Origin of the sequence: Sphingomonas sp. DC1600-2 (genome assembly GCF_049897605.1) — a bacterium.
GTDB lineage: Bacteria > Pseudomonadota > Alphaproteobacteria > Sphingomonadales > Sphingomonadaceae > Sphingomonas.
This window is the reverse complement of the sequence record NZ_JAFCWO010000002.1, coordinates 601,782-689,458: the sequence shown is the minus strand read 5'-3', so window position 1 is coordinate 689,458 and position 87,677 is coordinate 601,782. Positions and strand designations below refer to the sequence as shown.

General features: G+C 64.2%; 77 protein-coding genes and 1 tRNA gene (1 of these 78 only partly in view). 34 read left to right on the top strand and 44 right to left on the bottom strand.

Annotated elements, in window-relative coordinates; translation table 11 throughout:
• Positions 1-368: 368 nt before the first annotated feature.
• From ACP7BL_RS06790 to ACP7BL_RS06740, 11 genes are all read right to left on the bottom strand, one after another.
• On the bottom strand, positions 369-551 hold the full coding sequence (locus tag ACP7BL_RS06790; protein WP_010404201.1) for a hypothetical protein: 183 nt from the start codon (positions 549-551) through the stop codon (positions 369-371).
• Positions 548-1,696, bottom strand: coding sequence for a tRNA guanosine(34) transglycosylase Tgt (gene tgt / locus ACP7BL_RS06785; RefSeq protein ID WP_426257925.1), 1,149 nt, complete (start codon positions 1,694-1,696; stop codon positions 548-550). The genes ACP7BL_RS06790 and tgt overlap by 4 nt, the downstream gene beginning before the upstream one ends.
• A gap of 121 nt (positions 1,697-1,817) precedes the next feature.
• A complete protein-coding gene (locus ACP7BL_RS06780) occupies positions 1,818-2,498 on the bottom strand; it encodes a DUF1013 domain-containing protein (protein ID WP_033966017.1) in 681 nt (226 codons plus the stop codon).
• A 108-nt stretch (positions 2,499-2,606) separates the two neighbouring features.
• The gene (locus ACP7BL_RS06775) at positions 2,607-3,644 is read right to left on the bottom strand and encodes a glycosyltransferase family 4 protein (protein WP_426257924.1); all 1,038 of its coding nucleotides are present in this window, start codon (positions 3,642-3,644) and stop codon (positions 2,607-2,609) included.
• A 5-nt stretch (positions 3,645-3,649) separates the two neighbouring features.
• The gene (locus ACP7BL_RS06770; protein WP_033966021.1) at positions 3,650-4,549 is read right to left on the bottom strand and encodes a UDP-2,3-diacylglucosamine diphosphatase; all 900 of its coding nucleotides are present in this window, start codon (positions 4,547-4,549) and stop codon (positions 3,650-3,652) included.
• Between the two features lie 88 nt (positions 4,550-4,637).
• Positions 4,638-5,249, bottom strand: a complete 612-nt coding sequence (locus ACP7BL_RS06765) for a glutathione S-transferase family protein (protein ID WP_426257923.1) — start codon at positions 5,247-5,249, stop codon at positions 4,638-4,640.
• A 71-nt stretch (positions 5,250-5,320) separates the two neighbouring features.
• Positions 5,321-7,024 (bottom strand): long-chain-fatty-acid--CoA ligase, encoded by a 1,704-nt coding sequence (locus ACP7BL_RS06760; RefSeq protein WP_426257922.1) that lies wholly within the window; start codon positions 7,022-7,024, stop codon positions 5,321-5,323.
• Between the two features lie 39 nt (positions 7,025-7,063).
• On the bottom strand, positions 7,064-7,261 hold the full coding sequence (locus tag ACP7BL_RS06755; RefSeq protein WP_339561147.1) for a hypothetical protein: 198 nt from the start codon (positions 7,259-7,261) through the stop codon (positions 7,064-7,066).
• 68 nt (positions 7,262-7,329) lie between these two features.
• Entirely contained in the window at positions 7,330-8,958 is a 1,629-nt protein-coding gene (locus tag ACP7BL_RS06750; RefSeq protein ID WP_426257921.1) for a diguanylate cyclase, read from the bottom strand.
• Between the two features lie 227 nt (positions 8,959-9,185).
• Positions 9,186-11,513 (bottom strand): ATP-dependent Clp protease ATP-binding subunit ClpA, encoded by a 2,328-nt coding sequence (gene clpA / locus ACP7BL_RS06745; protein WP_126847892.1) that lies wholly within the window; start codon positions 11,511-11,513, stop codon positions 9,186-9,188.
• A gap of 125 nt (positions 11,514-11,638) precedes the next feature.
• Complete coding sequence (locus tag ACP7BL_RS06740; RefSeq protein ID WP_033966031.1) at positions 11,639-11,836, bottom strand: DUF1192 domain-containing protein; 198 nt, start codon at positions 11,834-11,836, stop codon at positions 11,639-11,641.
• Positions 11,837-11,906: 70 nt separating this feature from the next.
• On the opposite strand from ACP7BL_RS06740, the gene ACP7BL_RS06735 reads away from it, so the two are divergent.
• Positions 11,907-12,908 carry an NAD(P)H-quinone oxidoreductase gene (locus ACP7BL_RS06735; protein WP_171010518.1) on the top strand — a complete coding sequence of 334 codons (1,002 nt, stop codon included), beginning with the start codon at positions 11,907-11,909 and terminating at the stop codon, positions 12,906-12,908.
• Between the two features lie 70 nt (positions 12,909-12,978).
• On the opposite strand, the gene ACP7BL_RS06730 is transcribed toward ACP7BL_RS06735, so the two are convergent.
• The gene (locus tag ACP7BL_RS06730) at positions 12,979-14,325 is read right to left on the bottom strand and encodes an NAD-dependent succinate-semialdehyde dehydrogenase (RefSeq protein WP_426257920.1); all 1,347 of its coding nucleotides are present in this window, start codon (positions 14,323-14,325) and stop codon (positions 12,979-12,981) included.
• A gap of 93 nt (positions 14,326-14,418) precedes the next feature.
• On the opposite strand from ACP7BL_RS06730, the gene ACP7BL_RS06725 reads away from it, so the two are divergent.
• The 11 genes from ACP7BL_RS06725 to ACP7BL_RS06675 all read left to right on the top strand — a co-directional run bounded on the left by ACP7BL_RS06725 (position 14,419) and on the right by ACP7BL_RS06675 (position 22,349).
• Positions 14,419-14,658, top strand: a complete 240-nt coding sequence (locus tag ACP7BL_RS06725; protein ID WP_033966035.1) for an exodeoxyribonuclease VII small subunit — start codon at positions 14,419-14,421, stop codon at positions 14,656-14,658.
• 4 nt (positions 14,659-14,662) lie between these two features.
• Entirely contained in the window at positions 14,663-15,562 is a 900-nt protein-coding gene (locus tag ACP7BL_RS06720; protein WP_033966036.1) for a polyprenyl synthetase family protein, read from the top strand.
• A 2-nt stretch (positions 15,563-15,564) separates the two neighbouring features.
• Complete coding sequence (coaD, locus tag ACP7BL_RS06715) at positions 15,565-16,068, top strand: pantetheine-phosphate adenylyltransferase (RefSeq protein WP_171010524.1); 504 nt, start codon at positions 15,565-15,567, stop codon at positions 16,066-16,068.
• Positions 16,069-16,158: 90 nt separating this feature from the next.
• On the top strand, positions 16,159-16,908 hold the full coding sequence (locus ACP7BL_RS06710; protein WP_171010523.1) for a peptidylprolyl isomerase: 750 nt from the start codon (positions 16,159-16,161) through the stop codon (positions 16,906-16,908).
• Positions 16,909-16,944: 36 nt separating this feature from the next.
• Entirely contained in the window at positions 16,945-17,991 is a 1,047-nt protein-coding gene (gene queA / locus ACP7BL_RS06705; protein WP_426257919.1) for a tRNA preQ1(34) S-adenosylmethionine ribosyltransferase-isomerase QueA, read from the top strand.
• A complete protein-coding gene (locus ACP7BL_RS06700; protein WP_137902795.1) occupies positions 17,988-18,443 on the top strand; it encodes a hypothetical protein in 456 nt (151 codons plus the stop codon). Before queA ends, ACP7BL_RS06700 begins: the two co-directional genes overlap by 4 nt.
• Positions 18,440-18,946 (top strand): EF-hand domain-containing protein, encoded by a 507-nt coding sequence (locus ACP7BL_RS06695; RefSeq protein WP_426257918.1) that lies wholly within the window; start codon positions 18,440-18,442, stop codon positions 18,944-18,946. The genes ACP7BL_RS06700 and ACP7BL_RS06695 overlap by 4 nt, the downstream gene beginning before the upstream one ends.
• A gap of 7 nt (positions 18,947-18,953) precedes the next feature.
• Positions 18,954-19,613, top strand: a complete 660-nt coding sequence (locus ACP7BL_RS06690) for an HAD hydrolase-like protein (protein WP_033966048.1) — start codon at positions 18,954-18,956, stop codon at positions 19,611-19,613.
• 43 nt (positions 19,614-19,656) lie between these two features.
• Positions 19,657-20,736, top strand: coding sequence for an MBL fold metallo-hydrolase (locus ACP7BL_RS06685; protein WP_426257917.1), 1,080 nt, complete (start codon positions 19,657-19,659; stop codon positions 20,734-20,736).
• Between the two features lie 49 nt (positions 20,737-20,785).
• Positions 20,786-21,661 carry a dienelactone hydrolase family protein gene (locus tag ACP7BL_RS06680; protein WP_426257916.1) on the top strand — a complete coding sequence of 292 codons (876 nt, stop codon included), beginning with the start codon at positions 20,786-20,788 and terminating at the stop codon, positions 21,659-21,661.
• A 55-nt stretch (positions 21,662-21,716) separates the two neighbouring features.
• Positions 21,717-22,349, top strand: a complete 633-nt coding sequence (locus ACP7BL_RS06675) for a glutathione S-transferase family protein (protein ID WP_341202964.1) — start codon at positions 21,717-21,719, stop codon at positions 22,347-22,349.
• A gap of 54 nt (positions 22,350-22,403) precedes the next feature.
• Here the strand turns inward: ACP7BL_RS06675 and ACP7BL_RS06670 are convergent, their stop codons facing one another.
• Positions 22,404-23,864: a DEAD/DEAH box helicase gene (locus ACP7BL_RS06670; RefSeq protein ID WP_426257915.1), complete on the bottom strand. Its 1,461-nt coding sequence runs from the start codon at positions 23,862-23,864 to the stop codon at positions 22,404-22,406.
• A gap of 95 nt (positions 23,865-23,959) precedes the next feature.
• Positions 23,960-24,547, bottom strand: coding sequence for a hypothetical protein (locus tag ACP7BL_RS06665; protein WP_426257914.1), 588 nt, complete (start codon positions 24,545-24,547; stop codon positions 23,960-23,962).
• Between ACP7BL_RS06665 and ACP7BL_RS06660 the strand changes: the two genes are divergently transcribed.
• From ACP7BL_RS06660 to ACP7BL_RS06650, 3 genes are all read left to right on the top strand, one after another.
• Complete coding sequence (locus tag ACP7BL_RS06660; RefSeq protein ID WP_426257947.1) at positions 24,503-25,978, top strand: FAD-binding oxidoreductase; 1,476 nt, start codon at positions 24,503-24,505, stop codon at positions 25,976-25,978. The genes ACP7BL_RS06665 and ACP7BL_RS06660 overlap by 45 nt on opposite strands.
• 61 nt (positions 25,979-26,039) lie before the next feature.
• Complete coding sequence (locus ACP7BL_RS06655; RefSeq protein WP_126847910.1) at positions 26,040-26,810, top strand: SapC family protein; 771 nt, start codon at positions 26,040-26,042, stop codon at positions 26,808-26,810.
• Between the two features lies 1 nt (position 26,811).
• Positions 26,812-27,372: a cytochrome b gene (locus ACP7BL_RS06650; protein WP_426257913.1), complete on the top strand. Its 561-nt coding sequence runs from the start codon at positions 26,812-26,814 to the stop codon at positions 27,370-27,372.
• A 169-nt stretch (positions 27,373-27,541) separates the two neighbouring features.
• Here the strand turns inward: ACP7BL_RS06650 and ACP7BL_RS06645 are convergent, their stop codons facing one another.
• Entirely contained in the window at positions 27,542-28,390 is an 849-nt protein-coding gene (locus ACP7BL_RS06645) for an N-formylglutamate amidohydrolase (protein WP_137902794.1), read from the bottom strand.
• Positions 28,391-28,501: 111 nt separating this feature from the next.
• Between ACP7BL_RS06645 and cpdR the strand changes: the two genes are divergently transcribed.
• Positions 28,502-28,879, top strand: coding sequence for a cell cycle two-component system response regulator CpdR (gene cpdR / locus ACP7BL_RS06640; RefSeq protein ID WP_033966056.1), 378 nt, complete (start codon positions 28,502-28,504; stop codon positions 28,877-28,879).
• A gap of 77 nt (positions 28,880-28,956) precedes the next feature.
• A tRNA-Val gene (locus ACP7BL_RS06635) sits at positions 28,957-29,031 on the top strand.
• A gap of 19 nt (positions 29,032-29,050) precedes the next feature.
• Here ACP7BL_RS06635 and ACP7BL_RS06630 read toward each other — a convergent pair.
• Complete coding sequence (locus ACP7BL_RS06630) at positions 29,051-30,058, bottom strand: LacI family DNA-binding transcriptional regulator (protein ID WP_033966054.1); 1,008 nt, start codon at positions 30,056-30,058, stop codon at positions 29,051-29,053.
• Between the two features lie 130 nt (positions 30,059-30,188).
• Between ACP7BL_RS06630 and ACP7BL_RS06625 the strand changes: the two genes are divergently transcribed.
• Positions 30,189-32,465 carry a glycoside hydrolase family 3 N-terminal domain-containing protein gene (locus ACP7BL_RS06625; RefSeq protein WP_426257912.1) on the top strand — a complete coding sequence of 759 codons (2,277 nt, stop codon included), beginning with the start codon at positions 30,189-30,191 and terminating at the stop codon, positions 32,463-32,465.
• Here ACP7BL_RS06625 and ACP7BL_RS06620 read toward each other — a convergent pair.
• Complete coding sequence (locus ACP7BL_RS06620; RefSeq protein ID WP_137902792.1) at positions 32,449-33,819, bottom strand: MFS transporter; 1,371 nt, start codon at positions 33,817-33,819, stop codon at positions 32,449-32,451. The genes ACP7BL_RS06625 and ACP7BL_RS06620 overlap by 17 nt on opposite strands.
• 117 nt (positions 33,820-33,936) lie before the next feature.
• On the opposite strand from ACP7BL_RS06620, the gene ACP7BL_RS06615 reads away from it, so the two are divergent.
• Complete coding sequence (locus ACP7BL_RS06615; RefSeq protein ID WP_171010516.1) at positions 33,937-35,379, top strand: glucoamylase family protein; 1,443 nt, start codon at positions 33,937-33,939, stop codon at positions 35,377-35,379.
• 21 nt (positions 35,380-35,400) lie between these two features.
• Complete coding sequence (locus tag ACP7BL_RS06610) at positions 35,401-36,915, top strand: tryptophan halogenase family protein (protein ID WP_426257911.1); 1,515 nt, start codon at positions 35,401-35,403, stop codon at positions 36,913-36,915.
• A 60-nt stretch (positions 36,916-36,975) separates the two neighbouring features.
• Here ACP7BL_RS06610 and ACP7BL_RS06605 read toward each other — a convergent pair whose 3' ends face one another.
• Entirely contained in the window at positions 36,976-40,035 is a 3,060-nt protein-coding gene (locus tag ACP7BL_RS06605) for a TonB-dependent receptor domain-containing protein (protein ID WP_426257910.1), read from the bottom strand.
• A 253-nt stretch (positions 40,036-40,288) separates the two neighbouring features.
• On the opposite strand from ACP7BL_RS06605, the gene ACP7BL_RS06600 reads away from it, so the two are divergent.
• The gene (locus tag ACP7BL_RS06600; protein WP_426257909.1) at positions 40,289-42,547 is read left to right on the top strand and encodes a glycoside hydrolase family 3 N-terminal domain-containing protein; all 2,259 of its coding nucleotides are present in this window, start codon (positions 40,289-40,291) and stop codon (positions 42,545-42,547) included.
• 793 nt (positions 42,548-43,340) lie between these two features.
• Here ACP7BL_RS06600 and ACP7BL_RS06595 read toward each other — a convergent pair.
• Both ACP7BL_RS06595 and ACP7BL_RS06590 read right to left on the bottom strand, forming a co-directional pair.
• Positions 43,341-43,535, bottom strand: a complete 195-nt coding sequence (locus ACP7BL_RS06595) for a hypothetical protein (protein WP_033966052.1) — start codon at positions 43,533-43,535, stop codon at positions 43,341-43,343.
• A complete protein-coding gene (locus ACP7BL_RS06590; protein ID WP_033966050.1) occupies positions 43,532-43,810 on the bottom strand; it encodes a hypothetical protein in 279 nt (92 codons plus the stop codon). The genes ACP7BL_RS06595 and ACP7BL_RS06590 overlap by 4 nt, the downstream gene beginning before the upstream one ends.
• A gap of 744 nt (positions 43,811-44,554) precedes the next feature.
• Here ACP7BL_RS06590 and ACP7BL_RS06585 point away from each other — a divergent pair.
• Both ACP7BL_RS06585 and ACP7BL_RS06580 read left to right on the top strand, forming a co-directional pair.
• Positions 44,555-45,508 carry a hypothetical protein gene (locus tag ACP7BL_RS06585; protein ID WP_426257908.1) on the top strand — a complete coding sequence of 318 codons (954 nt, stop codon included), beginning with the start codon at positions 44,555-44,557 and terminating at the stop codon, positions 45,506-45,508.
• A gap of 358 nt (positions 45,509-45,866) precedes the next feature.
• A complete protein-coding gene (locus tag ACP7BL_RS06580) occupies positions 45,867-47,663 on the top strand; it encodes an IlvD/Edd family dehydratase (protein ID WP_426257907.1) in 1,797 nt (598 codons plus the stop codon).
• Between the two features lie 42 nt (positions 47,664-47,705).
• On the opposite strand, the gene ACP7BL_RS06575 is transcribed toward ACP7BL_RS06580, so the two are convergent.
• Positions 47,706-48,416 (bottom strand): FadR/GntR family transcriptional regulator, encoded by a 711-nt coding sequence (locus ACP7BL_RS06575; protein ID WP_426257946.1) that lies wholly within the window; start codon positions 48,414-48,416, stop codon positions 47,706-47,708.
• Positions 48,417-48,519: 103 nt separating this feature from the next.
• Positions 48,520-50,100: an aldehyde dehydrogenase (NADP(+)) gene (locus ACP7BL_RS06570; RefSeq protein WP_426257906.1), complete on the bottom strand. Its 1,581-nt coding sequence runs from the start codon at positions 50,098-50,100 to the stop codon at positions 48,520-48,522.
• Between the two features lie 238 nt (positions 50,101-50,338).
• Here ACP7BL_RS06570 and ACP7BL_RS06565 point away from each other — a divergent pair, with 238 nt between their 5' ends.
• Positions 50,339-51,625 (top strand): glycosyltransferase, encoded by a 1,287-nt coding sequence (locus ACP7BL_RS06565; protein ID WP_033966463.1) that lies wholly within the window; start codon positions 50,339-50,341, stop codon positions 51,623-51,625.
• Here the strand turns inward: ACP7BL_RS06565 and ACP7BL_RS06560 are convergent.
• Together ACP7BL_RS06560 and ACP7BL_RS06555 are read right to left on the bottom strand one after the other, a co-directional pair.
• Positions 51,622-51,804, bottom strand: coding sequence for a hypothetical protein (locus ACP7BL_RS06560; RefSeq protein WP_426257905.1), 183 nt, complete (start codon positions 51,802-51,804; stop codon positions 51,622-51,624). The genes ACP7BL_RS06565 and ACP7BL_RS06560 overlap by 4 nt on opposite strands.
• Positions 51,805-51,832: 28 nt before the next feature.
• On the bottom strand, positions 51,833-52,438 hold the full coding sequence (locus tag ACP7BL_RS06555; RefSeq protein ID WP_126847936.1) for a division/cell wall cluster transcriptional repressor MraZ: 606 nt from the start codon (positions 52,436-52,438) through the stop codon (positions 51,833-51,835).
• Between the two features lie 286 nt (positions 52,439-52,724).
• Between ACP7BL_RS06555 and ACP7BL_RS06550 the strand changes: the two genes are divergently transcribed.
• The 3 genes from ACP7BL_RS06550 to ACP7BL_RS06540 all read left to right on the top strand — a co-directional run bounded on the left by ACP7BL_RS06550 (position 52,725) and on the right by ACP7BL_RS06540 (position 57,266).
• Entirely contained in the window at positions 52,725-54,116 is a 1,392-nt protein-coding gene (locus tag ACP7BL_RS06550) for a cell division protein FtsZ (protein ID WP_426257904.1), read from the top strand.
• Between the two features lie 448 nt (positions 54,117-54,564).
• Positions 54,565-56,205: an MFS transporter gene (locus tag ACP7BL_RS06545; protein ID WP_426257903.1), complete on the top strand. Its 1,641-nt coding sequence runs from the start codon at positions 54,565-54,567 to the stop codon at positions 56,203-56,205.
• A 32-nt stretch (positions 56,206-56,237) separates the two neighbouring features.
• Positions 56,238-57,266, top strand: a complete 1,029-nt coding sequence (locus tag ACP7BL_RS06540) for an alanine racemase (RefSeq protein ID WP_426257902.1) — start codon at positions 56,238-56,240, stop codon at positions 57,264-57,266.
• Here the strand turns inward: ACP7BL_RS06540 and ACP7BL_RS06535 are convergent.
• From ACP7BL_RS06535 to ACP7BL_RS06520, 4 genes are all read right to left on the bottom strand, one after another.
• Positions 57,263-58,237 carry a 2OG-Fe(II) oxygenase gene (locus ACP7BL_RS06535; RefSeq protein ID WP_426257901.1) on the bottom strand — a complete coding sequence of 325 codons (975 nt, stop codon included), beginning with the start codon at positions 58,235-58,237 and terminating at the stop codon, positions 57,263-57,265. The genes ACP7BL_RS06540 and ACP7BL_RS06535 overlap by 4 nt on opposite strands.
• A gap of 72 nt (positions 58,238-58,309) precedes the next feature.
• The gene (locus ACP7BL_RS06530) at positions 58,310-61,585 is read right to left on the bottom strand and encodes a TonB-dependent receptor domain-containing protein (RefSeq protein ID WP_426257900.1); all 3,276 of its coding nucleotides are present in this window, start codon (positions 61,583-61,585) and stop codon (positions 58,310-58,312) included.
• Positions 61,586-61,772: 187 nt separating this feature from the next.
• Positions 61,773-62,945: an acetyl-CoA C-acetyltransferase gene (locus ACP7BL_RS06525; RefSeq protein WP_426257899.1), complete on the bottom strand. Its 1,173-nt coding sequence runs from the start codon at positions 62,943-62,945 to the stop codon at positions 61,773-61,775.
• Positions 62,946-62,973: 28 nt separating this feature from the next.
• The gene (locus tag ACP7BL_RS06520) at positions 62,974-64,074 is read right to left on the bottom strand and encodes an alpha/beta fold hydrolase (RefSeq protein WP_426257898.1); all 1,101 of its coding nucleotides are present in this window, start codon (positions 64,072-64,074) and stop codon (positions 62,974-62,976) included.
• Here ACP7BL_RS06520 and phaR point away from each other — a divergent pair.
• Both phaR and ACP7BL_RS06510 read left to right on the top strand, forming a co-directional pair.
• Positions 64,073-64,630, top strand: a complete 558-nt coding sequence (phaR, locus tag ACP7BL_RS06515; protein WP_126849106.1) for a polyhydroxyalkanoate synthesis repressor PhaR — start codon at positions 64,073-64,075, stop codon at positions 64,628-64,630. The genes ACP7BL_RS06520 and phaR overlap by 2 nt on opposite strands.
• 8 nt (positions 64,631-64,638) lie before the next feature.
• Complete coding sequence (locus ACP7BL_RS06510) at positions 64,639-64,818, top strand: hypothetical protein (RefSeq protein WP_033966473.1); 180 nt, start codon at positions 64,639-64,641, stop codon at positions 64,816-64,818.
• 19 nt (positions 64,819-64,837) lie between these two features.
• On the opposite strand, the gene ACP7BL_RS06505 is transcribed toward ACP7BL_RS06510, so the two are convergent.
• The 8 genes from ACP7BL_RS06505 to ACP7BL_RS06470 form a co-directional block, all read right to left on the bottom strand.
• The gene (locus ACP7BL_RS06505; RefSeq protein ID WP_426257897.1) at positions 64,838-65,989 is read right to left on the bottom strand and encodes an aspartyl protease family protein; all 1,152 of its coding nucleotides are present in this window, start codon (positions 65,987-65,989) and stop codon (positions 64,838-64,840) included.
• Positions 65,990-66,029: 40 nt separating this feature from the next.
• A complete protein-coding gene (locus ACP7BL_RS06500; protein WP_426257896.1) occupies positions 66,030-67,559 on the bottom strand; it encodes a CpaF family protein in 1,530 nt (509 codons plus the stop codon).
• Positions 67,560-67,641: 82 nt separating this feature from the next.
• Positions 67,642-69,165 (bottom strand): glycosyltransferase family 39 protein, encoded by a 1,524-nt coding sequence (locus ACP7BL_RS06495; protein ID WP_426257895.1) that lies wholly within the window; start codon positions 69,163-69,165, stop codon positions 67,642-67,644.
• Positions 69,166-69,221: 56 nt separating this feature from the next.
• Positions 69,222-69,473 carry an ATP synthase F1 subunit epsilon gene (locus tag ACP7BL_RS06490; RefSeq protein WP_010404117.1) on the bottom strand — a complete coding sequence of 84 codons (252 nt, stop codon included), beginning with the start codon at positions 69,471-69,473 and terminating at the stop codon, positions 69,222-69,224.
• A gap of 121 nt (positions 69,474-69,594) precedes the next feature.
• Complete coding sequence (atpD, locus tag ACP7BL_RS06485) at positions 69,595-71,067, bottom strand: F0F1 ATP synthase subunit beta (RefSeq protein WP_010404115.1); 1,473 nt, start codon at positions 71,065-71,067, stop codon at positions 69,595-69,597.
• Between the two features lie 19 nt (positions 71,068-71,086).
• A complete protein-coding gene (locus ACP7BL_RS06480; protein ID WP_426257894.1) occupies positions 71,087-71,968 on the bottom strand; it encodes a F0F1 ATP synthase subunit gamma in 882 nt (293 codons plus the stop codon).
• A 140-nt stretch (positions 71,969-72,108) separates the two neighbouring features.
• On the bottom strand, positions 72,109-73,638 hold the full coding sequence (atpA, locus tag ACP7BL_RS06475; RefSeq protein WP_010404112.1) for a F0F1 ATP synthase subunit alpha: 1,530 nt from the start codon (positions 73,636-73,638) through the stop codon (positions 72,109-72,111).
• Positions 73,639-73,641: 3 nt separating this feature from the next.
• A complete protein-coding gene (locus ACP7BL_RS06470) occupies positions 73,642-74,196 on the bottom strand; it encodes a F0F1 ATP synthase subunit delta (protein WP_010404110.1) in 555 nt (184 codons plus the stop codon).
• A gap of 242 nt (positions 74,197-74,438) precedes the next feature.
• Here ACP7BL_RS06470 and ACP7BL_RS06465 point away from each other — a divergent pair, with 242 nt between their 5' ends.
• The 4 genes from ACP7BL_RS06465 to ACP7BL_RS06450 all read left to right on the top strand — a co-directional run bounded on the left by ACP7BL_RS06465 (position 74,439) and on the right by ACP7BL_RS06450 (position 78,545).
• Complete coding sequence (locus ACP7BL_RS06465) at positions 74,439-76,220, top strand: methyl-accepting chemotaxis protein (RefSeq protein ID WP_426257893.1); 1,782 nt, start codon at positions 74,439-74,441, stop codon at positions 76,218-76,220.
• A 70-nt stretch (positions 76,221-76,290) separates the two neighbouring features.
• A complete protein-coding gene (locus ACP7BL_RS06460) occupies positions 76,291-76,968 on the top strand; it encodes a dienelactone hydrolase family protein (protein WP_033966356.1) in 678 nt (225 codons plus the stop codon).
• A gap of 63 nt (positions 76,969-77,031) precedes the next feature.
• Entirely contained in the window at positions 77,032-78,069 is a 1,038-nt protein-coding gene (gene ada / locus ACP7BL_RS06455; RefSeq protein ID WP_426257892.1) for a bifunctional DNA-binding transcriptional regulator/O6-methylguanine-DNA methyltransferase Ada, read from the top strand.
• Positions 78,066-78,545, top strand: a complete 480-nt coding sequence (locus ACP7BL_RS06450; RefSeq protein WP_033966357.1) for a DUF1203 domain-containing protein — start codon at positions 78,066-78,068, stop codon at positions 78,543-78,545. The genes ada and ACP7BL_RS06450 overlap by 4 nt, the downstream gene beginning before the upstream one ends.
• On the opposite strand, the gene ACP7BL_RS06445 is transcribed toward ACP7BL_RS06450, so the two are convergent.
• The 4 genes from ACP7BL_RS06445 to ACP7BL_RS06430 form a co-directional block, all read right to left on the bottom strand.
• Complete coding sequence (locus ACP7BL_RS06445; protein ID WP_426257891.1) at positions 78,534-80,129, bottom strand: S1C family serine protease; 1,596 nt, start codon at positions 80,127-80,129, stop codon at positions 78,534-78,536. The two genes, ACP7BL_RS06450 and ACP7BL_RS06445, sit on opposite strands and share 12 nt — an antisense overlap.
• Positions 80,130-80,270: 141 nt before the next feature.
• A complete protein-coding gene (locus ACP7BL_RS06440; RefSeq protein ID WP_033966359.1) occupies positions 80,271-81,575 on the bottom strand; it encodes an OmpP1/FadL family transporter in 1,305 nt (434 codons plus the stop codon).
• A gap of 44 nt (positions 81,576-81,619) precedes the next feature.
• The gene (locus ACP7BL_RS06435; RefSeq protein ID WP_033966360.1) at positions 81,620-82,030 is read right to left on the bottom strand and encodes a DUF2147 domain-containing protein; all 411 of its coding nucleotides are present in this window, start codon (positions 82,028-82,030) and stop codon (positions 81,620-81,622) included.
• Positions 82,031-82,282: 252 nt separating this feature from the next.
• Positions 82,283-84,451 carry a primosomal protein N' gene (locus tag ACP7BL_RS06430; RefSeq protein ID WP_426257890.1) on the bottom strand — a complete coding sequence of 723 codons (2,169 nt, stop codon included), beginning with the start codon at positions 84,449-84,451 and terminating at the stop codon, positions 82,283-82,285.
• Between the two features lie 105 nt (positions 84,452-84,556).
• Here ACP7BL_RS06430 and ACP7BL_RS06425 point away from each other — a divergent pair, with 105 nt between their 5' ends.
• Complete coding sequence (locus ACP7BL_RS06425) at positions 84,557-85,444, top strand: tyrosine recombinase XerC (protein WP_426257889.1); 888 nt, start codon at positions 84,557-84,559, stop codon at positions 85,442-85,444.
• Here the strand turns inward: ACP7BL_RS06425 and ACP7BL_RS06420 are convergent.
• From ACP7BL_RS06420 to rsmI, 4 genes are all read right to left on the bottom strand, one after another.
• Positions 85,441-86,040: a DedA family protein gene (locus ACP7BL_RS06420; RefSeq protein ID WP_033966363.1), complete on the bottom strand. Its 600-nt coding sequence runs from the start codon at positions 86,038-86,040 to the stop codon at positions 85,441-85,443. The genes ACP7BL_RS06425 and ACP7BL_RS06420 overlap by 4 nt on opposite strands.
• Positions 86,041-86,147: 107 nt before the next feature.
• Positions 86,148-87,098, bottom strand: coding sequence for a glutathione synthase (gshB, locus tag ACP7BL_RS06415; RefSeq protein ID WP_126849091.1), 951 nt, complete (start codon positions 87,096-87,098; stop codon positions 86,148-86,150).
• Between the two features lie 78 nt (positions 87,099-87,176).
• Positions 87,177-87,527 carry a YraN family protein gene (locus ACP7BL_RS06410; protein WP_126849110.1) on the bottom strand — a complete coding sequence of 117 codons (351 nt, stop codon included), beginning with the start codon at positions 87,525-87,527 and terminating at the stop codon, positions 87,177-87,179.
• Positions 87,528-87,631: 104 nt separating this feature from the next.
• A protein-coding gene (rsmI, locus tag ACP7BL_RS06405; protein WP_426257888.1) for a 16S rRNA (cytidine(1402)-2'-O)-methyltransferase crosses the window boundary here: on the bottom strand, positions 87,632-87,677 show its 3' end. Its footprint extends 788 nt past the window's final position; only the last 46 of its 834 coding nucleotides appear in the window; the start codon falls outside the window, past its right edge — the gene reads right to left on this strand; the stop codon is at positions 87,632-87,634.

The following is an 87,677-nucleotide window of genomic DNA, read 5'->3' as shown; positions in this document are numbered from 1 at the left end:
CACTGGTCGCCACCAGCCGGACCGCCTCGTCCTCGAATTCCTTTGTAAACCGTCGTTGCTTCGTCATCGAGTTTGCCTTTCACCTCAGGAAAACTCTCCACTTTTCTGAAGCAAGTCCAACATGCATCTTTTGGCCGAAGGGGCATTGCCGATCTTGAACAGCCTCTATTCGCAGACCGTCACCTGAATGCTACCCGGCGGGTGTGGTCACAGATGCAATTTCCGCCCGCTATCACTATACCCCCTCCCTGGAAGGGAGGGGTTAGGGGGTGGGTCGGCCTGTTGGGTGAGGTTGTTCTCTATCGAGAGCAACCCACCCCCGGCCCCTCCCTTCCAGGGAGGGGAGACACCGGGGGCAAGGGTGCGCGCTAGTTCTTCTTGGGCCGGTTCACATAGAGCAAGACCGCCGCCAAGGCCGCCGATCCCACGCCGACGCCGATGGCGATCGGGGTGAGGGGCCAATTGCCGCCTTTTTCCGACTTGGCTTCAGCCGCATCGCGCACGCGCTTATGGTCGCGGGCGGCGGCTTCGATTTCGTTGATTTCGCTCATTGGTCCCTCTCGCTTTGGCTTCGATACTCCTGCCGGAACGTATCGGCGAAGGATTTGAGCCGTCCTTCGGCAATCGCGCGGCGCAGATCGGCCATCAGCGCTTGATAGAACCAAAGGTTGTGCTCTGTCATCAACATCGCGCCCAGCATTTCGCCCGATCGTACCAGATGATGCAGATAGGCGCGGCTCCAGGTCGCGCACACCGGGCAGGCGCAGGTCGGGTCGAGCGGGCCGGTGTCCTCGGCGAACTTGGCATTGCGGATGTTGAGTGGGCCACCGCGCGTAAAGGCCTGGCCAGTGCGGCCCGAGCGGGTCGGCAGCACGCAATCGAACATGTCGATGCCGCGTTCGACCGCGCCGACAATGTCGGTCGGCTTGCCCACGCCCATCAGATAGCGCGGCTTGTCGGCGGGCAATTGGCCGGGGGCGAAATCAAGGCAGCCGAACATCGCCTCCTGTCCCTCGCCGACGGCAAGGCCACCGACGGCATAGCCATCGAAGCCGATGTCGATCAGCGCCGCCGCGCTATCCCCACGCAATGTCTGGTCCAGCGCGCCCTGCTGAATGCCGAAGATCGCCGCATTTTCGGCATGGCCACCGCCGCTGTCGAACGCGTCGCGGCTGCGCTTTGCCCAGCGCATCGAGCGCGCCATCGCGGCGGATTGCACTTCGGGGGGCGACGTGGTCGGCACCAGTTCGTCAAACGCCATGACGATGTCTGAGCCGAGCAGCCGCTGGATTTCGATCGAGCGTTCGGGGCTGAGCGTGTGACGGGTGCCGTCGAGATGCGACTTGAAGGTCACGCCATTCTCGTCGCGCTTGGTCAGGTCGCTGAGGCTCATCACCTGATAGCCGCCGCTATCGGTCAGGATCGGGCGATCCCAGCCCATGAAGCCGTGCAGCCCGCCCAAGCGCGCCACGCGCTCGGCTCCGGGGCGCAGCATCAGATGATAAGTGTTGCCGAGGATGATGTCGGCCCCCGCCGCACGGACGTCGGCTGGTTTCACGCCCTTGACGGTGGCGGCGGTGCCGACCGGCATGAAGGCGGGCGTGCGGATCGTGCCCCGGCGCATCGCGATTTCACCGGTGCGGGCTTTGCCGTCGGTGGCGTGGATGGTGAAGGCGAAACGGGGCGGTTGGGTCATCTTGCTTCCTCCCCTCCCTGTAAGGGAGGGGCCGGGGGTGGGTCGGCATAAGGAGAGCGCGGCGCTCCCCCGAGAGCAACCCACCCCCAACCCCTCCCTTCCCGGGAGGGGAGAAGGGTTTTCAGCGCTTGAACAGCGTCTCGGCAGTGGGTTCGGCGGGCTTGGCGGTTTCGCCATGCTCAGCCGCTTCGGCATCGCGCGAAAGCTGGTCGCGTTGCGCGCGCAGTTCGGTGATCAGCGCCTCGCGGTCGCCTTCCAGCCGGGTGTCGACCGGGGCTTCGAGCCCAGCCGCCTTCGCCGCCTTGGACACGGCCGCGTCGAGCTCGCGCTGCGTCGTCAGGCCCAGCGTCACCGGGTCCTTGGGCGTGATATTGGCGATGTTCCAGTGGCTGCGGTCGCGGATCGCGGCGATGGTGGTGCGGGTCGTGCCGATCAGGTTGCTGATCGCGCCGTCGCTGATTTCGGGGTGGTTGCGGATCACCCAGGCGATGCCGTCGGGCTTGTCCGACCGCTTCGACACCGGCGTGTAGCGCGGCCCCTTGGTGCGGCGGACCTGCTCTGGTCCTTTGAGGATCTGCAGGCGATAATCGGGGTTCGCTTGCCCCTTGTCGATTTCGGCCTGGGTCAGTTCGTGCGCGCGGATCGGGTCGCGACCGGTCAGCTTGGTCGCGGCGGTGTCATCGGCGATCGCCTGGATTTCCAGGATATGCAGGCCGCAAAATTCGGCGATTTGCTCGAAGCTGAGCGATGTATTGTCGACGAGCCAGGACGCGGTCGCGTGCGGCATGAGCGGCTGGGCCACGGAAAACTCCTTAAAAACGGAAAGGGCCGCCCCTTTCGGAGCGGCCGCTTATTCTGACCATCAGTGTAGAGCGGTTGTGAAGGGAGGGCAAGCGTGTCGCTTTCCTCCTTAAGCAGCAATCGCCTCGGGATGATCGACCGGGACCAGGGCACCGAGAAACTGTCGGGCACTCGCTTCCCAGGTGAAGGTCTGGCCATAGGCCGCGCAGGCGGTACGATCGAGCGTGAGCGCGGTGGCGATCGCGGTATCGAGATTCTCGTCCATGACGCCGACCGCAGGGTTGAGCACATCGACCGGCCCCGTCACCGGGAAAGCTGCGACGGGCGTACCGCATGCCAGCGCCTCGATCATCACCAACCCGAACGTGTCGGTGCGGCTGGGGAAGACGAACACGTCCGCCGACGCGTAAGCGGCGGCCAGATCGCCGCCGAACAACGGCCCCAGGAAATGCGCGTCGGGGAAGCGTGCGGTCAGCGCCGCACGCGCCGGGCCGTCGCCCACCACCACCTTGGTGCCGGGATGGCTCGAGGTCAAAAACGCCTCGATATTCTTCTCGATCGCGACGCGACCGACATAAAGCTGGATCGGGCCCTTACCTGCATCCTTCAGCGCCTGAATAGCGGCAAGCGGCGCGAGATGCGGGCCGAAGATCGACAGATCGACGCCGCGCCCCCAATGCCGGATCTTGGTGAGATCATGCGACTTCAGCGTTGCCGCGATCGACGGTGTCGAGGCGAGGATCGATTGGGCCGGCCAATGGAACCAGCGAATATAGCGCCACACCCATTCCGGGTTCACGCCGGTGCGCGCCGAAACATAATCGGGGAATTGCGTGTGATAGGCGGTGGTGAAGGGAAAGCCGCGCGTCAGGCACCAGCGCCGCGCCGCCAGGCAGACGGGCCCTTCGGTCGCCAGATGGATCGCATTCGGCGCAAAGTCGGCAAGCATCTTGCCGACGGTCGCCGTGCTGGCAAAGGCCAGGCGGATCTCGGGATAGGTCGGGCAGGGCAGCGAATAGAACAGATCGGGCGAGACGATCAGGACTTCATGCCCCTGGCGCTCCAATTCTCTGCGCACGGCCTGCAGCGTGCGCACGACTCCATTGACCTGGGGGCTCCACGCATCAGTGGCGATCGCGATGCGCACGCCGGTCAGGCCGCCATCATCTCGATCTTCGCCACGGGCCGGGCCTTTGCCCGCGCGGCGATTTCGTCGGCCCAGTGGAGCAACTCCATCCGGCCGTCGAAATGTTCGACCAAGGCGGTGCAACCCTCCACCCAGTCGCCATCGTTATAATATTCGACCCCGTTGATATCGCGGAATTCGGCGGTGTGAATGTGGCCGCAGACCACGCCATCAACGCCGCGCGAACCAGCAGCCTGCGCGACGATCTCCTCGAAGTTGGAGATGAACTGCACGGCGTTCTTCACCTTGGCCTTGGCGTGCTTCGACAGCGACCAATACGGCAAGTTGAAGAAGCGACGATACGCATTCACCCAGCGATTGAGAGCCATCATGAATTCATACGCTACATCGCCGACATGCGCCAGCCAGCGATGCGCCAGCGTGATTGCGTCGAATTCGTCGCCATGCAGCACCAACAGGCGGCGGCCGTCGGCGGTCTCGTGGATCGCCTTGCGCCGGATTGCGACGCCACCGAAATCGAGCCCGGTGAACTGACGCATCACCTCGTCATGGTTGCCGGGGATGTAGATCACCTCGGTGCCGCGCTTGGCGCGTTTGAGCAGACGCCACACCACATCGTTATGCGCGGCGGGCCAGTAGAACCGCTTCTTCAACCGCCAGCCATCGATGATGTCGCCGACCAGATACATCCGCTCGCTGTCGACATGGTCGAGAAAGTCGATCAGCATATCGGCGTTGCAGCCGCGCGTACCGAGATGGATGTCCGAGATCCAGATCGTGCGATAACGGCGGCGTTCGCTCGTTGCGCGCTCGGGGATGGCGGGATGCGAGTTGGCGAAGTCCGCAAAATCGGCAATCGTCCCGCCCGAAAGACCGTCCATGGCAATCTTGGTCACAGCGTCCATAGCGTCGAAACCTTCGCGAAACCTTTGGCTGATCTCCAGCTATGGCGACGGAATGTTACAATCGGAATCGTGGACCTTCACGCAACTGTCACATGGGCACGTGTCCGGGTTGTTCTGCGACGCGGGCGAGCCATGCCGTGACCGCCGGATAGCGGCTTAGGACGAAGCCCCCGTCCTCGGCGACATGCGTGTAAGCGTAGAGCGCAATGTCGGCGACGGTGAAGCGCCCGGCCGCCAGGAACGGCGTTTGCGCAAGGTGGGCGTCCATCAGCGCCAGCGCGGCTTCGCCCGCCGCCTGTTTGCCGGGGATGAGCGTGCGCTGGAAATCGGTCAGCCGGTCTTCGCCGATGAAGGCGCGCCAGAAGCGCAGCGTCGCGACATTGGGCTCGTGATTATATTGTTCCCAAAACATCCAGTGCAGCATGTCGGCGCGATCGAAGCGGTCGTGCGGGATCAGCGGCGATCCATCGGCCAGATACAGGCAGGCGGCACCGCTTTCGGGCAGATAATCGTCGCCGATCTGCAGCACCGGAATGCGGCCATTGGGGTTCACGCCGTCGAGAAAGGCGGCGGTGCGCGTTTCGCCCTTTTGAATGTCGTAACTGCGCCGTTCGAGCGGAATGCCGACATGCGCCGCCGTTAGGCGGATTTTGTAGCAATTCCCCGAAACGGGATCTTCGTGGAGGATCAGATTGGCCATTGTCCGCGCGCCCCTTTGGATCGTTTCCAACGGTCTTTAGGAGGTTCGATCTGATCGGGCCAGTTCGCTTCTTATGCGGAAGGAGGGGGATCGCTCTCCGCCTTCACCTCGGCAATCAAATCCTTGCGGCTGAGCTTGCCGATCATCGTCTTGGGCATGGTCAGGCGGATCACGACGGCATCGACTCGCTCATGGCGGCCAAGCTGCGGATTGAGCCAGTCGCGCAGCGCCTCCGGCGTAACATCGGCACCCTCGTTCAGCGTGACATAGGCGCGCGGCTGCTCGCCACGATACGGATCGGGCAGGCCGATCACCATCGCTTCCTTTACCGCCGGATGATGATGCAGCACCGCCTCGATCTGGCTGGGGAAGACCTTGAACCCCGACACCGCGATCATGTCCTTAAGTCGATCGACGATCCGCACGAACCCGTCCGCGTCGATCGTGCCGACATCGCCGGTGCGCAGCCAGCGGCCTTCCTCGGTCGTCAGGAACACCTCGGCATCGGCATCCGGCCGGTGCCAATAGCCCTGCATGATTTGCGGGCCCATCGCGACGATTTCGCCAGGCTCGCCGGCAGGTGGATCCTGCGTCGGATCGGCCTTGTCGACCAGCCGCAGCCGCGTGCCGGGAATGGGCTGGCCGATCGTTCCGGTCTTGCCTTCGCCCTCATACGGGTTGGCCGACAGCACGCCCGAGCTTTCCGACAGCCCATAGCCTTCGACCACGGCGGCCCCGGTGACCTTTTCGAACTTGGCCTTCAATTCGGCGGCGAGCGGCGCGCCGCCGGAAATGCAGATGCGCAGCGACGAGAAATCGGTGCTCGTGATCTTGGGATGGTCGAGCAGCGCCTGATACATGGTCGGCACGCCGGGCAGGGCGGTCGCCTTGGTGCGGCCGATGGCGGCCAGCACAGCCCCCGCCTCGAAGCGTGGCAGCATTACGATGCAGCCGCCATTCAGCACCGTGCGGTTGAGCACGCAGGTGTTGGCGAAGACGTGGAAGAGCGGCAGCACGCCGAGGATGCGGTCGGGCGGGCCGGGGTGCGGGTCGATCCCCATCACTTGCCGGGCATTGGCCGACAGGTTCTGGTGCGTCAGCGCGGCACCCTTGGGCACGCCAGTGGTGCCGCCGGTATATTGGATCAGCGCCACGTCGCGTTCGGGGTCGATCGTCGCAGGGGTGTACCGTCCGTCATTGGCGATGAGATGCGAAAACGCGATGACGCGCGGGTCGTGTGGGCGCGGCGTGACTTCGGCGCGCTTGAACAGGCGATAGAGGATCGATTTCGCACTTGGCAGCGCCCCGGCGATCGATCCGACGATCAAGCGCTCCAGGCCGCTTCCGTCGAGCACCTTGAGCGCGGTTGGCAGCAGCGCGCTGGCCGAGAGCGTGAACAGCACGCGCGTTCCCGAATCCGCGACCTGATGCTCCAACTCGGCCACCGTATAGAGCGGCGAAAAATTGACGACGGTCGCGCCGATCTTGAGAATGCCATAATAGGCCGCGAGGTAATGCGGCACGTTGGGCAGGAACAGGCCGATCCGGTCGCCCGGACCATATCCCAAGGCTTGCAGGCCGGCCGCAACGCGGTTCGCTCCGTCCAGCGTCTCGGCATAACTGAAGTGCCGGCCCAGGAAATCGATCAACGGAGCCTTGCCTGCCGCATGCGCGGAGCGCTCGAACAATTCCACCATCGACAGCGCAGGAAAGGCGCTCTCCCAAGGGGTTGGATGACGGTAGGATTGGCGCCAGACGGCTTCAGCGGAGATCATTGACAGGGGTGTAAGCAGCCTTCCCGCGCGCCGCAAGCGTCAGGAGATATGAGCTCCCGTCCAGGTGACGAGTACCGATATGGCAACCAGCCCGAGGTCCAGCGCCGCCTTTACCTGATGTGGCGCACGATCCGTAGCGTCATGCGTCAAAATCTGAATGTCGGCGCTCGGGTGGCGCACGACCGCGATCAGCGCGAGGGCTGCGACGATTCCGATCGTGATGCGGCGATTGCGCATGGCCAGCCCCTTTGCATCCCGATTCTATCGGTAATTCCGATTCGGAGCAAGAAAGTCCGCCAATCGTGTCAGGCTGCCCAGCGATCGGGCAAATGGCGACCGCGTACGCGGTCTCGTCCTGCCGACTTTGCTTCGAACAACGCACGATCGGCACACGCGTACAGCGCCTTCCAGTCGACTTCGCGCAACAGCGGGCCCGTGCAAGTGCCAATGCTCGCCGTCACGGTCACATCGTACGGCATGCGCCCGGCGCGCAGTTTCTCCAGGATGGCGCGCGGTTCGATCAGAATATCGGCGGGGGCAACGATTGCAAATTCCTCACCGCCGATTCGCGCGACCAGCGCCTCCGGTGGGACCGACTCGCGGAGCGTACGGGCGAAGACCCGCAATACCTCATCCCCCCCGTCATGGCCGATCGTTTCGTTGACGCGCTTGAAATGATCGAGGTCGGCGATCAGCAAGGTCTGCTCGCCGGACCGTCCGATAACTTCGGTCAGAAAGGCACGGCGGTTGAGCAATCCCGTCAGTGAATCGGTGTCGGCGAGCAGCAGTGCGGCGATCTCGCGTTCGCGCGCCACATCACGTTCGCGGCTCAGCATGCGGATGCGATAGGCAACCGCAATGCTCGACAGAAGCGCCTCGATCGTCATCGAAGCCAGCGTCGAATTATCAAGCCAGAAGCTCCAGCCGATCAGGCCCAGCGAACTGAACGCCCGCAGGCATGCCAGCGTGATCGGCGCACCCCAGGCCAGAACGAACATTCCAAGATAGTCGCTGCGCAAGCGCCATGCGCGCCACAGAATGGGTCCTGCAACCCCCATTTGCGCTAGAAAAGCATAGGTGTAGGCGCGGTCGGTGAGATAGGGTGCGACTGGAGCGAACACAGCGAAGGCTAGCGTCGCAACCGTCATTATGCCGGAAGCGACCGTCGCCAACCGGCCGAGATATCCGCCGAACACGCGCGGCTCGAAAAAGGCCCGGGCAAACGCGAACGCGGCCACCGCCGCAATACCGAGCGTAAGATAATTTATCCGTATCCGGTCGTTATTGGCGAGATCAGGCCAGGCCCAGGCCAGGGCACCCGAGGACGAGAGCGCATAGAGCAGCAGCGCCGTCACCATCGCGCAGTAAGCGAGCTGGAACCGATAGCGAAGCGCCACCCATAGCGCCAGATTATAGGTGAGCAACGCGATGCAGAGACCGGCAAAGCCGCCGTAGAGCCCCGCCATCTTCAAATTCGCGCCGACGCTTTGTTGCGGATTCACGATCCGCGCGCCGCGCAAGATTCCGCGCATGTTGCCAGTCCCCTCGATATGCCAAAGCACGCGCAACAGCGGCGCGTTGCGCTCGGGCAAGGACTGTTCGATAATCGCCCCGAGCTGGAGGTGGCGCGCGGCCCCGTGTTGGTCGAGCGACGCGGAGACGACCGTTCTATCGGCATACAGTGCATAGAAAGTAATGCGTTTTTGCCAAAGGCTGGCGACCTGGATCGCAAGCGGGCCGGTGCGGTGGACCGGCGAGGAAATCGCCCAATAGTCGCCACCGGGCAAAACGCTTTGCGGAGAAACGCAATCAAACGCGGTCTTGCCGGCGAAAAGCCGGAGCGGGGTCATGCCCGTTTGCGCGCGGGTGACGCAGACCGGCAGTGTATCGCCCGGTCGCTCAGCATGCGCCGCCGATGCAAAGAGCGTCAACATCACTGCAAGGAGACTGGATAAAAGCACGCGGCACATGCTTGCTCCCTACGCCCAGGAACCCAAACAGAGCGTAAAGGACAAAAAATTGTTGCGAAGGGCGATTTCGCCGCGCCGCACAGGGATCGCCAAGAGCCAGAACCGAAGGCGGCGGCGCTCCGCCCCGCATGGGATCCGCAGTATGATTGAAAAAAAGCGGGTCGGCACTCCTGCCGACCCGCCGGTTTTGGTCACTTGGCCGTCGTGGTATCCTTGTCGATCTTGGCCGCCGCCTTTTTCTTGGGCTTCTTGGGCGGGGCGGCCGTAATCTCGAACGACAGCGCGCCGTCCTTCATCTTCACCGTCACCTCGCCGCCATGGACCAGCTTGCCGAACAGCAATTCCTCGGCGAGCGGCTGCTTGATCTTTTCCTGGATCAAACGGCCCATCGGGCGCGCACCGTAGAGCTTGTCATAGCCCTTGGCGGTGAGCCACGTCTTGGCCTCGTCGTCGAGGTTGATGTGGACGTTGCGGTCGGCCAGTTGCAGCTCGAGCTGGAGGATGAACTTGTCCACCACCCGCGCCACGACTTCGGTCGGAAGATAGCCGAACGGCACGATCGCATCGAGACGGTTGCGGAACTCGGGCGTGAACATCTTCTGCACGGCTTGCTCATCCTCGCCCTCGCGGGTGAGGTTGCCGAAGCCCAATGTCTCGCGCGCCATGTCGCTGGCACCCGCATTGGTCGTCATGATCAGGATGACGTTGCGGAAATCGACCGTCTTGCCGTGCTGGTCGGTCAGGCGCCCATTGTCCATCACCTGCAGCAGGATGTTGAACAGATCGGGATGCGCCTTCTCGATCTCGTCGAGCAGCAGCACCGAATGCGGCTGCTGGTCGATCGCATCGGTGAGCAGACCACCTTGATCGAACCCGACATAGCCGGGAGGCGCACCGATCAGTCGGCTGACCGAGTGCCGTTCCATATACTCCGACATATCGAAGCGCTGGAGCGGGATGCCCATGATCTGCGCGAGTTGCTTGGCAACTTCCGTCTTGCCGACGCCGGTCGGGCCGGTGAACAGATAATTGCCGATCGGCTTTTCGGGGTCGCGCAGGCCAGCCCGGCTCAGCTTGATCGCCGAGGCGAGTTTTTCGATCGCCGCATTCTGCCCGAACACCACGCGCTTCAGATCGGTTTCGAGCGATTCGAGCGCCTTGGTATCGTCGGTCGAGACCGATTTCGGTGGGATGCGCGCCATCGTCGCGATCACCGCCTCGATTTCACGTGAGGTGATCGTTTTCTTGCGCTTGGCGAGCGGCACCAGCATCTGCATCGCACCGACTTCGTCGATCACGTCGATCGCCTTGTCGGGCAGCTTGCGGTCGTTGATGTAGCGCGCGGACAGTTCCACCGCCGACTTGATCGCGTCGGGGGTGTATTTGACCTTGTGATGCTCCTCGAACGCCGAACGCAACCCGGTCAGGATTTTGACCGTATCCTCGATCGTCGGCTCGTTGACGTCGATCTTCTGGAAGCGCCGCAGCAGCGCGCGGTCCTTCTCGAAGTGGTTGCGGAACTCCTTGTACGTGGTCGAGCCGATGCAGCGGATCGTGCCGCCCGAAAGGGCAGGCTTGAGCAGGTTCGACGCATCCATCGCGCCGCCGCTGGTCGCACCCGCGCCGATCACGGTGTGGATTTCGTCGATGAACAGGATCGCGTCGGGCATCTTTTCAAGTTCGGTGACGACCGCTTTCAGCCGTTCTTCGAAATCGCCGCGATAGCGCGTGCCGGCCAGCAGCGCGCCCATGTCGAGCGAATAGATGACCGCTGGCAACAGCACCTCGGGCACTTCGCCCTCGACGATCTTGCGCGCCAGGCCCTCGGCGATGGCGGTCTTGCCGACGCCGGGATCGCCCACATACAGCGGGTTGTTCTTGGACCGGCGGCAGAGGATCTGCACGGTGCGATCGACCTCGGGGCCGCGACCGATCAGCGGATCGACCTTGCCCTTCTTGGCCTTCTCGTTGAGATCGACACAGAATTGCTTGAGCGCGCTTTCGCTCTTGCCCTTCTCGCCAGGTTTCTGGGGCTTTTCCTCATCGACACCCTTGGGCGGGGCGGCTTCGGGGGCAGCGGTGCCCTTGCCGACGCCGTGGCTGATGAAGCTGACGGCATCGAGACGGCTCATATCCTGCTGCTGCAGGAAATAGACGGCATAGCTCTCGCGCTCGCTGAACAGCGCGACCAGCACGTTCGCGCCGGTCACTTCGTCGCGGCCGGAGGACTGGACGTGGAGGATCGCGCGCTGGACGACGCGCTGGAAGCCGCTGGTGGGCGAGGGGTCGGTCGCGGCATCGACCTTCAGCGCCTCAAGCTCGGTATCGAGATAGTGTTTTACGGTTGCGGTCAGCTCGGCGGTGTCGACCCCGCACGATTGCATCACCTTGGAGGCATGTTCATCGTCGATCAGGGCAAGCAGCAAGTGCTCGAGCGTGGCATATTCGTGCCGGCGCGACGACGCGGCCTCTAAGGCCTTGTGCAGCGTGGTTTCCAGCGCGGAGGCGAAGGATGGCATCTGTATTTACTCCATGCGGGCCACGAAAGACGGGCGGCCCTTTCCTGCTATGTCGGAAGGCAGGACGCCCGCATCAAGCACTTGAAACACGTCGCGGCATTTCCTCGGCCCCGCGACGAAACCCCTCATGACTTGAATAGGTCGTTCGCGCTTGCCCGATGGTTAACCGCGCATTGTATTTTTGCTCGGGTGCGCGCCACTTCCGCCTCCAGCGCGACGATGCGCGCTTCCAGTTCCTTGACCGACAGCGGGTCAAGGTCCTGTACGATCAGCGCGGCGAGCGGATCGCCCGCGCGTTTCGGGAGAATCTCGTCGAGGTCCATAGGCAGGATCGTTGACCCGGCGGCGCGCCATGTCAATAAGGCGCGCAAAGCAAAACAGGGCGCACGACCGATGGACGGTATTCCGACAACGATGCGAGCGATCGACCCGGACGTGCCGGGCGGGCCCGAGGTGCTGCGCGTGGTGCAGCGCCCGGTGCCGATGCCGCGTGTTGATGAAGTGTTGATCCGCGTCGTCGCGGCGGGCGTGAACCGGCCCGACGTGCTGCAGCGCAAGGGCGGATATGCGCCACCGCCGGGCGCGCCGTCGATCCCGGGGCTGGAAGTGTCGGGCACGATCGTCGCGCAAGGGGCCGAGGTCGCGATCGACATGACCGGTCAGCCGGTGTGTGCGCTGCTGGCAGGGGGCGGCTATGCCGAATATGTCGCGGTCGCAGCGGGGCAGGTGTTGCCCGTGCCCAACGCGCTGTCGATGGTCGAGGCGGCGGCCTTGCCCGAGACATTGTTCACCGTGTGGACCAATTTGTTCGAACGCGCTTATGCGACCGAGGGGGACACCGTGCTGGTGCATGGCGGCACCAGCGGCATCGGCACGATGGCGATCGCCTTGGGCGCGATCTTCGGGCTGGAGGTGATCGTCACCGCTGGCTCGGACGATAAATGCGCGGCGGCAGTCGCGCTCGGCGCGGCGCATGCGATCAATTACAAGACCGAGGATTTCGTCGAGCGCGTCGCCGAGATTACCGGTGGCAAGGGCTGCGCGGCGGTGCTCGACATGGTCGGCGGCGATTATGTGCCGCGCAACTTGAAATGCCTGGCCGAGGATGGTCGCCATGTCTCGATCGCGGTGCAGGGCGGATTGATGGCGACGATTCCCATCTTCGACATCATGCGGAGGCGGCTGACTTTGACCGGATCGACGCTGCGCCCGCGCGATACGGCGTTCAAGAGTCTGGTTGCCGACGAACTGCACAGCACGGTGTGGCCGCATGTGGAGGCGGGGCGACTGAAGCCGGTGATGGACCGCACCTTCCCGCTCGCGGAAGCCCCCGCCGCGCATGCGCGGATGGAGGCGGGCGAGCATGTCGGGAAGATCGTACTGACGCTGGATTGATCCGGGAAGAGGGGAGGTCGACACTGCTTTCCTCCCCTCCCTTCCCAGGGAGGGGAGGAAACGGCGGGGCTCAGCCGATCACCGTCTTCAAATTCATGAACTCGTGCAACCCATAGGGCCCCAATTCACGCCCGTGGCCCGAGCGCTTGATGCCGCCGAACGGTGCTCCCGGCGTGGAAGCCAGCATTGCGTTGACTGCGATCATCCCGGCCTCGATATCCCGTTCGAAGCGCGCGCGCTCGGCAGGATCGTTGGTCCAGACCGAGGAGCCGAGGCCGAATGGCACAGCATTGGCGAGGGCAATGGCAGCGTCGATGTCATCGGCCTTGAACAGCATTGCCACCGGCCCGAACACCTCCTCCCGCGCGACGGCATGGTCGGCGGGCACGTCGACGAGGATCCCCGCCGACAGATAGGCCCCCTTGCCGGGCAAGGGCTCTCCGCCGAACAGCAACTTGGCACCGGCCTCGCGGAACATCTGCAATTGGTCCAGCACAGTCTGAAGCTGTGCGTCGCTCGACAAGGGGCCCATGTCGGTCGCGGCGTCCATCGGATCGCCCGCGACAACCGCCTTCATCCCGGCCGAGAATTTTTCGAGAAAAGCATCATACACGTCGGCGTGAACGATCATGCGCTTGGCGCAGATGCACGACTGGCCGGTATTTTGGATGCGCGCGGTCACTGCGGTCTTGGCGGCGAGATCGAGATCGGCGGAGGGCATGACGATGAACGGGTCCGAGCCACCCAGTTCGAGCACGACCTTCTTGAGCGCCCGGCCCGCCGCCTCCGCGACCTTCATGCCCGCGCCCTCGCTGCCGGTGAGCGTGACCGCGACGATGCGGTCGTCGGCGATGAGGGCAGCGACCTTGTCCGACTTGATCGGCAAATTCTGGAACAGGCCGACAGGGGCTCCGGCGGCGATCACCATCTCCTCGATCGCAGCGGCGACGCCCTGCACGTTGGAGGCGTGTTTCAGCAGGCCGACATTGCCCGCCATGATCGTCGGCGCGAGAAAGCGGACGACTTGCCAATAGGGGAAATTCCACGGCATCACCGCCAGCACCGGACCCATCGGGTGCCAGGTCGCGGTCCCTCCCTGGACCGGACTCGGCACCAGCATCGCCGGGCCCTCCTGCGCATAATGGCGGAATCCCGCCGCGCATTTCTCGACCTCGGCGATTGCCGATTTCAGCGTCTTGCCCATTTCGCGCGTCGCGATCTCGGCGAGGCGACGGGTGTTGGCATCGAACTGCTCGGCGATTCGCTCGAGCAGGGCGGTGCGCGTGGCGTAATCGGTGACGCGCCACTCCTGGAAAGCATCCTGTGCCCGCGTCAATTTGGTTTCGATCTCATCGCCGGTCAGCTCGCGGTAAGACGGGCCTGGCGTTCCGGTTGCCGGATCGATGCTGGTGAACATGCGGGAAGTTCCTTATTGCGAATTGCACGACAAACGCATTGCGGCCCTAGCGTATCCTTGACCCCAAACACTCGCCTGCCGCATAGCTGACAAATGGATATAGCGATCGAAGAGCTGTCGTTCGAAGCGGCGTTAAAGGAATTGGAGGGGATCGTGGCGAGGCTCGAGAGTGGCGATGCGCCGCTCGACCAGGCAATTGCGCTCTATGAGCGCGGGGACAAATTGCGCCGTCGCTGTGACGAGCGGCTTAATGCGGCCCAGGCGCGGATCGAGGCGATCCGCACCGACAGCGAGGGGCGTGCCATCGGCACGCAGCCCTTTGCCGCGGGTTGAGGGCATGACCGCTTCGTCCCTGACGCTTGCCGCAGCTTTGTCCGAAGTCGGTGCCGATATCGATCGCCGGCTCGACCAGTTTCTGGCGATCCCCGAGGATCCGCGGGCCAACCTGTATCGGGCGATGCGCCATGCCGCGATTGGCGGGGGCAAGCGCCTGCGCCCGCTGCTGGTGTTCGCGACCGGGCGCTTGTTCAATCTCGACCGGGATGCGGTCGGCCGGTCGGGTGCGGCGATCGAGTGCATCCATGTCTATTCCCTGATCCATGACGATTTGCCCGCGATGGACGACGACGACATGCGGCGCGGCAAGCCGACCGTCCATCGCGCGTTCGACGAGGCGACCGCGATCCTGGCAGGCGATTCGCTGCATGCGCTGGCCTTCGAAATTCTGGCCGACCCGAGCACGCATCCCGACCCCTTCGTGCGCAGCGAACTTGTGCTCGATCTGGCACGCGCAGCGGGCCCGGCGGGCATGGCGGGTGGACAGGCAATGGATCTGGAGGCCGAGAAATCGACCTTCGATTTGCCGACCGTCACGCGATTGCAGGCGCTGAAGACCGGCGCGCTGATCGCCTGTTCGGTCGAAGCGGGCGCGATCCTCGCCAAGGTGCCACCCGAAGGGCGCACAGGCTTGCGCGGCTATGCCCGTGACGTGGGGCTCGCTTTCCAGATTGCCGACGACATCCTCGATGTCGAGGGCGACGAGGCTGCAGTCGGCAAGAAGCTCGGCAAGGATGAGGGCGCGGGCAAGGAAACCTTCCTGTCGCTGCTCGGCCTCGATCGTGCCCGCGAACAAGCGCGGATGCTGGTCGATCAGGCGATCGAACATCTCCATGCCTTTGGCCCCGAGGCGGATCTGTTGCGCGACATTGCGCGCTTCACGCTCGAGCGCGACCGTTGACGATCCGCACCGGGGTCTATCCGGGTACGTTCGATCCGGTGACGCTGGGGCATATGGACGTCATCCGGCGCGGCGCGGCGTTGGTCGACCGGCTGGTGATCGGCGTGACCACCAATGCCTCCAAATCGCCGATGTTCTCGGATGCCGAACGGATCGCCATGATGGAGCGCGAGACCGCAGGGATCGCGGGGGTCAGCGTCGTCGGCTTCGATTCGCTGCTGATGGATTTCGCGGCGGCGCAGGGCGCGAGCATCATCTTGCGCGGCGTGCGCGGGGTGACCGATTTCGAATATGAGTATCAGCTGACGGGCATGAACCGGGCGATCAACCCGCGTATCGAGACGGTGTTCCTCATGGCGGATGTCTCGTTGCAGCCAATTGCCAGCCGGTTGGTCAAGGAAATCGCGCTTTATGGCGGCCCGATCGACCGTTTCGTCAGCCCGACCGTGGCGGCGGAACTTGCCGCACGGGTCGATAAGATCGGCCGCAAGGGCACTCAGCCCTAATATGGTCGCTTTCGCGCGCCACGTTCAGATTGGCGCAAGCGGCGACTTGGTCTAAGCGCGGGTCCACACCGAGTTTTTCGCGGGGAAATGATGCGTTTCGTTACCACCCTTCTGGTCTTCATCCTCGCGTTCGTCGCTGGGCCCGCCTTTGCCGCCAAAAAGAAGCCGGACCCGAAGAGCGCTGTCGTCACCGCCGTTGGGCGGCCCGATATCCCCTCGGCGAGCGACCCGGAGAATTTGCTCTATCTCGACCTGTCGACCGGTGGCCGTGTGGTCATCTGGCTGCGCCCCGATGCCGCGCCCAAGATGGTGGAGCGCGTCAAGACGCTGACCCGCCAGCATTTCTATGACGGGCTGCTGTTTCACCGCGTGATCGAAGGCTTCATGGCGCAGACCGGCGACCCGAAGGGCGACGGCACCGGTGGATCGACGCTGCCCAACGTGCCAGCCGAGTTCAACTGGCTGCCACATGTGCGTGGCGCGGTGTCGGCGGCGCGCGAAGGATCGGCCGAGGGTGCCACCGTCGAGGAAGTGACCAAGGCCGAAAACAGCGCCAACAGCCAGTTCTTCATCGTGTTCAGTCCGACAATGAAGCTCGACCGCAAATATACTGTGTTCGGCCGGGTCATCTCGGGCATGGACTATGTCGATGCGATCGCGCGCGGTGAGCCGCCGGTGCACCCGTCGCGGATTCTCCATGCTTATATCGCGGCGGACAATCCCCCCGCTTATGCGCCGCCGCCGCCGCCCGCGCCGGTCGCTGCCCCGGCTACGCTCGCGCCGAGCCAGCCGGTGCTGAAGCCCGCACCCAAGGCAGCGCCGAAGAAAAAGGCGGCCTGAGCCGCTGATACCTGCCACGACGGGGGGAGTACCGTCATGAAGGTCGATCTGTTCGACTTTGTCTTGCCGCCGGAGCGGATCGCACTGCGCCCGGCGTCGCCGCGCGACAGCGCCCGAATGCTCGTGGTCGAGGGGAATGCCCTCCTCGACCGCCATGTGGGCGATCTGCCCGACGCATTGCGCGCGGGCGACATGCTGGTGTTTAACGACACGCGCGTGATCCCCGCGCAATTGGAGGGGACGCGCGGCGATTCGCGGATCGGTGCGACCCTGCACAAGCGCGAGGGGCCGCGGCGCTGGCGCGCCTTCATCCGCAATGCGCGGCGGCTGCGCGATGGCGACGAAATCGATTTCGGCAGCGGTGTCACCGCTTATGCGCGCGATCGCGGCGAGGATGGTAGCTTCGCGCTCGATTTCGCGGGCGAGGAGCCGGTCGAATTGCTGCTGGAACGCGCCGGACGCATGCCGCTGCCGCCCTATATCGCCGCGCGCCGCCCGGCGGACGCGCAGGATGCCGACGATTATCAAACGATGTTCGCTGCCGAAAAAGGCGCGGTGGCGGCTCCGACTGCGGCGCTCCACTTCACGCCCGCGCTGATGGCGAAGCTTGGGGAGGCAGGCGTCGAGCACGCCACGCTGACGCTGCACGTCGGGGCGGGCACCTTCCTTCCGGTCAAGGCCGACGATACGCTCGACCACAAGATGCACGCCGAATGGGGACGCATCGATGCCGCCACCGCCGACCGGCTCAACGCGGTGCGCGCCCGTGGCGGGCGCGTGATCGCGGTCGGCACCACCAGTCTGCGCCTGATCGAGAGTGCTACCGGTGCCGACGGGGTGATTCGCCCGTTCGAGGGCGACACAGCGATCTTCATCACGCCGGGCTATCGCTTCAACGGTATCGACGGCCTCGTCACCAATTTCCACTTGCCGCGATCGACTTTGTTCATGCTGGTCAGCGCGTTGATGGGCACCGAGCAGATGCAAGCGGCCTATGCCCATGCGGTGCGAGACGGCTATCGATTCTACAGCTATGGCGATGCCAGTCTGTTGCTGCCGAACGCGGGGAAGAGCGAAGCATGACGATTCTTATGATGGTTGCTGCCTTGGCTGCTGCGGCGAGTCCGCAAGCGTCGGTTCCTGATGATGCCAAGCTAGCCGAACAGGCGACCGTGCTTGGGCAGTGCTTCGTCGACAAGACTACCGGCGCTGACCGAATCGCGGTCGCACGCTGGATGTTAGGTGCCATGAGTTCGGCACCGCAGATGGCGGATCTGATCAAGGTCGATTCCGCCGGGCAGATTGAGGCCGACAAAAAAATGGCGGTGCTTTTCACGCGATTGATGGTGGTCGACTGCGCAAAGGAGGCGCGTCCGCTGTTCAAGGCGAGAAGTCGTGCCGGATTTGAAGCGGCCGGGGGCGCGCTGGGCAAGATCGCGATGAAGGAACTGCTGTCCAATCCGGCGGCTTCCAAGGGGCTGGAAAGCTATACCCACTATCTTAACGAGAGCGATTTTGCGGGTTTGACGAAATGATGGTCGTGCGCGCCGGAGCGATGCTGCTGTTGATGGCGGCACCGCTATCGGCGCAAACCGTACCCGTCGTCACTCCCCCGCCAGCCCGTCAGCCAGCAGCGACGATCGTGGTCGAGCCGGCCGCAATGCTCATCGCCGCGTGCGACAGTGACGGCGACGGGCGCACCACCCGCGCCGAGCTCAGTGCCTGTATCGCGCGCAGCTTCGCCGATGCCGACAGCGCGCATAAGGGCTCGATCGGCTATATCGACTATAGCGACTGGGCGCTCAAATGGCTGGGGGATCGCAATGCGCTGCCGAGCCCGTTCGCCATCGACAGCGATGGCGACAACCGCATCACGCTCGCCGAATTGCAGGCGCAGTTTTCGAGCCTGTTCGACCGTTTCGACACCAATAAGGACGGCGCGGCGACACGAGCGGAGCTGGTGACCATTCGCAGCGCACCGGTTCCCCAGGGGGATGACGGCAAGCGCGGCCATCGCCGCTCCTCGCAATCGCGCTGAGGTGACCATGTCCGATCCGCGCTATCGTTTGGTGATCTTCGATTTCGACGGAACGCTGGCCGATAGCGGGGACTGGTTCCTGTCGGTCGCCGATCATCTCGCCGACCGGTTCAAGTTCCGCAAGGTCGCCCCCGAGGAGGTTGCGTCCTTGCGCGGGCGCACCTCGGGGGAGGTGATCCGCCATCTCGGCATTCCGCGCTGGAAATTGCCCAAGATCGGGCGCTACCTCCATCGCCTGTTGGCCGAGCAGACCGACCGGATCGCCTTGTTCGAGGGCGTTACGCCGTTGCTGCGGCAATTGGCGGACAATGGCGTGCGCATGGCGCTGGTCACTTCCAATGCCGAGCATAATGCCCGTGCCATCCTTGGCCCCGAAAATGCCGCGTTGATCGAATGGTTCGAATGCGGCGCATCCTTGTTCGGCAAGGCACCGCGCTATCGCCGGGTGTTGCGCAAGAGCAAGGTGGCGATCGAGCATGTCATCTCGATCGGCGACGAGACGCGCGACGTGGTGGCGGCGAAGAAGGTCGGCATCTGTTCGGGCGCGGTGTTGTGGGGTTATGCCAATCGCGACGGGCTGGCGCGGCTGAATCCGGACATCATGTTCGAATCGCCCGACGAGGTGCTGCGGCTGTTGCTGGGCGAGGAGGCGACGCTCCTTGCCTGAGGAAATGCGTGACTTGGTACGGCACCCCGCGCTAACCGATCGCATGTCCATTGCAGAGGCGGCCGTCCCGGTCGAGCAGAGCTTCGTCCCGACCAGCCATAAGGGGCTGACCTATCCGTATGGCGGGGCCGAGCCAGCGCCCGGCACGGTGATGCGTGTGGCCCCCGGCATCGGCTGGGTGCGGCTGCACGTTCCGGGACCGCTCAAGCATGTCAATTGCTGGCTGCTCGACGATGCGGCTGGCGTGGCGCTGGTCGATACCGGCATGAACACGCCCGAGGCGCGTGCGGCGTGGGAGGCTTTGGGGCGGGGGCCTTTGGCGGGCGTGCGGGTGACGCAGATGGTCGGCACGCATTTCCATCCCGATCATATCGGTTTGGCGGGCTGGATATGCGACACGCATGGCTGCCCGCTGGTGATGACGCGCGGCGAATGGCTGACCGCGCGGATGCTGGTCGCCGATGCGCGCGATGCGGTGCCGCATGAGATGATCGCCTTTTGGCGTGGCGCGGGGTGGGACGATGCGCAGATCGCCCATGCCAGCGAGCGTGGCTGGGCGGGGTTCCGCCGGATCGTCACGCCGCTGCCACTCGGCTATACCCGCATCCAGCATGGCGATACGCGGCTGATCGGCGCGGTCGAGTGGCAGGTGGTTGTCGGGTCGGGTCACAGCCCCGAACATGCCTGTCTGTACGATCCCGTCGGCAAGGTGCTGATCTCGGGCGACCAGGTGTTGCCGCGGATCAGCCCGAATGTTTCGCTCGGCGTGACCGAGCCTGCGGCCGATCCGCTGGGCGAATGGTTCGACTCGATCGCGCGGTTGAAGGCATTGCCCGACGATGTGCTGGTGCTGCCGGGACATGGCGATCCATTCACCGGCTTGCACGCGCGGCTCGATGCGATGGACCGCGAACATCGCGAGCGGCTCGACGAACTGGAAGTGTTTCTGGCCGAACCGCGCCGCGCGATCGACTGTTTCGGGCGGCTGTTCCGGCGCGCGATCGGGCCCGACATGCTCGGCATGGCGACGGGCGAAGCGCTGGCGCATGTCCGGCGGCTGGAGGTCGAAGGGCGCGCGGTGAAGACGATCGAGGACGGCGTGTGGTGGTATCGCGCGGTTTGACGGGGTAGCTTGGCGAAGTGCCGGGGGGCGAATCGTTTGAGGAATGCTCATGCCCGATATCCGCGATCGCGCTATCCAGATTTACGACGCCTTCACGCATGAGCATCGCGACCGCCGCGCCCTGTTGCGCGAAATGGTCGGCCTGGTCGGATCGGTCGCTGCTGCCGAAGTGCTGATCGCCGGGATTGCGGCTTCGCCCGCCGCCGCTTCGATCACCCAGCCCGATGACCCGGCGCTGGTGACGCGCAAAGGTCCCTATGCGATCGGGCCGGGCAAGCAATTGACCGGCTATTTCGCGGCACCCAAGGATGCGAAACACGCTGGCGCGGTCATTGTCGTGCATGAAAATCGCGGGCTGACCCCGCATATCGAAGATGTCGCCCGGCGTGTGGCGCTGGCCGGCTTTCAGGCGGTCGCGCCCGATTTTCTGAGCGACCAGGGTGGCACTCCCGTCGACGAGAACCTCGCCCGCGACATGATTGGCAAGGCTGATCTTACCGCGATCACCGGGGAAGCCGTCGCCACGATCGGCGCAATGTCGGCGCAGCCGGGCGCGAACGGCAAGGTTGGCATTATCGGCTTTTGCTGGGGCGGGGCGCTGGTCAATCGTGTTGCCGTGGCGGCGGGCAACGCGTTGGCGGCGGGTGTCGCTTATTATGGCCCGGCACCCGATCCGGCCGAGGCGGGGGCGGTCGCGGCCCCCTTGCTGCTGCATTATGCGGGTAAGGATGCGCGCGTCGCGGCAACCGGCGTGCCGTGGGTTGCCGCGTTGAAGGCGGCGGGCAAGGACGTGACTGCATATACCTATGACGGCGTCGATCACGCCTTCAACAACGACACCTCGGCTGAACGCTATAACAAGCCCGCCGCTGACTTGGCGTGGGAGCGGACGGTCGCGTTTCTGCACCAGCATCTTGACGGGTAGGGGACTTTCGTTCCACTAATGTTCCGAAGAATCGCTGGGCGATATCTGGGGGAGAATGATCGTGGCGGACCTGACCTTTTACACCAACCCGATGTCGCGCGGCCGGATCGCGCGCTGGATGCTCGAGGAAGTCGGCGCACCTTATGAAACGGTGCTGCTCGATTATGCCACGACGATGAAGGGGGAGCCGTATTTGTCGGTCAACCCGATGGGGAAAGTGCCCGCGATCGTCCATCACGGGCATGTCGTCACCGAATGCGCGGCGATTTGCGCCTATCTCGCCGACGCCTTTCCCGAGGCCGGGCTGGCCCCGCCGACGACGGCGCGGGCGGACTATTATCGCTGGCTGTTCTTCGCGGCGGGGCCACTCGAACATGCGATCACCAACCGGTCGCTTGGCGTTACGCCGACCGATTCGCAGCAGCGCATGGCGGGGTACGGATCGTACGATCTGGCGGTCGATACTCTGGAAAAGGCGGTGTCTGCGCATCGCTATTTCGCGGGCGACACCTTTACGGCAGCGGATGTCTATGCCGGGTCGCAAGTGGCCTGGGGCGTGCAATTCGGGTCGCTGCCCAAGCGCGCGGCCTTTGAGGACTATCTTGCGCGCGTGCAGGAGCGGCCTGCCTATCAGCGCGCGAACGAGATCGATAACGCGCTGATGCCGACACCGGCGTCGGCGGCGTAACGGCCGCACTCCACCGCCGGATAGCGTGTCCACCGCTGCGCGGCGGTGGCACGCTCAGTCGGTCAGCGTCAGTTTGGCCAGCAGGAAGTTCGGCATCGGGCCGTTCCAGCCGCCATCGTCGACCGCATCGATTGGCTCCAGCGGTTCTTCGCGCTCGGCGGGCGCGCTACGCGGCGGGCGGCTGGTACGGGCGGGGCGATCTTCGCGCGGTGCGCGTGCCTCTCGCGCCGGGCGTTCGGCGCGCGGCGGACGTGGCGGGCGGGCAGGGCGCTCGACCTCGGATGGCGCTTCCTCCGCTTCAACGACGGGCACCGCGACCTTCGCGGCAGCCTTGGGACGCCGACGTGTTTTCGGGGCAGCTTCGCGCGGCGCTTCTGGCGTGTCGTCGGCAGCGGGGGCGGTGCCGGTCTCGTAGCGCTCGATCTTCAGACCGGTCAGTTTTTCGATGTTCTGGATGTTTTCGGCGTCGTCGGGCGTCGCGAAGGTGAAGGCGATGCCGGTCGCGCCCGCGCGGCCGGTACGACCGATGCGGTGGACATAATCGTCGGGGTGCCACGGTGCGTCATAGTTGAAGACGTGGCTGACGCCCTTGATGTCGATGCCACGGGCGGCGACGTCGGACGCGACGAGGATCTTGATCTCGCCCTTCTTGAAGCGATCGAGCTCGGCAATGCGTTGCGCCTGCTCCATATCGCCGTGAATTTCACCCGATGCGAAGCCCGCACGCTGCAGCGCCTTGTTGAGCTCACGCACCGTCGTCTTGCGATTGGAGAAGATGATGCCGGTCTGCACGTCTTCCGCCCGCAACAGCGAGATCAGTGTATCGCGCTTCTTGGCGGCGGAAACGTTGACCAGCCACTGCTTGATGTTGACGTTGGCGGTCGCGGGCCGCGCGACCTCGATCGTCTTGGGATTGTCGAGGAACTTGTCGGCCAGCTTCTTGATCGGCGGCGGCATCGTTGCCGAGAACAGCAACGTCTGCCGCGTCTTGGGCAATTTGGTGCAGATTTCCTCGATATCGGGGATGAACCCCATGTCGAGCATCCGGTCGGCCTCGTCGATCACCAGCATCGAGCAGCCCGTGAGCAGGATTTTCCCGCGCCCGAACAAATCCATCAAGCGGCCCGGTGTGGCGATGAGAACATCCACGCCCTTTTCGAGCGCGGCGGTCTGGTCGCCCATCGAGACGCCGCCAATCAGCAGCGCCATCGAGAGCTTGTGATATTTACCGTATTTCTCGAAATTCTCGGCGACCTGCGCGGCGAGTTCGCGCGTCGGTTCGAGGATCAACGAGCGTGGCATCCGCGCGCGCGACCGGCCCTCACCGAGAATATCGATCATCGGCAGCACGAAGGCGGCGGTCTTGCCCGTGCCCGTCTGCGCGATGGCGACCAAGTCCTTGCCCATCAGCACAGAGGGGATCGCGCTCGCCTGGATCGGAGTCGGCTCGGTATAGCCGGACTCGTTGACGGCGCGCTGGAGTTCGTCGGAAAGGCCGAGATCGGCAAAAGTCATGCGGTATCCGGAAAAAGCGCCCGGGCGAAGCGCCCGCGAACGGTTGAAAAGCGCTTGCCGATCAGGGGCGAAATGTCAAGGTAAACGCGGACGTTCTACTTGTTCCTGGTGATCAAACGCTTGAAAGTGTCAATTCGGCAGGCGCTGCCCGATCGCGCGCGAATCGAGTCTCGTCCGGCGCAGACCATGCCGTCGGGTGTGGCCTTGAGGTAAAGGCCCGAATAGAAATCGAGCGCCGGGCATTTGTTGTCGAACCGCGCGCGCAATCGCGTATCGTCGATGAGGATCAGATCAACGCTGTCGTCGCCCGAGATAAGCGCACCCTCCACCGCTGCCATAGCCACGCATTTCGGCCCTTTTTTCTCCGTCACGCGGGGTGGTGCGGGTTCCGAACGCCGAGACGCAGGCCCGCCGAGGACGCGTGGAATGCGGATTATGATGCGTTGGTGAATGGTCAACTGGGCCAGCGCAACGCCATCGCTATGCGCCATCGCGGCCGAACTGGTCGACGCGAGCGCAAGGAGCAATGAAGCGGGAAGGGCGAAGTTGGGCATAAAGATAAAGGCCAGCGTTACCGTGAATGGTTGAATGCCGGATGAATTGGCGTCTGACCATGCGGATGGTAGGGCAAAAGAATGATGAATGCCCCATTCCCGAGCGGCAATGCCACCGCCGCCCAGCAAAAGGTCATCCACGCAGCCCAGGCGGTACTGGGGGCAAAGGCGGTGACGACGGACGCGGAGGACATCGCGCCGTGGCTGACCGACTGGCGCGGGCGTTTTCACGGCCGCACTCCCGCGATTTTGTCGCCGGATAGTACCGCGGGCGTCGCCCACATAATGCGCCTCGCCGCGGAATATCGGGTGCCGCTGGTGCCGCAGGGGGGCAACACGTCGATGGTGGGCGGCGCTACGCCCCCTTCCGACGGGTCGGCGCTGATCCTGTCCTTGCGGCGGATGAATCGGATACGGTCGATTGATCCGGTCGCCGGCTTGGCGGTGGTGGAGGCCGGGGTGATTCTGGCGGATCTCCATGCCGCCGCCGCCGCGCATGGCTTGCGCTTTCCGCTCACGCTTGGCGCGCGCGGCAGTGCCACGATTGGCGGATTGGCGTCGACCAATGCCGGGGGCACGCAGGTGCTGCGTTTTGGCACCATGCGCGGGCTGGTTGCCGGGGTCGAGGCGGTGCTGCCGGACGGGCAGATTCTCGACGGGCTGGCTGCCCTCAAGAAGGATAATCGCGGCTACGATCTCGACCATCTGCTGATCGGGGCCGAGGGGACGCTCGGCATCATCACGGCGGTGACCGTGCGCCTTTATCCGGCGGTGCTGCAGCGGGCGGTGGCGTGGGCCGGGGTGCCCGATCCCGAGGCGGCGCTGGCTTTGCTGCGGCGGCTCGAGCGCACAAGCGATTCGATCGAAAGTTTCGAGATCATCCCGGGCGATTCGCTGGCGCTGGTCCTCGACCACGTTCCCGGCACACGTGCGCCGTTGACCGGGCAGCATGCGTGGCACGTGCTGATCGAGGCGACAACCGCCAATGCCGCAGCCGAATCGCCCGCCATATTGCTGGAGCGGGAACTGAGTGCCGCGATGGCCGATGGCCTGGTTGCCGATGCGACGATCGCAGCATCGGAAGCGCAAGCGGAAGCGTTCTGGCGCATCCGCGATTCCTTGTCTGCGGCTGAACGGGCCAGCGGACCAGCAGTGCAGCACGATATCTCGGTCCCGGTGGCGACGATGCCGCGTTTCATGGTCGAGGCTGCCGCCGCCGCCGAGGCGCGCTTCCCCGGCACACACGCCACGGCGTTCGGGCATCTGGGCGACGGCAACGTGCATTTCCACGTCCGCGCTCCAATGGGGGCCGACGCAACCCGCTGGTATGGGGAGGATGCGCCGCACGTAACGCGATTCGTCCATGATCTGGTGGTTGCAGCGGGTGGTTCGATTTCGGCCGAACACGGTATCGGACAGATGAAGCGGGCGGAATTGGAGCGTTTGTCCTCGCCCGCGCGCCTGGCGTCGCTGCGCGCGATCAAAGCGGGCCTCGATCCGCAGGGATTGATGAATCCCGGCAAATTGCTCGGCCTTGCAGAAACGCCGCGCGCACCATAGAGCCAGCGGCCATCAGGCATAGCAAGCCGCGTGCTTTATCTTAGTCGATGGAGAATTTCTGATGGCCAGCGCGCCGCAATCCCTTCCGCTGTTCTACAACGCGCTCGAGCCTCTTTCGAGCGAAGCGCACGCTGCCTTCCGTTTTCGCGCCCTGGACCGGGCTACTTTCCTGGTCGGCCAGCACGCCATTCCGATTACGGTGGATGAATTCGTTGCGGCACAGCGGTCGCTGCCGATCGTCTTCACCAGCGGCGACGACGCGATCCCGATCGCGCTGATGGGCCTGAACGAGGGCGTCAACGTGTTCATCGGGGACGATGGCAAGCTGACCGAAGATCAGGTCTATGTGCCCGCGTATGTGCGCCGCTATCCTTTCATGCTGGCGCGGCTGCGCCCCGATGCCGAAGAACTGTCGCTGTGCTTCGACCCGACGGGCGAGACGATCGGCACGTTCGACGAGGGCGAGCCGCTGTTCGCCGACGGTAAGCCGACCGAGATCGTGCAGAATATCCTCGCCTTCAACGAGCAGTTCGAGCAGGCGGGCGCGCGCACCGCGAACTTCATGAACGAGCTTCGCGAACTGGACCTGCTGATGGAAGGCGAGGTTACGCTGCAGATCGAAGGCAATGACAAGCCGTTCATCTATCGCGGCTTCCAGATGGTGAACGAGGAAAAGCTCAACGAACTGCGTGGCGACCAACTGCGCAAGATTCAGAAGTCGGGCCTGTTGCCGTTGCTCTACGCGCACCTGTTCTCGCTCTCGACGCTGCCGCAGGTGTTCGACCGTCAGGTCAAATTGGGCAAGGCCCCCGTCCCGCAACTGATCGACTAAGATGACGCGCAGCGCGATCATCGTGCTGGACCATTATACGCGCGGGGCGGTCTGGTTGCACTGGATCGTCGCCGCGCTTGTATTGGTCAATCTGGTGATCGGGCTGTTGCATGACTCGCTGCTGGAAGGGGTGAGAGGGGCGATCCCCTTTCACATGGCGATCGGGCTGTGCGTGCTGGTGCTGACGGTCGCGCGGGTGGCGTGGCGGCTGGTGTATCGCCCGCCGCCGCCGCCCGCGAAATCGGCGGCGTGGGAACGCGCCGTTGCCGGGCTCGCCCACGGCGCGTTTTACCTTTTGCTGTTGGCATTGCCGATCACCGGCTGGATGCTGGTATCGCGCAAGCCGGTCGGCGTCGCGTTTTCGTGGTTGGGCGTGTTCGACGTACCAGCGCTCCCGATTTCCCGGGCAGCCAGCGGGGCGGCCCATAGCGCGCACGGCCTGCTTGGATATGCAATGGTCGGGCTGATCGTACTCCATGTCTGTGCCGCGCTGCGTCACCATTTCGTGTTGCGCGACGGTACGCTCACGCGGATGATTCCGGCGTTGGCGCGACCGAAATAGGCTCCGCTGATCCGGCCGAAATTTGGCCCTTGAAGCGCGAAAACCTCTTACCTATATCTGTTGCACGCGGCTTCGTGTTCCCCCCTTTCGCGGGGCCGCGCGGCACCCTTTCAGGGTGCCTCCTCCCTGAACCTTGGCCACCGCGTGCTGCATTGCACGCGGTGGTTTTTTATTCGGCCGCAATCGATAGCGGGGTTGCGGCCTCATCGGCCAGCGCGTCGATCATATCCCGCAACATCCGCGCCACCGCCGGAAGCGTATCGCCTGGGCGATCCCCTGCAGGATCGAGATAGAGGCTGCGGTCGAATTCGATTTGGATGGCATGCACCCCGTTTGCGGGCCGTGCGTGGGTATCGAGGATATGGCCCCCGGCATATGGGGTGTTTAGCGCGGTTTTAACACTGTGTCGGTGCGCCGCGGCCTCGACTGCCGCGATGAAGCGGGTACCGGCACTACGCCCAAACCGATCCCCGATGACCAGTCTTGGTTGGTCCGGTCCGAGCGACGGCATGGAATGGATGTCGAGCAGCACGGCGGTGCCAAAGCGCGCCCGGGCTGCGGCCAGCGCGCATGCCAGCGCGGCGTGATAGGGGCGGTGGTCGTTGCGGATGCGGGCGTTGACGTCATTGGCGTCAAGCCGACGCCGCCATAATTCCCCGGCCCCCGCGACTCGTCGCGGCACGAGCCCCAGCCCGCCGCGCAGCTTGGCAGAGGCGTGTGGCATTGCGGTCCAAGCCGCGCCTTCGTCGATTGCGGGATCGCGTTCCTGCTCGGAACGGTTGAGGTCGATCCAGGCGCGCGCTCGACGCTGCACGAACAGCGCTTCATCGCGGTGCGCGGCCAGCGCCACGGCATCGATATAGCGGTCTTCCAGCACCGTTGCGGCAGCAAGGGGAACCCGCAGCGCCGCCCGTAGCGCAAGTGGATAGTCGCGCCCGGCATGCGGTACCGACAGCACGATCGGGCTGAGCGGCGGATCATCGCCAAAGCGGTCGAAGGCGCATTCCGGAGCGGTCATCTCCTCCCTTTGTAGCACAAGCCACGCAGCGATCCGGCTGGAAAATATTAAGGGCTTTGCGCATAGGAAAGGATGGTAAAGCGCAGCGAGGCTGCGAGGCGGGATTTTGGAATGATACGCATTTTGCTGGCCGAAGATGATCGCGTGATGCGCGAATATCTGACTCGTGCGCTTGAACGGTCCGGCTATGCAGTGGTGGCGGTCGATCGTGGCACAGCGGCGATTCCCTTGCTGGAGACCGAGCATTTCGACCTGCTGCTGACCGATATCGTGATGCCGGAAATGGACGGCATCGAACTTGCGCAGAAGGCGGGGGACATGTTGCCGGATCTGCGGGTGATGTTCATCACCGGCTTTGCCGCAGTGACGCTGAAGGCGGGCAAGACGATGCCGCAGGCACGCGTGCTGTCCAAGCCGTTTCACCTGCGGGATCTTGTGCTCGAGGTCGATCGCATGTTCGAGCATGAACGCGTGAGCGACAATATTTAAATCGTGCAGGAGACGCTTGCGCGACGGCCAAGCCTTCGTTAAAGGCCGCCCCTCGCCAGGCATCGCCACGGCGAAGTGGGCGTGTAGCTCAGTGGTAGAGCACTGTGTTGACATCGCAGGGGTCGCAAGTTCAATCCTTGCCACGCCCACCATTAAAAGGGCCGTCAACTCTCAGAGTTGGCGGCCCTTTTCTGTTTTCGCCAATGTGCTGGCCCGGGCGATGATCTGGGGCACGATGCGCCGGACGTCGGTGTCCGTTTCACCGGCGAGGATCGCGGCAATGCGCGATACCGCCTCCGCACCGATCTCGGCGATCCCGACGCGCATCGTGCTGAGCGCGGGTGTTACGAAACGCGCGAGGGGAATGTCGTCGAATCCCGCCACTGCGATGTCGTCGGGAACCGCCAGTCCGGCGCGTTGAAATGCCACCATCGCACCAATTGCCATCATGTCGTTCGCGGCGAACAAGGCATCGGCGCGTTCCGCATCCGCGATCAATTGCAGTGCCGCCGCCGTGCCCGTTTCCTCTTCGAAATTGCCGGTCAGGATTCGCGGGCTGAGGCCGTGCCGGGCCATTGCCTCGCGGTAGCCGGCGATGCGTTCCTCGGCGTCGCGGTTGCCACGGGGGCCGGACAAATGAACGATCCGTCGTCGCCCGGAAGCGATCAGATGCTCGACCATCGCGTCGGCCCCGGCGGCGTTGTCGATACGGAACTGCGGATGATCCGCCGCTACGTCCGGGCAACTGATGAGAACGGTTGGCAAGCTTGTCGGCAGATGCGTCAGCAGCCGCTCGGGGTCGATATCGGGGGCCATGAGGATCAGAGCGTCGACGCGTCCCCGCATAAACTGCAACGTTTCGGTTCCCCGCCGGTCGCCATGCATGTTGGACAGCAGCAATTGCAGCCCGCGGGCCGATGCCTCGCCGTCCATGCCACGCAGCGCTTCAGAATAGAATTCTCCGTGCAGGTCGGGGAGCATCACGCCGATCGCGTTGGTTTGCGCGAGGCTGAGGCTTCGCGCGCCGGTGTGCGGCACGTAGCCGAGCGCGGCTGCCACGCTCTGGACCCGCTCGCGCAGGTTTGCGCGGACGTTGCCGTGGCCGTTCAGTGCGCGCGACACGGTCGCGATAGAAACGTTCGCTGCGCGGGCGACGTCGCGGATGGTGGCGTGCGCCATAAGGGGAGCAATCTCCAGCCGTTCGTTGGGCCACGCTTGCACCACGAATGGGGGAATTCGGCAAGGCTCTTGCTGTAACCGGTTACATCACTGTACCAAGACCGAAATCGGGAGGATTGAGGTGGATAACATGCAGGTTTCGCGACGTAGCTTGATGCTTGGCGGCGCGGCTGCGCTGGCGTGGCGGGCGTCTCCGGCACAGGCTTTGATCGCGACGCTGGGCGAAGGCGTTCTGCCGACCGCAGTCGAAGCCCTGATCGGCATGATGACGCTGGAAGAGAAGGCCGGACAGCTCACGCTGATGGCCGCGGCCTGGGCCGGGGGAGCCGCCAATCGGCTCAACCCGATCACACCGACCGGTGGGTATGCGTCGCAACTCGCCGACGCCAAGGCGGGCCGCCTAAGCGGCGTGTTCAACGGCAATGGTGCGAAGATGGCGCACGAAATGCAGCGCGCGGCGATGGCCAGCCGGTTGAAAATTCCGCTGATCTTCGCCGCCGACGTGATCCACGGCTTCCGCACCGTCTTCCCGGTACCGCTTGGGGAAGCGTCGAGCTTCGATCCCGCGCTTGCCGAACGCACCGCGCGCGTCGCGGCGGTCGAGGCGTCTGCAGCCGGGATCGACTGGACCTTCGCGCCGATGGTCGACATTGCGCGCGATGCCCGCTGGGGGCGTGGCGTCGAGGGCGCGGGCGAGGATGTGCTGCTCGGGGAGGACATGGCGCGCGCGCGGGTGCGCGGTTTCCAGGGCGATGCGCTGACCGCGAACGACGCCGTGATGGCCTGTGCCAAGCATTTCGCCGCCTATGGCGCGGCCGAGGGCGGGCTGGATTACAATACGGTGGACATTTCGGAGCGCAGTTTGCGGGAGGTCTACTTCCCGCCGTTTCAGGCGGCGCTCGACGCCGGCGCGCTGTCGGTGATGGCGGCGTTCAACGAAGTTGCGGGGGTGCCGGCGACCGCGAATCACTGGCTGATGACCGACGTGTTGCGCGACCAATGGGGCTTTAGCGGGCTGACGGTGTCCGACTATACTGGCGACGAGGAACTGGTCGCGCACGGCTTTGCCGCCGATGCGCGCGACGCGGCGCGGCTGGCGTTCCTCGCCGGGGTCGATATGAGCATGCAAAGCGCGCTTTATCTCAAATATCTGCCCGATCTGGTGACGTCCGGCGCGGTGCCGATGGCGCGGCTCGATCAGGCTGTGCGCCGGGTGTTGCGCGTCAAGGTCGCGCTTGGCCTGTTCGCCGATCCCTTCCGCCGCATCGATCCGCAGCGCGAAGCGGCCCGCATCGGCACTCCTGCGCATCGGTCGGTGGCGCGTGAGTCGGCGCGGCGGTCGATCGTCATGCTCAAGAATGATGGTGCACTGCTGCCGCTGCCACAAAACCGGAAAATCGCGCTGATCGGGCCGTTCGCGGCGGGGCAGCACGACTTGATCGGACCGTGGAACGTCTATGGCTCGGATGCTGAGGCAATCGATCTCGCGACGGGGGTGCGGGCGCTCGCCGGGCGTCAGGCGCAGATCACCGTCACGCAGGGGTGTGGCATCGAAACGCCGCTCGACGGCGGAATCGCAGCGGCGGTGGCGGCCGCGCATGCGGCCGACATCGTCGTGCTCGCGATCGGCGAGGGGCAAGACATGTCCGGCGAAGCACAGGCGCGCACCGAGATCGTGGTGCCCGCCGCACAGCAGGCCCTGGCCGAAGCCGTCGCGGCCACCGGCAAGCCGATTGTCGTTCTGCTCAAGAACGGCCGTGCGCTGGCGCTGGATGGCGCGGTGCTCGCAGCGCCTGCGATCCTGGTGACGTGGTTCCTCGGCTCGGAAGGGGGGGCGGCGATCGCCGAGATTCTGTTCGGCCATGCCAGCCCTTCGGGACGACTTCCGGTGAGCTTCCCGCGCGCGCCCGGTCAGGTGCCATATTATTATGCGCACAAATCGACCGGGCGGCCCAATCCTGACGGCCCGCTGGCGCCGTTCAAGGCGCATTATCGCGGCATTCCCAATTCGGCCCTGTTTCCGTTCGGGCACGGCCTGACGTACGCGAACGTGGACTATGCCGCACTGGAGATTGACCACGGCGACACGCTGGCCTGGGATGGTACCCTGATGCTTTCGGCGACCGTCACCAACACCGGCAAGGTCGCGGTGGACGAAGTGGTTCAACTCTACATCCACGACATAGCGGCGAGCATCACGCGCCCGGTGCGGCAGCTCAAGGGCTATCGGCGCGTGTCGCTGGCACCGGGCAAGTCGGAGAAGGTCAGCTTCACGCTGCGGCGGTCCGATCTGGCCTTCGTCGGCGAGTCCCTGAAGCCGACGGTCGAGCCAGGCGCGTTCCGGGTCTGGATCGCGCCATCGGCCGAAGCGGAGGGCGTTTCGGGTACCTTCACGCTGGCGGCGTAGCGTCTGTTCGCTGCGCCAGCGTCGCGACAATCCGTCGATGGGTGTCGCGCCGCAGCGGGTTCGACGCCATTGCGCGCGCCGACAGTATACAGCCGATGATCGGGGCTGCGACCATGATCCAACGGATGCCGGTAAGGACGTGCGGTGTTTGCGGCACTTGGGGGGCATAGCCAATGGCGGCATAGGCAAAACCGGTGATCGCGGTCGCGGCACCGATAGAGACCTTCTGCAGGAACGCGGCGACGCCGAACGACAGTGCTTCGACGCGGACACCGCCATGATATTCGCCATATTCCACCGTGTCCGGCAGCATCGCCCAGAAGACGAAGCTGAACGCGGCGAGCGCCGCCTGCATCGTCACCAGGAACAGGTCCGCACGCCACGCCGCACCATCATCGCTCAACGCAAAGGCGATACTGGCTACGGTCGCCAGGGCGACGGCACCGAGCCACAGTGCGCGGCTGCCGATCCGATGTCGCACGACCATCCACAAGGGCACGGTCAGGCCCCCGGCCACACCCATCAGCGCCAGCGCGGTCGTCCCCGCAGACTCGTCGTGGACGATATAGGTGAAGTAATAGAGCACCGAGCGGGTCATCATCGTCGTTGCCACCGCGACGCACATCATCGCGGTGCACAGCGTGACGAACGCGTAATTGGTCGCAAGCGTCCGCAGGCCGTCGCGCAGCGAGGCATGCGGCCTGTCGCGCCGCGGCGAGCCTGCGCGGGCGGGGGTGCCGCGAGCGACATGGAGCAGCACTGGCGTCGCGACCAGCGAGAAGACGGCGGCGGCACTTAGCAGCCCCTTCGTGCTGGTCAGGCTGCCTGACACGGCGAGCGAAATGCGCTCGGTCGCGAGCGACACCACGACGACGGCGACGGTGCCGAAGACCATCCGCAGCCCCGCGATCGCTGCGCGGTCGCGGCTGTCGCTACTGATCCGCACGCTCCACGCGGCGTAAGGGATGTTCACCAGCGCGTAGAGCGAGCGAAACACGAACTGGGCGACGAGCAATGCCCCGAGAAATAGCGCTCCGTGAAATGGCGGTGCCAGGTACAGCAGTGGGAACGCCAGGCCGAGCGGAACAGCCCCCAGGCCGACCGTCCGGGCATAGCTACCGCGCCCACGCTCGACCCACATGCCGGTCAGCAGATCGGCCATTCCGTCCCACACCGAACCCAGCATCGCAATCAGGCCCGCAACCTGCGGGGCCAGATGGAGCACGTCGGTATAATAGAAGAACAGGAAGAGGCTCGAACTCTGCCAATACAGATTGCAGGCGAAATCGCCCGAGGCAAAACGCAGTCGTGCGGGCCAGGAAAGCTGTGGCGCGGGAGGAACCGAATCTGCCATTCACGAGGCGATAGCACATCGCCCGGATCGATCCGCATTTCGCTTGACCACCATCTGTAACCGGTTACATCGGGGCCGCGGCTGATGCATCACCCCTGCACAGCATGGAGAGGCCAATTGATCGATCGTCGTTGCTTCAGCGCCACCGCGCTCCTTGCGGTCGGCGGACTTGCGGCAGATCGGGCGGCGGCGCTGGCAGGCCGACGGCCCAAGCGCACGACGGGGGCAACTCCGCTGCCCGCCTTGTTGGACGATCTCGAACACCGCACGTTCCGCTGGTTCTGGGACACTGGCAATCCCGCAAACGGCCTGGTCCCCGACAGCTGGCCCAATCCCGCTTTCTGCAGCATCGCAGCGGTCGGCTTTGCGCTGACAGCCTATCCGATCGGTGTGGCGCGCGGCTGGATCAGCCGGTCCGCCGCACGTGCGCGGACGCTGGCGACGCTGCGCTTCTTTGATCGCGCGCCGCAGGGTCCGGCGGCCGACGGCGTTACCGGTCATCAGGGATTCTTCTACCACTTCCTGCACATGGACAGCGGCCTGCGGTATGGCGATGTCGAGCTGTCGTCGGTGGACAGCACGATGCTGTTCCTCGGCATGCTGTTTGCCGCCGAATATTTCGACCAGGACCATCCCGACGAGCGCGAGATCGGTCGTCTCGCCCGGACGATCTACGCCCGCGCCGACTGGGAGTGGTTCCGTCGTGGCGCGGCGGCGATTTCGATGGGCTGGCATCCCGGCCAGGGTTTCATCGCGCGCAGCTGGGATGGTTATAACGAAGGCATGATGGTCAACCTGCTCGCGCTCGGGTCGCCCACACACCCGGTCGCGGCGAATATCTGGGACGCCTGGTGCGCGCCTTACCCGCAGTGCTGGCGCGGTAGCGGCGACACGCGTCGGCTCGCGTTCGCCCCGATGTTCGGGCATCAGTATAGCCAAATGTGGATCGACTTCCGTGGGATCCGCGACGCCGCGATGCGTGCGGCGGGGCTTGATTATTTCGAGAACAGCCGACGCGAAACCTGGGCGCAGCGCAGCTACGCGATCCGCAATCCGATGGGATGGGACGGTTATTCGCGGGACGTCTGGGGACTGACCGCTTGTGTCGGCCCGGCCGATGTCGAGCATGATTTCAAGGGCACCCAGCGCAGCTTCCGCTCCTATTCGGCGCGCGGGCCGATCGACGAGCCCGATGGCTATGACGACGGCACGATCGCGCCGACCGCCGCAATCGGCTCGCTTGCCTTCGCGCCGGAAATCGTGGTTCCCGCAACGCTGGCGATGCATGCGCGCTATGGCCCGTGGCTGTATGGCGACTACGGCTTTTACGACGCCTTCAACCCGAGTTTTCGTTGGAGCGACAAGCCGGTGCAGCTTGGCGTCGTCGACCCGGCGCGCGGTTGGGTTTCGCGCAATTATCTCGGTATCGATCAAGGACCGATCCTTGGCGCGATCGCGAATGCGAAGGAGGATTTCATCTGGCGCACGATGCGACGCTCGGGCCCGATCCGCCTGGGGTTGCAGCGCGCCGGCTTCACTGGCGGATGGCTCGCCGCATAAACCGACAGGGGAGAGGGCAGCATGGACGCTAACGCGCCGCTACGGACGATCACTATCGTTGGCGGCGGGACTGCGGGGTGGATGACTGCGGCGCTGCTGTCCCACGTGTTCCGCAGCTACACGATCCGGCTGATCGAATCCGACGAAATCGGGATCATCGGCGTGGGCGAGGCGACAATCCCATCGATCCGTACCTACAATGATCTGGCGGGGATCGACCAGATCGAGATGATGCGCGCAAGCCAGGCGACCTTCAAGCTCGGGATCGACTTCGTCGACTGGCATCGCGGCGCGGATCGCTATTTTCACGGCTTCGGTCGCATCGGCCACGATTTTATGTGGCTGCACCCGCATCAGCTATGGCTGGGCGAGCGCTGCGAGACGAGGGCACCGTTCGACGCCTATGCGCTCAATTGCGTCGCGGCGATGCAAAACAAGTTCAGGTATCCCGATCCGCGCAGCCCGGGTTCGCCGCTCGGCGGACTGGACTATGCCTATCATTTCGATGCGTCGCTGTTCGCGCGCTATTTGCGTGGTCGTTCGGAGGCCAATGGCGTCATCCGGATCGAGGGAAAGATCGTGGATGTGACCCGCGATCGCGAAAGCGGCCATGTTGCGCAGCTCGTGCTCGACGATGGCCGTGCGGTCGATGGCGACCTGTTCGTCGATTGTTCGGGTATGCGCGCGCTGCTGATCGGCGATGCGCTCGGCGTCGGCTATGAGGATTGGAACCACTGGCTGCTCAACGATCGTGCGCTGGCGGTCCCATGCGAGCGGGTGGCACCGTTGACGCCTTATACGCGTGTGACGGCACGCGGGGCCGGCTGGCAGTGGCGGATTCCGCTTCAGCACCGCACCGGCAACGGGCATGTCTATTCGAGCGCGCACATCAGCGACGACCAAGCGGCCGCGCTGCTTCTTGCCAATCTTGACGGCAAGCCGCTCGCCGATCCACGCGCCATCCGGTTTCGTCCGGGCAAGCGGCATCGGGCGTGGGAGAAGAACGTCGTCGCCATCGGCCTGTCGGCGGGGTTTCTCGAGCCGCTCGAATCGACCAGCATCCACTTGATCCACACCGGCATCACCAAGCTGCTGGGCCTGTTTCCGCATCGCGGTTTCGCCGCAGCGGACATCGCGGAATATAATCGCCAACACGATTTCGAATTTACCGACGTGCGCGACTTCATCGTGGCACATTACAAGGTGACCGATCGCGAGGACACGCCCTATTGGCGTTATCTGAAGCACATGGCGATCCCCGACAGCCTTGCCGAACGGCTGGCATTATTCGCCTCGTCGGGCCGTTTCTACAAACGCGCCGCAGCCGAGCTGTTTCGGGTCGAAAGCTGGGTCCAGGTTCTGCTGGGGCAGGGGTTTGCGATGGGATGCGACCCCAATGCGGCGATGGTGTCGGCCGAAGTGCGAAGCGACTTTCTCGCCGATGTCGCGGACGTCACCGCTGACGTCGCCGCCGCCATGCCCGATCACGCCGCCTTCATCGCCCGCCATTGCAAGGCACCGCCGATCGCGGCCTGATCCGGTCGCATCGTCACCCCGGGGATATCCTCGGGGTGACAAAGCGTTCCGGATTTCAGGTTAGAATTTATATCGCGCGCCGACCTTGAAGTTGCGCCCCTGGCTCGCGACCGAGCCCGTATCATAGGCCCCGGTCGGTCCTGCCCCGCCGACGTTCTGGAACCCGCCGCCCCACATCGAATAGTTGCGGTTGACGAAGTCGAAGGCGTTGAGCGCCTGGAAATAGACCGTCAGCTCGTGGCCATGCGCGTACGGCATCTTGAACGTCTTGGCGATGTTGAAGTCGACGTTCTTATATCCGATTCCGCCGGGCCGGTAGATGCCGAAGTTGGTCGTGTAGCAGCCGCCGCCGCCGGGTGCGGTGGTGGGGATATTGCACAGCACGCCGCCGTAAGAGGGCCCCGACGACAGCGTGACGAAGGTGGTGGCGCGGATGTCGAGCGGCAGCTTGACCGTGCCGGTAGCGACAAAGCGCCAGCGTTCCAGACCGCTCGAATCACCATAGCCCTGCGCCCCGATAGTCGGTGCGTCGAAGTTGAACGGATCGCCGATCGAGGCACCGTTGCGGGTATCGTTCGAGCGCGAGCTCGAGATGGTCAGCGTCGTGCTGAAGCCCCAGCCGGAGCGCTCGGTATAGGGCTTGTCGGCTTGCAGATAGACTGCGGCATAATGGGCCTTGCCGTCGCTGTTGCCGATGAAGATGCTACCATAACCGGGCAGCGGCGCGGTGTTGATCGCAGCCGTGCCGTAGAAGATCCCGGCCGCATAGGGCACGCCGTTATAGACATAGACCGGATTGCCGCCCGGGCTGTAGCTGCCGTCCGGATTGCGGTTGCCGATCAGCTCCTGATAGATGTTGTGCGACTTGATATAGGCGAAGGTGACCGACGTGTTGATCACCCCAAGGCGTTTCTTGACCGCGAAGTTGACCTGATCCGAATAAGGCATCTTGGTCCGGTTGTTGAGCAGGTGCACCTCGCCGCCTTGCGCCGCGGCGAGCGCGCGCAGTTGGTCGACATTGGTCGGAATCGTCGTCACGCAGCGTGGCGTGCCCAACGTGCAATTGGGGGGCGTGTTGATGGTGACGACCGATTCGTACTGGTCCTTGATCGTCTCGATCGCAGAGTCGATGAACAGCGAGCGGTCATAATAGCGCCCGCCACCCAGGACGAAGACGAGATCGCGGTCGCCCTTCACGTCATAGGAAATGCCAAGGCGCGGCTGGAACGCGCCGAGGAAGGGCTTCCGGTTGTGGCCCGTCGAAATATAGTCGTCGGGGTTGATGCCAGCCGCCTTCCAGCCGGGATAGGCCCGCAACGCGGCCGCAATGCCCGCAGGTGTCACGAAGTCGTTGTTTACCGCATTGGATTCATAGTCCCAACGCAAGCCGGCGCTGATCAACCAATGGTCGTTGGGCCGCCAATCGTCCTGTACGAATCCGCCGATTTCGGTGTTGTTCGCCGTAACCGGGCTGACGACGGCGGTGTTGATGGTCGCGGCATAGGGGGCCTTCGTACTCGCCGAGCCCAGGCCGAAGAACGAATTGGCGTCGTAGAAGAAGGTGCCCGAGCCGTTATTGTCCTCAAGCCGCTGCAGCTTGGTGAAGTTGAGCTTGATACCGGCCTTCACGGTGTGCGGGCCGCCGAAGAAGGTGACGTTGTCCTTGAACAGCGTCTGATACTGGTGATCGTCCTGGGCGAAGTTGGTCCCGCCCAGAATGAGCACGCGGGAATCGCCGACGTTGGGCGTGGTCGCACCGCCATTGAAGGTCACGACGGAGGACGGGCCCGTGACATTGGGGATGGCACCGTTCGCGGCAGCATCGCGCGCAAAGATGAATTCGTTCAGCCAGCCCTCGCCCCGGTGATTCCAGGTGAGCTGATAGCGGCGTTCATTGTTGCGATTGTTGGTCGATGCCTCGACCGTCGTCGCGCCACCGTTGATCTGGAGATTCGACTCGTCACGAATGAACGCGCTGACGTTGATCGTGTCTTGCGGCGTTGCGTAGAAGGTCAGCTTGCCGAAATACAGCTTCTCGTCGAACGTCGCCGGGAAGCTTCCATTATATTGCGACCTTGCGCTTTGGGCGTACGTCTGCGCCGCCGGGGCCAGCGCCGCCAGATTGCCGCTATAGACATTGATGTCGTTGGCACCGAATGTCTTCTTCGTGCCTTCGAAATCGACGAAGAAGGTCAGCTTGTCCTTGATGATCGGACCACCAAGGTCGGCCCCGTAATATTTCGTGTCGAAATTGGGCTTCGGTTTGTACGGCGCGGTGGCGTTGTTGAGATGGCCGGGGCGGTCATCGTAATTTTGGCTGATGAAGGCCTTGGGCTGCCACTCGCCGAAGATCTCGCCGTGGAAGCTGTTGCCGCCGGTCTTGGTGACCGACGAGATGACGGCGGAGCCCGCCTGCTCGAACTCGGCCTTGAAGTTCTGCGTCTGGACGTCGAACTGGTCGACTGCGGAGGCGGGGAAGGGGTTGCCCGAGGATAGGTTCTGCCCGACCGTGCCACCGTGGTTCACCAGATTCTTGATGCTGATGCCGTCGATGAAGGTGTTGGTGTTATCCGAATTGATGCCGCCCGCCTGGACCTGGCGCGCCTTGCCGCCCAGCGTCGGCGGGGAGACGGTGACGCCCGGGGCGAGCGCTGCGAAATTCAGGAAGTTGCGATCGCCGTTCGGCAGATTTTCGAGCTGGAACCGCGAGATGTTGGTGCTGACGGTCGCTGTCCGGACGTCGCGCGCGCGCGATCCGACCACGACGATGTCCTTGCCGGGAGCCGCTGCGTCGTCCGCAGGTGCCAGCAGATCGGCGGTGACGGCCTGACCCAACGGCACCACTACCTCGGCCGATCGGCTGCCGGAGGAAACGCGGTAGGTGCTTGGCGGCAAGCCGACGAGGACGTAATTGCCGTTGGCGTCGACCTTGGTCGTGTCCTGATGGCCGGTGTTTACGTCGGTCAGCGTCACCGTCGTGCCGGCGGTGGCACCATCGATATGTCCCTGGACCGTCGAGGTGGTCTGCGCGGCGGCGGGCGCGGCCAAAATGAGCGTCCCGGTGCCCAGAACGGTGGTTGCCAGCGCCGCACGCAGGCTCGCCTTCATCAGCTTGTTCATTTCATCTCCCCTAATCGGCGCGGTGCCGCCCTGTTATTTTTGTCTGTCCGTCTTCAAATCGAATCGCCGCGCTGCTCGCCTGAGCACCGCGGTACGGTGGTGAATTATGCGGCCGATAAACCTGGCCGATGCGCCAAGAAACCGGTTCCAACACTTGCGTTGTAACCGGTTTCTTGTGCATCCGCCAAGTGAAATTTATCGTGCTGCGACAGCCCAAACCGATTCGGGCGCGCAGATCGGCGAGGGAAAGCGTGTGACTGGAACTGTTTCTCGGCGGGCGCTGCTGAAAGGGGGATCCGCCGCGGCGATCGCCGCCGCCCTGGCACCGGCGCACGCGCGCATCCGGCACTTCGATTCCAGGATCGAGCGATTGATCGCGGCGATGAGCCTCGAGGAGAAGGCCGGGCAGCTCAGCATCTTCAGCGACCCCGCGCGGACCGACGGGCCACCGCTAAATCCTGGACTGGTCACGCAGAGCATGGCCGCGCTGCAGCGGGACATCGCCGCCGGACGGATGACCGGGCTATACAACGGCATCGGCGTCGCCGACGGACGCGCGCTGCAGCGCGTCGCCATCGAGCAGTCGCCGCATGGGATTCCACTGATCTTCGCCGGAGACGTGATTCACGGCATGAAGACGACCTTCCCCGTGCCGTTGGGCGAGGCGGCGAGCTTCGATCCTGAGCTTGCGCGGCGCACGGCGCGTGCGGCGGCGGTAGAGGCGAGCGCCAAGGGTATTCAGTGGGTCTTCGCGCCGATGGTCGACGTCGCGCGCGATCAGCGCTGGGGCCGCGTCGTCGAAGGCGCGGGCGAGGACACCTGGCTCGGTCGACAGTTCGCCGCCGCGCGCGTCCGTGGTTTTCAGGGAGAAGATCTGACAGCGGATGATTCGGTGCTGGCCTGTCCGAAGCATTTCGCGGGCTATGGCGCTGTGCTGGGCGGCATGGAGTATAACACCGCCGACATCCCCGATACGACATTGCGCGAGACGCATCTGCCGCCGTTCAAGGCCGCGTTTGACGCCGGCGCGCTGTCGACCATGGCGAGCTTCAACGATATCGCGGGCGTGCCGTCGACCGGAAACCGCTACTTGCTCACCGACATTCTGCGGGGCGAATGGGGATTCAAGGGCCTGGTCGTGTCGGATTATACCGCCGACGAAGAGATGATCCTCCACGGCTTTGCCGCCGACGGGTCCGATGCGGTGGTCAAAGCGCTGAACGCGGGGTGCGACATCTCGATGCAGAGCGGCTTGTACAACAAGCACCTGCCCGCGCTGGTGCGGGCGGGCCGGATCTCGATGGCGACGGTCGATACCGCAGTGCGGCGCGTGCTCTCCGTCAAGCAGGCGCTGGGGCTGTTCGACAACCCGTATCGCTCGCTCGATCTGGCGCGCGAGCGGCGCGACGTGCGCTTGCCACAGGCGGTTGCGCTGGCGCGTGAGGCCGCGCGCAAGTCGATCGTGCTGCTCAAGAACGACGGCGACCTGCTGCCGCTCGCGCGATCTGCGCGGATCGCGCTGATCGGGCCGTGCGTGTCGGACCGCGGCGACATGCCCGGGCCATGGGCGAGCTTTCCCGATTTCGAGAGTTGCGTCACGCCCGAGCAGGGTTTCCGCGCCGCGATGGGGCACGATGCACCGCTGAAGGTCGAACGCGGCTCCGACTATGAGGTGCCGCTTGCCGGCGGGATCGAACGGGCGGTGGCGGCGGCAAAGGCATCGGACGTCGTCGTGCTGGTGATAGGCGAAAGCGCACGCATGTCGGGCGAGGCGCAGGCGCGGGTCGAAATCACGGTTCCGGAGGCGCAGCTGCGGCTTGCCGAGGCGATCGCCGTGACCGGCAAGCCGGTCGTCGTGCTGCTGCGCCACGGACGTGGGCTCGCACTGACGGGCGCAGTGCGCGCGGCACCGGCGATCCTCGCGACATGGTTCCTTGGATCGGAAACGGGCAATGCGATGGCGGATGTCGTGTTTGGCGATCACGCACCGCAGGGCCGTCTTCCGGTCAGTTTCCCGCAAGCGTCGGGGCAGGAGCCGTTCTTCTATGACCATCGCGCGACCGGCCGTCCGCAACTGGGCGCGGCACCGGAATGGAAAGCGCGCTACCGGGAGGTGACGAACGAAGCGCTCTATCCGTTCGGGCACGGGCTCGGCTATTCGACCGTGCGCTATTCGCCAACCGAGGTGAGCGTTACGACACTGACGGGCGACGCAGCGACCACAGTGTCGGCGACCGTCACGAACACCGGCCACCGGCGGATGCGTGAAGTCGCGCAATTATACATTCACCAGAAAGTCGCGAGCCTCACGCAACCGGTGCGAGCTTTGAAAGGCATCGCGCATATCGATCTCGATCCGGGGCAGAGCGTGCGCGTTGCATTCCCCCTGTCGCGCGCCGATCTGGCGTTCGTCCATCCCGATCGGCGCAGCTTCGCCGAAGCCGGCGCATTTGATGTCTGGGTAGCGCCGTCGTCGGTTGGCGGCGTGCCCGCGACGGTCATGCTCGGATAAGCCCGGTGCTCGCCCCGGAATGCGAAGCTGCGCGTTCGACTTCGAAGAGGGTGCCAATAGCCAATCCCGTGGCAGGTTGATGCGCCTGAAAAGGCGCTCTTCGGCGAGGCGGCGGCCTCCGCGCAGAGGCCTCGTTTTACGCACTTTCTACGCAAATTCCTTTCAATCGATATCGAGCTTTTATGCCGCCCAAAGCTATCTCGATGTTCGCATGATCGTCCAACCCATGATCGCGGATCAGCGTTCTGGGCGCGGCGCGCTACAGGTGCGTGTCGCGCGCCAGCGGCCTTCCGCGATATTGGATCTTGCGAGCGTTTAGCGTGAGGAAGCATAGCATGACATCGCCAAACGACCCGGAGCCCGATCAAAGAGGCCCGGTCATAAGAGTGGGACAGGATAGCGCTGGCCATTGGCTGGTGCAGGATGATGGCGGCAAGCTTGAGGGCCGCTTCGTTTCCCGCGCGGCCGCTATGGGATTCGCGCGCAGCGAGGTGCATGCCTTCCCCGGTGCAAGGATCTTGGTTGCGACCGCCCCTCTAGTCCCCACGATCTCTTTCGCACCGGTGCAGCCCTGGGAAACCGCGCAACATTTCCACAGGGCCGCCTGATGGCAGTTCGGCGCGATACACCGGGCCGAGCCGACAAGGTGCGCACGAAAATCCGAAGCGGCGACTATCCACCGAGCTCTTGTCGCGGCAGGGTAGGCACATTGCCGTGCGGTGCCGGTGCCGTGCAGACCGGACAAAGGCTCGCCCCGCATAGGACGAGCCAAAACGGGCGGGGGGATGTCCGGTCATGATCGGTCGCGATAGAGCGGCAGCGCCAGGCTGCGTCGCGTGATGGCGAGATAGGCCATGGTGGTGGCCATGCCCACGCGCGACATGTCCGTTTCCAGCGCAGCGACCAGCAAAGCGTCGGCTGCTGCGGCTGGCAACATGGCGCAACCCGGTTCAGCACCGCCGACCTTGCCATGGGGATGCACCTTCATTCTTTGTCTCGCGCATCGTCGCCGTGCACGTTGCGGCGCGCGCGGGGATCGGAAACCGGCTCGAATAGCCAGCGACCCTCCAGCGCGAGGGCCGCGCCGACACAGCCCGAGCAGACGGCGATAAGCGCCATACACAAGTCGAACCCGCTTGGTTGCGCATCGGGACTGCCCCGATCGGCCGACAAGGCGGAAAGGCACAGCGCCGCCAGCAGAAGGAAACCAACGCCGCTCAACCGCACCTTGAGGTCGAAATCCCGCATCGAACGCTGTCGCATTGCCTCACCTGTTCGAGGGCGACACTGCCCGCGACGGCGTAAAAATTCCCGGTGAATCGCGCGCTGTCGCGTAATGCGTCCGTAAAAGGCGCTGCCCTGGCCGGGGCCGGTGCCGACACCGGCGCGCTTCACGCGCGGTGTGGCGCCAAGAGCATCGCGCACGCACCAAGGCGGTGCCCGGCGGTCAGGGCCGCATGGGCGATAAATGGACGATGTGCAGAATCTCTTTGTCCGACAATATCTTCCTGTACGCGAAAGACCGTGCCAACTGAGCCGTCAGATAACATGATCATAATGTCTGTGAAAAATATCACAAAATCTAAACACAGCCATAAGGATATAATATTTTCAACGTTGACCGATATTTGATTGTTTGATACTCTATTTTATCAATACAGTGTTCCGATATGGAAAAAGCGTATCCGTCAGAATAGATTCTGGGGAGATGATGACATGTCTACAATCGCTTTTAAGAAATATCGTATATTATCGACGTTGGCGGTAGCGGCAATTTCGATTGGTATCGTTGCAACTGACGCCTCTCGAATACATGCAAGGCCTGCTCAACCTGCACAAATCATTCCGCCGCCGCCCGTTTCGACGGACGCCGTTTCATGGCAGCAATTCGTTCTCGCGGTCAGTCCGTCTGGAACAGTGGGCAAGGTTACTTACGAAACATTTGCGTCCGATCAGGACATTTACGTCGCGAACCCCTGTTCTTCGACCCCTAAGAAGGGCTGCAACGTGCCGACCTGGCCGAGCGCGAGTTCCAGCAAGGGCAGCAAGCTCTTGCAGCGCAGCCTGCTCGGGCGGGCCCATATGCGCGCCGCGATGGCGACGCGCGGCACGGGCCATTTCGCCGTCCAAGTGATTGGACCGGCACAGGGCTGCGGCACGCCGTCGGGGCTCGCAGGGGCGGCTGCGGGCTCGGGGTTTCCCAAGGGGGGCTGCGTCGGCGAAGAGGTGCGGCGTGATCGCGCGACCTTCAACTATCTCGTCGCGAATGGCCTGTGGTCGTCGGCGGGGATAAGCACATATTACGGCACCAAGCAGCCGGTTTCGGTGCCGTGGAATGCGCTGGAAGTGAAGGCGGACTGGATTCCGGTCAGCACGCTGGCCACCTGGTTGGGGCAGCCAACCAGCTTCATCACCAGCAATTTCTATACTTCATCCGCAAGCGTCGGCTCAGGCCCAGCGACGACCTATGCAATGACGAGCATGCATATCTCGGTAAAGACACCAGGCTTTCCTGACTGGATATGGGCTGATTTCGAAAATGCGTACACGCCGGGCCGTTGCGACCAGACGGGATGCAACGATTCCTTCGGTGCCGCGACCCCATCGGTGCCCGCCAATGCGAAGGCGTGGGGCCAATATGGTGCATGCCCCAAATCTTCGGCGGCAACCGCTTTGCTCAGCCAGGCAAATGTGGCCCCTATCTTCAACAATTACTGCCTGACGGGATCGCAGAGCACGTTCGGGACCTCGACCAACCCGATCCTGCTCGGCAGCCCGATCATCGAGCCGCTCAACGCGAATGTCCCGATGGCGAAATCGTCGTGCATTTCGTGCCATGCTGGCGCTTCGTTCAATGCGTCCGGCGGCCCGGCCAACGTCGGGGAGCCGATCGGGCCTCATGGGCCGCCCCCGGGCTATACCGGGTATGATTTCATGTGGGGGCTGCTTTTCGCCCAATAAGCGCATGGGCCTTGTACGGCGCACCCGCAGGATCGTTCGTCACGCGCGTCGAGCGATCTTGCGGGTTGGGGCTTCCCGCACTCGATCGTCACTCCGGATCCCGGCAAGGGGAGAGGGTAAGCCTTTCGCGCTGGCGAGCGGATACTATCACAGTGGCGACGTTGCTTCTTGTCAACGCCACCCTGACCGCCCGCCAGCGCGACGCGTTGGCGGGCGTTTGTTGTCCGATGCAAGCCGACCCGCCTTCCTAAAGAGGGTGCCGGAGCCATCTGCGGTTCGACTTTGGTCGCGTGCGCATTGATCTTATAATTGTCTGAGTATATCCGGGAGCAAAGTCGTCCAGACGCGGAGTATCTCAATGACCGGTTCCCCCCCCTTCAAGCTCCGCAGTCGCGCATGGTTCGACAACCCCGATAACATCGACATGACCGCGCTGTATCTGGAGCGGTATCTCAATTTCGGGTTGAGCCTGGAGGAACTGCGTTCGGGGAAGCCGATCATCGGCATCGCGCAGACGGGCTCCGATCTCAGCCCGTGCAACCGTCACCATCTCGTCCTGGCCGAGCGCGTGCGCGAGGGCATTCGCGAGGCGGGCGGCATCGTGCTCGAATTCCCGGTCCACCCGATCCAGGAGACCGGCAAACGGCCGACCGCCGGGCTGGACCGCAACCTTGCCTATCTCAGCCTGGTCGAGACGATCTATGGTTATCCGCTCGACGGCGTCGTGCTGACGATCGGCTGCGACAAGACCACTCCTGCGTGTTTGATGGCCGCCGCGACGGTGAACATTCCCGCAATCGCGCTGTCGGTCGGGCCAATGCTCAATGGCTGGCACAAGGGCGAACGCACCGGCTCGGGCACGATCGTGTGGAAGGCGCGCGAGTTGCTCGCGGCGGGCGAGATTGACGATGCCGAGTTCATCCGCCTCGTCGCTTCGTCGGCACCGTCGACCGGCTATTGCAACACGATGGGCACCGCGACGACGATGAACAGCCTGGCCGAGGCGCTGGGCATGTCGCTGCCTGGATCGGCGGCGATCCCCGCACCGTATCGCGACCGGCAGGAATGCGCCTATTACACCGGCAAGCGCATCGTCGAGATGGTGGCGGAGGACCTCAAGCCCTCCGACATCCTGACCAAGGACGCCTTTCTCAATGCGATCGCGGTCAATTCCGCGATCGGCGGATCGACCAACGCGCCGATCCATCTCACCGCGATTGCGCGGCATATCGGCGTCGACGTCCCGCTCAAGACCTGGGAAGAGCATGGCCTCAACGTGCCGCTATTGGTCAATTTGCAGCCAGCGGGCGAATATCTGGGCGAGGATTATTATCGCGCTGGCGGCGTCCCCGCCGTGGTCGCGCAGTTGATCCAGCATGGCCTGATTGCCGAGGGCGCGATGACCGCGAACGGCAAGACGATCGGCGAGAATTGCCGCAGTGCGGTGATCGAGAATGAAGATGTGATCCGCCCGTTCGACACGCCCTTGATGGCATCGGCGGGGTTCGTGGTGCTGTCCGGCAATCTGTTCGACAGCGCGATCATGAAGACCAGCGTGATTTCGCCGGAGTTCCGCGAACGCTATCTCTCCAACCCCAACGATCCCGAGGCGTTCGAGGGGCCGGTGGTCGTGTTCGATGGCCCCGAAGACTATCACGCCCGCATCGACGAGATTTCGACCGGCATCACGCCCGCGACGCTGCTGGTCATGCGCGGCGCGGGGCCGGTTGGCTATCCGGGCGCGGCGGAAGTGGTCAACATGCGCCCGCCGGCGCATCTGATCCTCGATGGCATCCACTCGCTGCCGTGCATCGGCGACGGGCGCCAGTCGGGCACCAGCGGCAGCCCGTCGATCCTCAATGCGTCGCCCGAAGCAGCGGTTGGCGGCACGCTGGCGCTGCTGCGCGATGGCGACCGCGTGCGGATCGACTTGACGCGCGGCACGGCCGATCTGCTGATCGATGACGCGGAGTTGGAGGAACGCCGCGCGGCGTTCGCGGCGGCGGGTGGCTATCGCTACCCGGCCTCGCAGACGCCGTGGCAGGAGATCCAGCGCGCCGTGGTCGGCCAGCTCGGTTCGGGCGCGATCCTGGAGGGTGCGGAGGCGTATCAGCGCATCGCGCAGACGCGCGGCCTGCCGCGCGATAACCATTGATCGGAAACCCCAGCGCTCGCCGCTGATCGGCGAGCGCTGGGGTTAGCCGCGCTGCGCGAGCCCCATGTCGCGCAGAGCGAGCTTCAGCAGCGTCACCATTGCCTCGCGCGCGGCGTCTGCATCGCTGGCGGCGATTGCGTCGAGCACCCGCACATGGTCGGGCAGCGGGTCGCGCGGCAAAGCGCGCTTGCGCTGCTTGAATTTGGTGGTCCAGCGCACCGCCGCACCAACCGAATTGGCGAGCGTCGCCAGCGGGGTGTTGCGCGCGGCCGCCAGGATCGCACGGTGGAACTGCTGGTCGGCGCTCTGGCCGCGCGCATCCGCCAGCCCATAATGCTTCATCGCATCGAGCGCCGATCGCATCTCGGCCAGATCGGCATCGGTGCGGCGCGCGGCGGCAAAGGCGGCGGCGGCAGGCTCGATCACGCCGCGCAATTCGAACAGGTCGATGATGAAGTCGGTGTCGGGTTCACCCTCGAACGTCCAGGCGAGTACGTCGACGTCGAGCATGTTCCAGCGGCTGCGCGGCGTCACGCGCGTGCCCGCCTTGGGGCGGCTTTCGACCAGCCCCTTGGCGGCCAGGATGCGGATCGCCTCGCGATAGGCGGTGCGGGAGACGCCCAGCGCTTCGCTCGCTTCAATTTCACCGCCGAACACGTCGCCGGGCTTGCGCAACCCGCTGACGATTTCCACGCCGATATCGTGCGCGATGGTGCCGTGAATGCGCGGCGAGAAGACGCGGTCGTCTTCCATCATCGAGACGGTGGCTGGGTCATGAAGACCCAGCCTAGCGGATCACGCGCCCGGCAGGAAGGCATGGGGATATCCCACCGCACACCCTGACGGGCGCGTCCGATCATCGCGCGGAGGCTTCGCGGAGTCCGTCAACCCGACGGGCGATGTCCCACGGATTGCCGTCGCGCACCGCGATCGGGAGCAGGGTCGGGGCGAGGTTCTGGAAGGCAACCGGGCGCAAGAAGCGATAGATGGCCAGCGTACCGACCGAGGTCGTCCGCCCGTCGCTGGTGGCGGGGTAGGGGCCGCCATGCACCATGGCGTGGCACACTTCGACGCCGGTCGGCCAGCCATTGGCCAGAATGCGGCCAACACGCTGTGCGAGGACGGGGATCAATGTCGCGGCAGCGGCCTCGTCGGCTGCATCCAATTGCAACGTCGCGGTCAATTGCCCTTCAAGCCCGGCGATCACTTGCGCGAGTTCACCCAGATTGCGGCACCGCACGATGATCGACGACGAACCGAAGACTTCATGGCCGAGCGCGCGGTCGGCCAGGAAATGGCTGGCGTCGGTTTCGAACAGGGCACCAACCGCCTGGTTTGGTCCGGCGCTGGGGCAGCCGCGCGCGATGGTGCGCACCGCGTCATGCGTGGCGAGCGCTTCGACGCCCTTGTCGAAGCTGGCATGGATGCCGGGGGTCAGCATCGTCAGCGGCTGGGTGCCCGAAAGCAGCTTTCCCGCTTCCGCGACGAAGGCATCGAGTTCGGGGCTGTCGAGCGCGAGGATCAGGCCGGGATTGGTGCAGAACTGGCCTGCGCCCATCGTCAGCGACTGGACGAAACCGGCGGCGATCTCCGGTCCGCGCGCGGCAAGCGCGGCGGGGAACACGACCACCGGGTTGATGCTCGACATCTCGGCATAGACCGGGATCGGCTGCGCACGCTCGGCGGCGATCCGCATCAGCGCGAGGCCACCGCCGCGCGAGCCGGTAAAGCCGACCGCCTGTACGCGCGGGTCGGCGACGAGTGCGCCGCCCAGATCATTGGTGTCGCCCGGCAGATACGAGAAGACACCGGCGGGCAGGCCGCTCGATGCGACCGCAGCGGCAATGGCGCGTGCTACCAATTCACCGGTGCCGGGATGCGCCGGATGGCCCTTCACGATCACCGGACAGCCGGCCGCCAGTGCCGAGGCGGTATCGCCGCCCGCAACCGAGAAAGCGAGCGGGAAGTTGGAGGCTCCGAACACCGCGACCGGGCCGACAGGCACGTTGATGCGGCGCAAGTCTGGGCGGGGCAAGGGGGCGCGATCAGGCAACGCGGGGTCGATCGTCGCGTCGAGCCAGTCGCCCTGTCGCACCACTTGCGCGAACAGCTTGAGCTGGCCGACGGTACGGCCACGCTCGCCCTCCAGGCGCGCACGGGGGAGGCCGCTTTCGGCCATCGCGCGGACGATCAGGTCGTCGCCAATCGCGACGATATTGTCGGCAATCGCTTCCAGAAAGGCAGCGCGAGTCGGCAGGTCGGTCGCGGCATAGGCGGGAAAGGCGGCCTGCGCCAACGCCGTGGCAGCGTTGACCGCGTCGCGGTCCGCAGACGAAAAGCTCGGGGTCAGAGATTCGCCGGTGGCCGGGTTTACCGTGGTGAATCGTGTTGTTGCCTGACGAGCGTCGGCACCGATCAAAATAGAACCATCGATCACGGGAAGGCCTTTCAAAAATAACTCAGACATAATAGGGCCCGCACCGCGTTTCTGCAAGGCTGGACTTGCGCGGAGGGCAATAAGCGAGGGGCTTCATGGCTCCGTCATCCGATGCAATTTGGCGGCCGCGCGCGATCCGGCCCACCCGTAGCAAACACGTGCTCTATCGGAAAAAATGCTACGATCCCGAGCAGGAAGGGACTGGACGCGATGCGCTGACGCGACCAGTGGGATCGCAATGCGTAAAGTCGTTCTCACCACCATCGGGACGTTAGGCGATCTTCACCCGTTCATCGCGATCGGGCTGGCGCTACGCAAACGGGGCTTCACCCCGGTACTGGCGGTGCCCGAGGACCAGGTGGCCAAATGTCGCCGCGCCGGCTTGGAGGCTGTGGCGATTCTGCCCGGCTTTGATGCGGTGCAGAAACGCATGGGGTTGAGCCATGAAGAGGCGGTTCGGCGGGTCATCGCCAACCAGCGCGTCATGCTCGAACAGGTTTTGTTGCCGGGCCTTTCGGATTGCACGCGCGCGCTCGATGCGGTGGCGGCGGATGCCGAGGCGATTGTCGCCTCGATTTTCGTGTTTGCCGCACCGATGATCGCCGAAAAGCGCAACTTACCGCTGATTTCCGTGATCCTGCAACCCATGGCAATGCTGTCGGCTTATGATCCGCCGCGCACGCCCGATTTCTGGATGATGCGCGATCAGCCGGTCGGACGCGTTGGGCGTGTATGGAACCGCACGGCTTATACGGTGCTGCGGCGGGTTCTGCATGGGCTGTACGGTCGGCGGTTCGATCGTGTGCGGGCGGAGCACGGCTTGCCACCCAAGGGTGCGCGGCGTGCGCTGGAGCCCGACGCGCGCTCCATTTTGCAACTGGGATGTTATTCGCCGCAACTCGCCCCGTTGCCGCCCGACGCGCCGCCGTCGACCAAGATTGTCGGCTTTCCCGTTTTCGACAGCGATAGCGGAAGCGAGGAGACGCTCGATCCGGCGTTGGCTGATTTCCTCGCCGCAGGGCCGCCGCCGCTGGTCTTCACGCTCGGCTCCTTCGCCGTGAACAGTGCCGGGGGCTTTTACGATACGGCTGCTGAGGTTTCGCGGCGGTTAGGGATGCGGGCGGTACTGCTGGTCGGCGGGGATGCTGCGCCGACGATCGAGGGCGATGTGTTGCGTTGCGGCTATGCGCCGCATTCGTTGCTGTTCCAAAGCGCCGCTGCGATCATCCAGCATGGCGGAGTCGGGACGACGGGCCAGGCGCTGCGCGCGGGCAAGCCGCAGTTGGTGGTGCCGCATATGGGGGATCAGAACGATCACGGACATCGCATCGCGCGGCTGGGCGCAGGGTTACGGTTGCGGGCGGACCGCTTCTCGGCCGCGCGCGCGACGCGGCGCATCGGGTGTCTGTTACGCGACCCCAAATATAGCGCCGTCGCCGCCGAAATCGCGCGATGCATGGCCGACGAAAACGGAGCGGACGCCGCGGCCGATGCGATCGCGCAAGCGCTCGACCGCACTGCTTAAAGCAGCGGTATCCGAAGCACCTTGGCGGGGCGCAGCGAGGGCGTCTCGATCATGTCCCGCAGATGCCAGAACAAGGCGGCAGCGCCGATATGCACCAGATCGATCATGGTGGAGCGTGGCCGTGGCATCATCAGCGGGGTGGCCGCAAGGCGCTGGTGTTTGGGGGTTTTGCGGGACACGCGAAATCCTTCGGGAACTTCCTTCCATTTACTGGTGGGCGGCGCGCCTGCCGACCGGATCATGTCGCGGCTGCAACGCTGGCAGACACTGAACGCGAACCCCTGATTGTGCTGGATAGAGGGTCGGGCCCGATGCCCGAGCAGGTGACATAACAGCGACATCGTTTACCTCATGTGCAATTTGGCTGGCCCGCAAAAGCGTTGCGAGCGTGACGAGATCGGACGGGCCATGATCGAGCACATACGCCATGTCCCAAATTTCGAAGCGAGCCCCGGTGGCAACGAGCAGGGCAAAGTCCCCAATCGCGCCACGTTCGCGCATGATTCGCGGCAGCGTCATCATCCCGTCCGGGGCGACCGGTGCCTCGTCGACAAAGCCATAGGTGCGCCGTAGGCGATGATGGTCCTGGAAGCCGCCGGGTGACGCCGCCAGCTTTTCGGCGACTTCGAATTGCCGTTGCATGGCGTGCAGCCGATCGAACGCGATCAGGCAGGGCGATTCCTCGTGCAGCCCAATGAACAGCGAATGCTCGGCCGAGCGAAGCCGCAATGTTTGGTGGAAGCGACGTGGCAACAGGATGTCGCCCCATTCGGTCACTTCACAAAGCGCGCTGCCGATAAAAAGTTCGTCCATGTCTAAAGCCCCTCGCTTCCGAGCTTATGGTTAACGCTCCGAAAACGATTCGGGGAATAGAGTAGATCTACTTTATGGGGTTCACCCTACCCGTAATGTTGCGGAGGCCCCAGGATCCGACTTTACATACTAAAGAATGATTCATCATTTCTGATGCGTAACAATGCAGGATTATTGGCGGTCAAGTTCTCTGTCACTGTAAAGATACTGTATCGTTAACTATGATCGTTCGGAGCAGGTGTCGCGCATCACACCATTAGGTGAAGCGATTCTCTGGAGCATCGGTATGACGGGTGGGCAAGCGAAGAGCGATCACGGTCGCTTGGTCGTGTTCGGGGTGGGGGGAGCGGGCGGCAATGCCGTTCGCGCGCTGTTGGGGCGTCCGGACTGCGGCATGACCATTTTATGCGCGAACACGGATGTGCAGGCGATGCGCGCGGTGCCTGCGGCCAATCGTTTGCAGCTTGGTCGGCAAATTACGGCTGGGCTGGGTGCTGGCGGTCGGCCCGAGATCGGGCGCGCGGCTGCGGAAGAAGCCTTGCCCGAGATTATCGAGGCGCTGCAAGGCGCGTCGCTGTGCTTCATCGCCGCGGGCCTGGGGGGTGGCACGGGAACCGGTGCCGCCCCGGTCATCGCCAAAGCGGCACGCGACCTCGGCATCCTGACTATTGGTGTGGCGACGAAGCCGTTCGCCTTTGAAGGCAAGCGCCGGGCACGGACCGCCGATTTGGGTGCCGCTGACTTTCGCGCGCAGGTCGATGTGATGGTAACGGTGTGCAACCAGAAACTGCTGGGGGTCATTGGTCGCGACACCACATTGAGCGACGCTCTGCGGTTGTCGGACTCGATCATCGGAGAAAGCGCTACCGATTTCGCCTTGCTCCTGGAGGAGCCTGCGCTGAAGCGGGTAAGTGTCGCGGATTTGCGATCGCTGCTGGCATCGACTGGGGACGCGGTGATCGGCTTTGGGGAGCGCTGCGTCGGTTGGGATCGTGCTGCCAACGCCGCCCGATCCGCCTTATGTAATCCCTTGCTGGAGGGGCTGCCGGGAACCGCGCGGCGTCTGCTGGTCACGGTTGCGGGTGGAGAAGAGCTTACTCTGTTCGAAGTGGAGGAGGCGATTACGAGCCTGCGGGCAAACCTCCCGGATGGCACCGAGATATTATGGGGCGCGGTCCTCGATGCCGAACTGGCGGGCCGGGTTCGCGTGGGAATAATTGCAGGTGGGATCCCGGTTCCAAACCCGACGCAGCAGGTGGTCGCGCCTTATGTGCTTCAGCCGGTGCGCGATGTGGCGGCTGAGCCTGTGAATGCAGAGATGGAAGCCATGCCAGCCACGTGCCAGCATGAAGTGGTACCAATCGCCGCCGAGCCCGAAACCGAAAAGCCCGGGCTGCTTTTGAAGCCAACTTTGGCTTTACTCCGGGAGGAACACGCCGTTGCGTATCCGTACCAGCGGCCTGCTTTCGGAGACGGTTTTGTTCGCCGCGGTTATCAGGCGGTGCGTCAGCGGTTGCAGCGCGCGCCTCGCACCCCTTCCGGGATGGCCGCCCCCTACCCGCCGAGCGCATTTCACGTCCTAAAGTCCTTTGATCCACCCGCAAGGTCGCCGATGATCTCGGGCAACCTGATCGTCAACGCGCGGATTGCGATGGCGTTCGCAGACCGATCCTGTTGATCGGGCGGGAGCGATTATATGACAAAGGCGACCGCCGCGATTGCAGCCCAGAGACCCAAGGACAGGAGACCGCCAATCAAAAAACCCGTTCCAGGCGGGACAGGGCGGCTGTCCTGAGTGGCGGTGGACGGAAAACGGTCAAAGGAACGTACTCTCATGTTCTTTGTCCGGTACAGATGCACTCTATTGACCTTATATAGGCCATTTTGTCGTAAAAAACATGAATAGATCATCTTTTCCTCAATAATGATGATAAATTATTCGTGCTATTTGTGTTGCGGTGCACAAATTTGTCATTTGGTAACCTAGGATCACGCCATTTCCATGTGGGTGACGATGATCCTGGTGGGATCGTCTGGCAGGCTCGGCCCGAGCTGGGTTGCCGCAGAGATAAATCCGCCTAATCTCACCGCTCGCCGGAGGGCGCATCGGTAGTTGGGGGAAGACAATGGCGACGTTCTTGGATGGGGCTGCAGATCCAGGATCCGCGGCGATACCCAGCCGCAAGGACATTCAGTTGATTATTGCTGCCTCGTCGCTGGGCACAGTTTTCGAATGGTATGACTTTTTTATCTACGGGACACTCGCGGCGTCGGGCATCATCGGGCGTACGTTTTTCCCGGCCCAGAGCGAATTGTTGCAAACGCTGTATGCGTGGGGCGGCTTTGCGGTCGGGTTCGGATTTCGCCCCCTTGGGGCCGTCCTGTTTGGCTATCTCGGCGACACGCTCGGCCGCAAATATACCTTCCTTGTCACGATTACGGTGATGGGCCTCGCCACGGCGGGCGTCGGACTGGTGCCCTCGGCTGCGGTGATCGGCCTTGGAGCCCCGTTCATCGTGCTCGGCTTGCGCATCCTGCAAGGATTGGCGCTGGGCGGCGAATATGGCGGTGCGGCAATCTATGTTGCGGAGCACTCGCCGCCGGAGAGGCGCGGCTTCTACACCAGCTTCATTCAGGCGAGCGTAGCGGGTGGGTTCATCCTCAGCCTGGCCGTCGTGCTGCTGACCAAGGGAGCAATGTCGCCAGGGGTATGGAGCGACTGGGGCTGGCGCGTGCCCTTCTTGTTTTCGATCGTGCTCCTCGTCGGATCACTATGGATGCGGCTAAAACTGTCGGAAAGTCCGGTGTTCCAGCAAATGAAGGCGGCTGGCGAATGCGCCGGAAACCCATTCGTTGAGAGTTTTACCTATCAGGGCAATCTCAAGCGGCTGTTCGTCGCCTTGTTCGGCATAGCGGCGGGGCTGACGGTGATCTGGTACACCGCCATGTTTACGGTGCTGTCGTTCCTGCAAGGCACGATGCGCGTGCAGGAAACGGTGGCGCAAGTGATCGTCGGGGTGGGGGCCCTGTTCGGCCTTGGCTTTTTCGTGCTGTTCGGATGGCTGTCGGACAAGGTCGGGCGCAAGACGCCGATCGTCCTTGGCTATGCCCTCACGCTCGTGCTGATCTTTCCGATCTTCTGGGTGATGGGCGGTGCCGCGAATCCGGAGCTGGCGTGTGCCGCGAAGCGCGCTCCTGTGGTGGTGTCGGGTCCAGCCTGCTCGCATGAAGTGCTGCCCGAGATGTTTCCGATGCTGTTCCCGACGAAGCAGTCGGGTGAATGTCGCCGCCTGGTCGACTATCTTGCTAAAAAGGGGATCCCTTACGCCAAGGCGCGTACCCCGGTGACGCTGGTCATTGTTGGCGGCGTGGGTGTCGACGACATGAGCGATGCGGGCCTTGAGGCAGCGCTCACGCGTGCAGGCTATGATCTGTCGCCCGTGATTCCAAAGCCGGGCAACATTGCCCTGATTTTGCTGGCGATTCTTGCCCTCAGTGCCTTGTCGGGCATCACCTATGGCCCAGTCGCAGCGTTGCTCACCGAGCTGTTTCCGCCGCGCATTCGCTATAGCTCGATGTCGATCCCCTATCATATTGGCACCGGCTATTTCGGCGGGTTCCTGCCGCTGATCAGTCAGATGATCGTTGTCCATACCGGCAATCCCTATTCGGGTTTGTGGTACACCGTGGTCGTGGTGGCGATGGCGCTGGTCGTGACGTTGTTCGGCCTCGAAGAGGGCAAGCCGGGGACGGCGAGCGCGGACTAGCGCCGCGTAGCGCGGAGCGCTAACCGGCTGGGATGACCGCACCGCTTCGCCTCCGCCTTGATCCCGACGCCTTGATCGCCAACTGGCGCGCGCTCGATCGTCTGAGCGGGGCGGCGGCATGCGGCGCGGCGATCAAGGCCGATGGATATGGCCTGGGCGCGCGCGGGGTCGCGACCCGGTTGGCCGCTGCGGGGACGCGCGATTTCTTTGTCGCGAGCTGGAGCGAGGCGGCAGCGCTTGCCGATTGCGGGCTCGACGTGGCGGTTCTGCACGGCGTGCGTGCGGAAGACATGCCGCTGGCGCTCAGTGGCATTGCCCGACCGGTGCTCAATAGCGCCGCACAGGTGGCGCGCTGGCGTGACGCCGGGGGCGGGCGCTGCGACGTGATGGTCGACACCGGCATCAACCGGCTCGGGGTCGCGCCCGAGGAGGTGCGAGGCGGTCTGCTCGATGACCTCCAGATCGATACGCTGCTCAGCCATCTGGCCTGCGCCGATGAGGACAGCGCGATGAACGCACGTCAGGCGACCGCTTTTCGCGCGCTTGAGGGGCGAACTGCCGCGCGGCGGATGAGTCTGGCCAATTCGGCTGGAATCGCGCTGGGAGCCGATTATGCGTTCGACCTCACCCGGCCAGGTCTCGCGCTGTATGGCGGGGTGGCGCGGGCGGAACTGGCGGCGGTCGTGCGACAGGTGGTGACGCCCGAAGCCCAGATTTTGCAACGCCGCACCGTCGCGGCGGGGGATTCGATCGGGTATAATGCGCTCTATACCCCGAGCGCACCGATGGAGGTGGCGATCCTCAATATCGGCTATGCCGACGGCTATTGGCGCGGCTTCAGCAATACCGGGGTGGCGGTGGCCGGGGATGCTCGATTGCCAGTGGTGGGGCGCGTGTCGATGGATCTGACCGCGATTTGCGTGGATGCAGCGCCCGCGCTCGCAGAGGGCGACTGGGTGGCTCTGGAATATGCCCTGCCTGCGGCTGCAGCGGCTTCGGGCATGTCGCAATATGAGCTGCTGACCGGACTTGGCGCGCGGTTTGATCGGGTGTGGGATTAGGCTTGCTGTCCCATTTTCCAGGGGTCGATGGGATGATGACGGATCCAACGGGTCGCCAACCATTTTGTGCCACGCTCTACCGGTAAGCCCGCATGACGCGAAAGGGGCTCCGGTTGCCCGACTGAGTCGACATTGCCGAAGACGAGCGCATCCCCCGCCTTGGCATCAACGGTGATCGGCAAAAGCGGGAAGGTCGTCTTGCCCCCGCTGTAACCGTCGTTGAGGTAAATGAGGACAGTTTTGACTCGCTGGTTCGCTGTATTCGAAAGCGTGTCGAGATGAGCCTTATATTGTTGTCCCGGCGCGTATCGCAAAATGGTCAAAGGTTCACCGTGATGCACCTTAGTTTCGGTAACGGCCGCGATTCGGCGATTGATCGCTTGGACCACCAAAGTTTCCTGTGTGGGGCCAATTACCGCGTTGTCGGAGTTACGAATGGGATGCGCGACCAAAGCACCCGTCGTTGGATCGAAAACGGTTGCGGGCTCCAAGTTGTGCACCACCAACGATGCAATATGGGCGGCCTCTTCGGGCGTGCAAAAATTCGGGATGCGTTGAATCGACGGTGCCGAATGAAGCCTGTGATACGTCGCAGACGTCCGTGGCATGCCGTCTTCGTCAATTGCCATTCGTTTCAGCAGGTCAAGATGCTGCGCCGCGAGCGGGTCATTGCCAGCCGCCTTTTGCAAAAGGCGTACCGCTGCCTGCCAGTCTGGCGCTCCCCCGCTGCCATTTGCCGTCAATGCGATCTCGAGCAGAGCTGCGTCGACGTGGCCGATGGTGACGGCACGACGCAACATGAGACGAGCTCGCAGGAGGTCGCGATCCAGTAGATCGCCACGAAGGTACATAGTCGCAAGCTCGGCCCAAGCTGCAGCATCGCCTGTATGCCCGGCAGCCTCCAGTCTCGCTACGGTAGCAGAGGCTTCGGACGCGACCAGGGGCGCGTGGTCCGATTTGCCAAGGCTCATCTCTAACAGCATCCTTTTAAAAAAAACGGGCGGGAGAAATCTCCCGCCCTAAAGTGTTGAAAGTGTGTTTCGTTAGAACTTTGCCCGGAACCCGCTGTAAAAATTGCGGCCGCGGACGTCGTAGATTGCCGAGCCACTTCCGGTAGCCGTGGTTCCGAGTGGTGGATGTTGATCAAACGCATTGTCCACCCCAGCATAGAACTGAAAGCGGTTTTTGCCGTTTTGCTTAATATCCCACTGAATGCGGAAGCCATGGTACGTAATTGCCGGATATTTTTGTATGTCGGCATAATCTGCGTTGAGCGCATCGCGGCCTTGTAGAGAATTGAAGTCCTCATAGGCACCGATATACATCGGAGAAATGTAGTGTAGGTTGTAGCCAAAGGTCACAGCACCAACCCGAAGGTCTGCGCTAAACTGGAATTCATCCTTAGGATCACCAAGTTCGCTCAGAATGCGATCTTCAAAATTCGGGTCGGTCGGATTGGCAAAGTTGCTGGTCTTGAATCCATGCGTATAGATCAAACTGCCGTAAAAATTAACCGTTGAGCTAAGATCTTTGGAATAATTTATTTGGGTATCGATGCCTTTGCGAATTCGCTTCGCGAAATTCAGCGGTGCTTGGATAAGGGTATTGCCTTGAATTTGGCCCGGGACTTCACCCAAGGACCCAGTACCGCTTCCCTTGTAACGCGAGAACAGCGCACAGAACGGGTTGTTAAGTGTCGCTGCATCGTAGCAATTGTTGGCAATTTGTTGTGCTGTAATCGAGGTAATAACCCCGTTTACCCGAATGTTGTAATAGTCGGCACTGAACGAAAAGCCGCGCAAGAAGCCAGGCGTAATCACGGTGCCAAACGTCCAGGAATCCGACGTTTCCGCCTTCAGATTCGGATTGCTGCCGCTGAGCACGGGAAGGGAGTAGGTCGGCTGGTTGGCAAAGCTAGCAGAATTGAGGATGGTCGCCCCCAAATCAGTCAAGCAGTTTGCCGCGCGCGTTGTTGAGCCGGCACCAATATTTGCAGCGCGGCAGGGGTCCTGGAAGCCTGGTGCAAAGTTTGGCGTCAGAGCCGACGCTGTTTCGGAAACGTTGGGCGCGCGGACCGCACGACCGTAATTGGCGCGGAAGCGTAGCCCTGGGATGGGAAGCCACGTCCCACCATAATTGTAGGAATAGACGGTTCCAATGCCGCCACCATAAGCGGACACACGCCCTGCGCCACTGATTGTGAGTTCCTTAGCGAGGAAGAAGTCCTTAACGATGGGCAGTTCAATTTCGCCAAAACCTTCCCGAACGCGGAACGCAGGTGGAGCATATCCTAGCTGTGTAAGCGCGTTGGTATAGCCTGCGGGATCGGATGCGAACGGATCCTGCACATAAAGCGCCTTCTCCGAACGATATTCGCCACCGAGCGAGAACTGTATTGGTCCGCCTGGAAGACGGAAGAATTTGCCCGTGTTGCCGGAAATGAAGCCGCTCACGTCGAACTGCGTAATTCTCGCGTGGTCGACGGCGTTGTAGCTAAAATACTTGGATGCCGCACTATTATCTGCCGCACCGAACGGATTGTACGGAACGCACGCCGCGATGTCGCTCGCCAGGCGAGCGACGTTGGTGGTGGTATTCGGATAGGGGAGAGCAGCGGCCGAATCGAACTGCGCACGGCACTGGATTTGGCCGGTAACCGGGTTCCGACCGGCGTCATACGACAGCAGAAAACGCTGCTTGTCGACATAGCCATAGGTCGTCGTGCGTTGCGTGAACTTTCCGTAGTTTCCGGAAATTTCATAGTTCCAGTCGTCGTTGAAGGTCCCACGCAGACCGCCGACAATGCGGAAGGTCTCACGGCGGAACGCTTCATCGCGGATGCCCGAGTCGGCGAACTGACGTGCGTCGACGAACCGATAACTGCCATTTGCAATGGCGGCGATATCGGCGGCGTTCAGTTTACCGCCGGCAACACCATTGGCTGAGGTGGAAAAGGACCGTGCGCTGTCGCAGGTTACCGTCAAACTGGTGTTGCAGCCTGCGGCGAGAATCGCATTGGCGATCGTCGTACGGTCGGCGGCGTTGAGGAACGGATTGTCCAGGCGCGTCCGTTCGCGATAGTCGAATTGCGAGTAGGTTCCCTGGCTGAAGGAGGGGCCGGCGTTGGAACCGAGCGTGTCGATGCGGACATACTTCGCCTCGACAAACGCTTCCAATGCTGGGGCGAATTCATAGTGGCCCAGCAGGTTGAAATTGTAGCGCTGCTGATACGGGTACACAGACAGCAACTTGTCTTCGCGCCCGGTTTGCCCGTTTCCACCGAGGATGCCGCTATTCGGACCGCTGCTGTAGCGCGTCCCCGTTTGCGGGGTTAGCCGACCGTCGGCACCAAAGATGTACGTGCACGAATAGGGAACCCCGCCAACCGTTGAAGGCGCGCCGTTCGTCGACGCAATGCCGGTCCCGCAAAGCGGATTTGCCGACGGTTGGTTGATCGGCACTAGACCATAGCGGTTGATGGTGGTTGAGCGGATGTCTTGCAGGTAAACGCGGTCGGGGTAGCCATCGCTGCCGTTCTTCAAACCCGACGGATCGATGTCGACCACGCCGAAACCGTCAGCCGATTGATACCACGGGATGTCGGAGCCGAACACGCGTTCCTGGCGGGCATATTCTGCGTGGACGGTAATATTGCCCTTGCCCTCGGCGAAATTATGGCCCGCCAAAATCGAGGCATATTGGTTGGCACCAAAACCGGCACCGCTAATACCCGCATTGGCGCGTACTTGGACCCCGGAATAATCCTTCTTCAAAACAAAGTTTACGACGCCCGCGATCGCGTCTGAGCCATAAACGGCGGAGTTGCCGCCGGTGATCAGGTCAACGCGATCAATCAGGTCGTTGGGAATGGTATTGATGTCGACCGAACTTGCATTGTTAAGGATGTCTGATGGGACATGGCGACGCCCGTTGACGAGCACCAGCGTACGAACGGTTCCAAGACTGCGCAAATCTAAAAGGTTGAGGCCGGCAATACCAACACCCAGCCCCGGGTTTTGTTGTGCAAAAGTGCTGCGGAGCTGCGGCAGATCGTTTAGGATGTCGCCGATATTGTTGCGACCCTGTTGAAAAAACTGGTCTCCACTGATGGAGGTGATTGGAACAATCGAAGAGTTGTTCGGCCTCGCGATACGAGATCCGGTGACCACGATCTCCTTGGGTGTGGTGGAGTCTTCGTCATCGGTTGGGGCGCTTTTCTGCGCGCCCCCGTCGGTTTGGGTTTGCGCCAACGCGATCGACGGGTTTGCCGCCAATACCCCAACGAGCGCGGTGGCACCCATAAGCAACTTTACATTCATGTACTGCCCCCTGTTCGAGCGGAGTGCTCTCCAGAGGGGTATTCAAACTTTTTTGGAAATCGGTGGCAAGGCTACATGAACGTTAGATGACAATATCGTTCATTAATCGTTCATATGTTGCAATCTTGCAACATGCGGTAACATTTGAACCTTGCCAGGAAATGCTTGCGGAGGTGCGACCGCAGCCTCATCGCTCCACACACAGCGCAATCCCCATCCCGCCGCCGATACACAACGTCGCCAAGCCCTTGTTCACATCGCGTTTGGCCATCTCGTACAGCAACGTCGTCAGAACGCGCGCACCCGAAGCACCGATCGGGTGGCCGATGGCGATCGCGCCGCCGTTCACGTTGACGCGCTCGGCATCCCATTCGAGTTCCTTGCCGACCGACAGCGCCTGTGCCGCAAACGCCTCGTTCGCCTCGATCAAGTCGAGGTCACCGATGCTCCACCCGGCTTTTTGTAGTGCGCGCCGAGTCGCGGGGACGGGGCCGATCCCCATGATCGAAGGGTCGACACCGGCCGATGCCCAGCTTGCGATGCGCGCCAGGATCGGCGATCCGCGGCGTTCGGCTTCGGCGCGGCTCATCAGCACCAGCGCGGCCGCTCCGTCGTTGAGGCCAGAGGCATTGGCGGCGGTCACCGTGCCATCCTTTTTGAAAGCGGGGCGCAGGCCGGACACGCTTTCCAACGTAACACCAGCGCGGATATATTCGTCGTCGGCGACGATCGTGTCGCCCTTGCGGCCCTTGATGGTGACGGGCGCGATCTCGTCGCGAAAGCGGCCCGAGGAGCGGGCGGCGTCGGCAAGATTTTGCGATCGCACCGCAAAGTCGTCCTGCGCGGCGCGGGTGATCTGATATTGCTCCGCCAGATTCTCGGCGGTGATGCCCATGTGATAGCTGTTGAAGGCATCGGTCAGCCCATCCTTGACCATCGTGTCGATCAAGCTGAGGTCGCCCATTTTCTGCCCGGCGCGCAGCAATTGCGCGTGCGCGCTCATCGACATCGATTCCTGCCCACCTGCTACGACGATCGTCGAATCGCCCGTAGCGATCGCCTGTGCGGCCAGCGCCACCGCGCGCAGGCCCGAACCGCACACCTGATTGACGCCCCAGGCCGGGATTTCCTTCGGCACGCCCGCCGCCATCGACGCCTGCCGCGCCGGGTTCTGGCCCTGCGCCGCGGTCAGCACCTGGCCCAGGATGACTTCGGACACATCCGCGCCCGCTACGCCAGCCTGCGCGAGGGCTGCCTCGATCGCGATCCGTCCGAGTTCGTGCGCAGGCGTTGCGGCAAACGCTCCCAGGAAGCTGCCGACGGGGGTCCGCTTGGCGGCGGTGATGACGATGTCCTGCATGGGGTCTCTCCGGGATCTGTGTCGTGGCCTATTTAGGCAGCGGCAGCGCCTTTAGCCAGTCCGACAATGGCTCCCACAATTGCGTGCGCGCGCCGCGCCCGACGATCATGCCGACATGGCCTGCGCCGAGATCGCGCCGGTCGCGCAGGTTGGCCGCGCTTGCGGCCGGGACGATACGGTCGTTGAGCGACACGAACTCGATGGCCGGGCAGGACAGGGCGGCAGGAGCGATCGTCACCCCGCCGATCTGCCACGCACCGGTGCCAGGCGTATCCGCCGCGATGAAATTTTCGAAGATTTGCACGCCGGTTGCAAAGGGCAGGGGCGCACCGCCATTGGCCCAATCCTCCAGCGCGATAAAGCTGCGCGCGGCTTCGCTATCCGGCTCCAACGCGGCAAAGGCTTCATATTTCGCGATCGTGCGGGCTGGGTCGAGTCGCCAGAAACCCGCTTGCAGCACCTCCATCGGCACCAGGCCGAGCGTGTCGCAGGCCGGCTTGGCCGAATCCCACAAGGCGGCGATCTCTGCACGCGCGGCGGAGCCGTAACCGGTAAAATGCCATGGCGAAGCGATCAGCGCGAGCCCGGCAACCTCGGTCAGGCAGGACGCGGCCAGGGCCATCGTGCCGCCAAGGCAATAGCCGATCAGGATTGGCGGCACCGAAAATTTGGCAATCAGCGGGAGCAACACGCGAGTAATATGTGCGTCTACGTCCAAATCGCGCGCTTTGGGGCCCTGGGTTCCCCAGTCGAGCAGGAACGGCCGATGGCCCTGGCTGGCGAGCCAGCGCAACAGCGAGCTTTCGGGCCGCAAATCGAGGATATGCGGCGGGTTGATGAGCGACGGGATGACGATGACCGCCCGCCCGGTCGCGCCCTTGGCCCCATAGTCCCGTAGCCGCGCCTGTCCTTTTCGAAAACGGGCAGGCATGGCTTTGCGCGGTTTCGCGCGCGCCGCATCCTGATAGGCGCGCAGGCCCGCCAGCGCCGCTGCGCTTCGTTCCGGCGAACCCGCTGTCTGATCACGCAAAATGTCGAGGAACAAAGGTAATGGGCGCGGGCCGTGTTGCGATGCGGCAATAAATGATGATAGGACTTGCGCAACCACAGGCGGGGAGCCTTTCTTCATGAAGAAGACCATTCCGGGCGATGGCCCGGTGATCATTAAAAAATACGCGAACCGCCGCCTCTATAATACCGAGACATCCTCTTACATCACGCTCGAGCACCTCGCTGCGATGACCCGTGACGGGCGGGATTTCAAGGTGGTGGATGCAAAGTCCGAAGAGGACATCACGCACAACATCCTGACCCAGATCATCATGGAAGAGGAACAGCGCGGGCAGACGATGCTGCCGGTGCCATTCCTGCGCCAGTTGATCGCGATGTACGGCGATTCGATGCAGGCGATGGTGCCGGGCTATCTCGAAGCGTCGATGGACAGCTTCCGCCGCAACCAGCAGCAGTTCAAATCGGCGGTCGAGGGCGCGTTCGCCAATTCGCCTTTCGCCGAATTGGCCAAGCAGAATATGGCGATGTTCGAGGCGGCGACTGCGGCGTTCAAGCCAGGGGTGGCGGCTGGTCTGGCACCGGCCGCAAGCGCCGCGAGCAAGGACGACGAGATTGCTGCTCTGAAGGCAGAACTCGGTCGGCTGCACGAAAAGATCGAAAAGCTCGGCGACTGAGCGACGCAGTGCTTTGGTGGGTGGCGGCGGCGGGCGCGATGGTCGTCGCGGCGCTCGCCGGGTTGGGCGACTGGCGACACCGGACGCGGCGCGACCTCGACAAGGTTGGATGGATCAACTGGCCAAGCCTGCAAATGGCAGCGGTCATCGCGGCGGTCGTGTGTGCGATCATGGCGGCGCATCGATGACGAACGCGCGCAGGCTCGCTCAATAGAAGGCGCGTAACGTCAGCGTACGCGTCATGCCATTGCAAGTTGCCAGCTTCACGCTGCGCCCGGCGGCATCGACCGGCCAATGCAAGCTCGCTTCGGCGCTGACGGGAAGCCCGTCGACCGCGCAAATCTGTTCGCCCGCTTGCCAACCGTCCGCCTCGGCCGGGCCGCCCCGCATGACGTGTAGCACCGTCAGCCGATCGTCGTCGCGGCGCAGAATAAGGCCGCTGGTCGAACGCAGCGGCGGCGTGTCCGCCGATGAGTCGGGGAGCAACACCATCCGCCCGGCATGGGGATCGAGCAGGACGCGATAGTGGCGCAGGAAGCCCGACCCGATCCGCCCGTTCATGCCGATCGTGGCGGTGTAGCCGCCCGAAGGCTCGATCCGCATTTCGACGGTGCGGGCGGGCGCTGTCCCGCTGCGCACTCCGGGCACGATCGCAAGATCGACAATCGCTGCCCCGCCCACGCCGTAGCTGATGGTCGAACTGGTCGGACGGTGTTTCTCGGCCAGTGCGGACCATGCTGGCTGGGTAACGGTGATGGCGCTGCCGTCTCCGGTGTCGACCGCCATGCGTGACAGGTGGTGGTTGCCGACGAGAATATCGGTCACATAGGTCGACCATTCCCCGCCAATCCGGAGCGGCGCGATGCTCCCGGCGAAGGGGAGGTTGCCCGAGGGGAGCAAGCGAAAACGCTGCGCCGCATAATCGATGTCGAGCGCGTAGCCCCCGATGATGTCGCTGCCGACCAACAGGTCTATCGCCGCTTGTCCCGTCGTTGCGGGCGGCAGAGGGGCGGTCATCAAGCGGGGACTGTGCACGGTACGTGCCGCCACGGTGACGCTCGATGGATCGACCCAGCCAGTGGCGACCGTGCCGCCAATTGCGAGGGCAGCATGTCCGCGCCGCACCCGTATCCGGGCCGCATCGACGAACCGTCGCGACAGCAGCGACGTACTCACCCCTGTATCGAGGATCGCCGTCACGGAATGGCCATCGACGACGGCCTGGAAGCAAATCTGCTCGGCGGGGGTCAGCGTGAAGGCAACCCAGGGGGCTTCGGTTTCGAGGGCGGGCGGTGCCGGAGCACGCGTGATGGGCGGCGCATCGGGGGCGGCGGCGCAAAGCAAAAAAAACAGAAACACGAGGCAACGCATCGGTCGCCACTGATACCCGATTTAGCGGTCAGAGGCACGCCTCAAGATACGCCTGGTCGAAGCCGAAGGTGCGGGCCTTTTCCAGCGTATAGGGGCGCAGGCCCATCGAGCGATATTCGCCGATGATCTTGCCGTCCGCAGACTCGTCCAAATATTCGAACTTGAACAGTTCCTGCGTGACGATCACCGGGCCTTCCATGCCGATCACCTCGGTCACGTTGGTGACGCGGCGCGAACCGTCGCGCAGGCGCTTCACCTGGATGATCATCTCGACCGAATCGGCGATCTGACGCGAGATCGCTTCCTTCGGCACCTTGATGTCGGACATCATCACCATGTTCTCCATACGCGCGAGCGCCTCGCGCGGGGAGTTGGCGTGGAGCGTACACATCGAGCCGTCGTGACCGGTGTTCATCGCGGCGAGCATGTCGAAACACTCGGACCCACGGATTTCGCCGAGGATGATGCGATCCGGGCGCATACGCAGCGCGTTCTTGACGAGATCCCGGATGCTGATTTCGCCCTGGCCTTCGAGGTTGGCGGGCCGCGTTTCGAGCGGCAGCCAGTGCGGCTGCTGCAAGCGCAATTCGGCGGCATCCTCGATCGTCAGCACGCGCTCGCCCGGGTCGATCATTTTCGACAGCGCGTTGAGCATCGTCGTCTTGCCCGAACCCGTACCGCCCGAGATGACGACGTTGAAGCGACACGCGCCCGCGATCTTCAGCGCGGTCGCCATTTTCGGGCTCATCGAGCCGAAGCCTGCCATCATGTCGAGCGTGATGGGTTTCGCCGAGAATTTACGAATCGAGATCGCGGTGCCGCGCAGCGACAGCGGCGGGACGATGACGTTGACGCGGCTGCCGTCCTTGAGGCGGGCGTCGGCGAGCGGGGTGGTCTGGTCGACGCGGCGGCCGACCGAGTTGCAGATGCGCTGCGCGATCTGGAAGAGATGCTCCTCGTCGCGGAACTGGATCTGCGCGAGTTCGAGCTTGCCCTTGCGCTCGACATAGGTCTGCTCGGGGCCATTGACCATGATGTCGGTGATGTTCGGGTCGGCGAGCAATTCCTCGAGCGGGCCGAGGCCGAGCAGTTCGTCGACCAGCACCTTTTCCAGCGCGAACTGTTCGCGGCGGTTGAGCGTCAGCTTCAACTCGGCGAGCACTTCGCCGATAATCGGGCGGAATTCCTCGGCCAACTCGTCCTTGTCGAGCGTCGCAGCGGCTTCGGGATCGACGCGTTCGAGCAGGCGCGGGAGCACCTGTTCTTTGATCTTGTGAATCGAGCTCTCGAAGCCCTCAACCTTGGAATTGCCGGCATCGCCCGAAGACGCTTGCCGGTCGGCGAGGCGCTGCATCGCGTCCATTTGCAGGCCGGGCATGTTGCCGCTCGGCTCGGCTTCGCCCGGAAGCGGCGGCAGGGGCAGCGGCGGGAACTGATCGCTGGCGGTTTCCGCCTCGGTCGCCGGGCGGACGCCCGCGCCGTGCATCGGCCGCGCGACGCCGAAGGCTGGCCGGGTGCCCGGTCCGGCTGATCCAGGTCTGCGCCCAAATGCACTCATGCCACTCAGTTCCTTGTCGTTCGCCCGGACGCTAGCGCCCAAGCTTTTACAATTGCCTAACCACGGTCGCGGGGTTTCGGCTTTAGCGTCCGGCGTTGCGCCGCCAGATCACGAGTTGGTCGCGCCCGCCGGTATAGACGCGGTGGGGCAGGCCAGCCGTAGGATGGTAATCGCGGGCCAGCGTGGCACTTAGGAGTCGTTCCATCGCCGGGTTACGGTCGGTCCAGATCGAATGCGCGATGGTGATGATCGTGCCCGGCCGTCGCGCCAACGCGTCGCGAAGTGCCTGCGCCTGGTCGACGCCCAGCGCATTGGCCTCGCGCGTGGAACTGAGATGCGCGGTGAAGGCGAAGCGCGTCACCCGGCACGCATTGCTGAGTTGATAATAAGCGACGGGGCCTTCGTAGATGAACAGGCAGCGCGTCTTCACATCGCTTGGCAGTGCGGCGACGACATTGGCGGCATAGACGCGCTCGATCGCGCCGATCTTGGGCGCGACGACGACCGCGTAAAATAGCGGCCACGCCATCACCGTGGCGAAGAGCGCCTTGCCGAAACGAGGAATGGCAAACGCATGCGCGATCAACGGGCAGCACGCCAGCACCAGCGGAATCGCGTAATGCGGGAAATATCCGCCGATCGCGGCGAAATCGACCAGTCCGAACGCGATCCAGCCGAGAATGAAGAGCGTCTCTTGCCCCCACACCTGGAAGCGCTCGGTGCGGGCCCATAGGCCCAGCAGCGCAACCACCAGGGCGGGTAAAGTGAGGATGACCGACGTGGCGAGATTGTCGATCGCCGCAGGGTCGGTCGGCCTGCCCTTGGCGATCACTGACAGCACATTGGCTTGCCACCAGGCATCGAAATGGCCGAGCGCGGCGTAGGACAGCATTGCCGCCAGGGTAGGCAGCGCGGCGGCGAGCACCATCGGCACGGCCAGACGCAAAATGCGGGTCGGGTCGCGGGTCTCGCGCCACACCGACCAGATTAGCCAGGCCCCGAAGAACCCGCCCTGGAAGACGGCATTGGTCTTGATCTGGATGGCGAGGCCGATCAGCGCCATCGCCGCTACGCCGCTGCCGGTGCGCACACGCTCATTGGCAGTGTCGCTGGCGCGCAAGGTCAGCATCGCCGCTGCCATCACCAGCAGATCATAAAACACCGGCGTTTGGGTGGTGTCGCCCCACAAGATGTTGAGCTGCGCGAGATAGAACATCCCCGCCATCGTCGCGGGAACCCAGCCAACGCGCCGTCGCATGAACAACGCGATCAGGAAGGCGGTGGCGGCGGCAAAGGCCGTGGCGACCATTTGCGCAGCAAGGAATCCGTTCCCCGGCAAGAGCCGGATCGCGGCAAAGAGCACGAACAGGCCTAGCGGCTTGCGGTCCCAAATGTCGACATAGGGCAGTTCCCCATGCCACATCCGGTCGCCGACCAGCAGATAGAGCTGCTCGTCCAGCCCCGCGATCGGATTGCCGAACAGACCGAAGCGCAGCAGCACCGCAGCGCCAATGGTGGCCGCGAGCGCGATCCAGCCCGCACGCACCGACACCGCACTTACGCTATGAGGCAGGGGACGGGAGAGTTGGCCAAGGAGCATATCCATGGCCCGCTATGTCGCAGGGTGTAGTTAACGCCGCGTAAAGGGCAGGGCAGCTCGACTTAGGCGGCGCGTTCCGCCAGCACGGTGAGGCCGTTGGCGTTCACTTCGGCGAAACCGCCTTCGATCGCGATCAGCTCGGGTTCGCCCTTTTCGGTGCGATAGACCGATAGCGCGCCGTCGCGGATGGTCGACATCACTGGCGCATGGCCCTCCAGCACGCCGAAATCACCTTCCGATCCGGGGACGACGACCATGTACACGTCCTCCGAGCGGACGAGCTTTTCAGGCGTGACGAGTTCGAAGTGCAGCATTGTCTTCTTCCTTCCCCCCTCCCGCGTGCGGGAGGGGTCGGGGGAGGGGCGTTATGGTTGGAGAAGCGCCTGCTTTCAGGCCCTCCCCCAGCCCCTCCCGTAAGCGGGAGGGGAGTTTGGATTACGCTTCCTGCGCCATCTTTTCGGCCTTGGCGATCGCTTCGTCGATGCCGCCGACCATGTAGAACGCGCTCTCGGGCAAGTGATCATACTCACCGTCGACGACCGCCTTGAACGACTTCACGGTGTCTTCGACCTGGACGAACTTGCCCGGAATGCCGGTGAACACTTCGGCGACGTGGAACGGCTGGCTGAGGAAGCGCTGGATCTTGCGCGCGCGCGACACGATCGACTTATCTTCTTCCGACAGCTCGTCCATGCCCAGAATGGCGATGATGTCCTGCAGCGACTTGTAGCGCTGCAGCGTCTCCTGGACGCGGCGGGCGGTGTCGTAATGCTCCTGGCCGACGATCGCGGGGGTCAGCACGCGCGAGGTCGAGTCGAGCGGATCGACCGCCGGGTAAATGCCCAGCTCCGAAATCGCGCGGTTGAGGTTGGTCGTCGCGTCCAAGTGGGCGAACGAGGTGGCGGGAGCCGGATCGGTCAAATCGTCGGCCGGAACGTAGATCGCCTGCACCGAGGTGATCGAGCCCTTGTTGGTCGAGGTGATACGCTCCTGCAGCGCGCCCATGTCGGTCGACAGCGTCGGCTGATAGCCCACCGCCGACGGGATGCGGCCGAGCAGGGCCGACACTTCCGAACCCGCCTGGGTGAAGCGGAAGATGTTGTCGACGAAGAACAGCACGTCCTGGCCTTCGACGTCGCGGAAATATTCGGCGATCGTCAGGCCCGAGAGCGCGACGCGGGCACGCGCGCCCGGCGGCTCGTTCATCTGGCCGAACACCAGAGCGACCTTCGAGCCTTCCGGCGTCGGGTTGCCGTCGGCATCCTTGGCGATGACGCCTGCGTCGAGGAATTCGTGGTACAGATCGTTACCCTCGCGGGTACGCTCGCCGACGCCCGCGAACACCGAGGTGCCGCCATGGCCCTTGGCGATGTTGTTGATCAGTTCCTGGATCAGCACGGTCTTGCCGACGCCGGCGCCGCCGAACAGGCCGATCTTGCCGCCCTTTGCGTAGGGTGCGAGCAGATCGATGACCTTGATGCCGGTTACGAGAATCGCGCTCTCGGTCGACTGGTCGACGAAAAGCGGGGCAGGGGCGTGGATCGGCATCGTGTCGGTGTGGCCAACCGGGCCACGCTCGTCGATCGGCTCGCCGATGACGTTGAGGATGCGTCCCAGCGTCTGCGGGCCAACGGGCACGCGGATCTGCGAGCCGGTGTCGGTCACTTCCTGGCCGCGCGTCAGGCCCTCGGTCGAGTCCATCGCGATCGTGCGGACGGTGTTCTCACCGAGATGCTGCGCGACTTCGAGCACCAGGCGGTTGCCGTTGTTCGAGGTTTCCAGCGCGTTCAAAATCGCGGGCAGGCGGTCCTGCTCAAAGGTCACGTCGACGACGGCGCCGATGACCTGCGAGATGCGGCCGACGCTGTTGGTGGTCGCCGGGGCGAGTGTGTCTGGGGCGGTTGCCATGATGCTTTCCTCGTATCGACTACTTGAGCGCTTCGGCGCCGGAGATGATTTCCACCAACTCGGTGGTGATCGCGGCCTGGCGGCTGCGGTTATACTGGATCGTCAGGCGATTGATCATGTCGCCGGCGTTGCGCGTCGCATTGTCCATCGCGGTCATGCGGCTGCCTTGCTCCGACGCTGCGTTTTCGAGCAGCGCGCGGAAAATCTGGATCGCGACGTTGCGCGGCAGCAAATCGGCGAGGATCGTTTCCTCATCGGGCTCATACTCGACCGCAGCACCGCCATCCGCCACGGGAGCGGCGGTGGTGTCGATTGCGACCGGGATGATCTGGCGACCGACCGGTTCTTGCACCAAAGCCGACTGGAACTTGGCGTAGAACAGGTGCGCGATGTCGAATTCGCCCGCCTCGAACCGCGCGATGACATCGTCTGCAATCGCGCGCGCATCGGCGAAGGCGACCGTCTTGATGTGGCTCATCTCATGGTCGGCGGCGATTTGCGTCGGGAAGAAGCGCTTGATCACGCGACCCTTCTTGCCCGCCACATAGAATTTCACGGTCTTGCCAGCGGCTTCCAACTCTTCGGCCTTGCGGCGTGCGGCGCGGACGATGTTCGAGTTGAACGCACCGGCGAGACCACGCTCGGAGGTGGCGATGATCAGCAGGTGGACCTGGTCCTTGCCGGTGCCCGCGAGCAGCTTGGGGCTCGATTCGCTGACCGAAACCTTGGCGGCGAGGCTCGCCATCACCTTTTCGAGCTGCTCGGCATAGGGACGGCCAGCGACTGCGGCCTCCTGCGCACGGCGCAGTTTCGCGGCGGCGACCATCTTCATCGCCTTGGTGATCTTCTGCGTCGACTTCACCGAGCCGATGCGGATCTTGAGGGCCTTGAGGCTTGCCATTCTAGTCCTTCTTCTCCCTCTCCCCTCCGGGGAGAGGGTCGGGGAGAGGGGCCGTCCCACAAACTTCCGTCCGCGTTACGGCCCCTCTCCCGACTTCGCTTCGCTCGTCTGCCCTCTCCCCGGTGGGGAGAGGGAGGGTTTTACGCAAACGTCTTCGAAAACGCACCCAGCGCGGTCTTCAGCGCTTCCGTCGTCTCCTTCGACAGATCGCGCTTGTCGCGAATGTCCTTCAGGAGATCGGCGTGATCGCTGCGCATCGCCGCCAGCATCGCCTGTTCATAGCGGACGACGGCGTTGACCGGAACGGTATCGAGGAAGCCCTGCGTACCCGCGAAGATCGACACGGTCTGCTCTTCGAACGGCATAGGCGAGAACTGCGCCTGCTTCAGCAGCTCGGTCAGGCGCGCGCCGCGGTTGAGCAGCTTCTGCGTGGAAGCATCGAGGTCCGAACCGAACTGCGCGAAGGCGGCCATTTCGCGATACTGGGCGAGCTCGAGCTTGATCGAGCCCGACACCTTCTTCATCGCCTTGGTCTGGGCGGCGGAGCCGACGCGCGACACCGACAGACCGACGTTGATCGCGGGGCGGACGCCCGCGAAGAACAGGTCGGTTTCGAGGAAGATCTGGCCGTCGGTGATCGAGATCACGTTGGTCGGGATGTAGGCCGACACGTCGCCTGCCTGCGTTTCGATGATCGGGAGTGCTGTCAGCGAGCCGCCGCCATTGGCGTCGTTCATCTTCGCCGCGCGCTCGAGGAGACGCGAGTGGAGATAGAACACGTCGCCGGGATAGGCTTCGCGGCCCGGCGGGCGACGCAGCAGCAGCGACATCTGGCGATAGGCAACGGCCTGCTTGGACAGATCGTCATAGACGATGACGGCGTGCATGCCGTTGTCACGGAAATATTCGCCCATCGCGCAGCCGGTGTACGGCGCGAGGAACTGCAGCGGGGCGGGGTCCGACGCGGTTGCGGCGACGACGATCGAATAGTCCATCGCGCCGTTTTCGGTCAGCGTGCGGACGAGCTGCGCGACGGTCGAGCGCTTCTGGCCGACGGCGACATAGATGCAATAGAGCTTCTTGCTCTCGTCATCGCCCTGATGCGCGGCCTTCTGGTTGATGAAGGTATCGATCGCGACGGCGGATTTGCCGGTCTGGCGATCGCCGATGATCAGCTCGCGCTGGCCACGGCCGACGGGAACGAGCGCGTCGATTGCCTTGAGGCCGGTCTGCACCGGCTCGTTGACGCCCTGACGCGGGATGATGCCCGGCGCCTTGACTTCGACGCGGCTGCGCTGGTCGGAAACGATCGGGCCCTTGCCGTCGATCGGGTTGCCGAGACCATCGACGACGCGACCCAACAGGCCCTTGCCGACGGGAACATCGACGATCGTGCCGGTGCGCTTGACGACATCGCCTTCCTTGATCTGGCTGTCCGAGCCGAAGATCACGACGCCGACGTTATCGGCTTCGAGGTTGAGCGCCATGCCCTGCACGCCGTTCGAGAACTCGACCATTTCGCCCGCCTGGACGTTGTCGAGCCCGAAGATGCGGGCGATGCCGTCACCGACGCTCAGCACCTGGCCGGTTTCCGAAACCTGCGCTTCGGTGCCGAAGTTGGCGATCTGGTCCTTGATGACCTTCGAGATTTCTGCGGCGCGGATATCCATGACTTAACCTTTCATCGCGTGCGCGAGAGTATTGAGACGGGTGCGGATCGACGAGTCAATCCGTTGCGAACCGATCTGGACAACCAGACCGCCGAGGAGAGTGGGGTCGACCGCGAGCTCGACCGAGACATCGGTGCCGATGCGGGTGCGCAGCTGCTGCTTCAGCGCGTCGACCTGCTCTTCGGTCAGCGGATGCGCGGAGGTCACCTCAGCGGTCGTTTCGCCACGATGGCGCGCGGCGAGGTCGCGGAAGGCGCGGATGATCGCTGGCAATTGGGACAAGCGCCGGTTCTCGGCGAGAACGCCGAGGAACTTGGCGGTGGTGTCGTCCACGTCGATCATCTCGGCCGCCGCTGCGACCGCGCGCGCGGCGTCGGCGCGCGAGACGATCGGGCTGCCGATCAACTGCGCGAATTCGCTCGATTGCGCGATGGCAGCGCGAACGCGGCCAAGGCTCGCCTCGACCGCGTCAATGGCTTTGCTGTCACGGGCAAGCTCGAAGAGCGCGGTCGCATAGCGTCCGCTTAAGCTTGCTTGAATACCGCCGGATGTCTCCACGCGATTGGGGTCCTCTTGGGCACGAATGGTGGCCCCATGCAAATAGAGGGCGTTGGGGAATGCGCCTTCAGATGGGTTGGCGGGCGGTTAGCATTGGGTAGGGCGCGATGCAAGTCATGCGGCGGACGTCGAAAGCGCGCACCGCGTCCGCCGACGCATTGGCCAGCGTTTTGTTCGTATTTCACACAAGTGTAACATTGGCTTAACCATCTGTTCGCGCCTTGGCGGCCATAGCGAGATTCATGAACCGTATCGCGCTGCCCCGCTCGCTATCCGTCCTTCCGGCTCGACTGAGCCTGTTGTTTTTGCGTTGGCAAACAGGTCGCGGCAACATCCGCGTACAATTGCGGCGGATCGTCTGGGCGTTGCTGGCCATGCAGACGATGCTCGCACTCGCCTTGATCGGGACGACGCTGGCGACCAGCCACGGGGTCCGCACGCTGGTCATGGACCGGCTCTATCCGATCGGCGAACTGCAACGCGTCAACGCCAATTACGCCACAGCCTTGTTGACCGCGCACAAGGTACGCAGCGGCAATCTGTCGGCTTCGGGCGCAGTGGCGACGATCGAGGCCAATCGGGCAGAAATCGCTTCGAGCTGGGACGCCTTCGTCCATCACAACCTGGACACGCGCCGGGCCGATGAGGTGGCGAAGGTCGATTCGGCGCGGCATGACGCCGACGCGGCGCTCGACAAGCTGCTGGTCCTGCTGCGGGCAGGGCGCACCGATCAGCTCGACTTTTTCGTCAGCGGCGCGTTGTACGCGGCGATCGATCCGCTGACGGGAACAAGCGCGACGCTGATCGCCGATCTCCGTGCGGATGCGCTGCGCGAACGCAGCGCCCTCGAAACCGGGTTTGGCCAAGTCTATATTCTGGTCGCGCTGGTGACGGTGGCGGCGATCCTCGTCGCTTTCTGGGGGATGCGAATGCTCGCCCGCCAGGTCGAGCAGCCGCTCGCCCTGATTGCGGAGGCGACTCGCAGCATCACGCTCGACCGCGCCGACGTGGCTATCCCGGCGCTCGATCGCAGCGATGAGATTGGCGAAATCGCGCGCGCGCTGGCGTTCGCCCGGCAACGCTCAGCCGATGCGCGGCGCCTGAGTGAAGAGGCGCGCCGCACCGCCGACGCCTTGAGCGCGAACGAACGGCGCGAGGATGCCGCCCGCGCCCGCCGCGCGGCGCATCTGGACGCGCTGTTCCGCGTGTTTGAAGGGGAAGCGGGCGCTTCGGTCAGTCAGTTGGTGTCGGCCGGCCCTGCGCTCCGCGAGACGGCAGCGGCGATGGCGGGCGAGGCGGGAGCCACCGAAGAACAAGCGATGGCGACCGCCGCGCTGACCGAACAGAGCGCCACCAACGCCCGCACCATCGCGCATTCGGCGACGGCGTTGGCCGGCGCGATCGACCGCATCAGCCGGGCCGCCAACGAATCGCGCGCAAGCGTGGCAACGGTGCGGGCGCGCACGCTCGAGGGGCGTGACCGCGCCGAATCGCTGGGCGCGTTGGTGGTGGAAATCGCCACCGTGCTCGACATGATCACGGCGGTGGCGGGGCAGACCAATCTGCTTGCGCTCAATGCGACGATCGAGGCGGCGCGGGCGGGCGAGGCGGGGCGGGGCTTTGCCGTGGTGGCCGACGAAGTGAAGGGGCTTGCCCGCCAAACCCAGTCCGCCGCCGGCCGGATCGAGGCACGCCTCGCCGCCGTCCGTACCGCCAGCGACACTGTCCTTGCCACGATCGAATCGGTGGATTCGCTCGTGGCGGATTTGGATCAATCCTCGGCCAATGTTGCGGCGGCGGTCGACCAGCAGCGCGGCATGACGCAGGCGATCGCGCTCGCGATCGCCGAGGTCGAGGATGGCACCGCCGATGCCGCCGCCAACATGCAGACCCTACGCGACCGTGCGCAACGCTCGCGCTACACCGCCGACCATGTCACCCGCACCGCCGAGGATGTGGCGGGCGGCGTCGAACGGCTCCGCACGCAAATCAACCGCTTGATCGCGGATGTGCGCGCGGCCTGACGCGCCGCTTTCGCGCCGGTCGCAATGTTGGTAGCGATTGCGCCGCAGGGGTGTGAGGCGGAGCGATTCTATGACCGGCCAGATGCAAAAGAAGATCATGTCGGACGGTGCCGAGATCGGCGTCTATCACGCCGAGCCGACCGGGCGACGCAAGGGCGGGCTCGTGCTGGTCCAGGAGATCTTCGGCGTCACCGACCATATCCGCGATTTGTGCGAGGAATATGCCGCCGACGGTTATGAAGTGCTGGCCCCCGCGCTGTTCGACCGCGAGCATCCTGGCTTCGAGGCTGACTATACCGGCGAGGGGTTTGCCCGCAGCGTGCAACTCGCGCGTGAGCTGCACCCGTTCGATCTGACGCTTGCCGACGTGCAGACCTGCATCGACGCGCTGGCCGGGCGCGGGCCGGTGTTCGTGGTCGGCTATTGCTATGGTGGATCGGTCGCGTGGTTCGCGGCGACGCGCCTGCATAATGTGGCCGCCGCCTCGGCTTATTATGGCAGCTTGATCCCCGATGCGGCGGATGAGGAACCGAAGGTCCCGGTCATCCTGCATTTCGGCCGCCATGACGACCATATCGCGATGGATGGGGTCGAAAAGGTGATCGCCAAGGCGTGGCCCAAGGCGACGGTCTATGTGTATGAGGCAGGCCACGGCTTCAATTCGGATCGCCGCAAGGATTATCACGAGCCAAGCGCCGATCTGGCCAAGGAACGGACGCTGGAGCTGTTCGAAGCGAATGGCGGTTGAGCGCGCTGCTTTGATCGCAAGCCACGGGATGTGGGCGCATCGGGACCATGCGTATATCGTCGCATGACCGAAACCCTCCCCCTTGATCCCGACGCCGCCTGGAAAGCGTTCGAAGCGCGCGACCGGCATTCCGATGGGCGCTTTGTCGGCGCGGTGAAAACCACCGGCATCTATTGCAAGCCAAGCTGTCCGGCGCGTCACCCGAAGCGCGAGAATATCGTCTTCTACCGCACGCCCGAGGAGGCACGCGCGGCGGGGTTCCGGGCGTGCCTGCGTTGTGTCCCCGACGCGGTCGGGCGCGACCGGATCGCGGTGGCGCGCGCGGTCGCGCTGATCGAGGGGGCCGAGGAAGTGGTGCCGCTTGAGGATCTCGCCGCGCAGGTCGGCTATGCGCCGCATCATTTCCACCGTCTGTTCAAGCGCGCGACCGGGGTGACCCCGGCGGCCTATGCGCGCGGCCTGATGGCGCAGCGCGCGGCGCGCGCGCTGGCGCGTACCGCCAGCGTGACCGAGGCGATTTACGAGGCCGGCTATTCCGCGCCGAGCCGCTTTTACGATGGCGGGGCCAAGCGGCTGGGCATGACACCGAGCGCGTGGAAGTGCGGCGGGGCGGGGGTAACGATCCGCTGGACCGTGGCCGATACCAGTCTCGGCGCAATGCTGGTGGCCGCGACCGACAAGGGGTTGTGCCGCGTCTCGTTTGACGAGGGCGAGGCGGCGCTCCGCGCGCGCTTCCCGCATGCCGAGATCGTGCCGGGTGGTGCCGCGCTGGCCGATCTGGCGGCGCAGGTGGTGGCAAGCGTCGAATCGCCCGATCGCGATCGCGACTTGCCGCTCGACGTGCAGGGCACGGCCTTTCAGGAAGCGATCTGGCAGGCGCTGCGCGCGATCCCGTTGGGCGAGACGCGCAGCTATGCCGAGCTGGCGACGGCGGTTGGCAACCCGAAAGCGGTGCGCGCGGCGGGAACGGCGTGCGGTGCCAATCCGGTGTCGATCATCGTGCCGTGCCACCGCGCGCAGCGCACCGACGGGACGCTGGGCGGCTATGCTTATGGGATTGACCGCAAGGTCGCGCTGCGGACGCGGGAGCGGGTGAAATGAGCGGCTTCGTGATTGCGGGAATCGACCCCGCGCCCTTTCGGCACCTTTACGGACAGAGCGATGCGGCTCTGGCAGCGCAGGGAGCGATCCGGATGGTGGTGGAGGCTGCGCCCGGTTCGCCGTGCCGCGTGACGCTGGAGGATGCGGCGGTCGGGGAGACGGTGCTGTTGCTCAATTACGAGCATCTGCCGGTCGCCACGCCCTATCGCTCGTGCCACGCGATTTTCGTTCGCGAAGGGGCCGAGACTGCGGCGGTGTTCGTCAACAGCATTCCCGAGCAACTGGCGATTCGCCTGTTGTCGGTGCGCGCGTTCGATGCGGCCGGGATGATGCTGGACGCGGATGTGATCGACGGCAGCGGGCTCGCCACCGCGATCGATGGGTTCTTCTCGGATCCGCGCGTCGCGTATCTCCACGTCCACAATGCCAAACCCGGCTGCTTTGCCGCCCGGGTGGATCGCGTGTCAGCCGCCTGAGGTCGCCGCACCCGATGCTGGGGTGCAGCGGTAGACGATCTTCTCATTGGGCTGGGCGGGCAGGGCGGTGCGAATAGCGGATTGTTGGGTCGCGAGATTGGCGCGGCTTGCTTCGTCGGCGGAACAGGCCTTCACCGTCACCTGGCTGCGGATCTTGCGCACGCTGTCCATCTCGGCCGCACCCAGAAAATAGCGGGTGGTGACATAGCTGAGCGTCGCCGGGTCGAACTGCAAGATCGATACGGTCTGTTCCTCGGCGGGAACGAGGATGCGGTCCCACTTGCTGCCGTTTTCGGCATATTGGACGCGCCCGTTCATGCAGCCGGCCTTGCCCCAGTCGAGCGTTAGATCGGTGGTGGACGAGGAAATGACGCGGCTCCGCTCGGGTACGAAACGGCACTGCAATTTGCCGAGCGGCGTGGTGGAGGACACGGTCGGGGCGAGCGGCACGACCGCCGCCGGTGTCGCGGCGGGAAGCGAGACGGTGCCGGTTGGGCGCAGCACGAACACGACCACTGCGCCAACCATCACCAGACCACCGATTGCCCAGGCCCAGATCGCCTTGCGCCGCATCGCTTGCGCGTCGAGCAGGCCCCCTGCGCCAATGGCCATCGCGCCCAGTACCAGCATCAAGGTTGCGATCGCCATGACGTTCTCGCGGTGGCGGTCAGCGGCGTCGCGGGCGGCGGTCAGCGCGGCCTCGCGCGCCAGCACGGCTTTGCCCGCCGCGTCGCGCTTGGCCGTGTCGGCCTCGGCGGAGGCTTGTGCGTCGGCTTCGCGCTCGGCCTTGTCGATCTCGGCGATGCTGGTGCAGGGCATGCCAACCGCCTGGAAGGGTTGCTTGGCCTTGGTGAGGAAGGCGGCAAGTTCGCTGTCGGCGATGGCGAAGCCAAAGCTCGAATCGCCCTCTTCACCCCGCGTGATCGCCGAGTTGACGCCGATCACGCGCCCGCACGGATCCAGCAACGGCCCGCCCGAATTGCCGCGTGCGATGCCCGCTGTGTGCAGCAGCACGTCGGTCCCCGACATCTGACGGCGTCCGGAAAACACCCCTTCGGTGCGGATCGGCGAGAGAGGATGGATGTAATCGACCGCCGAGCGCGCGGTCGCGAGATCGACATTGCCGGGATAGCCGAGCGCGGTGACCATCCCGCCTTCGGACACCGGCCCGGTATACAGCGCCACGGGCGGAAGCGGCGTTCCGGAAAATTCGATCAGCGCGAGATCATGGACCGTGTCGATCGCGATCACTTTGCCCTGATAGCTCTTGCTGCCTTCCGACGGCACGATGCCGATTACGACATTGCCGGGATAGCGCGTCAGCAGCTCAACGACATGGGCGTTGGTGACGATGCGGTTGGGCGCGACCGCGAAGCCGCTGCCATGGCCGAAGCCGACCACTTCGTCATCGACGATCGCGATGGTGACGACGCGCACGACCCCGCGGGCGGTGGCGGAGATATCGTCCGCACGGGCTGGTCCCGCGAGCGAGCACAGCAGCAGCGCCGTGGGGAGGGCGGCCCAAAGGGGCCATGCCCTTTGCCAAAGCGACCGGGAAAGGTGGAACAGGATTGCGGCGACCATGTCCGCGCTCTGTGCCAGCCGAGGCCGCGATAAGACAGAGGAAAGTGACCGGATGACCGCAATCCGCGTCGTCCTTTCGGGCGAAGGCGGTCCTCCGATCCCCCCTCCGCCAGGCAATGCTGGCGGAGGGGGAGGGGTGCGTCAGAAGGTTACGCGGCCACCAAGCGACAGGACGATCGCATGGGCATTGCGCAGCAGGCCGTTGGTAAGGATCGGCGTCTGCGCGGCGGTGCCGGCATAGGCTGCGGTCACGCGGTCGATCGTGGCGTCGTCGAACTTCACGTAATTCGCACCGGCATCGATCGTCATGTGCCGGTTCAACTGATAGCTGCCGCCCGCCGCATAGGTCCAACGGTCCGAATCGGGCACGCGGGCATCGCGCAGGCCGTCCTGCGTCGGCGTGATCGTGCGCTGAAGCCCGGCGCGCAGCGTCGCTTTGGGGCTGACGGCATAATCAAAGCCGCCCGCCACGCTGAAGCTGTCGCGATAGTTCTCGGGCAGCGCGACATTGAGCGGTGCACCGAGCCGGATCGCGTCGAACTTGCTCCAGTTATAGGCGACTGTCTGAGCATTGAGCGTCAGTGCGTTGGTGGCGCGGAAGCGGCCGGCGACGATCACCTGCCCCGGCGTGTTGAACTGCGCCTGCACGCCCGACAGCGACGTGTTGGACCCGGCGAGCGGACCGACCAACCCCGACACGTTGAGATTTCCCGTCAACGTATGCTTGATGCTCGATTTGTAGCTGATGCCGACGGTGACGACGTCGTTGTGCAACTGCACGCCTGCGGTCCAGCCGAAATCCCAGCCATGACCCTTCAGCGTCTGGCTGCCATCGGGCAGCGACGCGAGCACGTTGGGCAACGCGTTGCTGAGATAAGCATCGGTATATTCAACGTTGAGCGCGCCGCCCACGTTTAGCCAATCGGTCACCTTCACGCCGATCGAAGGCTGGATGTCGATCGTGCGCAGGCGGGTCTTGTCGGCGCTATAGCGTGCCCAGCTGTTCGCATCGTAATCGGTGGTGAAGCTGAACGGCGAGGTTACCGCGACGCCGACCGCGATGCGATCGGTGATCGGATAGGCGAACGCGCCGCTCGGCAGCACGCCGTTGCTGATCGGATCACGCGACACCCCGTTGCCGCCGACCGGCACGAACGACTGGCCCGGACGGCGGATGAGCGTGCCATTGTCGATCACGTCGCCCTTGGGCAGGATCGCGGTGGCGCTGATTGCCGCGCTGGGATCGGTGATGCCGGCGATCGCCGCCGGGTTCCACCACAAGGAGGCCGGGCCACGATCGGCCGCTTCACCCGAAAAGGCGCGACCCGCGCCAATGGCGGACTGCGCCTCCAGGTAAAAGGCATCGGCATGGGCGATGCCCTGGAAGCCGAAAGCGGAGACGAGCGCGGTCGCGCCCAGCAGCGGAGCTTTGATACGAAACGACATTGAAAATTCCTGAGTATCGTTGGGGGTAGAGAACGGGCGTGGCGTTAGCGCACGCGGGTCCAGGTTTGGGTTTTGCACAGCGGGAAGAAGACGCAGCCCCGCAGCTTCAACTGGTCCGTGCCGACAGGGGTGATCTTGCCGCTATAGGTCTTGCCGTCTTCGGCATTATAGACTTGGCCATCGCTCCACACGCCGCCTGCTTCGGACTTGAAGCCGCTCAACATCAACAGGCCCTGGAGCGGGCGGGAACGCAGCTTTTCGTTGGCGTTCTTCGCGTCTTTCAAGGCGGGATTGCTGCGGATCATATCCGAGGTGAGGATCTTGCCGCAGATCGATTCGCCGCAGCGTGTGATCTCGACGATGGCGTTGTGGGTTTCGGTCTTCCACCGTCCAAGGGCGGTATCGGCGGCGACGGGGGCACCAGCTAACAGCGCACCAAGAATCAATAGCGACATATTTCACTCTCCAACACCCGCGACCAGGCGGAAATTATTATCCAGCGCCGTATTCTTACGGTCGTGAACTGCGTGCCCAGGGTGGCCTGGGTGTCATTCCGCCTCGGTAACATTTACGTAAACGGAAAGCTGGCAGTGCGTCGTGGCATAGATGCGCGGCGTGGCAAGTCAAGCCACGTTGCAGTCCATTGGGTTAAAATCCGTCGAATCGAGGACGATAGCGACGTTACGGGTCAGAAGGGACGGGGGGCCTCATACAAAGCTGTACGGGTCAACATCGACGACGACGCGCACCTTGCTCGGCCAGTCGAGTCCGCCGAGCCAGTCGCGGATGATGTCCTGCACGTCGAGCGCGCGCTTGGCATGGACGAGCAAGCGGAAGCGGTGTCGCCCGCGCAGCATCGCCAGCGGGGCGGGTGCGGGGCCGTAGACTTCCATCGCCTCATGATGCGGCGCGCTGCGGCCAATCAGCCGCGCGGTTTCGAGCGCGGCCTTCTGGTCTTCGCTCGACACGATGATCCCGGCGAAGCGGCCGAAGGGGGGCGCGCCTGCCTCGCGGCGATGCTCGGTCTCGGCGGCGTAAAAGGCCTCGGCATCGCCCGAGACGAGCGCCTGCATCACGCTCGCTTTGGGGCTGTGCGTCTGGATATAGACATGGCCGGGCTTGGCACCGCGCCCGGCGCGCCCGGCGACCTGGCAGATTTGCTGGAAGGTGCGTTCGCTCGCGCGCAGATCGCCTCCGTCGAGGCCGAGATCGGCGTCGATCACGCCGACCAGCGTCAGATTGGGGAAGTGATAACCCTTGGTAACCAATTGTGTACCAACGATAATGTCGATGTCATGCGCCTCCATCCGCGCGACGAATTCGGCGGCCTTGGCGGGCGACCAGATCGTGTCGGAGGTGATGACGGCGGTACGCGCGTCGGGGAAGAGCGCCTTTACTTCATCGGCGATGCGTTCGACGCCGGGGCCGACGGGGACCAGGCTGTCCTCGCTCTGGCACTCTGGGCAGACCTTGGGAACGGGCTCGACATGGCCGCAATGGTGGCAGGCGAGGCGGTGGACCAGACGATGCTCGACCATCCAGGCGGTGCAATTGGGGCATTGGAAGCGGTGACCGCAGGTGCGGCACAAGGTCAGCGGGGCATAGCCGCGCCGGTTGAGGAACAGCAAAGATTGTTCGTGCCGCGCCAACGTTTCACGCATCGCCACCACCAGACGGGGGGCGATCCAGTGGCCGCGTTCCGGCGGCTCGGCGATCAGGTCGATCGCTTCGATCGCAGGCATTTCGGCGGCACCCCAGCGGCCGGGCAATTTCACCTCGGCATAGCGGCCGAGCGCCACTTGCTGGCGGGTTTCGATCGCGGGGGTGGCGGACGCCAGGATTACCGGAATCTGTTCGAACTTGGCGCGCATTACCGCCACGTCGCGGGCGTGATAATGCACGCCCTCTTCCTGCTTGAAGCTCGTCTCATGCGCTTCGTCGATCACGATCAGGCCGAGGTTGGCGTATGGGAGGAACAGCGAGGAGCGCGCGCCGACGGTGACCAGCGCTTGCCCGCTGGAGATGGCGCGCCACGCGCGGCGGCGTTGCGATTTGCGCAATCCTGAGTGCCAAGCGACGGGCTTCACCCCGAAGCGCGCGGCGAAGCGCGTCAGGAAGGGTTCGGTCAGCGCGATTTCGGGGAGCAGCACGAGCGTCTGCCGCCCCTCGCGGATCGCGGCGGCGACCGCCTCGAAATAGACCTCGGTCTTGCCCGAGCCGGTGACGCCATCGAGCAGCGTCGGCGCGAAGGCGCGCGCGGTGACGCCCGCCACCAACGTGGCGGCGGCGGCGCGCTGGTCGGGTGACAAAGCGGGCGCTGCGAAATCGGGATCGGGCAGCGCGAACGGGCTGTCGATATCGACCTCGACCGCTTCCAGCGCGCCGACCTTGGCCAAACCGCGAATGACCGCGTCGGAGACATTGCCGATCGCCGCCAGTTCGCGGATCAGGCCCTGATGGGTGCCGATCTGTTCGAGCGCCTGCTCGCGCTGCGGCGTCACGCGGTCGGGCACCAGCCCGGTCGCGCGATATTCGGTGACGGTCTTCGCCCCCTCCAGCGCCGAACTGGAGGCGAGCGCCATCCGCGCCACGGCGGCGGGGGGCGCGAGATAATAATCGGCGGTCCATTCGATCAGCCTACGCAAAGGCGCGGTTAGCGGCGCGGCGGGGAACACGCCGATGAGGTTGCGCAAGCGATTGTCGCCGACCTCGGCATCGGACGGCATCCGCTCCGGCTCCCACACCACGCCGACCAACTGGCGCGGGCCGAGCGGTGCGATCACGATCGAGCCGGGCTCGACCTGCATTCCGTGCGGCACGCGGTAATCGAGCGGGCCGAGCGCGGAATTCATGACGAGGACGCGGGCGCGGGACATGGGGAGCATATGGCGGGTTGCGGGCGTGCGGCAAAGGGGGGCCATGCGCCGCTTGGCAGAAGGCGAGGGGCTTACCTGCCCCATTCGATGCGCTACACCGCAGCGATGAGCGAACTCCCCGGCCTTTATGCCGCCCATCTCGCGCGCGACCGGCGGCGCTCGGTGCATACCGTGCGCGCGTATGAGGCGACGGCGGTGCGGCTGTGCACGTTTCTGCAGGCGCATTGGGGCGCGGCGGTGGAGCGCGACATGCTGGCCAAGGTGAGCGCGGCCGATCTGCGCGCCTTTCTTGCCGCGCGCCGGGGCGAAGGCGGCATCGGCAATGCCTCGGCGGCGCGCGAATTGTCGGCGGTGCGCGGGTTCCTGGCGTTTGCGGTGGGCGAGGGGACGACGCCGCGCCTGAAGGGGCCGCGCGTGAAAAAGGGGGTGCCGCGCCCGGTTTCGCCCGACGAGGCGGTCGCTTTGGCCGAGGATGTCGCGGAGGACGCCGCCGAACCGTGGATCGGTGCGCGCGATCTGGCAGTGCTGTTGCTGCTGTATGGCGCGGGGCTGCGCGTGGCCGAGGCGCTGGGGCTGACGGGGGCAATTCTGCCGCTGGGCGCGACGCTGAGCGTGACGGGCAAGCGCGACAAGACGCGGATCGTGCCGCTGCTGCCGCAAGTGCGCGCCGCGATCGAATCCTATGTCGCGCTCAGCCCCTATGGCACCGCGCGCGATGCGCCGCTGTTTCGGGGCGCAAAGGGCGGGCCGTTATCGCCGCGTCTGGTGCGCCGCGCGGTTCAGCGCGCGCGGGTGCGGTTGGGATTGCCCGACCGCACCACGCCGCACGCGCTGCGCCACAGCTTCGCCACGCATTTGCTGGGGCGCGGCGCGGATTTGCGGGCACTTCAGGAATTGCTCGGCCATGCCAGCCTCAGTTCCACGCAAATCTATACCCAGGTCGACGCGGCGCATTTGCTCGATGTGTACCGCAACGCGCATCCGCGTGCCTAGCAGCGCGGCTGCCAGCGCAGCAGACGCCAGACGTAAAACACGCCGACCGCCCCGATCGTCGCCATCGTCGCGGGGCCGATGAACGCATCCAGCTCGCGGAAGTTGGTGCCGAGATAATAGCCTGCACTCGCCAGAAAGGTGTCCCAGATCGCCGCGCCGCCCGCCGTCCAGGCCAGGAAGCGTGCGCGCGGCATCCGCGTCATGCCCGCGGGCAGCGACACCATTGTGCGAAAGGCGGGCATGAAGCGGAACACGAACACCACCCATTGTCCGTGACGCTGAAAAAAGCGTTCGAGCTGCAGGACGTGCTCCCAATCGAGCGTGAGCCAGCGGCCATAGCGATCGACGAACGGGCGCAGCCGCTGATAGCCGAGGTGCCAGCCGATCCAGTACCAGAAATAATTGCCGACCACCGTCCCCGCCGTGCCCGCGACGATCAGCGGAACCATCTCCATTTGCCCGCGTGCGACCGCGATACCGCCCAGCCCCATGATCACTTCGGACGGGATGGGCGGGAACACGTTCTCCAGCACCATCAGCAGGAAAATGCCGAAATAGCCGCCCCACGCCGTGAGGTTGATGATGAATTCGGTCACGCATCACTCCGTCATGCCGGGCTCGTCCCGGCATCCACCGTGCCGCGCGCTTCCGGCCGATGGCAGATACCATAGTGGACCCCGGGACAAGCCCGGGGTGACGATGGCTATGCCGCAACTTTCCGCTCGATCGCATCCCAGATCAGGGCGGCGACATCGGTGCCGTCGAAGCGTTCGATCGCGACGATGCCGGTGGGGGAGGTGACGTTGATCTCGGTCAGCCATTCGCCGCCGATCACATCGATGCCGACGAACAGCAGCCCGCGCCGCTTGAGTTCCGGCCCGAGTACCGCGCAGATTTCGCGCTCTTTCTCGGTCAGTTCGGTCTTCACCGCCGATCCGCCGACCGCGAGGTTGGAGCGGATTTCGCCTTCGCCGGGCAGGCGGTTGATTGCGCCCGCGACCTCGCCATCGACCAGCACGATGCGCTTGTCGCCCTTGGCAACGGCGGGGAGGAACGCCTGGATCATGTGCGGTTCCCGCCACATGGTGTTGAACACCTCGATCAGCGCCGACAGGTTCGCGCCATCCTGCCCGACCTTGAAGATCGCCTTGCCGCCATTGCCATGCAGCGGCTTGATGACGATTTCGCCGTGCTGCGCGAGAAAGGCGCGGGCTTCGTCGAGGCTGCGCGTGACCAGCGTCGGCGGCATGAATTGGGGGAAATCGAGCACGAACACCTTTTCGGGTGCGTTGCGCACGCTTGCCGGGTCATTCACCACCAGCGTTTTGTGCGCGATGCGCTCCAGCAGATGCGTCGCGGTGATATAGCCGAGGTCGAAGGGCGGGTCCTGCCGCATCAGCACGACATCGGCTTCCTCGCCCAGATCGAGGTTGATGGGATCGCCGAAGCTGTAATGATTGCCGACGACGCGCTGCACGGTGACCGGATCGGCCTTGGTCCACACCCGGCCATCGGCATAATTCAGGTCTTCGGCATTGTAATGGAACAGCTTGTGCCCGCGCTGCTGGGCTGCGAGCATCAACGCGAAGGTCGAATCCCCGGCAATGTTGATCGCGGCGATCGGGTCCATCTGGACGGCAACGGTGAGCGACATGAGATTCTCCGTCTCGATACCCGATCGCTGGCGACGGGTTTGGATGCGAGCGACCTCTAGGGGCGTCCGCCGCCAAAGTCACCCGATCCAGGCATTCTCGATATGGCGGGGCCGCGTGCCCGGCGCGAGCAGGATGACATCGACGCGAATGTCGTCGCCCGGATCGGCATAGCTTGGCATCAGATATTCGGCCGCCGCCGCGACGCGGGCGAGGCGGCGCTCGTCGATCGCGAAATCGAGCTCGGCGGCGGTGGCGCGCAGCTTGACCTCGACAAAGGCGACGAGGGTACCTTTCTTGGCGATCAGATCGACTTCGCCTGCGGGGGTACGGACGCGGCGGGCGAGGATGCGCCAGCCTTTGAGGCGGAGCCACCAGCCGGCGAGGCGCTCGCCGCGGCGGCCGGAGGCTTCGGCGAGGCGGCGCTTTATATTCCCCTCCCGTTTACGGGAGGGGTTAGGGGAGGGGCTTTCGAAGCGCGGCACGTCACCAAACATGCCCTCCCCCAGCCCCTCCCGCAAGCGGGAGGGGAGTTTTACGCCTTCAACTCCAGCGCCCTTGCATAGAGCGCCTTGCGGTCG

What these genes read in the sequence shown, in the direction of transcription:
- ACP7BL_RS06690 (WP_033966048.1), top strand. Translation starts at nt 18,954, where the DNA reads ATGTCCGATCCGCGCTATCGTTTGGTGATCTTCGATTTCGACGGAACG.
- queA (WP_426257919.1), top strand. Translation starts at nt 16,945, where the DNA reads ATGAAGGTCGATCTGTTCGACTTTGTCTTGCCGCCGGAGCGGATCGCA.
- ACP7BL_RS06765 (WP_426257923.1), bottom strand. Translation starts at nt 5,249, where the DNA reads ATGGCCAATCTGATCCTCCACGAAGATCCCGTTTCGGGGAATTGCTAC.
- ACP7BL_RS06740 (WP_033966031.1), bottom strand. Translation starts at nt 11,836, where the DNA reads ATGGACCTCGACGAGATTCTCCCGAAACGCGCGGGCGATCCGCTCGCC.
- ACP7BL_RS06605 (WP_426257910.1), bottom strand. Translation starts at nt 40,035, where the DNA reads ATGAACAAGCTGATGAAGGCGAGCCTGCGTGCGGCGCTGGCAACCACC.
- ACP7BL_RS06580 (WP_426257907.1), top strand. Translation starts at nt 45,867, where the DNA reads ATGACCGGTTCCCCCCCCTTCAAGCTCCGCAGTCGCGCATGGTTCGAC.
- ACP7BL_RS06595 (WP_033966052.1), bottom strand. Translation starts at nt 43,535, where the DNA reads ATGAAGGTGCATCCCCATGGCAAGGTCGGCGGTGCTGAACCGGGTTGC.
- ACP7BL_RS06660 (WP_426257947.1), top strand. Translation starts at nt 24,503, where the DNA reads ATGAATGCCCCATTCCCGAGCGGCAATGCCACCGCCGCCCAGCAAAAG.
- ACP7BL_RS06760 (WP_426257922.1), bottom strand. Translation starts at nt 7,024, where the DNA reads ATGATCTCCGCTGAAGCCGTCTGGCGCCAATCCTACCGTCATCCAACC.
- ACP7BL_RS06645 (WP_137902794.1), bottom strand. Translation starts at nt 28,390, where the DNA reads ATGACCGCTCCGGAATGCGCCTTCGACCGCTTTGGCGATGATCCGCCG.
- ACP7BL_RS06610 (WP_426257911.1), top strand. Translation starts at nt 35,401, where the DNA reads ATGGACGCTAACGCGCCGCTACGGACGATCACTATCGTTGGCGGCGGG.
- ACP7BL_RS06700 (WP_137902795.1), top strand. Translation starts at nt 17,988, where the DNA reads ATGACGATTCTTATGATGGTTGCTGCCTTGGCTGCTGCGGCGAGTCCG.
- ACP7BL_RS06655 (WP_126847910.1), top strand. Translation starts at nt 26,040, where the DNA reads ATGGCCAGCGCGCCGCAATCCCTTCCGCTGTTCTACAACGCGCTCGAG.
- ACP7BL_RS06625 (WP_426257912.1), top strand. Translation starts at nt 30,189, where the DNA reads ATGCAGGTTTCGCGACGTAGCTTGATGCTTGGCGGCGCGGCTGCGCTG.
- ACP7BL_RS06495 (WP_426257895.1), bottom strand. Translation starts at nt 69,165, where the DNA reads ATGGATATGCTCCTTGGCCAACTCTCCCGTCCCCTGCCTCATAGCGTA.
- ACP7BL_RS06730 (WP_426257920.1), bottom strand. Translation starts at nt 14,325, where the DNA reads ATGTTCACCAGCATCGATCCGGCAACCGGAACGCCAGGCCCGTCTTAC.
- ACP7BL_RS06675 (WP_341202964.1), top strand. Translation starts at nt 21,717, where the DNA reads ATGATCGTGGCGGACCTGACCTTTTACACCAACCCGATGTCGCGCGGC.
- ACP7BL_RS06460 (WP_033966356.1), top strand. Translation starts at nt 76,291, where the DNA reads ATGACCGGCCAGATGCAAAAGAAGATCATGTCGGACGGTGCCGAGATC.
- ACP7BL_RS06735 (WP_171010518.1), top strand. Translation starts at nt 11,907, where the DNA reads ATGGACGGTATTCCGACAACGATGCGAGCGATCGACCCGGACGTGCCG.
- ACP7BL_RS06520 (WP_426257898.1), bottom strand. Translation starts at nt 64,074, where the DNA reads ATGAAGAAAGGCTCCCCGCCTGTGGTTGCGCAAGTCCTATCATCATTT.
- ACP7BL_RS06450 (WP_033966357.1), top strand. Translation starts at nt 78,066, where the DNA reads ATGAGCGGCTTCGTGATTGCGGGAATCGACCCCGCGCCCTTTCGGCAC.
- ACP7BL_RS06770 (WP_033966021.1), bottom strand. Translation starts at nt 4,549, where the DNA reads ATGGACGCTGTGACCAAGATTGCCATGGACGGTCTTTCGGGCGGGACG.
- ACP7BL_RS06590 (WP_033966050.1), bottom strand. Translation starts at nt 43,810, where the DNA reads ATGCGACAGCGTTCGATGCGGGATTTCGACCTCAAGGTGCGGTTGAGC.
- ACP7BL_RS06575 (WP_426257946.1), bottom strand. Translation starts at nt 48,416, where the DNA reads ATGGAAGACGACCGCGTCTTCTCGCCGCGCATTCACGGCACCATCGCG.
- gshB (WP_126849091.1), bottom strand. Translation starts at nt 87,098, where the DNA reads ATGTCGCTCACCGTTGCCGTCCAGATGGACCCGATCGCCGCGATCAAC.
- atpA (WP_010404112.1), bottom strand. Translation starts at nt 73,638, where the DNA reads ATGGATATCCGCGCCGCAGAAATCTCGAAGGTCATCAAGGACCAGATC.
- ACP7BL_RS06630 (WP_033966054.1), bottom strand. Translation starts at nt 30,058, where the DNA reads ATGGCGCACGCCACCATCCGCGACGTCGCCCGCGCAGCGAACGTTTCT.
- phaR (WP_126849106.1), top strand. Translation starts at nt 64,073, where the DNA reads ATGAAGAAGACCATTCCGGGCGATGGCCCGGTGATCATTAAAAAATAC.
- ACP7BL_RS06490 (WP_010404117.1), bottom strand. Translation starts at nt 69,473, where the DNA reads ATGCTGCACTTCGAACTCGTCACGCCTGAAAAGCTCGTCCGCTCGGAG.
- ACP7BL_RS06650 (WP_426257913.1), top strand. Translation starts at nt 26,812, where the DNA reads ATGACGCGCAGCGCGATCATCGTGCTGGACCATTATACGCGCGGGGCG.
- clpA (WP_126847892.1), bottom strand. Translation starts at nt 11,513, where the DNA reads ATGCCATCCTTCGCCTCCGCGCTGGAAACCACGCTGCACAAGGCCTTA.
- ACP7BL_RS06530 (WP_426257900.1), bottom strand. Translation starts at nt 61,585, where the DNA reads ATGAATGTAAAGTTGCTTATGGGTGCCACCGCGCTCGTTGGGGTATTG.
- ACP7BL_RS06525 (WP_426257899.1), bottom strand. Translation starts at nt 62,945, where the DNA reads ATGCAGGACATCGTCATCACCGCCGCCAAGCGGACCCCCGTCGGCAGC.
- atpD (WP_010404115.1), bottom strand. Translation starts at nt 71,067, where the DNA reads ATGGCAACCGCCCCAGACACACTCGCCCCGGCGACCACCAACAGCGTC.
- ACP7BL_RS06555 (WP_126847936.1), bottom strand. Translation starts at nt 52,438, where the DNA reads ATGGACGAACTTTTTATCGGCAGCGCGCTTTGTGAAGTGACCGAATGG.
- ACP7BL_RS06500 (WP_426257896.1), bottom strand. Translation starts at nt 67,559, where the DNA reads ATGAGTGCATTTGGGCGCAGACCTGGATCAGCCGGACCGGGCACCCGG.
- ACP7BL_RS06565 (WP_033966463.1), top strand. Translation starts at nt 50,339, where the DNA reads ATGCGTAAAGTCGTTCTCACCACCATCGGGACGTTAGGCGATCTTCAC.
- ACP7BL_RS06695 (WP_426257918.1), top strand. Translation starts at nt 18,440, where the DNA reads ATGATGGTCGTGCGCGCCGGAGCGATGCTGCTGTTGATGGCGGCACCG.
- ACP7BL_RS06440 (WP_033966359.1), bottom strand. Translation starts at nt 81,575, where the DNA reads ATGTCGTTTCGTATCAAAGCTCCGCTGCTGGGCGCGACCGCGCTCGTC.
- ada (WP_426257892.1), top strand. Translation starts at nt 77,032, where the DNA reads ATGACCGAAACCCTCCCCCTTGATCCCGACGCCGCCTGGAAAGCGTTC.
- ACP7BL_RS06755 (WP_339561147.1), bottom strand. Translation starts at nt 7,261, where the DNA reads ATGCGCAATCGCCGCATCACGATCGGAATCGTCGCAGCCCTCGCGCTG.
- cpdR (WP_033966056.1), top strand. Translation starts at nt 28,502, where the DNA reads ATGATACGCATTTTGCTGGCCGAAGATGATCGCGTGATGCGCGAATAT.
- ACP7BL_RS06670 (WP_426257915.1), bottom strand. Translation starts at nt 23,864, where the DNA reads ATGACTTTTGCCGATCTCGGCCTTTCCGACGAACTCCAGCGCGCCGTC.
- ACP7BL_RS06480 (WP_426257894.1), bottom strand. Translation starts at nt 71,968, where the DNA reads ATGGCAAGCCTCAAGGCCCTCAAGATCCGCATCGGCTCGGTGAAGTCG.
- ACP7BL_RS06790 (WP_010404201.1), bottom strand. Translation starts at nt 551, where the DNA reads ATGAGCGAAATCAACGAAATCGAAGCCGCCGCCCGCGACCATAAGCGC.
- ACP7BL_RS06685 (WP_426257917.1), top strand. Translation starts at nt 19,657, where the DNA reads ATGTCCATTGCAGAGGCGGCCGTCCCGGTCGAGCAGAGCTTCGTCCCG.
- ACP7BL_RS06720 (WP_033966036.1), top strand. Translation starts at nt 14,663, where the DNA reads ATGACCGCTTCGTCCCTGACGCTTGCCGCAGCTTTGTCCGAAGTCGGT.
- tgt (WP_426257925.1), bottom strand. Translation starts at nt 1,696, where the DNA reads ATGACCCAACCGCCCCGTTTCGCCTTCACCATCCACGCCACCGACGGC.
- ACP7BL_RS06435 (WP_033966360.1), bottom strand. Translation starts at nt 82,030, where the DNA reads ATGTCGCTATTGATTCTTGGTGCGCTGTTAGCTGGTGCCCCCGTCGCC.
- ACP7BL_RS06535 (WP_426257901.1), bottom strand. Translation starts at nt 58,237, where the DNA reads ATGAGCCTTGGCAAATCGGACCACGCGCCCCTGGTCGCGTCCGAAGCC.
- ACP7BL_RS06620 (WP_137902792.1), bottom strand. Translation starts at nt 33,819, where the DNA reads ATGGCAGATTCGGTTCCTCCCGCGCCACAGCTTTCCTGGCCCGCACGA.
- ACP7BL_RS06465 (WP_426257893.1), top strand. Translation starts at nt 74,439, where the DNA reads ATGAACCGTATCGCGCTGCCCCGCTCGCTATCCGTCCTTCCGGCTCGA.
- ACP7BL_RS06445 (WP_426257891.1), bottom strand. Translation starts at nt 80,129, where the DNA reads ATGGTCGCCGCAATCCTGTTCCACCTTTCCCGGTCGCTTTGGCAAAGG.
- ACP7BL_RS06750 (WP_426257921.1), bottom strand. Translation starts at nt 8,958, where the DNA reads ATGTTGACGCTCTTTGCATCGGCGGCGCATGCTGAGCGACCGGGCGAT.
- ACP7BL_RS06430 (WP_426257890.1), bottom strand. Translation starts at nt 84,451, where the DNA reads ATGTCCCGCGCCCGCGTCCTCGTCATGAATTCCGCGCTCGGCCCGCTC.
- ACP7BL_RS06425 (WP_426257889.1), top strand. Translation starts at nt 84,557, where the DNA reads ATGAGCGAACTCCCCGGCCTTTATGCCGCCCATCTCGCGCGCGACCGG.
- ACP7BL_RS06540 (WP_426257902.1), top strand. Translation starts at nt 56,238, where the DNA reads ATGACCGCACCGCTTCGCCTCCGCCTTGATCCCGACGCCTTGATCGCC.
- ACP7BL_RS06725 (WP_033966035.1), top strand. Translation starts at nt 14,419, where the DNA reads ATGGATATAGCGATCGAAGAGCTGTCGTTCGAAGCGGCGTTAAAGGAA.
- ACP7BL_RS06545 (WP_426257903.1), top strand. Translation starts at nt 54,565, where the DNA reads ATGGCGACGTTCTTGGATGGGGCTGCAGATCCAGGATCCGCGGCGATA.
- ACP7BL_RS06550 (WP_426257904.1), top strand. Translation starts at nt 52,725, where the DNA reads ATGACGGGTGGGCAAGCGAAGAGCGATCACGGTCGCTTGGTCGTGTTC.
- ACP7BL_RS06680 (WP_426257916.1), top strand. Translation starts at nt 20,786, where the DNA reads ATGCCCGATATCCGCGATCGCGCTATCCAGATTTACGACGCCTTCACG.
- ACP7BL_RS06710 (WP_171010523.1), top strand. Translation starts at nt 16,159, where the DNA reads ATGCGTTTCGTTACCACCCTTCTGGTCTTCATCCTCGCGTTCGTCGCT.